The following is a 115,343-nucleotide window of genomic DNA, read 5'->3' as shown; positions in this document are numbered from 1 at the left end:
TGTGAGAATGCAAAGTGAAGCAGCGGTGCGACATTTGGCGGTAAGCTTTCCTTATGATAATCTGGAAGATGAACATGCAGATATTACTTTGAGAGACGGTGGTGATCAGGTAAATAAAATTTTAGAAGGTGAATTGCTCGAAAGATTAGCTCCTGCAGGAATTGTGATTCAGGAAGCCCGAATTACACATTTGGCGTATGCTTCCGAAATTGCCGGAGCGATGCTTCAAAGACAGCAGGCAACAGCGATTGTGGCAGCAAGAACTAAAATTGTGGAAGGCGCAGTTGGCATGGTAGATTTAGCCTTGAAAAAACTTTCAGAAGATAATATCGTTGAGTTGGATGATGAAAGAAAAGCAGCAATGGTAAGCAATTTAATGGTCGTTCTTTGTGGCGAAAAAGCCGCAACTCCAATTTTGAATGCGGGAACGCTTTATAATTAATAATGAAGAATTAATAATTAAATTTTGCTTTATAAAGTTTAAAGCAAAGAGTTTCAATTAGGATTAGATTTGTCAGGCTGAGGCTCTCGAAGGCCTCATAATTATCATTTGCTGAGTGAAACGCCTTTGCGAACAAAAATATTCACAGCAAATTAAAAAAAATATTTGCGCCCTTTGGGTTAAAAAACAAAAGACATAAAGCAAGAAATCAGAAAAGTAAAAAAAATGAAATCAGAAAAAGCTCAGAATCCATCAGAAAACAAAGGCAAAAAATCTTTCGTCTTAAGGATCGATGAGTCCACATACAAGCTTTTGGAGAAATGGGCTAATGATGAATTCCGAAGTGTAAACGGGCAGATTGAGTATTTGCTGCATCAAAGTTTAACGAATTCGGGAAGGAAAAAGAAAGAGTAATCTTTTATATCTATTGTTGAAAATTTCGACAATTTAGATATTTACAGATAAAATTAGCATTATCAGTCTGAATGAAGTGGAAGAGAAGACCTTCAAAATAAAAAAGCAGAGAAAAAATCTCTGCTTTCTGTGTTTTTTTATCTCAATTAAATTAATCAAATATTCCTGTAAAATAGCCTGCAATCACGCTCCACGCATTTTTTCCAAGAAAATAAATAAGAGTAGAAGAAATAATTCCTTTTACGGTAAAAAATATAATTCCACCGATTCCAAATTTCTTCACCAAGCTTTTCCATTTCGATGGTTTCTTTTCCTCTGTAGCCGGCTCGTTGATCGTCTTATTATTTTCCATTTCTGAAATTCAAATGATTACCCTACAAAGATAAGCATGTTTATAATTAGTCCAAATAAAAAACACGTTAAAAAAATTAAAATTTTGCGGTTCGCATAATATTTTTAACTTTAGGCGAAACGAAAAGTAATATTTATGTCTAAAAAAGTAAAGGATTTTGGAATCGAGAAAACACTCAAAAATCTAGGAATTAAAGATGAAAATAAAGGAACTTCAGTAGGCGGAAAATATTTTGCATCAGGAAAGACAATAGAAAGCTATTCTCCTGTAGATGGAAATTTAATTGCTAAAATAAAGACTTCCGGAGCATCAGATTATGATAAAGTGATCGAAACTGCTGAAAAGGCTTTTAAAGAGTTCAGACTCATTCCGGCTCCTAAAAGAGGGGAAATTGTAAGACAACTTGGTCAGAAATTAAGACAATATAAGGACGATTTAGGAAAACTTGTTTCTTATGAAATGGGTAAATCTTTGCAGGAAGGTTTAGGTGAAGTTCAGGAAATGATCGATATCTGCGACTTTGCGGTGGGAGTTTCAAGACAGCTTCACGGCTACACGATGCACTCCGAAAGACCTGGACACAGAATGTACGAGCAGTATCATCCACTGGGAATTGTAGGAATCATTACGGCATTCAACTTTCCGGTAGCAGTTTGGGCTTGGAATACAGCATTAGCTTGGATCTGTGGTAACGTAACGATCTGGAAACCGTCTGAAAAAACTCCGTTCTGTGCGATTGCTTGTCAAAATATTATGAATGAAGTTTTAAAGGAAAATAATCTTTCAGACGGAATTTCAAGTGTGTTGGTGGCAGATCACGAGATCGGACAAAAATTAGTTGACGATAAGAGAGTGGCTTTGGTTTCTTTCACAGGTTCTACAAGAGTGGGAAGAATGGTTTCTACCAATGTGGCTCAGAGATTTGGGAAATCGATTCTTGAATTGGGAGGAAACAACGCTATTATTATTTCTAAAGATGCAGACATTAATATGTCGATCATCGGTGCCGTTTTCGGAGCTGTAGGAACAGCTGGACAAAGGTGTACATCTACAAGAAGGCTGATTATTCACGAAAGCGTTTACGATGAAGTAAAAAACAGATTGGTAAAAGCTTACGGACAATTAAAGATCGGAAATCCTTTGGATGAAACCAATCACGTAGGTCCCCTTATCGATACCGATGCGGTAAATATGTATCAGGAAGCGATTAAAAAAGGTAAAAAAGAAGGCGCTAAATTCATTGTTGAAGGTGAAGTGTTGAAAGGAAAAGGCTACGAATCCGGTTGCTATGTAAAACCGTGTATTGCTGAGGTGAAGAATACTTATGAGATCGTTCAACACGAGACTTTTGCCCCGATCTTATATTTAATTAAATACAAAACTTTAGACGAAGCCATCGCGATTCAGAACGATGTGCCACAAGGTTTATCGTCTGCAATCATGACGCAAAATTTGAGAGAAGCAGAATTATTCCTTTCTCACGCAGGTTCAGACTGCGGAATTGCCAACGTAAATATCGGAACTTCCGGTGCAGAAATCGGCGGTGCTTTCGGTGGAGAAAAAGAAACCGGAGGCGGAAGAGAATCTGGATCAGACGTTTGGAAATACTATATGAGACGTCAAACCAATACTATAAATTACACGACTAATCTTCCTTTAGCACAAGGGATTAAATTTGATTTGTAAGAATTTACTTTAAGTTTAAACAATTCAAAAATTCAGAGATTTAGATATTCAGAAATTACCAATCACTAATTTCTAAATCTCTGAATTCTTTCATCACTAAATTTTAAAACAATATGGAACAAACAATAATTGATATACAGGCAAATAAAGTGAAAGAAACAATTGGCAAGCACGTGTTGGCAGATGGTTTTGATTTTGTAATGGATATTGAAAAATCTCACGGATCATGGCTTTATGACAAACTGACCAACAGAGAATACCTAGATATGTTTTCGATGTTCGCATCGGCATCTGTAGGGTATAACCATCCTTATTTGGTCGAAAAATCGGCTTGGTTGGGAAAAATGGCGGTAAATAAACCGACGTTGGCAGATGTTTATTCTGAGGAATATGCACACTTTTTAGAAGTTTTCGAAAGGGTGGTAATTCCTGAAGAACTGCAGTATGCTTTTTTCATTGAAGGTGGAACATTGGGCGTTGAAAACGCGATGAAAGCTTGTTTCGACTGGAAAACACGCAAGAATTTTGCGAAAGGTCTTGATACAGAAGCTGGAATTTGCATCCATTTCAGACAGGCATTTCACGGAAGAAGTGGTTATACTTTAAGCTTAACAAATACTTCAGATCCAAGAAAGTATCAGTATTTCCCGATGTTTGAATGGCCAAGAATTTTAAATCCTAAATTAACGTTCCCGATTACGGAGGAGAATTTAGAAGAAACTATTAAGAACGAAAGATTGGCTTTAATTCAGATTGAAGAAGCAATTTTGATGAATCCTGATAAAGTGGCGTGTATCATCATTGAGCCTATTCAGGCTGAAGGTGGCGACAACCATTTCAGAGATGAGTTTTTACTGGGCTTGAGAAGAATTTGTGATGATAATGATATTCTGTTGATTTTTGATGAAGTGCAAACAGGAATCGGAATCACAGGAAAAATGTGGGCTTTCCAGCATTTTACGGCAAAGCCGGATATTATTTCTTTTGGTAAAAAGGCGCAGGTTTGCGGTGTTTTGGCGAATAAAGAAAAGTTTGATGAAGTTTCGGACAATGTGTTCAGAGAAAGTTCTAGGATCAATTCTACGTTTGGAGGTAATTTTATTGATATGCTTCGTTTCCAATTGACGATGGAGGTTATTGAAAAAGAAAATTTGGTAGAAAATGCAAGAGTGGTTGGTGATTATCTGTTGGGAGAGCTTAAATTATTAGCAGAAAAATATCCTGAGAAAATTTCAAATGCAAGAGGAAGAGGGCTAATGTGTGCGATAGATTTGCCAACAGCAGAACAGAGAAATACTTTAAGAGAAGTACTTTGGAATGATGGTTTAATCATCTTACCATGTGGAGATCAGTCACTTCGTTTCCGTCCGCATCTGAATGTTACGAAGGAAGAAATCAAGTTGGCTTTAGATAAAATTGAAAATAATATTAATAAAATTTAAAACTGATAATTTGTAATTTTCAAAAAAACGTCATATATTTAGATACTCAAACGGAAAAGAATATGGAAAGAAGTACAAGAGTATCAGTTTTTGAAAGTGACAAACAAGCAGAAATACAGCTTATCAAATCCAAATTAGACGATGCGCAGATTAAAAATGCGATCGAGAACAGTTATCTTACTTTTACGACGACGCCCACAGCTACATCGTTGAAAGTAATGGTAAAATTGGAAGATGAGAAGAAGGCATTCGAGGTAATCGATGGCTATCTTCAACAAAGTGAAAATCAATAAAAAACAATTTCATAATTTTAAATTTTACTACTTCGAACCGAAAATTAATTTTAATTAGTTTTCGGTTTTTTTTGGTTTAATGAGTGTTCTTATTGATTAAACTCAGATTTCACTTAGTATTAGAGATGTCACATTGAGCGAAGTCGAAATGTTTTTCAGCCATAATTAAAAGGTAAAGGAATCATAATAAATAAACCTAACAGGTTTGAATAGTGCACATTTTAACTAAATAATATATTGAGAGAAATCGAAAAATATTTTAAACTTAGAATAAGCCTTTAAAATTATATTAAAACAAAAGGTTTAACGTTTAAGCTTTGTTTTATTTTTAATATCTTTAAAGTTAATTCTTAAAATATTAATTATGATAGAACAAATCATTGGATACTCAGGAGCGTTAATTTCATCAATATCATTTTTACCGCAGGTGATTAAATTGTGGAAGACCAAATCGGGACACGACCTTTCTATGGTGACCTTATTTTTTCTTACACTGAATGCCATACTTTGGGTAATTTACGGTTTGATGAAAGATGCAAAACCGCTTTGGGTTACCAATATTCTGATGCTTACGATGCTGATTGTGATGATTATTCTGAAGGTAATGTATAGAAATAATGCACCAATTTCTAAGGATTAAAGCTGAACGATCTTTGTATTGATCTTTATGTAAACAAAATTTAATGAATTTATTTTTAATTAAATGGCTAATATTCAGGGTTTAAATAATCATTATCTGATATGAACAGAGATTCTGTTTTAACTTATGCTCATAAAAACTATCAATGAATATAGTGTCCATGAGCTTTTTAACATAAAAAACTTTATAAACTACACTTTTAAATATTTCAATTTATTATAAACATGGAGCAAGAAATTAAACTAAGAAAGGCAGAAATTGAAGACAGAAACATTATTTGGGATATTCTGCAACAGGCCATCGAAAGAAGAAGATTAGACGGAAGTACGCAGTGGCAACAAGGTTATCCTAATCTTGGAACCGTGGAAAGCGACATCGAAAAAGGTTTCGGATATGTGATGACGGTGGATGGGGAAGTAGCGGTTTATGTTGCTTTAATTTTGAATGATGAACCTGCTTATAGCTCAATTGAAGGGGCTTGGCTGAGCGACGGAGAATTTGTCGTGGTACATCGTGTGGCGGTTGATGAAAAGTTCGCAGGGCAAGGATTAGTTAAAAAATTATTTGATCATATCGAAGATTTTACAAGATCACATGACATCCAAAGTGTAAAAGTAGATACCAATTTCGATAATGTAGCGATGCTTAAAATCCTTGAAAGTAAAGGATATTCTTATTGCGGAGAGGTTTTTCTCGCCGGTGGAATGAGAAAGGCATATGAGAAGATTATTATTGGATGAAAAAGTTAAATCTACTTTCATTGAATTTTTAAAAGATCCTATATTTATAAACTCTATTGAGTTTGTTCGTTTGGTTCAGAACTAATTTCTACATTTGTTCAAATTTTATATACAATGCATAATAGTATAGAGATTGATGAAAAAATTTTTCAGGATGCCGTAAGATTTTATGGCGCCATTTTCAACATTCCTCCTTTAGCATCAAAAATATATGCCTATTTGCTGTTCGATCACGAACGGGTTGGGATTACGTTTGATGAATTTGTAGAAGTACTTTCTGCGAGTAAAAGTTCTGTTTCTACAAGTATTTCACTGCTATTAAATGCAGAATTAATTGTAGATCACAACAAGATGGACGAACGGAAAAGGTATTTTTTCCTCAACGATGAATATAAGAAGATAAGATTTGAAAAAATAGTTCAAAAGATGCAAGACGAATTAAAACTACTGGATGACCTCAACAATTTTAAAAAAAATCAGGACGAAGAATACAATGAAAGAATTGAAGCTTATAAGGCACTTTTAAATAAAAACATAATAAATATTCAAGAATCTCTTAATAAACTATAAAATGAACAACAAGCTAGTTATACTTTCTATTGCAGCGCTTTCACTTACAGCCTGCAACAAAGAAGCTCCAAAACAGGATGGCGCAAAACCATATCCTGTTGTAAATGTGGAGGCAAAAAATATAGTGGGCTATCAGACGTTTCCGGCGACCATTCAAGGTAGGGTAAACAATGATGTTCGCGCGAAAATACAGGGATATATCACTCAGGTTTTAGTAGATGAAGGGCAGTACGTTACCAAAGGACAGCCGTTATTCCGTCTTGAAACAAATATTCTGAATGAGAGCGCAGCCGCTTCCAAAGCGGGAATCGGTGCAGCTGAATCTACCATTGCAGCAGCTCAGGCAGCTGTAAGTGCGGCGAATGTGGAAGTTAATAAACTGAAACCACTAGTTCAGAAAAATATCATTAGTAATGTTCAGTTGCAGACGGCTCAGGCAAATTTAGCTCAGGCTCAGGCTCAGTTAAAACAAGCTCAAGCTTCTAAAAGTCAGGCGGTTGCCAATTACAAAGGAGTAGAAGCAAACATCGAATATTCAATTATTCGCGCGCCTATTTCCGGAGTGGTGGGCAGACTTCCTTTAAAAGTGGGAAGTTTGGTTGGTCCAACAGATCAGACTGCTTTAACTACAGTTTCGGATACTTCTCAGATCTACGCGTATTTTGCAATGAATGAAAAAGAATATTTTGATTTCCTTGAAAAATCTCCGGGAGCATCAATGCCTGAAAAGATCAAAAACCTTCCGATGGTTGAGTTACAGTTGGCAAACGGAAGCCTTTATCCTGAAAAAGGTAGAATTGAAGCAATTACAGGGCAAATTGACCCTACAACAGGTACCATTCAGTTCAGAGTTGGATTTACCAATGCACAAAAATTATTAAGTAACGGTAATAGCGGAACGATCAGATTCCCTCAAACGTACGACAATGTTTTGGTGGTTCCTGAAAGTGCTACTTACGAGCAACAAGGGATCGTTTACGTTTATAAAGTGGAAAAAGATACTGCTAAAAATGTTGTGGTGAATGTAATCGACAGAATCGACAATATGGCTTTAATTAAAACAGGGGTAAACAAAGGCGAAATGATTGTGGCTGCAGGAATCGGAGGATTAAAATCCGGAACTGCCGTGAAGCCGAAGCCTGTGAAAATGGATAGCCTTGTTCAATCTATAAAACCGAAATTCTAAGATGATTAAAAATTTTATAAACAGACCGGTCTTATCCACCGTAATCTCAATCTTGATTGTGATTCTCGGGGTGCTAGGACTGATCTCGCTGCCGGTTACCCAGTATCCGGACATTGCGCCGCCTACGGTAAGTGTAAGTACAACCTACACCGGAGCCAATGCCGAGACTGTAATGAAAAGTGTGGTAGTACCTTTGGAAGAGCAGATCAACGGGGTGGAAGGTATGGATTATATTACTTCTACGGCGGGAAATGATGGTTCTGCACAGATTCAGGTATTCTTTAAACAAGGTATAGACCCGGATATTGCTGCGGTAAACGTACAAAACCGTGTATCGAGAGCAACTCCGCTTCTTCCAAGTGAGGTTACGCGTTCGGGGGTTGTTACTCAGAAACAGCAGACGAGTGCCTTGATGTATATGTCTTTCTATTCTGAAAATAAAGATCTTGATGATGTGTATCTTCAGAACTTTTTGAATATCAATGTTATTCCAAATCTTAAAAGAATTAATGGGGTAGGTGATGCCAACGTTTTCGGAGGTAAAAACTACTCAATGAGAATTTGGCTAGATCCTGCTAAAATGGCGGCTTACAGTGTAACTCCTACCGATGTTACTAATGCCATCAACGAGCAGAGTAGAGAAGCTGCAGCTGGTTCTATCGGACAAAACAGTGGTAGCTCTTTCGAATATATCATTAAATATGTTGGTAAATTCAACGATAAAGAGCAATACGATAATATCATCATTAAATCTCTTGCAGACGGACAAAACCTGATGTTGAAAGACGTTGCCAAAGTAGAATTGGCAGGTCAGTCTTATACAGGAATCGGGGAAAACGGAAACTATCCATCGATCAGTATGGGGATCTTCCAGACACCGGGATCTAATGCTCAGGAAATTATTGCTAATATTAAAACGTATCTGAAATCAGCGGAAGGAAGCTTCCCTCAGGGAATTAAATATACATACAACTTCGATACTAACGAGTTCTTGGATGCATCTATTGAAAAGGTAATCCATACCTTGATTGAAGCATTTATTTTGGTATTCATCGTGGTGTATATCTTCCTTCAGGACTTTAGATCTACATTAATTCCGGCTATTGCGGTTCCGGTTTCTATTGTAGGAGCGTTCTTCTTCCTGAATTTATTTGGATACTCATTAAACTTATTAACGTTATTTGCGTTAGTACTCGCAATTGGTATTGTGGTGGATGATGCGATTGTCGTCGTGGAAGCCGTTCACGCCAAGATGGAGCACGGTATTCCGGATGCTAAAAAGGCTACGGTAGCAGCGATGGACGAGATCACAGGAGCGATTATTTCAATCACCTTGGTAATGGCATCGGTATTCGTTCCGGTAACGTTTATCACTGGGCCAACAGGGGTTTTCTATCAGCAGTTCGGTATTACACTAATTGTAGCAATCGTAATTTCTGCGATAAACGCCTTGACCTTGAGTCCGGTTTTATGTTCATTATTCTTAAAGCCACACGATGCTCATCATGCAGAATATAAAAATTTAAATTTCCTTCAGAAGTTTTTCTATAAGTTCAATATTGCTTTTAAAACAACAACAGATCGTTACGGAAGAGGATTTGTATTCTTGTTGAGACATAAATGGGTAACGTTACTTATCTTCGCTGTTACAGGTGGAATTTTATATTGGGCGAGTACAACCATGAAGAAAGGTTTCGTACCAACGGAAGATAGAGGGATCATCTTTACCGATGTTCAGTTGCCTCCGGGAGCTTCTATGGAAAGAACATACAACGCTTTGAAAACACTTCAGGCGAATGCTATGAAAGTACCGGGTGTTCAGAACGTAACGATTTCTACAGGTAGAGGTTTCTTATCCGGAAATGGTAGTAATAATGGTTTAGCTTTCATTAAATTAGCACCATTTGAAGACCGTAAAAAAGACGGACAGACTTCTGAAGATATCACGAAAAAATTATTTGGTATTTCGGGTAAAGTTCCTGATGCTAAAATTGTATTCTTCCAGCCGCCGAGTGTACCAGGGTTTGGTAACAGTGCCGGTTTTGAGATGGTATTATTGGATAAAGCAGGTGGTGAATATGCAGATTTAGATAATACGACCAACGAATTCATCGGAAAGCTAATGCAGAGACCGGAGATTGAATTCGCGCAGACTTCATTCAACACAAAATATCCTCAGTATGAAATGCAGGTAAACGTTCCTCTTGCGAAAAAAGTAGGAGTTTCGGTAAGTGATATCTTATCAACCATGCAGGGATATATTGGAGGTATTTATACCGCTGACTTTACCAAGTATGGTAAGCAGTTTAGAGTAATGGTTCAGGCACTTCCTGAAAACAGACAGAACATTGAAAATCTTAATGAATTGTATGTGAAAACAGGTTCAGGCGTGATGTCTCCGATTTCACAGTTCGTGACGATGAAAAAAGCATACGGACCACAGTCCGTAAGCCGTTACAACTTGTTTACTTCTGTGAAGATTACAGGTTCAAACTCTGGAGGATATAGTTCCGGAGATGCAATTGCTGCAGTACAGCAAGTGGCTAAGGAAAGCTTGAATCAGAATTATGATGTAGAGTTTACAGGATTAACGAGAGAGGAATTAAACTCAGGTTCTCAAACCGTTTTGATCTTCGGATTAAGTTTAATTTTCGTGTATTTCATCCTTTCGGCTCAGTATGAAAGTTATATTCTTCCTTTGGTAGTGGTAATTTCTCTTCCTCTTGGGGTAATGGGAGCGTACTTTGGGCAAAAAGTGATGGGCTTGGAAAACAATATTTACTTCCAGATTGCATTGATCATGTTGGTCGGGTTGCTCGCGAAGAATGCGATTTTGATCATCGAATTTGCGGTTCAGAGAAGGAATCATGGCGAAACTATCGTTATGGCTGCCATTAATGCCGCAAAAGCGAGATTAAGACCGATCCTGATGACGTCATTTGCCTTCATCTTTGGTTTATTACCATTGGTTTTAGCAAGCGGAATTGGTGCGGTTGGTAACAGATCAATTGCAACGGGTGCGGCCATCGGGTTGTTGATAGGTACTATTTTAGGACTTTTCGTAATTCCGGTATTGTTCGTTATTTTCCAGACCTTGCAGGAGAAAGTGAAACCTATCAAGCACGAAGAAATCAATTTAGCAGAATAAAATTAAGTTCGTTTAAGGTTTTTAGTTTAAAGTTACATGACTCGAAACTAAAAACCTTAAACAATAAACTTTAAACCTTACATAATGAAGAGTTTATTAAACATCATAAAAGGAATAACTTTTTCAGTCGCTATTCTTGCTGCCGTATCATCTTGTATGGCAAGAAAAGAATATGAAAGGCCGAAAAATGTGGTAGACGAAAAGCTTTTTCGTACAGATATGCTTCCTTCCGACAGCACAAACGTCGCGAATGTTTCCTGGAAAGAAATTTTCACAGATCCTATACTTCAGGGGCACATCAGCAAAGCTTTAGATAATAATTTAGATATAAGAATTGCGTTACAAAGCATTAATTCGGCGGAAGCTTATTTAAAGCAAAGTAAAGCAGCCTATCAGCCGACATTGTCAGTTGGTCCGAACTATACTTTCCAAACGCAGTCAATCAATACACAGTTTGGTCAGATCATCGGGTCGAGAAGATATGTAAACCAATTTGATATTACAGCCAGTCTTGCTTGGGAAGCAGATGTTTGGGGTAAATTGAAAGCTCAGCAAAAAGCTCAGTTGGCAACTTACCTGGGAACTGTTGCAGCGCATAAAGCGGTAAAAAGTGATTTGGTGGCATCTATTGCTTCTGCATACTATCAATTGTTGACGTATGACGAGCAGAAAAAGATCATCACAGAAACTATTAAAGTTCGTGAGCAGAATTTAGAAACAACAAAAGCTTTAAAAGAAGCCGGAACATTAACGGAGGTTGCTGTTCAGCAAAGTGAAGCGCTTGTTTTTAATGCTAAATCTTTATTAATTGATATTGATACACAGATTCAGTTATTGGAAAATACGATGAGCCTTTTAATGGGAGAGCCTTCTCACGCGATTGAAAGATCTACATTAACGAGCCAAAAAGTTCCGATTGATCTTAAATTAGGATATCCGGCTCAATTATTGGCTAACAGACCAGACGTAATGCAGGCTGAATTTAGTCTGATGAATGCTTTTGAATTAACAAATTCAGCAAAAGCTCAGTTTTATCCAACGTTAAAGCTTACCGGAAGCGGTGGTTTCCAATCGGTAGATATTGATCATTTGTTCAGTGTAAACTCTTTATTTGCAACGGTAGTCGCTGGTTTGGCACAACCGATTTTGAATAAAAGAGCAATTCAGACCAATTACGATGTAAGTTTGGCGAACAAAGAAACGGCTTATCTGAATTTCAGAAAAACAGTGCTTACCGCTGGAAAAGAAGTGTCGGATGCGATCAGAGTTTTTTCGGTGCAGGATCAGTATATCGATTTAAAGCAAAAAGAACTGGATGCTTACAAAAAATCAGTTGACTTTTCTCAGGAATTGGTTAACTACGGTATGGCAAACTATCTTGAAGTATTGAATGCAAGTGTAAATTCATTAAACGCAGAATTGAATATTTCAAATGCAGAATATAGTAAAATGAAGGCTGCTGTTGAGCTTTATCAGGCTCTTGGAGGTGGCTGGAAATAATCATTACTAGATATTTTTCTTGGAAACGTATGTTATTTATTAGCATACGTTTTTTTATTTGTCTTAAAAACATCACAAAAACTGATTATTATATAGCAAATTACATATCTTATTAAATAAAATTTAATAAACTATTTGTATATGTGGTTTAAATACTTACTTTTGTACGGCTTTTGAATGAGAAGAGCAAGACGGGGGATTGGCGCAGTTGGCTAGCGCGTTTGACTGGCAGTCAAAAGGTCACGGGTTCGAATCCCGTATTCTCCACGAGATTGAATAGATTTCATAAAACTATTATTAAAAGACTATGAAGAAACTTTTTTTACTTTTATTTACAACACTTTTGTTTGTGGGATGTAGTACGGATGATGATACGATTTATGATTACATTGGAACTTGGTCCGGAACATACGAAGGAGCAGATAAAGGAACTTGGAATATAGTTGTTGCCAGCGACGGAAAAGTAACGGGAACAATGCATTCTGAAGACAATCAGGAAAATTATTACATCTCTGGTCGTCTTTCTGATTCTGGTGATTTGAATGCTGTTGTAGGAACTCCTGAAGATGGCGAATTTAAAGGAACTCTGAACAGAAAAGATAAAAACGGAAACGGAAACTGGAGAAATTCAATTCCTACTCCGATCAGAACCGGAACTTGGAAAGGAGAAAAAAGTAAAAAGAAATAAGATAAATTTCAAAAAATATAATGAAAGCCTGTAAATTTTACAGGCTTTTTTGTTGTCTGAAAGTTCGTTTTTAACATTTCTTTAAGTATCAACAATGCCCTTTCTATCGTTAATATTAATGTATATTTGTATATATTAAGTTACTTTTAGTAAAAATCAGATGCGTATGATGACGAGATTACTTTCAGAAAATAGTAAATGGAATAAAATTTTTGTTTTAATTATTGCCTCAATAATTGCCGTTTCTTGTGGAAGTTCAAAAAATGTTGCTTCTAAGAAATCAGGTTCTAAAACGGTAACTAAAACTGAAAATCTCAGAAATCTGTATTCAAAATTTGATGGAAAAGTTTCTAAATCAATCAGCAGTATTCTGAAAGATGCCGAAAAATATATCGGAACACCTTATAAATTTGGCGGAAATACCTCTTCCGGTTTCGACTGTTCAGGATTTACGGTGAAAGTTTTTGATGAAAATGATTTTAAATTGCCAAGAAGATCATCTGATCAGGCAGAAGCCGGTAATAAAATCGATATTAATGAAGTAAAACCGGGAGATCTTTTATTTTTCGCGACGGCTGGAGGAAGTAGGGTTTCTCATGTTGGGATTGTACATGATATCGGAAACGATGGCGAAGTGAAATTTATTCATGCCTCCACATCAAAAGGAGTTATTATTTCTTCATTAAACGAAAAATACTGGAATAAAGCTTACTTACACGCAAGAAGAGTTTTATAGTTTGCAATAGAATTGCACTCGTATAAATCGGAGATTTGTTGAAAATTATTAATTATGACCGATTTCCTGAGATTTTTTATCCCTTTATACTTTATTTTGTTTTTTACTATTGCTTTCTTTGGAGCAAGTTTTATTGTTGCTAAAAGAATTGGTAAAAATCCTAATGTACTTCCGAAAGGCGATTCCGCGTATGGGCTGATCGGCAAATATTTTAAGCTTTGTCTTCTCGGTCTTTTTCTTTATACAATTCTGTTATTTCTCTTTTCTGATGATCTTTTTCAGCTTTACTTAATTCATTTTTTAGATATTAAAATTTTAAAATATGTTGGAATTTTTCTGATGATTTTAAGTTTCATTTGGGTTGTTATTGCTCAGATTCACATGAAAAACTCATGGCGGATCGGCATTGATGAAGAATCTCGAACAGAACTTATCACTTCCGGACTTTTTAAATTTTCGCGAAATCCTATTTTCCTCGGAATGATTGTAAGCTTGATCGGTTTTTTTATGAGTCTTCCCACGATGATCTCTTTATTATTTCTGATTCTGGGAATTATTTTAATTCAAATACAAATCAGGCTGGAAGAAGTTTTTCTTTTAAAGCAACATGGTGAAAATTATGTAGATTATAAAAATCGTGTGAGACGTTTGTTGTAAGTTGACGGAAATCATTTCAGCATTATCAATTTTCAAAATTATTTGCTTGATCTTTTTTGTATCTTTGGCGACGTATAATTTTTTAATTTAAATTAAATAACAGAAATGTCGTTACAACAAACTATTGAAAATATCTGGGACAACAGAGATTTATTGCAGAATGAAGACAGCCAAAAGGCGATTAGAGAAGTTATTTCTTTGGTAGACAAAGGTGAACTTCGTACCGCTGAGCCTACAGAAAACGGTTGGCAGGTAAATGAATGGGTGAAGAAAGCAGTGGTTATGTATTTCCCGATCCAGAAAATGGAGACGATTGAAGTAGGTCCGTTTGAATTTCATGACAAAATGCCTTTGAAGAGAAATTATGCTGAAAAAGGAGTAAGAGTTGTACCGCATGCAGTGGCTAGAGAAGGCGCATATATTGCTCCGGGCGTGATCATGATGCCATCTTATGTAAATATTGGGGCTTATGTAGATTCGGGAACGATGGTAGATACTTGGGCTACGGTAGGAAGCTGTGCGCAAATCGGTAAAAACGTTCACTTGAGTGGTGGTGTTGGTATCGGTGGTGTTTTAGAACCGCTTCAGGCTGCTCCGGTAATTATTGAAGACGATTGTTTCATCGGATCAAGATGTATCGTAGTGGAAGGTGTTCACGTAGAAAAAGAGGCTGTTTTGGGAGCAAATGTTGTATTAACGGCATCTACAAAAATTATCGACGTAACAGGAGAAACTCCGATTGAAATTAAAGGAAGAGTTCCTGCTCGTTCAGTAGTAATTCCAGGAAGCTACACAAAGCAATACCCAGCTGGTGAATATCAGGTTCCATGTGCATTGATCATTGGTCAGAGAAAAGAATCTACCGATAAAAAGACTTCTCTTAATGACGCGTTGAGAGATAACAATGTGGCAGTATAAGCTTGTTTTAAAAACTAATACACACAATCTTGAAAGATAAATTTCTTAAAATACTGTTAAACCCTAAATATATATTTGGGGTTTATCTTATTATAGCGGTTGTAACTGCGATTTCTAAATTTTCCAGAGGATATCAGGCCATCAACAACTACATGATTTTTAAAAATGTATTTTTTAATACTATTGATGAAAAAAATCTGTATTTGCAATATCCTGAACGTTATTTTGATATGAATCATTATGGTGTATTTTTCAGCTTATTGATTGCTCCGTTTGCTTTAATGCCAGACTGGCTGGGGATTTCTCTTTGGAATATTGCCAATACAGTGGTTTTTCTCTATGCCATTCATAAGTTGCCATTTTCAGATTCAAAAAAAGCCCTTTTTGCTCTTCTTTGTTTACAGGAATATATTACTGCGGCTATCAGTTTACAATTTAATATAGCTTTGGTTGGGCTTTTAATGTTATCAGCAACGTATATTTATGAAAAAAAGGAAGTGAAATCCGTTACAGCAATAGTTATCGGAATTTTTGTGAAGCTTTATGGAATTGTAGGATTATCACAATTCTTTTTCATCAAAAATAAAGTGAAATTTATTCTTGCAGGTATTGTGGTTGCTGTTCTTTGCCTGGTCATTCCAATGGCTTATTCCAGTCCGCATTTCGTTATTCAAAGCTATTCAGACTGGTCGCATTCTCTTATTTCTAAAAATAATGATAATCAGGTTTTAGGAAATATGCAAGATATTTCTTTAATGGGATTTGTAAGAAGAATTTTAGGAGATGCTTCGATCTCAAATCTTACTTTTTTAGCTTTTGGAGTTCCCTTATTTGTGATACCTTATATTAGAGTAAAACAATATAAAAATTATGCGTTTCAACTCATGATTTTGGCTTCTACATTATTGTTTTTAGTGTTATTTAGCTCAGGATCAGAGTCTCCCACGTATATCATTGCAGTGGCTGGAGTAATGATTTGGTATACGCTTCAAAAAGAAAAGACGCCTTTAATTTTAGCATTATTAATTTTTGTAATTATTTTGACGTGCTTTTCGCCATCAGATTTGTTTCCAAAATTTATCAAGAAAAATTATATTATTAAATATTCTCTAAAAGCTGTACCTTGCATTATCGTTTGGTTCAGAGTTATTTATGAACTTTTAACAAAGGATTTCGAGAAAGATTATACTTTGAATTAATTTATGAAGAAAATTTCAATAGTCATTCCTGCCTACAACGAAGGGGGTAATGTTGCCTTAGTCCATGAAAAAATTAAAGAAGTTTTTTCGGGATTAAAAAATTATGATTTCGAAATAATCTTTGTAAACGACGGAAGCAGAGACGATACTCAGCAAAAATTGGAAGATCTTTCCAAACAGTTTGAAGAAGTAAAATTTATTGAATTTTCAAGAAATTTTGGGCATCAGCCTGCTGTAAAAGCCGGAATGGACAATGCTCACGGAAATGCTGTTATTTCTATGGATGGCGATCTTCAGCATCCCCCCGAATTGATTCCACAAATGATCAAAAAGTGGGAAGAAGGATATGATGTGGTTTTTACTATAAGAACCTATCCTAAACAGATTTCATGGTTCAAGAGAAAAACTTCAGATTTTTTCTATAAAATTTTATCAAGCCTTTCTGATGTCAATCTTACCAAAGGTGGCGGTTCAGATTTCAGATTAATGGATGCTAACGTAGTTCAGGTAATGAGAGATTTTAAGGAAGATGATCTTTTTTTACGTGGATTAACCAGTTGGATGGGTTTCAAACAAACAGGAATTGATTTTGTAGCCGCAGAAAGAATGGCAGGACAAAGCAGCTATAATATTAGAAAAATGCTAACTTTTGCTTTTACAGGAATTACGGCGTTTAGCGTAAAACCCCTTTATATTGCTGCCTACTTAGGCTTTTTATTTTCAGGGTTATCGGTTTTAGGGTATGTAGGTTATGTGATCTATGCTTTCGCAGTTCATACCGAAATTTCTGGTTGGGCATCCTTGATTATGACTATTGTATTTTTCGGAGGACTCCAACTCATTATTATGGGAATCATCGGAATTTATTTAGGTAAAATTTTTAAGCAGGTGAAAGAAAGACCCAACTATATTATAAAAAATAAAAATTTTTAAATGGTTCTACTAAGTTTTGATATCGAGGAATTTGATATGCCTTTGGAATATAAAGGCGAAATTTCTTTCGATAAACAAATCTCCATATCTCAGAACGGACTTGAAAATATTCTAAACGTTCTTAAAAAACATAAGGTAAAAGCTACTTTTTTCTCAACGGTAGTTTTTGCTGAAAATAGTAAAGATTTAATTAAAAGATTATTGAGCGAAGGTCATGAACTAGCTTCTCACACGTGGTTTCACTCAGAATTTGAGGAAAAGCATTTACAGGAATCGAGAGAGCGTTTAGAAGAATTATTTTCTGTAAAAGTTACGGGATTAAGAATGCCCAGAATGATGCCTGTAGATGAAAAAGCAGTGGAAAATGCTGGATATTCATATAATTCATCCATTAATCCAACCTTTTTACCGGGAAGATATAACAATTTAAAAGTTTCAAGAACATATTTTAAAGAAGGTAACGTAATGCAGGTTCCAGCTTCGGTGTCACCTAATTTCAGAATACCTCTATTTTGGCTGAGTTTCCATAATTTCCCTTTGTTTTTCTACAAAAAATTAGCCTCGGATACCTTAAAAAAAGATAATTATCTGAATGTTTATTTTCATCCATGGGAATTTTCAGCCATAAAGGATGAAGCATTTAAATTACCGGGTTTCACCGTAAAAAATTCTGGAAAAGACATGGTTGAAAGATTTGATGAATTTATAGGCTGGCTTAAAAGTAAAAACTATATCTTTAGAACCTTTCAGGAATTTCAAAAACAAATTACACTATGAAAATTGCATTTGATGCAAAGCGTTTTTTTCACAACACATCAGGTTTAGGCAACTATTCCAGAGATTTGGTAAGGATACTTTCTCAGTTTTATCCTGAAAATGATTACGTTTTACTCAATAAAAATAAATCCGAAAGAGGAAAAGATATTCTTGCTAAGCCAAATGTTCATTTTGTTGAAACTTCCAAAGGAAAGCTTTCCCGACAATTAAAAATGGGAAAAGATGCTCAAAAACAAAATGCTGATATTTTTCATGGATTATCCGGTGAATTACCTTTGAAATGGGACAAAACCCCTATTAAAAAAATTGTGACAATTCACGATTTGATTTTCGTGAGATATCCTCAGTATTATTCTTTTTTTGACCGAAAAATTCATCTTTGGAAATTTAAAAAAGCGGCGCAAATGGCAGACGAAATTATTGCCATTTCTGAGCAGACAAAACAGGATATCATTGAGTTTTTAAGAGTTCCTGAAAGTAAAATTACGGTTGTTTATCAGGGTTGTCATAGTGCTTTTAAAGAAGAACAGCCTGAAGAGATGATTCAGTCTGTAAAATCTAAATTTCAGCTTCCCAAAAGATTTATTTTAAATGTCGGAACCATTGAAGATAGAAAAAACCTTTTGGCTGTTGTTCAGGCGATAAAAGATACTGATATTCCGTTGGTTGTCGTTGGAAAAAAGGCCAAATATTTTAAGAAGATTGAAGATTTTATCAAGAAAAATAAAATGGAAAAGCAGGTTCATTTCCTTGAAGGCGTTTCAATGGATGAATTGGCTGTAATCTATAAACTGGCTGATATTTTCGTATATCCTAGTTTTTTCGAAGGCTTTGGAATTCCTGTGATAGAAGCTCTTTTCTCAAAAACAGTTACCATTACGAGCAATGCAAGTTGTCTTCCGGAAGCGGGCGGACCAGATTCTGTGTATATCGATCCAAAAAATTATTTAGATATTCAGTCTAAAATAAAATTTTTATGGGATAATGAATCTGAACGTAAACGCCGTGCTGATAAAGGTTTTGACTTTGTTCAGAAGTTTAATGACGAAGCCATTGCAAAAGAACTCATGAAGCTTTATAAAAAAAATAACTAGAAAAAATCTTGCAGGTTTAAAAATAAGTCCTACATTTGTAACACAAATTTCAACAATGAAACCGAATTTTTTAACAGTACATCATTATCATCATCATCTCTGCTAAGACGGAATTGATTGATATGTGACTATGTTAAAAATCAAAATAATTAAAAACCGTCTGAGTAAATTAGGCGGTTTTTTTGTTTTCTGATATTTCACGAAAATACTTAAAGTATCACTTTATTTACTCAGATTCAACGATTACGAAATGAGTAAATTAAAAATTGCAATTCAAAAAAGCGGCCGGTTATACGAAGAGTCTTTACAGCTATTGAAAGACTGTGGGATATTCGTTAACAATGGGAAAGATCAGCTAAAAGTTTCTGTAGATAATTTTCCAATGGAGATCATGTATTTGCGCAATTCAGACATTCCTCAATACCTCGAAGATGGGGTTGTGGATATCGCCATTGTCGGGGAAAATCTATTGGTAGAGAAACAAAAAAATATTGAGGTTATCCAACAGCTTGGATTTTCTAAATGCAGAGTTTCTTTGGCTGTTCCTAAAGAAGTGGAAACAGATGATCTGAATTATTTTCAAGGGAAAAAAATTGCGACTTCTTACCCTAATACACTTAAAAATTTCTTAGAAACAAATAATATTTCGGCAGATATTCACATCATTTCAGGCTCCGTAGAAATAGCGCCTAATATTGGTCTGGCAGACGGAATTTGTGATATTGTAAGTTCGGGAAGTACATTGTTTAAAAACGGATTGAGAGAAACGGTAGCCTTATTAAAGTCTGAAGCCGTTCTTGCCCAAACCTCACGTTTAGATGCTGAAAAAACAAAGATTCTTAACAAATTTCTGTTTAGAATAAAATCGGTTTTGAAAGCAAAAAATTCAAAATATATTCTGATGAATGTTCCGAATGATAAGATTCAGGATATTTCAAATGTTCTTCCCGTATTGAAAAGTCCGACGGTAATTCCCTTGGCGGAAGAAGGCTGGAGCAGTATTCATTCAGTGATTGATGAACTTAGATTCTGGGATGTTATCGATGAGCTGAAAGAAAACGGAGCACAGGATATTTTAATAATTCCAATTGATAAAATGGTGATTTGATATGAATATAAATAAATACCCTAAGAAAGAAAGCTGGCAGGAACTGGTAAAACGACCAACCTTTGAAAGAAATGAAATCTCGGAAGTTATAGAAAATATTTTCACGAAAGTAGAAAAAGAGGGAAATAAGGCACTGTTTAACTTTAACAAACAATTTGATAAAGTTGAAATTCATAACCTTAAAGTTTCTGAAAATGAATTAAATGAAGCCGAAAATCTGATCAGCGAAGATTTGAAAATCGCCATTCAACAGGCAAAGGATAATATTACAGAATTTCACGCTTCTCAAATGGTTGACATTGAAAAGATTGAAACTACAAAAGGCGTTGTTTGCTGGCGAGAAAACCGCGCGATTGAAAAGGTCGGAATTTATATCCCCGGAGGGACAGCACCGCTTTTTTCAACGGTTTTAATGCTTGCGATTCCTGCACAGCTGGCAGGTTGTAAAGAGATTATTCTTTGTTCGCCTCCCAATCAGAACGGAAATATCAATCCTGCGATTTTGTATACCGCTCAGTTGTGTGGCGTTAGTCAGATTTTTAAAACAGGCGGCGCTCAGGCGATTGCAGCGTTAACTTTCGGAACGGAATCTATTCCGCAAGTGTATAAAATTTTTGGACCCGGAAATCAGTTTGTGGTTGCGGCTAAAGAATACGCTCAGAAATTTGGTGTGGCGATCGATATGCCTGCAGGCCCCAGTGAGGTTTTGGTCATTGCCGATCAACAGGCGGAATCCGCTTTTTGTGCGGCAGATTTACTTTCTCAGGCAGAGCACGGAAGCGACAGTCAGGTCATTTTTATCGCTGACAATGTTGAAATTTTTAACCAAACCATCCAAGAAATAGAAAAACAGATTAAAGAACTTCCAAGAAATGAATTGGCTCAGAACGCTCTGGAAAAAAGTCATTTTATTTTATTGAATAATATAGAAGAAGCGCTTGATTTCAGTAATTTATATGCTCCAGAACACCTTATTTTAGCCATTGGCGATTATGAAAAGTATATTCCGAAAATTCAGAATGCAGGTTCTGTTTTTCTTGGGAATTATTCATGTGAAAGTGCAGGAGATTATGCAAGCGGAACCAATCACACATTGCCGACAAACAGTTTTGCAAAAAACTACAGCGGCGTTTCGCTGGACAGTTTTGTAAAGAAAATCACCTTTCAGAATTTATCAAAAGAAGGAATACAGAATTTAGGAAAAACTATCGAACTCATGGCAGAGGCAGAAGGTCTGTTCGCTCATAAAAACGCAGTTTCCATCCGATTAAAACAATTAGAAAATGACAACAATTAATATCACTCAACTCGTTCGGAAGAACATTCTCAACTTACAACCTTATATTAGCTTCAGAGATCATAACGAATTTAATTCACCTGTTTTATTGGACGCTAATGAAAATCCTTTTGGTGAATGGAACCGTTATCCGGATTCTACACAGAAAAAATTAAAAGAAAAACTAGCTCAGGTTAAAAATATTCCGACAAATCAAATAGCAGTTGGAAACGGAAGTGACGAGTTAATTGATTTAATTATTAAAGTGTTTTGCGAACCAAAAGCAGATTCGATTTTAATGATGGATCCTTCTTTTGCGATGTATGGTTTTTATGCAGCGATTAATGAAAACAAAGTTGTAAAGCTTCGTTTAAATAAAGATTTTGATATTGATAAAAAGGTTTTTTTAAATGTTATTAACGAAAATAAGTTGAAAATATTCTTTTTATGCTCACCCAATAATCCAACAGGAAACAGCATTGAGGATATTGAATTTTACATTGAAAATTTTAATGGAATTGTAGTTATCGATGAAGCTTATATTGAATTTTCTCAACAGAGGTCTGTATTAGAATTACTTGAAAAATATGCTAATCTTATTGTATTACAGACCTTTTCAAAGGCTTGGGGAAAAGCCGGTGCGAGGGTTGGGGTTGCGTATGCTTCAGAAGAAATTATCAATTTTATCAATTTGGTAAAGGCACCATACAATGTCAATTCTTTAAGTCAGGAACTCATTATTAATGCTCTTGAAAATATAGATGAATTTAATCAAAATTTAGAAAATATTGTCATTGAAAGAGAATGGCTTCGTTCTGAATTCAGCAATTTAAATTGTATAAACAAAATATATCCCACTGATGCTAATTTCTTTTTAATTGATTTTAAAGACATTGAGCAGATTTATGAAAATCTTACTTCAAGTGAAATTCTGACAAGTAAAAGAGCACCTGCCATCCCCAACTGCATCCGAATTAATATCGGGACGAGAGCTGAGAATGAAAAGTTGATTAATATTCTAAAAAACTGTTGATTTTATGAAAAAAGTATTGTTTATAGATCGTGATGGGACACTGATTTTAGAACCGCCTGTTGATTTTCAGGTTGATTCTTTGGAAAAGCTGGAATTTTATCCGGGAATATTTCAAAATCTGTCTAAAATTGTAAAAGAACTGGATTTTGAGCTGGTAATGATCACCAATCAGGACGGTTTGGGAACAGAGAGTTTTCCGTATGATGATTTTATAAAACCTCAGGAAAAAATGCTTCAGGCATTTAAAAATGAAGGAATTGTTTTTAATGATATCCTTATCGATAAAAGTTTTGAGCATGAAAATTTGCCCACTAGAAAGCCGGGAACAGGAATGTTGGGTAAGTATATTTACGGAAATTATGATTTGGAAAATTCATTGGTGATTGGCGACCGGATCACAGATATTCAGCTGGCAAAAAATTTAGGAATAAAAGCTATTTTCATTAATAAAATTCAGAATGACGAGGCGGATCTCACGACGGAAAACTGGAGTGAAATTTATTCTTACTTAAAACAAATTCCGAGAAAGGCAAAAGTTTCCAGAAAGACCAATGAAACGGATATTGAAATTGAAATAAATCTTGATGGAAAAGGCGATTCAGAAATATCCACAGGCTTACATTTTTTTGATCATATGCTGGAACAGATTTCAAAACACGGGAATTTAGATTTAAAAATTAAAGTAAATGGCGATTTAAAGGTTGATGAGCATCACACGATAGAAGATACAGGAATTGTTTTGGGTGAAGCGGTTTTAAAAGCATTGGGCAATAAAAAAGGAATTGAAAGATATGGTTTCCTGCTGCCGATGGATGACTGCCTGTCGCAGATAGCGCTGGATTTTGGAGGAAGACCGTGGCTGGTTTGGGATGCCGATTTTAAAAGAGAAAAAATTGGTGATGTACCGACGGAAATGTTTTTTCACTTCTTTAAATCTTTCACCGATTCTGCAAAATGTAATGTAAATATTAAATCTGAAGGCGAAAATGAACACCACAAAATAGAATCCATTTTTAAAGCCTTTGCCAAAGCGATAAAAATGGCAGTAAAGCAGACAGATATTAATTTTAATTTACCTTCTACAAAAGGAAGTTTATAAGATGATTGCGATTATAAAATATAACGGAGGAAACGTAAATTCTGTACAGAATGCTTTGGACAGACTGAATGTAGAATCGATGGTTACAGATGATTTTGATTTGATTCAAAAGGCAGATAAAGTTATTTTTCCTGGGGTGGGTGAAGCTTCATCAACAATGAAAATTTTAAAGCAAAAAGGCTTAGATCAGTTAATTCCAACATTAAAACAGCCTGTCTTGGGCATTTGTTTGGGAATGCAGCTGATGTGTGGAAATAACGAGGAGGGAAATACAATGGGAATGGGGATTTTTGATATTGAAGTTAAGAAATTTCCTCCTCAGGATTTGGTTCCGCACATGGGTTGGAATACGATTTCGGATTTTAAGTCACCGCTTTTTTCGGGAATTTCAGAAGAAAATGATTTGTATTTTGTACATAGTTTTTATTGTGAACTGTCTGAAAATACGACATCTGTCTGTGATTATATCTTGCCTTTCAGTGCTTCTCTGCAAAAGAATAATTTTTATGCGATGCAGTTTCACCCGGAAAAATCGGGAGTTATTGGAAGTACATTACTTAATAATTTTTTAAAACTATAAAAATGAAAATTATTCCTGCAATTGACATTATTGACGGAAAATGTGTACGTCTCTCGAAAGGTGATTATCTTACGAAGAAAATTTACAATGAAAATCCTGTAGAAGTTGCCAAAGAATTTGAAAGCTTCGGAATACAGTATCTTCATTTGGTGGATTTGGACGGTGCAAAGTCAAAGCATATTGTGAATCAAAAAATATTAGAAAATATTGCTAAGGAAACTTCTCTACAAATTGATTTTGGAGGCGGATTAAAAACTGAAAAAGATATTGAAATTGCTTTTAATTCCGGAGCTAGACAAATTACCATTGGAAGTATTGCGGTTCAGAATCCTGAATTCTGTTTTAGTTTAATTCAGAAATATGGTTTTGAGAAAATTATTCTGGGAGCTGACTGTGATGATAGAAAAATAAAAACTTCAGGTTGGATAGAGGAAAGTGACCTGGATTTCATTGATTTTATTCTTCAATATCAGAAAAAAGGGGTAAAAAATGTGATTTGTACAGATATTTCGAAAGATGGCATGCTTGAAGGCCCTTCCACGGAGCTTTATAAAGAGATTTTAAATAAAACCGATGTGAAATTGGTAGCCAGCGGAGGGATTTCTGGAATGGGAGATGTTTTTCAAATGAAAGAAATGGGTTGCGACGGAACAATTATCGGAAAAGCCATTTATGAAGGAAAAATCAGTCTGAAAGAAATTCAAAAATTTATTGAAAATGCTTAAAAAAAGAATTATTCCCTGTTTGGATATCAAAGACGGAACGACAGTAAAAGGAATCAACTTTGAAGGGCTGAGAAATGCCGGAGATCCTATAGAATTGGCTAAAAGATATGAAACTGATGGTGCAGATGAACTGATCTTTCTCGACATTACAGCGACGATTGAAGAGCGAAAAACTTTCGTCGAATTGGTGAGAAATATAGGAAAAGAATTAAGTATTCCTTTCACTGTGGGGGGCGGAATTTCAACTGGTGAAGATGTTCGTAAATTATTGGATGCCGGAGCTGATAAGATAAGTATTAATTCTTCTGCCGTAAAAAATCCGATACTTATTTCGGATCTTGCGAAAGAATTTGGGAGTCAGTGCATCGTTGTGGCTATTGATACAAAGTTTGTTAACGATGATGATTTGGTTCACGTGAAAGGAGGAAGAGAAATAACTGGATTAAAAACATTGGAATGGGCTCAGAAAGCAGAAGAATTAGGTGCTGGTGAAATTCTTTTAACCTCAATGGATGGTGACGGCACAAAAAGCGGATTTGATTTAAGGATTACTAAATTAATTTCAGAGAATATAAATATTCCGGTTATAGCGTCGGGGGGTGCAGGTACAATTAAAGACTTTGAAGATGTTTTTACGCTAACTTCAGCAACAGGAGGTTTGGCGGCGAGTATTTTTCACTTTGGAGAAATTAATATATCAGATTTAAAAAAAGAATTAAAAACTAAAAAAATTGCTATACGATGAAAATAAATTTTGATAAAAATAACGGATTGGTTCCTGTTGTTATTCAGGATGACAGAACGTTACAGGTTTTGATGTTAGGTTATATGAATGAAGAGGCTTTTGAGAAAACTCAGAATGAAAAAATAGTCACTTTTTTTAGTCGTTCAAAGAATAGACTTTGGACAAAAGGCGAGGAATCAGGAAATTTTTTAACAGTTAAAGGCATTGTTGTTGATTGTGATAATGATACGATATTAATTAAAGCAAAGCCTAAGAATATTGTCTGCCATACCGGAAGTTTCAGTTGTTTTGGTGAAAAGAATTCTAAAGGTTTTGTTTATGAGCTGGAAGAAAAAATTTCACAAAGAATTAATGATCGGGTAAAAGATTCCTATACTTATTCTTTATTTCAAAAAGGAATTAATAAAGTGGCTCAAAAAGTAGGCGAGGAAGCCGTAGAAGTAGTCATTGAAGCAAAAGATAATAATGATGATCTGTTTAAAAATGAAGCCGCAGATCTGTTGTATCACTATTTGATTTTGTTGAAGGCTAAGAATTTTACTTTGCAGGATATTGAAAAGGTTTTGATGGTGCGAGATAAATAAATTGTAATTTTATTCCAATTAAAAACAAATCACCATGCTAGAAAAAGAAGAACCAAAAAAGGACGAAGAATCACAATTGCCTAAAAAAGAGGTTGAAAAACCAAAAAATCCTTTAGCAACTGAAAAAAGTGGAACTAGAGGAAGATAAAATAAAAGCCAATTGATAGTCAATTGGCTTTGTATATATTAGGATTATTCAATCAAAACTTTTCTCACAACTCTTTCATCATTTGCTTTCAAAATACCTAAATAAGCACCTTTCTGCAAACCAGAAACATTAATTGTTGTTTCGTTATTTTTTTGAAGAATTACGCGTCCGGAAAGATCTGTAATTTCAAATTGAAAATTTTTAACTGTAGAATCCGGAATTTCTATATTGATAACATCTTTTGCAGGATTCGGGTAAATTTTTAATGCTTCCAATTTGTGCAGTGAATTTTCTTTAGTTCCTAAAAATGTTGAAGAAGCCACTGCAAAATGTTGCAAAGCGCCCAAAGAGCCCTTTCCAACATTAAAAATATATGTAGGGTCTGTGTTGGCAAAAGTATCATTGGCAGTATGAGGATAGTTGCTTCGAATTTTTTCAAAATAGCCTGTAATCACCTCACCTTTTGCCTCAAAAGGCATATAATCGGTATCTTCAGCTTCGTCAATATCCGTTAAAAGAGTTGAATATAGATGCGTACAATTGATCAATTCCTGATTAGCAGCGGCAGAAGCTATATCGTTACTGGAATTTCCGCCCATATCTTTATCGCAATAAATTGTATTGTTATTATTGCCCATTTTTCCGCCCACCTGATCGAGATTGAAAACCAACTTAATATCTAAAACACGATTATTTCCATTATAAGCAACCGTATTCGCATAATGTGTACTTCCTCTCAATCCTTGCTCTTCACCGGAAAAGTGAATAAATTTAATCGAATATTCGGTAGGTACATCTTTCATAATTCGTGCTGCTTCAAGAATAATAGATGTTCCGCTTCCGTTATCGTTCACTCCGGGGCCGTTAATGCTGTCGAAATGTCCGCAAATAATCACATATTTATTAGGATAAACCGTTCCTGTTTTGGTAATAACTAAATTTTTAGAACTCGTATTTCCGTAAGTAAAAGGATCTTCAACAATTTGGCTAACATTATATCCGTAAGAAATATATTTGTCTTTAAGCCAATTCAGCGCATTTGTATTGGCTTGTGAGCCTGTTGTCTTTATGCCTAAGTTGCTGAATTCCTGTAAATTTGTTGTGATATTTGTTTGTGAAACCAAATTTGCTCTGTCTTTATAGGCTTGTATTAAGTTTTGACCTTTTAAACCCAATATCGACAAAGAAACAAATAATGAAGTAATGATCTTTTTCACGTTATATTTTTATTAAATTTTCAATAATTCCGCAAATGTAGTGATAAAAAAATCCTAAGCAAACACTTAGGATTTTAATTCATTATATTATTTAATTAATAGTAATTTATTTTTCAATAATCAATTTTTTAGTTACACTTGAGTCTTTTGTTTTAATAGTCGCTAGATAAGTTCCCGTGGATAAACCTGAAAGACTTACTTTGGTTTGGTTTTCAGATTGTAAAATAGAACGTCCGGACATATCGGTTAATTCAAAACTAAATGTATTTACATGATTAGGTAAATCAATATTAATCATATCTTTAGCTGGGTTAGGATAAATTTTTACAGTTTCTAATGATTTTGTAGCAGTTTCATTCACTCCTAAAAGACTTGTGGTTGCCACTGCAAAATGCTGTAATGCCCCGACAGCCGCTTTTCCTACATTGTAAACATACGTAGGATCTACATTTGCAAAAGTATCATTTACTGTATGCTCTGTATTACTTTCAGTATTTTCGTAAAATCCTGTAATAATATCACCATTTTCTTCAAAAGGCATATAATCTGATGAATAAGCATGCGACATTACCGCTTGAAGCGGAGAATATAAAGTTGTATAAGTTGCTAATTGCTGTGTAAAAGAAAGTGAAGCCGCATTGTTTGATGATTGACCGCCTTGATCACTTTCACACTTTATTTTATCATTAAGATTGCCTATTTTCCCGCCAACTTGATCAATATTAAACACTAATCGGATATTCATTACACGGTTTCCGTTTTGGAAAGCCACATTATCAGCATAGTGATAACTTCCGTACAATCCCTGTTCTTCACCTGAAAAATGAATGAATTTAACAGAATACTCGGTTGGAATATCTTTTAAAATTCTGGCAGCTTCTAAAAGGATCGAAGTTCCGCTTCCATTATCATTTACACCGCGTCCTGTAATGGTGTCGTAGTGTGCACAAATAATAACATACGTATTTGGATAAACAGTTCCTTGCTTAGTAATGACTAAATTCTTTGAACTTAGAGTTTGATTCCCATAATTAAAGCTGAAAGGATCTTCCTGCATTTGATTGACAGAATATCCCATCGCTGTATATTTTTCTTTTAACCAGTTTAGAGCATTGGTATTGGCTGTAGAACCTGTGGTTTTTACTCCAAAATCTCCAAAAGTCTGAAGGTTATTGGTAATGTTTGCTTGTGAAACCTGATTGGCTCTGTTTTGATAAGCAGGAACAAGAGTTTGCGCCTCTAAGCCATAATTTATTAATGAAAAGAGTAGAAGAGTAGTTAATTTTTTCACTTTTAAAGAAAGTTTTATGTATCCTATAATTCCAACAAATGTAGATAATAAAAAAATCCCGAGCAAAAAACTCGGGACTATATTGATAACAAAAATTCTACATTATTTTACTTGATCTACAACAGCTTTGAAAGCTTCAGGGTGATTCATTGCTAAATCTGCTAAAACTTTTCTGTTAAGTTCGATGTTGTTCTTTTTAAGAGCTCCCATAAATTGAGAGTAAGACATTCCGTGTACTCTAGCTCCCGCGTTGATACGAGTGATCCAAAGTGATCTGAAGTTTCTTTTCTTCTCTTTTCTACCACGGTAAGCATATTGCATTGCTTTTTCTACCGCGTTTTTAGCTACAGTCCAAACGTTCTTTCTTCTACCGAAAAAACCTTTAGCTTGCTTTAAAACTTTTTTTCTGCGAGCTCTTGAAGCTACGGCATTTACTGATCTTGGCATAATTTAAATTGTTTTTTTGAAATGTGCGGTAATTGTTTCATTACTCTTAGAGGCTCCATTTCAGGGTTAAATTGTTGAATTTGTTTGAATTCTTATAAACCGAATATAGATTTATAAAAACTACTTAATTGCTAATTGACGTTGAACGCTTTTCTCATCCACTTTAGCTACATAAGAAGTGCTAGTAAGATTTCTCTTCTGCTTAGTTTCTTTTTTAGTTAAGATGTGGCTTTTGTAAGCATTTTTTCTTTTGATCTTACCTGTTCCAGTAAGAGCAAAACGCTTTTTAGCACCTGATTTCGTTTTTAATTTTGGCATTGTTTTGCTTTTTATGTTTTGTTATCAATATCTGTATTGGCTTCCCAAATATACTTAGGGAATAATAGTTTGCAAAATTACGAAAAAAATCTCAATCTTTTCTTTCTAATTCAAGAGTTTCTAAAAACATTTTATTTTTAGGAGTAATTAAAAGATAAAGCTGATTGTTTTTCTGTGAAACTTTACTTTGAAAATTAATATTCTCTCCTGCTGACTCTTTAATTTTCCAATTTCCAGTGGGAATATTATCAATTGTAATATGATACGTTTTACCAGCTTCCATCTTTTTTAATAATTTATTATTTAAGAAAAGGCTGATATTATCAGAAGAATTTTTAAAAAAATATCCCGGAATTTTTAATGAATTGTTACCTTTTTTTATTCCAACACTTTTACCATTTTTATTGAAGTACAAGACGTACTTTTCATTTTTTGATTCAGCAATAATAGGATGATAATTTTTAATAAAGATTTTATTTGCTTTTAATTGATCTCCCACATTTAAATCAATTTTAAAGTCAAATCCTGTATGAAAAACAATAATATCAGGATTTCTTCGCATAATATAATCTGCGTCGCCTAATTCGTGAGCTAAAGTTCCTGTTCCGAAATTTTTTGGTGGATGCCGTGGGATGTAGTAATCATTTAAGCCAAGCATATCAATTGTCGGTAATTCAGAAGAATAAGGAATGCATCCTGCAACTGTAACTGCTAATAAAGTTTGGTCAGAAAAAGTGTTTTTTAATGTTTTTCCCAATCGCATTCCTCTGAATTCCCATCGCTCAATCATGGTATTTTCATTGTCTGTAAAAAACGTTTGAGAATAGGCATTTACAGCTAATAAAATAATGATGATGATTTTTTTATTATTGTTAAATTGAATTTCTTTTACACTGTTTAATCCGAAAATAATCGCAAAAGTAAACAATACCAATACAATATAATAATGTCTAAAAGCAGGGAAAATATCTCCACCAACAAGCGTTGTATATGACAGCCATGCGGCTAGGTTTAACAATAAATAAACCCCAAACAGATTTCTTTTTTTTATGACCAAAATATAAAGAAAATAGAATCCGGATCCTGAAAGCAGTAATGTTCCTAAAAAGGCTCTCAGATTATAAAATCCGCCTCTAAGAATATAATGTATTGTTATTTTCGCCTTTACCAGTGCGGTATTGGGAACTAATTCTCCGTAATAACTATATCTGAAAGCAATTTGTGACAAAAGAAATAGAGTAGGAATAAGTAATACAGTGAAGCCTATTTTAATAAGATCTCCTCTTTTTCTACGATGAATGAACAATAGAAATATTGAAGCCAAAATAGTAAATAAAAACCCATCTGGTCTTGTAATGGCTAATAATCCTAACCAAATCGAGAGCCAGCCAATTCTTTTTAAGTTATTATTCTTTAGAATAGATGAAACTTCTGCTAAAACAAGGGTAAAAAGAAAGGCATACAATGGTTGTTCGAGTCCGCCAATTCCCCATACAGCAAAACATGGTGTTGTAATGAGCAGAATAATGGCTATAAAAACGTATTCTCTCTTTATATTTTGAGTTCTAAAATGATTTAAAATTACTCCGATAGTACCTAAAGAGTAAAGTATTCCCAATAGTCTTACTGAAAAAATAAGATCTAAACCGAGTTTTCCCAAAGCAGAAGTTGCTAAAACCCAAAGCAAATTAGAGTAACCTTCCACTGGATGTCCATCATTCCAGCTTAAGCCTTTTCCTTCTAAAAAGCGTTGAACATATCTTAATGAAATAAGACTATCATCTGATAGGAAAGGATAATAATAGTAACAACAAATAAAAAATATGATGGATGCGAGAACAAAAAAGGATCGATATCCTATCTTCATGATGTAGTTTTTTACTTTTGGATTTTCCTGTGCATTGGAATTTCATGCAAAATAACAAAAAAAGTGGAAGCTAAAGTGAATTTACAAACAAAATCCTAGCCCAGATAGAAACGGATACCCCGCAGCAGGCAATGGCAAAAGCATTGAGCGAGGAGTATGAGTGGATAGCTGGAAATAGCTTCTAAAATTTTATGATAATCTTAAAAACAAAAAACCTCAAAGTAATTTGAGGTTTAATATTGTAAAGTTGACGGGAAGACCGCCATTATGCTTATTTAGCTGGTTTTTTAGGACTCATCATCATAATCATTCTTTTTCCTTCAAGCTTAGGAAGCTGATCTACTTTTCCAACGTGCTCTAGTTCCTGAGCCAGTTTTAGAAGTAAGATTTCTCCTTGGTCTTTAAAGATAATCGAACGCCCTTTAAAAAATACGTAGGTCTTTAATTTTGAACCTTCTTCAAGGAATTTTTCAGCATGCTTCTTCTTGAATTCATAATCGTGATCATCTGTCTGAGGACCAAAACGAATTTCTTTTACGACTACTTTTACCTGCTTAGCTTTTAGTTCCTTCTGCTTTTTCTTTTGCTCATACAAGAATTTTTTGTATTCCAATACTCTTGCAATAAAAGGTTCAGCCTTATCAGAAATTACTACCAAATCAAGTTCTTGTTCCGCAGCAATTTGTCTTGCTTTGTCGATTGGGTAAATTCCCGGCTCTACGTTATCGCCCACCAAACGAAGCTCTCTCACACGAATTTTATCGTTGATCAAGTGTAAGTCCTCCTGTACAGGACGTCTTTGTGGGCCCCTGTTGTTAAATCTTTGTGCTATTGTATTATAATTTTATTGGTTAACTTTCTATTTTTTATCAATCATTCTGAATAAAAATTAATTTTTAAAATGTATTCAGAATGATATTTTTTTCAGATTTAAGCATTAAACTCAAATCCTGTTTTTGACTGTTCTTTAAAATAAGTAACGAAATCTTCAATTTTCATTACTCCTAAATCACCTTCCCCACGTCTTCTTACAGAAATTGTACCATCGTTTTCTTCATTTTCTCCCACTACAATCATAAATGGAATTTTCTTCAATTCTGCATCACGGATCTTTTTACCCGTCTTTTCGTTTCTGTCGTCAATTAATCCGCTAATATCGTGATTTTCCAATAATTGAGAAACTTTTTTAGCATAATCTACATATTTCTCACTGATTGGCAAGATGATAAACTGATCCGGAGCCAGCCACAATGGGAAATCTCCCGCTGTATTCTCGATAAGAATCGCAATGAATCTTTCCATAGAACCAAACGGCGCTCTGTGAATCATTACCGGTCTGTGCTTTTCACCATCGCTTCCTGTGTACCAAAGATCGAATCTTTCAGGTAAGTTATAATCAACCTGAATTGTTCCAAGTTGCCATTTTCTACCCAAGGCATCTTTCACCATGAAATCCAGCTTAGGACCGTAGAATGCAGCTTCGCCATATTCCGTAACTGTATTTAAACCTTTTTCAGTTGCTGCAGTTACGATTGCATTTTCTGCTTTCTCCCAGTTTTCCTCAGTTCCGATGTATTTTTCTTTATTTTCAGGATCTCTTAGTGAAATCTGAGCTGTAAAATCCGCAAAACCTAATGAACCGAAAACATAAAGAACCAAATCGATCGTTTTCTTAAATTCATCCATCAACTGATCCGGAGTACAGAACAAATGCGCATCATCCTGAGTAAATCCACGAACTCTCGTTAAACCGTGAAGCTCACCACTTTGCTCATATCTGTAAACTGTACCAAATTCCGCATATCTTTTAGGCAAATCTCTGTAGCTCCATTGTGAAGTTTTGTAAATTTCACAGTGATGCGGACAGTTCATTGGCTTCAGCATAAATTCTTCTCCTTCATTTGGAGTTTTAATAGGCTGGAAGCTGTCTGCTCCATATTTATCCCAGTGGCCAGAAGTTACATATAATTCTTTTGCTCCGATGTGCGGAGAAATTACAAACTCGTAACCTGCTTTTTTCTGAGCTTCAGAAAGGAAATTCTCTAATTTTTTTCTTAAAGCAGCTCCCTTTGGTAACCATAAAGGTAAACCCTGACCTACTTTTTCAGAGAAAGCGAAAATTCCTAATTCTTTACCTAATTTTCTGTGGTCTCTCTTTTTAGCTTCTTCTAAAAGTTCAAGATATTCTGTTAAATCTTTCTGTTTTGGGAAAGAAATACCATAAACTCTAGTTAACTGAGGATTTTTTTCGTTTCCTCTCCAGTATGCTCCGGCTGCATTCAAAATCTTCATAGCCTTTACAATACTCGTATTCGGAATGTGCCCTCCACGACAAAGATCTGTGAAATCATCGTGTGTAACGAAAGTGATTTCTCCATCATTAAGATTAGAAATCAATTCCACTTTATAAGGATTGTCTGCATACACTTTTAGAGCTTCTTCTTTAGAAACCGGATATAAAGAGAATGTAGATCCTTTTTTAGCATTTTCTAAAACCTTTTTTTCAATCTTTTCGAAATCTTTATCAGATAAGCTTTCGTCACCGAAATCTACGTCATAATAGAATCCTTTTTCGATGGCAGGACCGATTGTCAACTTAGCATTAGGATAAAACTCAAGGATCGCCTGCGCCAAAAGGTGGGCTGAAGAATGCCAAAAAGCTTTCTTTCCAAGATCATCATTCCATGTTAACAATTGTACCGTAGAATCCGTGGTTATAGGCGTGGTCGTCTCTACTTGTTTGTCATTAACAACTGCGGAAATGGTGTTTCTAGCCAATCCCTCGCTTATAGATTTTGCCACATCTAGCGGAGTAACTCCCGCCTCGAATTCTTTGACACTACTGTCTGGAAGTGTAATTTTTATCATTGTTTACTAAGAAATTTTAAGATGCAAAAATACGGAATTTTTATTTAAAATACTACATTCATGTCTATTTGAAGCGATATTTAATACTAAAAATTGAATTAAAACGTTTTTAAAAATTGGAAAACAATCAACGGTCTAATTATGAATAAGTTAAATTAGGTTAATGCTTTCTTTTATACCTTACTTTTTCCTTAATAATTTCAATTACATCCACATTTCTCACTTTAGATTTTACCCAACCGTGGATATCAATATAAAATAATGATCTTCTGTAGTATTCGTTTTCAGAGAAAATCTCAAGCTTTTTATCAAATTCCTTAAAGGCTTCCAGCTGCTTATTGGGAAGTAAATTGTTTAAATTTTTAAAGAATTGAATGCTTTCAAAGTGAAAATCATCAGGCTTTTTCATTTTTTTAGCAAACTTTAAAGTAGCTTTAATAAATTCATCATAATCTTCATCATTTCCGGACTCATGTTTTGCCATTAAAATCAAAATCCTTGTGTGGAATAATAGATCTTCCTGCACATTTCCTTTGGATTCAATTACTTTTAACGAATACTTTATCGACTCTTTAAACTTCTTACTTCCAAAAAACATCGCTGCCATTTTTAAGTACAAAATCATAAAATGATGCTCATCGATTTTATCGCGAAGTCTTTCCATTTTTAGCTCTATTTCGGGAATCAGTTTTGAGCCGGAAAAGAATTCACCCTTCACAAAGTGAATATTCATTAAAGTATTGTAATGTGTCAGAAAAACAAGCGATTGTAAATTTTCATTTTGAGCAAAGCTTGAAGAGTAAACAACTTCATTGAAATCCTTAAAACTATTTTCTAAAATGTCGATATTTCCATATAAAAAAAGAATTTTTAAAAGATAAGTATTGCCTTTAATGTACCAAACGGGATGACTTACGATCATTTCCGGATTTTTGTGAAATAAATCAACCCATTGAAAAGCGTACTTCAGCGTATATTTATATTCTTGAAGCAACTGGTTTTTCCAAACATGAGCTTTAAAATACCATAATTTCTCCGTAAAATTCAGTTTTTCAAAATTAATTTTTTGAATCTGAGCATTAAAAATTTCCATGATTTCGGCTCGATCTTCATCATTTTTTACATAACCATGCGTCAGCATTTCGCTGTACAATTTCAATGAAAGATTGGATAATTCTGTTGCGTAATGATTTTGCTTGCTGATTTCTGTTGATTGCTTTATCAATTCATCGGCGCGACCTTCAACACTTCGCGTAATGAATTGGGATTCAATCACTTTTTCTAAATCAATAATTTCTAAAGCAATACTTTTTTCGTCTAATTCTAAAGCAGTCTGTTTGGTTTTGTCTAAAATTTTTAAAGCCTGTTTGTAAAGTCCTTTTTGATATAAAATATTCGCAAAATCAAGCTGTTCGCGCAATTGTATTCTATAATTCTGATGGCTCGGGTTCATTCTTAAACTCACCAAAATTTGTTTGTAAAGATGAGCTTTCAGGTTTGATAATTGTTGTTTGGTAGAAATCTTCTTGTCGATGATGATGTTTTCATCATATTCCTTCATTTTATCAAGCTCGGAAAATAAGAGCAGAAATTTGGCATCTACATTTATTCCAAGACGGTTTACATACAGCTTGAATTGTCTTTTTTCGGAGGTCGTTAACGACTTAATTAATACAAATAAAAAATCTTTATGCAATTCTGCCATTGTAAATTTATGTAATTTAAAATACTGTTAATCAGTTTTTTGTAGTGAATTTTCAATATTTTGAGTATTGTAATTTTTATAAAAGTGAAAAATGAAAAAACATTTCATCTTTCTAGTTTTGAATCAAAATTAAGTAAAAAACTTCATTATGAATTCCGAAAAAGTCGAAATTTTTGATACCACGTTACGTGATGGAGAGCAAGTTCCAGGTTGTAAATTAAATACAGAACAAAAATTAATTATTGCCGAAAAACTTGATGAGCTGGGGGTAGATGTAATCGAAGCAGGTTTCCCGATTTCGAGTCCCGGAGATTTTCATTCCGTTTCGGAAATTTCAAAATTAGTAAAAAATGCAAAGGTTTGCGGTTTAACGAGAGCCAATCAAAAAGATATTGATACCGCGGCAGAAGCTCTAAGATTTGCCAAAAGACCTAGAATTCATACAGGAATCGGAACTTCAGATTCTCATATTAAATTTAAATTCAATTCGAATAGAGAAGATATTATCGAAAGGGCGGTTCAGACTGTAAAATATGCTAAAACTTTTGTTGAAGATGTAGAATTTTACGCTGAAGATGCCGGAAGAACCGATAATGATTATTTAGCAAAAGTTTGTGAAGCTGTTATTAAGGCAGGGGCTACTGTTTTGAATATTCCCGATACTACGGGATATTGCCTGCCTGAAGAATACGGAGCAAAAATTAAATATTTGAGAGAAAATGTAACTGGCATTGACAAGGTAATCTTGTCTTGTCACTGTCATAACGATTTGGGAATGGCAACCGCAAATTCTATTGCCGGCGTGATCAACGGGGCAAGACAAATCGAATGTACAATCAACGGCCTCGGCGAAAGAGCTGGAAATACAGCTTTGGAAGAGGTTGTGATGATTTTAAAACAGCATCCGCATTTAAAATTACATACTGATGTGCAATCCAAAATGCTCAACCCCATGAGTATTTTGGTTTCTGATCTGATGGGAATGGCTGTTCAGCCTAATAAGGCAATTGTGGGAGCAAATGCTTTTGCGCACAGTTCTGGAATTCATCAGGATGGAGTTATCAAAAACAGAGAAACATACGAAATTATTGATCCGGCAGAAGTGGGCGTAAATGCTTCAACAATTGTTTTGACGGCAAGAAGCGGACGTTCCGCATTGGCTTACAGATTCAAACATATTGGTTTTGAGGTGACTAAAAACGAATTGGACTTCTTATATCAGGAGTTTTTGAAAATCGCCGACAGTAAAAAAGAAGTAAACAATGATGATTTAAGTATAATCATTGATAAAGTGACGAGAAAAATAGGATAGAAGGATTGATTTTCAATTAAAATTAAAATGGGAAGTACTAAAAAAACACTTTTTGATAAAGTTTGGGACGCACACGTTGTGGAAACGATTCCAGACGGGCCTCAAATTATATACATTGACAAACATCTGATTCACGAAGTGACAAGCCCACAGGCTTTTGCAGAATTAGAATCCAGAAATCTTGAAATTTTCAGACCGAAACAAATTGTTGCGACAGCCGATCACAATGTCCCGACGTTGGATCAGGATAAGCCTATTCGCGATGATTCTTCAAGAAACCAAGTTGAGCAGCTAACAGAGAATTGTAAGAAAAATAATATTGAACTGTACGGTTTAGGACATCAATATCAAGGTATTGTTCATATCATTGCTCCGGAATTAGGCGTTACACAACCCGGAATGAGTATTGTTTGTGGCGACAGTCACACTTCTACGCACGGCGCTTTTGGTTCTATTGCTTTTGGAATTGGAACAAGTCAGGTGGCGCAGGTTTTTGCAAGTCAGTGCTTGTTGCTGAACAAGCCAAAGTCGATGAGAATTACCGTAAATGGTCAATTAAATAAAAATGTTCAGCCAAAAGATGTGATTTTATACATCATTTCAAAAGTCGGGACCGATGGCGGAACAGGTTATTTCTGCGAATATGCCGGAAATGTTTTCGAAGAAATGTCGATGGAAGGTCGAATGACGGTTTGCAATATGAGCATCGAAATGGGCGCTCGTGGCGGAATGATTGCTCCCGATGAAACGACTTTCAATTATGTTAAAGGCAGAACTTTTGCGCCAAAAGATGAAGAATGGGAAGAAAAAGTAGGGTATTGGAAAACCTTGAAAACAGACTATGAAGCTATTTTTGATGCAGAATTTACTTTTGATGCTTCCGATATTTATCCGATGGTTACGTACGGAACAAACCCAGGAATGGGAATTTCAATTCATCAAAATATTCCGAGTCCGCAGAATGAATCTGAAGAAAAGGCTTTGAAATACATGGGTTTACAAGCCGGACAGGCGCTTTCTGATATCAAAGTTAATTATGTTTTCATTGGAAGTTGTACGAATGCAAGAATCGAAGATTTCCGTTCTGCGGCGAATTATATTAAAGGTAAAACAAAATCGCAACATGTTCAGGCTTTAATTGTTCCGGGTTCTCAGCAGGTCGTAAAGCAGATTTTAGAGGAAGGTTTAGATAAAATTTTCAAAGAAGCTGGTTTTCAGATCAGACAACCGGGGTGTTCGGCGTGTCTGGCGATGAATGATGATAAAATTCCAGAAGGTGAATATTGTGTTTCGACTTCGAATAGGAATTTTGAAGGAAGGCAAGGGCAAGGTGCAAGAACAATTTTGGCAAGTCCGTTAACGGCTGCGAAAGTAGCGATTGAAGGGAAGATTTCGGTTTTGGAAAATTAAATTTAAAAGTGAATTTTATTTCATAAGTGAAAAGTCAATTGTCAATTTAAAATTGTTAAAAAAATTCACCATTGACTTGCAAAGCAAAATTCACCATCACATCTTAATAGATATAAAAAAATGCAAAAATTAGTCATTATAAAATCCCGAGCAATTCCTTTGCCGGTAGAAAATATAGATACAGACCAGATTATCCCGGCTAGATTTTTAAAAAGTATTGATAAAAACGGCTTTGGAGATAATCTTTTCAGAGATTGGAGATACAATGTTCATACAAATGAGCCGAACTCTGATTTTGTTTTAAATAATCCAAAATACAGCGGTGAAATTTTAGTTGCCGGAAATAATTTCGGTTGCGGAAGTAGTCGTGAACATGCGGCTTGGTCGTTGACGGATTATGGTTTCAGAGTGGTTGTTTCCAGTTTCTTTGCAGATATTTTTAAAGGGAATGCTTTGAATAACGGTTTGTTGCCCGTAAAAGTTTCTGAAGAATTTTTGAAAGAAATTTTAAATGACATCACCGAAAATCCTGAAAAAGAAATTTTAGTAGATGTTGAAAAACAGGTAATTACCTTCAATGATAAAGCGGAGAGTTTTGAAATTGATTCTTATAAAAAAATATGTCTGATGAATGGTTACGATGATATCGACTTTTTAATTAGCAGAAAACAGGCGATCCAAGAATTTGAACTAAAAACACATAAAGTATATGAAAACTGATTTTAAAATTGCCGTTCTTCCGGGAGACGGAATCGGGCCAGAGGTTGTAAATGAAAGCATTAAAATTTTAGATGCAATTGCAGAAGCATTTCATTATAAATTTGAATTTAAATATGGTTTGGCTGGTGCAGAAGCGATTTTTAAGACAGGAAATCCTTTGCCGGATGAAACCTTAGCGATCTGTAAAGAATCTGATGCGGTGCTTTTTGGTGCAATTGGTGATCCGTCTTTTGATAATAATCCGGATGCAAAAGTGCGTCCTGAACAAGGTTTGTTGAAACTTCGTAAAGAGTTAGGGCTTTTTGCTAATATCAGACCTTTGAAAACTTTTAATTCTTTGATTGAAAAAAGTCCTTTAAAAAGAGAAATTATTGAAGGAACAGATATTCAGATTTTCAGGGAATTGGTAAGCGGAATTTATTTTGGTGAAAAATTTACAGACGAAGAGGCAGGTTATGCTTATGATATTTGTAAATACAACCGTGATGAAATTGCGCCTATCGTTCACATGGCTTTTCAGGAAGCGCAAAAAAGAAGAAAAAAATTAACATTAATCGACAAGGCCAACGTTTTGGATACTTCAAGATTATGGAGAAAAGTGTGTAAAGAGATTGCCACAGAATATCCTGATGTTGAGCTGGATTTTATGTTTGTAGATAATGCAGCGATGCAGTTGATCTTAAATCCTAAACAGTTTGATGTCATTGTTACAGAAAATATGTTTGGAGATATTATTTCCGACGAAGCGAGTGTAATTGGAGGTTCGATTGGGTTGCTCCCTTCCGCTTCGATTGGAAATGAAAATGCGATGTTTGAGCCTATTCATGGTTCTTATCCGCAGGCAAAAGGAAAGGGAATTGCCAATCCTATTGCTTCTATTTTGAGCACCGCAATGATGCTTGATTATTTAAAACTAGATCATGCTGCAGAAAAATTAAGAGCGTCTGTAGAGCATGCAATCGAAAATAAATATGTTACCATGGATCTGAATTCCCAGCAACCTTATTCTACGAGTGAGGTGGGAAGTTTTATCGCAGATTATATTAAATATTCCGAAAAATCATATTACAATTTTGAAAATGTAAAGCTCGGAAAATCCACGATCGTTTAATAAAAAGTGAATTGTCAATTTTGCTTCGTGAGTAAGTTAGTTAATTAGATAGTCCATAGATAGATCACGAGCGAAGCGAATTGATGATCATTCACTTTTCCCAATTTTGGTTGACTTTTATTTGTATATTTTTCTAATAAAAAGGTTCAGCTTCAACGAAACCGAACCTTTTTATTTTGGTATTTATTCTTCTGTATTGTCGGTTTTTCCCGACTTGTTTTTCGAAGATTTCTGAACGTCCTTCTTTTCTACATCCGGCGGATTTGTTTTTTCTGATGATGAAGGAATATTCTGAAAATCCTGATTCTGCTTTTTTGTTTCTGCGCTGTTTGCAGATTCTTTCTTTTTGTCATTTCCTTTGATGTTCATAACTTACATTTTATGCTTTAAGTTATTCAAAGTGTTTGCCAAAAAGAAAATTTTTAAAGCCCTAAGATTCCGATTTTTCCTGTCTGATCTTCAATCTTATAATCTAAAGCCTTTGCCAAAACGAAAATATTATTAAGATTTTCCAGTAATTGTTTATGGCCTTCGTCTCTTAATTTATTTTGATTGATAGAGTTAATGGCAGCTGTTTTGGCTTTTTGCGTTACATTTTTAATGTCTTTCTCAGAAATTCTGTTGATAAAAGAATCGTCCATAGATTGAATTTCGACACTCGGCGTGATTCTGATATCGGCATTGGGTAATTCTGTGATAATCAATTTTTTATTGATAGAATCAACCTCAATTTTCATTTTATTTAAATCATAAGAAACCTGAGCGTTCGTTTTTGTGTACGTGATAATGCTGTTGCTTGTCACTTCTTTTCCGAAAAACTCCAGTCCCATTTTGGTTTTTTGCATAGAAGAGGTATTCTGCTCAATAACTACCAGCTTATTCATTTTGGAAATCTGGTTTGTCAAAATATAATAATCCGACTTTTCGCTTTTCCCGCCAAGATTAAAGCATGATTTCACTCCAAAAAATAAAAGCAGAACAATACCTGCGCCTGCAAAAAATGATGCTATGATTTTATAATTTCTCAATATTTACAGTTTAAATATTTCTTTAATTACCGATGAATCGTCCTTTTTCATAATCTCAACCAAATCTCTTTCGATGTATCCGGTTGTGGGCATTTCTATAATTCTTCCGATCTCTTTATTGTATTTTTTTACAATAATTGTCGGTACTTTCTGAATATTATAAAGACCTTCTTCGCCCGATGGAGATTCTTTTTTGCGATTTACAGCAATGATGGTTAATTTATTTTCAGGATATCTTAATTCATCCAGAATTCTCATTAGCCTAGGGAAATCTCTGTGGCTGTCTTCACACCACGTTCCCATGAAAACCACAACATCGTAAGAATTGAATTTTGCCTTTTTTAATTCAGCAATTGCTTTTTGGTCTAAAGCATATTCATCGTGCTCTTTTGTGTACCATTCAGAATAAGGTTCTTTAGAAAATTGAGACTTAAGCTGATTCCCTAAAAGCATTTTACCATCGTTGGTAGTTTCCACTTCGCGGTTTACCACTACTTTTTGAGCGCTTACCTGTTGTGTTGCCAGAAATAACGCGGAAAAAGTAACAATATTTGTAATAAATTTTTTCATACTATTTTTCGATAATCGTTTTCAGATCGGCAGGAGAGTAATATTTATTTTTTAATACTTTATGGTCTGCTGTTCTGTAAACATTAAATTTTTCACCAGATTTTTCATAAAAAGATTCTACATCTTTCGCTTTATAAAATTCAACCGTTTCTTCTGCCTGTTCTTCATTGTCGCAGGCTTTAGACATATTCGAACGCTGAACTTCGTTGAACAACTCTACAAATTTGTTGCCAAGTCCGAATTCTAGCACAGCGCCACTCAAAACATATTGTAAATCGCACAAAGCATCAGCAATTTCTACGATATTATTATCTGCAATGGCTTGTTTCAATTCGTTTAATTCTTCCTGTAAAAGTTCAACTCTAAGATTGCATCTTTCCGCAGAAGGAATTTGGGGAGTATCTAAAATAGGGGCTTTAAAGGTTGTGTGGAATTCTGCTACCTGGTTCAGACTATCAATTTTATCCATGAATATTTTTTATTTGAAGCAAAGATAAAAATTAGGTTTTAGATATTAAGAATTAGGGCTTAGGTTTTTATTGTTTTGTTTTTTATAAAGATTGATAAATATTGCTCATTGCCTTTTACTTATTTCTCATGAAAAAAGACTGCCCGTTTCCGAACAGCCTTTCGCTTAGTGTTTAATTTAAAGTTTTAGTTTTTAATGAATCTCTTAGAGACTTCTCCGATTTGAATCATGTAAGCACCTTTTGGAAGGTTGGCTACATTTACGGAACCTCTGTCGAGCTTTCCTGAGTTAATTAGTTTTCCACCCATATCGAAGATGTTGTAATCTTCATTCGTCGTATTTGAAATGTTTAAAATATCTCTTACCGGATTTGGATATAATTTAATTTCAGTCAATAAATCTTTTGTACTTGGTAAATCGCCTCTTCCTGAAGAAACAATATTTAAGGTATAATCTTCAACTTGTCCGTACGTATAAGATCCGCAAGAAGATGATGGAACAGAGCTGTACTGCATCATCACTCTCATTCTTGTGTTTCCAAGCGTTGCAGTTGAAGGAATTGCGATTGTTCCCGTAACCGGACTTACTGTTGATCCTGTTCTTGTCCAGGCTAATTCTCCACTATCTGTAAAGTCGCCGTCGCCATTATAATCAATGTAAACTGCGTAAGCTTCATTATATTTAGTAGAAGTCCAAACAGGAGTTACAGAAATCGTGTAAGAATTTCCTCTCGTAACGTTTGTTGAAAGAGAAGTGAAGTTTTCGTATCCTGCTGTTCCTGTCGAAGTATTGTTAATCGATCCGAAAGTCACGTTTCCGATTCTTTCATCAGCTGTATTGGTAGAAGTCGCAGAACAGTAAGAAACGGTGCTTCCTGCAAGGGTTGTAACGCTTACTGAATTGCTGGAAACAGAAGTATTTCCTGCTGCATCTTTTGCTCTTACTGTGAAATTATAAGTGGTTGAAGGGCTTAAGCTGGTTAGAGTGTAAGATGTTGATGCTGTTGATCCAATCAATGATGAACCTTGGTATACGTCATAACCTGTAACGCCAACGTTATCTGTTGCGCCAGACCATGAAAGATTGGTGCTTGTGGAAGTTGTTCCTGAAGCAACAAGGGTAGGAGCTGTAGGAGCAGTCGTGTCTGATGTTCCTGATCCTGCATTTACGGTGATATTGGCATTATTTACATCAAAAAAGATATGATTCGAACCTTTTACCATAATTCTTCCCGTTGTTGTAGAAACATTCGGAATGGTTACGGTTTGAGATCCGTCATTTGGAGTTCCTGCCAATAAAGTAGTCCATGTTGTACCGGAATTGGTAGACCAAAGAATATCTACATTCGCTGCATTTACACCGTTTGCAGTAGTGCCTGCCACGTTCCATGTTACGGTTTGAGAGCTTCCTCCTGCATATGTTGTTGCTGAATTTTGGGAACTTACAGAGAACGGGCCAGCAGTTCCGTTTACTGTAATAACTGCATCATCTGAATTGTTTCCAGAACCGCCAGCTCGGTTATCGCGAACTGTAAATCTAAAGTTATATGATCTTGCTACGTTTGATAACGCTTCAACCGTAATTTCTGAACCTGCCGTTGTGGTTGCACCTGTTAAAATAGAAGCCATTCTTGGGAAATATCTCACAGGTGTTGTTTGTGGAGTCCATGATCTGAAAGTTGGTCCGGATGCTTTTGTAGCACTTGCCGCAGAGCTTGCTCCCGTTTGAGAGGAAGACGCATTGTCCATTTGCTCCCAGATGTATGTTAATGAGTCTCCGTTGGCATCTGTTCCGGTTCCTGTTAACATGAATGGAGTTCCTTTCGGAATGGTATAATCTAAACCTGCGTTTGCTGTCGGAATAGAATTTCCTGTATTGGTACTTACCGGGCAAGTTTTAGCTTTAATATTATTGGTGATTTGCTGAATGCTGATCGCATGGAAGAATGAGTCTGAATGCGCCTGAATATCCTGACTCGTGATTCCTGCATAGCCCATGATCGTAGATCCGGAGCCTGGTTCCATATTTACACCTGTTCCTTCGTTTCCATGAGAAAAAGTGTGATTTCCTCCGAATTGATGTCCCATTTCGTGAGCAACATAATCGATATCGAAATTATCACCAGATGGAATCGCATCCGCCGGAGAAGTGTAACCGCTTCCTTTCGATCCGTTTGTACAAACACAACCAATGCAGCCTGCGTTTCCACCGCCGCCTGAAGCCCCGAATAAGTGACCGATATCGTAATTTGCTTCACCAATCACAGAGGTTAAAGTTGATTGTAACTGAGAATTCCAACTACTCATTCCTGAAGCAGAAGAATAAGGGTCTGTTGAAGCATTGGTATAAATTACCGCGTCGTTATTGGCAATTAAAACCATTCTTGCCGAAAAATCTTTTTCGAAAACTCCGTTTACGCGGGTCATGGTGTTGTTCATTGCGGCTAAAGCGTTGGCTTTTGTTCCTCCGAAATAGGCTGTGTATTCTCCAGTGCTGGAAAGCGCTAGTCTGAATGTTCTCAGTTTTGCATCATCAGCATTGGGTCTTGCAGCAATATTACTTGCATTCGCCACGCCTTTTTGTGCGACATCAATTACGGTACATTCAAATTTATTTAGATCATCTTTTTTGTCAGATTTTTTATAAACTACATAGCTCGAAAGATCTTTTGTATAAGGTTCAATAAAAACCGCAGATTTGTCTCCGTAAATTTCCATTGATGATAAACCTAATGGCGAAACGCTGAAATAAACCGTAGAATTTGGATCATCTAAACCTTCGCCAACATACGATTTGATATCTGGAAATTTAGCCGCCAGTTGAGGATCAAAATTAGAATTCTCTCTTACTTTAAAGTTTTCCATTTTTCCTTCAGAATTAGGGAAAGAAATGATGATTTCAGATTTTTCACCTGCTGCCAATCTTTTAGGGGCTCTTGATAAAACACTTTTTAAACCATTGATATCAAGGTTGTAAACTTTAGGATTATTGATGCTCGTCTTGTTTTCAAAGATTTCTGAAGAGGTTTTTCTGTTACCTTCAGTCCAAAGACGGTCTGTCTGCGCGAAAGAAATGCCCGTGATCAAGAGCATTCCAATCATCAATAATTGTTTTTTCATATAAAAATATTATTTGATTATGGTGTATCAAAGCTAATAAATTTTAATTACGAAAAACTAAATTTTTTAAGAAAATTTTAGACAATCAATCTAAATAATTATGCAATACATTGAATTAATTTCATATGTAAATATTTTATGTAAAAAAAATAACACCCGCAAAATACGAGTGTTATTCAGTTTTAATAATATAATTCTAAATTTTTCTTACGATAAATTATTGAGTGATATCTCTTCCAATTACCAGCCTTTGGATCTCAGAAGTACCTTCACCAATGGTGCAAAGTTTTGAATCTCTGTAGAATTTTTCAGCAGGAAAGTCTTTTGTATATCCGTACCCTCCGAAGATTTGAACGGCGTTATTTGAAATTCTTACACAAGCCTCCGAAGCATATAATTTTGCCATAGCACCTTCTTTAGTCATTTTTTGCTTAGCATTTTTCAATGTTGCAGCTCTTTGGATCAATAATTCAGAAGCATCAATTTCTGTTGCCATATCTGCTAACATAAAGTTGATAGCCTGGAATTCTGAAATAGATTTTCCGAACTGGTGTCTTTCTTTAGCATATTTCAAAGCTGCTTTGTAAGCACCTCTTGCTGTTCCTAAACTTAAAGCCGCGATAGAAATTCTACCGCCATCCAAAATTTTCATGGCTTGTTTGAAACCTTCTCCAACTTCACCTAATCTGTTGGCATCAGAAACACGAACGTTGTCAAAAATTAATTCTGCCGTTTCAGAAGCTCTCATTCCAAGCTTGTTTTCTTTTTTACCAGAAGTGAAACCAGCCATTCCTTTTTCCAACACAAAAGCGGTTGAATTATTTTTAGCACCAATTTCTCCCGTTCTTGTCATTACAACAGCAATATCTCCAGAAATTGCGTGAGTGATGAAGTTTTTAGCTCCGTTGATGATCCATTCGTCACCGTCTTTTACCGCAGTAGTAGACATTCCTCCTGAATCCGAGCCTGTATTGTGCTCTGTTAATCCCCAAGCTCCGATTACTTTTCCGGAAGCTAGCTGAGGAAGCCATCTGTGTCTTTGTTCTTCATTTCCAAACTCATAAATATGGTTGGTACAAAGTGAATTGTGTGCAGCTACTGAAAGGCCGATTGAAGGATCAACTTGTGAAATTTCATCTAAAATTGTAACATACTCATGATAACCAAGACCAGAACCACCATATTGCTCAGGAATTACGATTCCCATGAAGCCCATTTCTCCTAATTGATGAAAAAGATCTTTTGGAAACGTTTGACTTTCGTCCCACTCCATAATATTAGGTCTAATATTTTTCTCAGCAAATTCTTTTGCTGTTTCCGCAATCATTTTGATGTTGTCAATTGTCTCTGTATTCATATAGATAATAGTTAGTTCCCAAAGATAACCAAATTGCCGAAACGTCCAAAAAAATTATTGACGCCATAATATTTTATTCGCAAAACTTTAATTTTCAATTTTTTATATTTTAAAAATTAATGATTTTTTAATAAAAATTACTGAACTTTAAGTAGATTAATTTACTATTTTAGCCTCCCAATTTTTAAAGCATGAAAAAACTTCTACTTCCAATAATCCTTATTTCATCGTATTTTACGGCTCAGGCACCTGCAGGATACTATGATGGAACAACAGGATTGTCTGGGTACGCCTTAAAATCGAAACTTCACGATATTATTTCTACAAAAAATATCAACTGGAATTATGGTGATCTTCCGAATCTTTATAACCAAACAGATTTAGATATTTATTATGACCATGATGCGACCAATACCGTTTGGTTATTGGATATGTATTCTGAAATCCCGACAGGACCTGATGCTTACGAGTATCAATCGACGGATATTCCCACCAGTGCATCTGCGGAAGGAGCGGGGTATAACAGAGAGCATATGATGCCTCAAAGTACATTCTATAGCAATTATCCTATGTATTCAGATTTGTATTATATTGTTCCGACGGATGCTTTTATTAATCAAAGAAGAAGCAATTATCCTTACGGAATAGTAGGTTCTACAATATATCATACATTTACTAATTCTTCGAGAATAGGAAACAGTGCAATTCCAGGATTTCCATATACGGGACGTGTTTACGAGCCTATTAACGAATTTAAAGGTGATGTAGCGAGGAGTTTATTGTATTTTGCGGTAAGATTTGAGGGTAAATTAGGAACATTTAATTATGATAATAGTGCAAATCCTGCTTCTGATACCAATCCGTTAGACGGAACGGAAGAAAGAGCATTCGATCCCGCATATATCGCTATGTTGCTTCAATGGCATCAGCAAGATCCTGTTTCTCAAAGGGAAATAGACAGAAACAATACAGTTTACAATTTACAGAAAAACAGAAATCCGTTTGTAGACAATCCGGCTTGGGTAAATGCGATCTGGGGACAAACTCCTGATACAGTTGCTCCGCAAGTTCCGACAAATGTAACGGTGACTCAAAACAGTGCCTATTTTACAACATTAAGCTGGACGCCTAGTGCAAGTACGGATGTGATTGGCTATAAAGTGTATCAAAACGGAACATTGGTAGGTTCAACAAAAGGAAATTCAATAAGCATCGATCATCTTACGCCTTCTACAACGTATAATTTTACGGTGAAGGCTTATGATAATGGTTATTTGTATTCTCCGGAGAGCAATACAGTTTCTGCAACTACTTTAGCTTCTGATGTGTATGCTAAAGATTTGATGATTACAAAATATTTAAAAGGTTCTTCCAATAATAAAGGATTAGAAATTACAAATAAAACAGGGCACCCTGTGAATTTGAATGATTACAGGATATCAATTCAGTTTCCAAGCGGAAGCAATTATTATTTTCCTGCACCTTTTGAATTAGAAGGAACTATCCAGAATAATGAAACAATTGTGGTTTTAAACCGTCAGGCTAATTTCTCTTGTTACACAGTAAACCAAGCTCAATTTGTAACAGCTGCACCGCAATTAACTTTTACAGGAAGCCAATATTTGGAGTTGAGATACAAAAGTACAACGATAGATGCAATCGGAACTAAGGGACAGTCTAACTCTTCTACATTATCTGATGTCTCTTTATATAGAAAAGAAAATATTAGCGATCCTACGGCTACGTTTTCTTTGAATGAATGGGATTCTTACGGAATTAATTACTGCCAGAATCTAGGAGTCCTTTCCACATCAGATGTTGTTTTAGCTAAAAATGATGAGGTTAAAATTTATCCAAATCCAGTTAATGAAAACATTTTTGTAAGCGGAAAAGTAGAAAATATAGAGAATGCTCAAGTACTTGATTTCTCCGGAAAAGTTATTTATTCTGAAAATTTACCATTCAAAAACAAAAAAAATATTTCGGTTCAAAGTCTGTCAACAGGTTCTTATTTGTTGAAACTTGATGACAAGACGTATCAATTTATTAAAAAATAGTTCATATAAAAGCCTAAAATAGGCTCTTTATTATAAAATCGATATAAGCAGATTCACTAATAATTAATATCTATAAGTGTTTCTGCTTATATTTTTTATTTATAAGTAATTATGCTTATATTTGCAAAATGATAGCGGTCATTACCGGAGATATTATAAATTCACAGCACGCCGACACTGAAGTTTGGATTACCAAGCTTAAAAATCTTCTCGACAATTGGGGAAGCGCTCCTAGCACATGGGAAATCTACAGAGGAGACGAATTTCAGTTCAAATGCAATATAGACGACGTTTTTTGGCGTTTCTTAGCCATAAAATCACTTATAAAAAGTCAGGAAAATTTAGATGTAAGAATTGCCATAGGGATCGGTGAAGAGAATTTTTCGTCTGAAAAAATTACAGAATCCAACGGAACGGCATACGTGCATTCCGGAAGGTTACTGAACGACCTGAAAAGCGACGGACACACCGTTTCCATCAAAACTTCCAGCACTTCTGTGGATAGAGACCTTAATATTTTACTAAAATGGTCTTCCAAAGATTTTGATAACTGGACGATGGCAACCGCGGAAATTATTCATGAAATGATCATGAATAAAGATATTACTCAGGAAGATTTGGCAAAGAGATTCAATATTTCTCAATCCTCCATCAGCCAGAGACTGAAGCGCGCAAATTACGAGCTTATCGTAGAAACTAATCAGTATTTTAGAAAGAAAATTTCAGAATTGTAGGCATGGTTTTCACTCAACTCATATTGGCACATCTACTCGGAGACTTTATTCTTCAGCCAAATTCATGGGTTGCAGACAAGGAAAATCGCAAACTGAAAAGCAAATTTTTATACATCCATGTGTTGATTCACAACATTTTAAGTTTTATTTTTCTTTGGAATATACAACTTTGGTGGGTCGCTATTTTGGTAGGAATTTCGCATTTTATTATTGATGCTGCAAAACTGACTTTTCAAACAATTCATAATAAAAAGATCTGGTTTTTTATCGATCAGGCTTTACATATTGCCGTAATCGGAAGTGTCTCTTTCTTTTTTAATGAATTCAATATTGAATTTTTTAAAGATCAGAACTTTCTGAAAATTTTGATGGCAGCTTTGTTTTTAACAACACCTGCTTCTATTTTTATTAAAATATTATTGTCTTCATGGACGCCCGCTCCGGAGACTGAAAATAATGTAGAAACCGAATCTTTATCGAGTGCCGGTAAATATATAGGGATTTTAGAACGCTTGCTTGTTTTCACTTTTATCATGGTGAATCACTGGGAGGGCGTAGGTTTTATGATCGCAGCGAAATCTGTTTTCAGGTTTAGCGATCTGGCACAGGCCAAGCAAAGAAAGTTGACTGAATATGTTTTAATCGGGACACTTTTGAGTTTTGGAATGGCTGTTTTAACAGGAATTTTAATTAAATAAATATAAATCTAATAAAAAGTAATTTTTGAAAATGGAAAAGTTAGAAATGTTGTACGAAGGTAAGGCAAAACAAGTATTTGCTACCGATAATCCTAATGAAGTAGTTGTACGTTTCAAAGACGATGCTACTGCATTTAATGCTCAGAAAAGAGGTTCTGTTGATTTGAAAGGCGAAATGAACAACGCCATCACGACTCTTATTTTTGAATATTTAAATGAAAAAGGGATTAAGACTCATTTCATTAAACAATTGGACGAAAGAGAGCAATTGGTAAAGAAAGTATCTATCATTCCTTTGGAAATGGTGGTTAGAAACTATTCTGCAGGAAGCATGGCTCAAAGATTAGGAGTTGAAGAAGGAATTAAATCTCCGGTAACGATCTTCGATATCTGCTACAAAAAAGACGAGTTGGGAGATCCGCTTATCAACGATCATCATGCTGTTTTTTTAGGAGCTGCAACGTATGAAGAGCTTGACGAAATGTATGAATTAACTTCAGACATCAACGAAATCTTAATCGATCTTTTCGACAAAATGAATATCATCCTTGTAGACTTCAAAATCGAATTAGGAAAAACTGCTGATGGTGAAATCATCCTTGCAGACGAAATTTCTCCTGATACTTGCAGACTTTGGGATAAAGATACCATGAAGAAGTTGGATAAAGACAGATTCAGAAGAGATCTTGGTGAAGTTACTGAAGCTTACGTTGAGATCTATAACAGATTGAAAACTGTACTTGCTAAATAATTATTAGGCCAGAAGCCAGAAGTTGGAGGCTGGAAGTTTATCGGTAAAATAGAAAGTTTAGTTGTAAACTTCAGACTTCAGGCTCCCAGCTTCCATCATCAAAATTTAGAAAAAATAGAAATGAAAAGTTTAGACATTCATAAAAGTGAATATTTAAAACAGTTTGAAACCCAAACCTACGGAAGAAATCTTTTCAGAACGCAGGAAGAAGAGAGATTAGACGCTCCCAACGAGGAGTGCGGAATCTTCGGAATGTATTCTGATAACGATTTGGATACGTTTTCTCTTTCGCAATTCGGGCTTTTTGCGTTACAGCACAGAGGTCAGGAAGCGTGTGGTATTTCTGTTCTTAAAGACGGAAAAATCACCAACATGAAAGATGAAGGTTTGGTTTTAGACGTTTATAAAGAGATCGCTGATCCTGAAACTTTTATGGGAAATTCTGCAATCGGACACACTCGTTATACGACTGCGGGAGATAAAAAGAAATATAATTTCCAGCCATTTTTCGCAAAAAACGAATATGACCAAATTATACTTTCTATCGCGCACAATGGTAATTTAACCAATGCGAAAGAATTGAAAGCTCAGTTGGAAGCTGAAGGTGTTGTGTTCAGAGCAACTTCCGATTCTGAGGTTATTTTAAGATTAATTCAAAAAAATCTTGATCTTGGACTTCGTGGAGCGATCAAAGCGACGATGGAGAAAATTGAAGGTGCCTATTCAGTTGTGGGAATGACGAGAAATAAATTCTTCGCATTTAGAGATTTCAACGGAATCAGACCTTTGGTTTTAGGAGCAATCAACGAAAATTCTTACGTTGTAGCTTCAGAATCTGTGGCTTTAGATGCTGTTGGAGCGCAGTATGTTCGTGATATTTTACCGGGAGAGATCATTTATACCAATGAAAACGAGCCTGGAAAACTTCACTCGATCATGGTGGATGAAGCAAAGGCAAAGCAAAGAATCTGTTCTTTCGAGTACATTTATTTTGCAAGACCTGACTCATCTTTAGAAAATATCAACGTTTACGAAATCAGAGAAAAATCGGGAGAAAAAATCTGGGAACAGGCTCCTGTAGATGCTGACCTTGTAATTGGAGTTCCCGATTCGGGAGTTCCTGCCGCAATTGGGTTTTCTAAGGCTTCTGGAATTCCTTTCCGTCCGGTTCTGATTAAAAACAGATACATCGGAAGAAGTTTTATCGTGCCGACTCAGGAAATGAGAGAGAGAATTGTTAATTTGAAGCTGAACCCGATTATTTCTGAGATCAAAGACAAAAGGGTGGTGATTATTGACGACTCTATCGTTCGTGGAACAACGTCTAAGAGATTAGTAAAGATCCTTAAAGAAGCTGGTGTAAAGGAAATTCACTTTAGAAGTGTTTCTCCGCCAATTATTGCACCTTGTTATTTAGGAATCGATACACCTTCGAAAGATGATTTGATCTCTGCAAATATGACAACAGAAGAGCTTAGAGATTACTTGGGAGTTGACTCTTTAGAATTTTTAAGCACAGAGAACTTAAAAGTAATTTTAGGGTCATCCAACCACTGCTTTGGATGTTTTACAGAAGAATATCCTGTAGGAAAAGGAGAAGAAGTGGAATTATTTAATTAAAAATTTTAGTTTAAATAAAAAAACGAAAGGTCAGACAATTAAGTCTGACCTTTTCATTTGAAATTAAAATTGGTTATATATGTATGTTAAAACGTACTAGAATTTATAGTTTAATCCTAATTGGAAAACTTGGTTGGTGTTGATATTTTTATTAGCCTCAGCAACCCCTGAATTATTAGCAAGGTGAGTAAAACTAGTTACATATCTCGCATTAACACCCAAATTCTTTGTGAAGTAGTATCCTAAACCAAGACCCATTCCTACATTGAATTTTCTGATATCATCTTTATCAATGCTTTCAGAGTTCGACTGAGTTTGCGTTGTTGTGCTGCTTCCTGTAGTTGTTGTAACTTTTGTATCCCCTTTATTTTTCCCGTCTAAGAAATAGCTGAATTCAGGTCCGGCTTCAACATAAAAATTATCAGCAGGCTTCATTTGTAACATTAATGGAACGGAAATATAGTTTAAAGAGGTTGTGAAGTCTTTTTCAGTTTTTACGGTTGTACTCCCGGTTGTTACTTCAGAAGAAGCTACTACGCTCTTTGCTCCCATTTGGTTGTATAAAACCTCTGGCTGGATGGCAAATTTCTGAGATAAAGGAATATTAACAAAAACCCCGGCATTAAATCCTATTTTCTGGTTTTTAGCACTCAATTTCTGTTCGCTGAACTGTGTTGCGTTAGCCCCACCTTTAATACCGAATCTTACCGGCTCTTTTTCTTTGTTGATTGGAGTTACTGGTTTTGCTTCTGTAGTTTCTTGAGCGAAAGATAAAGTACCAGCGACTAATGCTAGTCCTAGAAATAACTTATTCATAATTTTGTTTTTTAATTTTACTATTTAAATTTTCGCCTAATCGTTTAATCAGACATTGTTTTACTTTGCAAATAGCTTGCCAAACTCTTATGTTGTTAATTTACAGTGTTGTATGTGCTGTATTTAACAGTTTAAAATAGTCTATTTTTTCTCATTTTATGTTAAAATTTATCAACTTGCAGAGAGTTTTTGTAATTTATTTTTAATCAAATTATCTAAAATTTGTAGTTAGAAATAATTTTGAAATAAAAAAATCAAGGCTAATTATAAACTTAGTTTTAGGAAAAATGAAGTGTGTTTTGTAAGATTACAACTAAAAATATCAGAAAAATAAAATTGAAATGAATTTAATTGTAGGTTGTATTAAATTTCAAATAATTGATTTAAATAAATAGAAAAAACATGAAAAGGCCAGGCTTAAATAAATAAACCTGGCCTTTTCTATTGAAATCAAAAATTTGTTATTTAAACTTATAAGCTAAACCAATTTGGAATACATTGTTTTTACCTTCAAGTTGATAGTTTCCAACTTTCTTTGCAACATCTGTTAATCCTGCTACGAATCTTGCTGTTATACCAATATTTTTAGTAACATAATATCCTGCTCCAAGACCGATCCCGAAATCAAAACCTTTAAAATCATCAGAATCTACAGAAACACTGTTTCCTTTATATTTAGAATCGATTAAGAAACTAAATTGAGGACCTGCTTCTAAATAAAGATTCGGAAGAGCGTTATATTGGAACATTACCGGAACTGAGATATAACTTAAGTTAATTTTATCGTCACTTGAATCATCAAATTTTGCTCCTGCACCGTTATATAAAACTTCCGGCTGTACACTGAAATCTTTAGCAACAGGAATATTTACGAAAGCTCCTCCATAAAATCCTGCTTTAGCTTTCATTTCGTCATGCGAAATAGAAGAAACATTCAAACCTGCTTTCAAACCAAATGTTTGTGCAAAAGTAAATGAACCTGCAACTACTGCTAAACCTAATAATAATTTTTTCATAATTATTTACTATTTCTTTATTATATTAATTACTTCCTGAGGGGTATTTATCAAATAACTTGCCAAAAGTTAAATAAAACCAAATTTTAGCTTAATGAAATCTTAAAGTGTTGGTTATTAAAAAGAAAAAAGTCAGACCTAAGCCTGACTTTCTATTGAATATATTAAATTTGTTATATGAAGAAACTTTCGATTATTTAAATTTGAAAGCTAAACCAACTTGGAAAACGTTGTTTCTCACAGCATCACCAGAGTTGTTTTTAAAGATATCTGTTACCCCAGCGGTATATCTTGCTGTAAGCCCCAAATTATCTGTGAAATAATATCCTGCACCAATACCGATACCGAAGTTAAAGGTTTGGAAATCATCTTTATTCAAAGTAGATGTTGAGGTAGCATCTGTATTTCCGTTAGTAGAAGTTTTTAATTTATCTTTAGCACTTACCAAGAAACCAAATTCCGGACCTGCTTCTAAATAAAGGTTTGGAATAACATTATACTGGAACATTACCGGTACAGCTACATATCCTAAGTTAGTAGAATAATCTGATCTGTATTCATTTCCTAAGAAATTAGTTTTTCTAGTAGATTTTGAACCTAGATCGTTATAAATAACCTCTGGCTGAATGCTGAAATTAGTTGCTACCGGAATGTTTGCAAAAACACCTGCGTTGAAACCGATTTTAGATTTTGAATCATCAAGATCTGCACCTTTACTTAGTGAAGAAACGTTCATCCCACCTTTAATACCGAATGTTACCGGGTTAGTAGATGTTGTTGGAGTCTGCTGAGCGAATGCCAATGAACTTGCAGTTACTGCTAATCCTAAAATTAACTTTTTCATAACTTTAATTTTTTAATATTTTACTATTTCTAATTTTAAATTTTACTACTGTCTCCGTTTTACCGTGAGACGCAGAGTATCTTTCAAATTGCTTGCCAAAAAATATTTTTATGATTAAAATCAATGAAAAAACCGCTCGATGAAGAACGGTTTTTGATTTTATTTAATTGAAATTCAAATAATTAAACTTAATTAAATGTTTGTTTAAATATTTTTTGAAGAATTATTTATTATCTGAATCTCAAATTTAATTTCAACAAAAAAGTAAAAAATTACAATTCAGGCTGAATTAATTTTCTATAAAAGTCTAAAGATTGATGAATATTTTTCTGACTACATTGATGATCGAAGTTGCAAGAACCAATTCCTGTAAGCAAAGAGAAATTAATTTTACTGTCTGCATTCTTTTTATCATTCAATAATAAGCTAAAAATATCTTCATCTTTAAAATCGCTGATATCTAAATAAGGATAGTATCTCTGAATGTTTTCAATAATCGCTGTTGAATCTTCTTCAGAAATTAAACCTTCCAAATAAGACAAATGCGCTTCAGAAATCATTCCCATTGCCACAGCTTCTCCGTGAAGAATAGGATTTCCCTGGCTTAAACATAAACTTTCGATCGCATGACCAATCGTATGACCGAAATTTAATGTCTTTCTGATGTTTTTTTCGTGAAAGTCTGCTTCCACAACATTTTGTTTAATATCCATCGACGTTTGAATGTGAGGAATGATACCTTCAATGTCTAATTTATGAATTTGAGTTAAACTTTCCCAATGTGCTTTATCAGCAATTAATCCGTGTTTCAGCATTTCTGCAAATCCGCTTCTTAATTCTTTAAAAGGAAGAGTTTCTAAAAATTTAGGATAAACAAAGATTTTTTCCGGAAAAGTGAAAGTTCCGACCATGTTTTTATAATGCATCAGATCGATCCCCGTTTTCCCGCCAATAGAAGCATCACACATCGATAAAAGGGTAGTGGGGATATTAATGAACTGAATTCCTCTTTTATAAGTAGAAGCCACAAAACCGCCCATATCCGTAATCACGCCGCCACCAAGATTGATAATCAGTGCTTTTCTATCCGCCTGCATTTCTGTCAAAATTTCCCAAAGCTGGTTCGCTGTCTGAATATTTTTCATTTCTTCACCTGCTTCAATCTCCAGAATTTCAAATCCCAAATCAGTCTCCATATTTCCCAAAAGAGTAGGAAGACAATATTCATGTGTATTTTCATCAACTAAAATAAAGATTTTGCTGAAAGATTTTTCGTGAAGAAAGTCGTTTAATTGAGAAAAATTATCATCTACTATTGTTATCATTTTTGAATTTTATATCAAGTTAAAAATAAACTATTATGCAAAGTTATGATTCTTAATTTTTAACTCGTAACTAAATTACTATCTTTGCAAAAATATTTTAGCATGAGCAGAGACAATAATTCAGGAAGACCAAAGAAACCAAGAAGTTCAACAAGAAATAATTCTGATGACTCTCGTGCTTCAAGATCTGGAAATTCTTCTGGATCAAAACCTTTCAAAAAATCATTTCCAAAGGCTGGAGAGAGAAATTCTGATTCAAGAAAGACGGGTGGCACAAGTTACCAAGATAGAATGGATAGGAAATTTGGAAAAACTGAACAAACAGACTTTATTACCAATTCGAGTGAAGAGAGAAAAACTTTTGGAAAATCTGCACCGAAAAGAGGAGGAAGCAGACCTGCAAATACTTTCGACACCAGAGATAAGTATGAAAGAGGTAGCTTAAAATACGGAAGAAGACCGGGAAATGGTGATGATAGAAATAAAGACGGCGCAAAATCTTTCGTACAAAAAAGAAGACTGAATAAAATAGAAAAGGATGTTCATAAAGATACTATCCGTCTTAATAAATTTATTGCCAACTCAGGAATTTGTAGCAGAAGAGAGGCCGATGAGCTGATTACTCAAGGTTTGGTAGAAGTAAACGGAAAAGTAGTAACTGAAATGGGCTATCAGGTTCAGAAAACGGATAAAGTGGTATTCGACGGACAAAGCATTACGCCGGAAAAGCCAGTTTATGTACTATTAAATAAGCCAAAAGGTTATATTTCTACTACAAAAGACGACAAAGCAAGAAAAACAGTAATGGATTTGGTAGCAAATGCTTCTCCTTACCGTGTTTTCCCTGTCGGAAGATTGGATCGTTCTACAACCGGTGTTATTTTGTTAACGAATGATGGTCACATGACGAAAAAATTAACGCACCCTTCTTTCGATGCGAAGAAAATTTATCATGTAACATTGGATAAGAAATTAACCCATGAAGATATGAAATTGATCGCTGAAGGAATTCGTTTGGATGAAGGTGTTGCAGAAGTAGATCAAATTTCTTTCATTGAAGGTAAGCCTAAAAATGAAGTTGGGATCGAGATCCACATCGGATGGAACCGTGTCATCAGAAGAATTTTCCAAAGATTAGGATACGAGGTAGAAGCGCTAGACAGAGTAATGTTCGCAGGATTAACAAAGAAAAACATCAAACGCGGACACTGGAGAATTCTTTCAGAACAGGAAGTAAATAATCTTAAAATGCTTTAATCAAGTTAATTTTAAGTTTAAAAAATAGAAAGACGTTGAATATTTTTCAACGTCTTTTTTGTTATTTTTGAGCATTACCCTAAAACAGTCACGCCCTTTTGGATCATTTCATAAATCGCATCTCTGCCATTATCCGGTTTTACATTTACAGCACGCGTTCCGTTGAAGTGTAGACAAGTTACATATCCGTTAGCAACCGCATCTGTACAGGTGAATTTCACACAATAATCCATCGCTAAACCTACGATTTCTACCAATTGAATTTCGTGATATTTTAAGAAATCATCCAGTCCTGTTTTCATAAAATGGTTGTTATCCTGAAAACCGCTGTACGCATCAATTTCAGTATTTTTTCCCTTTTGAACAATATGCGTTACTTTATCTTTATTTAAATCTTTATGGAAATCTGCTCCAAAAGTATCCTGAATACAGTGATCTGGCCACATAAATTGCGGAACACCGTTTAAGATAATACTTTCACCAACCTTTCTGCCATTATTGCTTGCAAAACTTTTGTGATTTGCCGGATGCCAGTCTTGTGTAAGGATAATTTGATCATATTCATTTTCCTCCATCAGAAGGTTGATATAAGGAATCACTTCATTTGCTCCCGGAACGGCTAATGCGCCACCTTCACAAAAATCATTCTGTACATCTACTATTATTAATGCTTTTTTCATATTTAAAATCCTTGAATTTTTTTGATAAATTTACAAAAATCTACTGCTCAAAAAACTTTCCAATTTTTATTTATCGGACAAATCGGCATTTTATTAATAAAAATTAAAATAAAAAGTAAAAATAATTGCAACAGAAGTCGGTTTCAATCGGTAAAGAGCTGCCAATAGCTTACCTTTGCAGGAAATAAGTTTTTTTATGTCATTTGAATCTTTAGGATTATCACACAATATCATTCGATCGGTCAATAAATTAGGTTATCTGAAGCCATTTCCTATTCAGGAGCAGGCTGTTCCTGTTATTTTGCAGGGCAAAGACCTGATGGGAATTGCACAGACAGGTTCCGGAAAAACGGCTTGTTTCGTCATGCCTATTTTAGAGAAATTGCAAAATGCGGAGGTTAAAAAAGATCGTAATGTAGAAGTTTTGATATTGGTTCCTACAAGAGAATTGGCGATTCAGATCGATGAGGTTTTCAGAGCTTTTACCGATAATTTAAAGCGTGAAATCCGTACGATGGCTGTCTATGGCGGAGTTTCCATCAATCCGCAGATGAAGGGAATGTTTGGAGTAGAAGTTATTATCGCAACGCCCGGCCGTTTGTTGGATTTGATAGAACATAAAGCGGTAAGTATCTCCAGGATTAAACATTTGGTGATTGATGAAGCAGATAAAATGTTTCAGCTAGGTTTTGGTGAGGAAATGAATAAACTTTTTGCCATGATGCCTGTTGCTAAACAAACGACTTTATTTTCAGCGACTTTAAATGATAAAGTTGCAGAAATGAAAGAGCGTTTATCAATCAATCCTGTGATGATCGAGATTAAAAAAGAGGAAGTGGAAATTGATAATATTGAACAACTGGCTTACCACGTTTCTCCGGAAAACAAAGGTCCATTTTTGAGATATTTAATTAAAGAAAAAAATATTGAAAAAGCTTTGATATTTGTCTCTTCTACAAGATCTGCCGATAATTTGGTTGAAAAATTAAAGAAAAATAAAATTAAAGCGGTTGCGATTCACAGTCAGAAATCACAGGGTGCAAGAAGAAATAATCTTGAAGAATTTAAATCGAGTGGAGCACAGATTTTGGTAGCGACAGACTTGATTGGTCGGGGAATTCATATCGAATCTTTGCCTTATGTCATCAATTACGAATTGCCGCGATCTCCGTTAGATTATATTCACAGAATCGGTAGAACGGGGCGTGCGAATGAAAAAGGAACCGCAATAAACATTCTGACAGACGATGAATTACAACATTTCAGAGTGATTCAAAAGAAAATGGGAAAAAAGGTGACTTTGCAGAGAACCGAGGATGTTAATCTACACGGTTATTAATTAAAATATAGAGCTTCAATTTTAGAATTGAGGCTTTTTTTATATTTGATTTTACTAAAATCATTCATCTTTAATCATTCATTTTTTTTCATCAATAATATTCTTGAAATTTTGATACATTTACAAAAACTAATACTCAGAAACCGTCTGTAATATATAGCAGACACATTGATATTTTATGAAGGAATTTACAATCGTCCGCGGATTATTTGATACTAGAAAACGATCATTAATCATTGACGAAAATTTTATAAAATTTGAAAACAAAGATCATAACAACGATCTTTTTACCATTCTCAATAAAGAAGATATTGCCGGAATTCGCTACGGAATTCATTTTATCGATGGATACAAATTTACCATTGGAAGAGAATATCAATTTTTCATCCGAGATAAATCAAACAAAGAACTTAAAATATTCTTTAAACTTTTCTACAGAAGAAAATTAGACGAAAAACATCAATTGTATTGTGATATTATTGATGAATTGTGGGATAAAATCATTGGTAATATTTGTTATGATTATTATTTAAAGTTCAAAAACAACGAAAAATTCAACGTTTCTGGAATTGAAATTGTAGAAGATAGAATTAGATTTGATAAAAAAGAAATTCTTTTTAACGATCTAGAATTGAAACAATATCACCATCATTTTATGATTTTCTCTCGAAATGATAATTATAAAAATAAGATGTTGTATTATTTAAAAGATAAAGACGCTGTTATTCTGTTTAGCGTATTAAAAACTATAATTAAAGATGAGCAACTTAGAACAAAAGAAATTTCCGATCGGTCAGTTTCAGCAACCTGAATATATTAGCGATGCAGATATATCAGATTATATTAATGTGATCGAAGATTTTCCAAAGAGAATAAAAAAAGTTGTTGAAGGTTGGTCAGATGAGCAGCTGGATACTCCTTATCGAGAAGGCGGCTGGACGGTGAGACAGCTTGTAAATCACTTGGCAGACAGCCATATCAATAGTTTTACCCGTTTTAAATTGGCTTTAACAGAGGATAATCCAACGATTAAACCTTATGATGAGGCAAAATGGGCAGAACTTCCAGACAGCCTTTCAATGCCTATAAAACCTGCTTTAAGAATGCTAAAAGGAACTCACCAAAGATGGGCTGCTTTACTGAAACAGATTTTTCATGAGCAGTTTTCGAGAACTTTTCATCATCCGGAGCAAAACGCAGATTATGATCTAAGAAACTGCCTGGCGATGTATGTTTGGCACTGTAATCATCATTTTGCGCATATCGACAATCTTAAGACAGAAAAAGGTTGGTAAAGAAAAGTATTCACAATCGAATTTATTTTAACGAAATTATAGAGAGAATTTCAAATCTCAGCGAAAATTCTCAACGTAGATGGGGAACTATGGATGTTTCTCAAATGCTTTGTCATTGCCATTTGGTGCTGCAAATTCCGATTCGGAAAATTGAAATTCCGGAGATTAATCCTTTTTTTAAAGCCATCGGAATTTTAACTAAAAAAGAAATGCAGATTTTCAATAACGGAATTCCTCGAAATATGCCAACTTTTCAAAAACTAATCGTTAATTTTGAATGTAATTTCGATGAAGGCAGGAAAAACCTGCTAAAGACGCTGGATGAATATTGGGAAGTATATCAAAAACATAATTTACCAAGTAGTCATCGGCTTTTCGGAGAAATGAAAGAGAAAGATTGGGGATTTTTGGAATATAAACACCTCGATCATCATTTAAAACAGTTTAACGTATGAGTTTTTTTGATAAAATATTTGGCGGCAAAAGTGAGGCTTCGGAACAGAAATCTTTCTGGAAAAAGATAGAAGATGAAGCAGATTTAAAAGTAGCGATTGAAAATTCTTATGCCTATAAAATTGGAATTTTCAAACATTCTACTAGTTGTTTTATCAGCAAAACAGTCTTGAGAAATTTTGAAAAAGAAGTCGAAAATCAAAATGAGTTTGGTCAAGAACTCTATTATCTCGATTTATTGGCTCATAGAGCTTTGTCTAATAAAATTGCTGAAGATCTGGGAATTCGCCATGAAAGCCCTCAATTTATCGTTATAGAAAACGGAGTAGCAGTTAACAATGCTTCTCATCAGGATATATCTCTAAGTCAGCTTCTGTAAACACATGAAAAATATTAATAATTATCTGGCAAAAGTATTAAATGTTCCCTTAGAAAAAGTGAATATGTGCAGTCTGCACTACGAAGTAAAAAAAGTCTCTAAAAACCAGTTTCTCCTGCAATATGGCGAGGTTTGTAGACATATTTATTTCGTGGAAAAAGGATTGCTGAAAATGTATTCTATCGATAAAAACGGGAAAGAACATATTATTCAGTTTGCCCCTGAAAGCTGGCTGACTTCCGACCGAAGCAGCTTATATTTCAATGAAAAATCAATATATTATATAGAAGCGGTTGAAGATTCTGAGGTGCTTTTACTGCATCCCGATTTCATCAGTAAATTGGTCGGAGAATTCCCTAACAGTCTGGAAAAGAGTGATATTTTGGTTCAGAAACATATCAAAAGTCTTCAGGACAGAATCAACTCTTTATTGGGTGAAACCGCTGAAGAACGATACATGAAATTCATCAAAATGTATCCGGATTTATTGTTGAGAGTTCCTCAATGGATGATTGCTTCCTATTTAGGAATCACGCCTGAAAGTCTGAGTCGTGTAAGAAAAGAACTAGCACGAAAAAATTTCGTTCCGGATAATAAATAGCTTAAAATATTCAAGGCTAATGAGCAATCCGCTGATTAGCGTTTTATTGAATCAATTTAGCGAGTTTTCCGACTTTTATTAAACTGGATTCTGTATTTTCATTCCACGGAAGCCCGATGCAAAGGCGCATACAATTGTCGAATTGCTCCTGAAGCGTAAACATTCTTCCAGGCGCAATGCTGATATTTTGCTTGATGGCTAAATCGTACAATTCATTGGTTTTAATATTCTGGTCAAACTCTACCCAAAGTGAAAGTCCGCCTTGTGGACGGCTCGTTTTTGTACCTTCCGGAAAATGTTCTGCGATGGTTTGAACGTAGTTTTGATAATTATTCTGTAACGTTTTGCGAAGTTGGTGCAAATGTTTTTCATATTTTCCGGATTTTAAAAAATTGGCAACCGCTTCATTCACAATGGTGATGGATGAGGTGGCATGAAGCAACTTCATTTTCAGTATTTTATCTTTGTATTTTCCGGGAGCAATCCATCCAACCCGATAGCCCGGAGCAAGTGTTTTGGAAATCGAACTGCAATACAAAACATTTCCTTCCTTATCAAAAGACTTGCAGCATTTAGGACGATTCGAACCAAAATAAAGGTCTCCGTAAACATCATCTTCAATCAGCGGAATATTATTTTCCGACAACAGTTTTACTACTTCTTTTTTATTTTCGTCCGACATTAAACTTCCCAACGGCGCATTATAATTCGGAATTAAAAGACACAGATCGATCTTCGGAATTGCTTTTTTCAACGCCTCAATTTCAATTCCAGTAATGGGATGAGTAGGTAATTCTAAAACTTGTAAGCCCAAACCGTTTGCCAGCTGTAAAATTCCCGGATAACAAGGGCTTTCGATGGCAATTGTGTCGCCGGGTTTTCCTAAGGCCATAAGACAAAAAGATAGGGCATTCATTCCACCGTTGGTGGTTACCAGATCATTTTCGCTGAGGTTTCCGCCCCATGCTAGAGAGCGAACCGCAATCATTCTTCTCAATTTTAAATTTCCCTGAAGTTCTTCAAATTCAGTTCCGCCTTCTTTAAGCTCTCTTGTGGCATTGATGATCTCTTTTTTAAGCTTAGCCTGAGGAAGCAAATCTCCTGAGGGAATTCCGATGGAAAATATGGTCATGTCTTTTTTACCGATATTTTCATATACCTTACTGATGAGTTCGTCGGGTTCTACATTATTGGCAATTAAAGACGGGCGGCTGATTTCCGGAAGCGGAAGTTTTACCGATAATAATTTGCTGACAAAATATCCCGATTGCGGTTTAGATTCAATCAAAGATTGCGATTCCAGTTCCAGGAAAACACGTTTTGCCGTGTTCATGCTGATTTGATGTTCGTGGCAAAGCCTTCGTACAGAAGGTAATTTATCTCCTGATTTTAAAACTCCGTTTCTGATTTGTGAAGCAATACCTCCGGCAATTTCTGTATATAAAAATTCTTTGTTCATATTAAACTGTGCTCATGCAAATATACAAAACTGGGGCTGTGTTTATTTATTTTTCCTTTTTAATTTTGAACCGACCAATAAATTAGATTTCAATGGTAACAAATACAATATCAAAAGACCAAAGCATCAACGGATGGATCAACGGTTTTATCGGAGTGGTGATCTTCAGTGGCGGAATGCCGGCAACCAAATTGGCTGTCATGGAGATGAGTCCGCTTTTTGTAACGATTGCAAGAGCCGGAATTGCGGGCATTTTAGCATTATCTGTTATTTTAATCAATAAAGAAAAGCGTCCCGCAAAAGATCAGATTTTTTCATTACTGCTTGTCTCAATAGGTTGTGTGATTGGTTTTCCTTTACTTTCAGCTTTGGCTGTACAATATATTACTTCTGCGCATTCGATTGTATTTTTAGGAATGTTACCGATGATGACGGCTATTTTCGGAGTGATGCGCGGCGGAGAAAGACCTCATCCTGTATTCTGGCTTTTCTCGATTATAGGAAGTGCTTTGGTTGTTGGTTTTGCGGTGTTTCAGGGGATTTCAGCAAACCCGATGGGAGATATTTTAATGTTTGCAGCGGTTGTTTTGTGTGGCTTAGGCTATGCGGAAGGGGCTAAATTATCAAAAACCTTAGGCGGATGGCAGGTAATTTCCTGGGCGTTGATCTTAGCTTTACCCATTATGATTCCGTTATTTTTTATTTATTTTCCTGCAAATGTGAGAGAAGTAAGCTTTAACGGATGGTTTGGTTTAGGATATATTTCAATTTTCAGTATGTTCATTGGTTTTATCTTTTGGTATAAAGGTTTGGCGCAAGGTGGGATTGCAACAGTAGGGCAGTTGCAGCTTTTACAGCCTTTTTTCGGATTAGGATTGGCTGCCTATTTTCTTCACGAACAGGTAAGCGCGGGAATGCTAGGGATTACCGTTGGAGTGATTCTTTGTGTAGCAGGAACCAAAAAATTCGCTAAATAATTCACTCCTATGATTGAAATCATATAGTTTTAGGGTATTCTTTGTCTACATTTGGACTACACCAAAATAAAATAATATGAAATCAATCGTAGCATTAGCGTTTGTCGCAGGATTTTTAGTGATTAGCTGTAAAAAAGAAACAACTACCACAACTACTAATACAGATACTGTAATGTCGGATACCGTTGTAGATGCCATGCCTACAGATACTGTTACTGTTATACCTCCTGTAGACAGTACTTCTACCACTACTGGAACCACTGGATCTATGGATACGGTAAAGACTAGAAAATAATTCTTTTTGAGGCGAATACAGTCAGCTTTAAATCATCACTAAGATTTTTAACGAATTACCCACCTTGGAAATGGATAGTTTTTTATTCATTTTACGAGGAGGGTAATTTTTGCTATATGTTATTGTGAATTTTAAAACAATAAATGTTTTGTTGAATAAATAATTTACAAAAAATTAATTTTTAATTTAAATAATTTAATTTTTAACATTATTTAACGAAATATTATTTCATATCGGCTTAAGAATTGATATTCTTAAAATGCCAATTGAATTTTTACTACATCTGATGATTTTATAGAAACATTAAAAATAAAAAATTATGGTTATTGATGAAGATATATTGTACTCTATGGGTGCCGTTATCAAATCCTACAGACCTTCAGAAAATATTTTCACAGAAGGAGATTTGCCAAATTATTATTATCAGATTGTAAAAGGAGAGGTAAAGCTTAATAATTACAATGAAGAAGGAAAAGAGATTATCCAGGGGCTTATGAGGAAAGGGCAAAGCATTGAAGAGTCACTCCTTTTTATCAATAAAGTTTATCCCGTAAATGCTATTGCGATAACTTCCTGTGAAATTCTCAAGCTTCCGAAGTTTACTTTTCTGGAAATCTTAAAGTTGTATCCTGAAATTTGTTTCGATTTATTCGAATCTATTTCTCAGCGGCTTTATTTTAAACTCATTATGGCACAAAATCTGTGTACACAAAATCCGGCACACAAACTTATTTCATTAATGGATTATCTGAAGAGCTCCGAAGAAGAACAGAGCCCGTATTCATTTCAGGTTCCGCTCACGAGACAGCAGATGGCAAGCATCACAGGGCTTTGTGTTGAAACCGTGATACGATCGCTTAAAAAAATGGAAAAAGATAACAGAGTGCAGATTGAAAATAGAAAAATTTTATATTAAACAAATTTATCAAACCTTAAATACCTATTAAATAGTATGAAAACCGTAAGCTGTATGAAGATCGATGAAGAAATGTTACACTCTTTTGATGCTGAAATTATAGATTATCGGGCTAAACAATTTATTTTCCAGGACGGAGATGCTCCCCTGTATTATTTTCAGATTAAAAAAGGAACAGTGAAGTTGAATCATTATGATGAAAACGGAAAAGAATTCATTCATAATATTCTGAGTGATGAGCAGAGTTTCGGAGATTCTATGTTGTTTCTGAAAAAAAATTATCCCATGAATGCCATCACGCTTACACCGTGTACTATTATTAAATTACCCAGAAAAAATTTCTTTCGACTGTTGAAAGAAAATCCCGAATTAAACTGTGAATTAAACTCTTGTTTTTCGCAACAATTATACTTTAATCTCCTGATGATGCAGAGTTTGTCATCTGCCAATCCTACAGCGAGAATTTTAGGCTTGATGGATTATCTTAAAAGTTTCCATCATGAAGAAGATCTTTATTCTTTCCATGTTCAGTTAACAAGACAACAAATAGCAGATCTTACAGGTCTTCGAGTGGAGACCGTTATTCGGACATTGAAGAAAATGTCTGAAAGTAAGACCATTAAAATAGATAATAAGCGAATTTTATACTAAAGTGTGATTCAAATCATAAAGAAGATAATATATTTCATTTATATTTGATATATATTTAATTCATTATTTCAAAGACTTTTATATAAGTCAATTTAAGAAAAGATTTAAGCAATAGTTTTTAGATTTAAATTTACAAGCAAAACCAAAAAAGTTATTGCCCTATACTAGTCATGGGCAATGGCAACATCACTAAAATATTAATTACACAAAACAAAACAGTTATGAACACTAGAAAATCAAACAACCGTAGTTCGAGAGGAAACTCGAATTCATCAAGTAACCTTGAAGAGATTTATCAATTAGGTTATGACCATGGTTATAACGATGCTCAAAATGAGGAAGATTATGATGATGACTTCTCAGAATATGAAGATTATTTTGAAGAAGATTACGATGACGACGATGACTATGAAAATAGTTATGATGACGACGACTACGATGATGATGACTATGACAGCGATTACGATGATGAAGATGATGACGACGATGATGATAACAGCGGTAGAGGAAGGGGACGAAGTCGTGGAAATAGCGGAAACGGAAATCAGCAAAGAGATAACCAGGGCAGATTTACTTCAGGAAGTGGCGGAAACAGAGGTGGATCGAGAGGGCGATCAAATTCAAGCTCGTCTGGTAGATCCAATTCTAATTCGGGTTCCAGATCTTCAAGAAATTCATCCGACAACGATAATTATGATCACAGACATGATAATCCGGGAAGACCAAAAGGCAGCAGAAACAGCGGCGGAAGGTCTGGATCTAATTCTGGATCAAGCTCAAGATCTTCAAACTCAAACTCAGGAAGGTCAAGTTCTAATAACAGCGGAAATTCAAGAAGCACGAATTCCGGTAACAGATCAAACAGTAACAGCAGTTCAGGTCGTGGTTCCAATTCAGGATCAGGATCATCACGAAGAGGTTTTGCATCTATGAGCAAAGAAGAACGTACAAGAATCGCACGTATGGGCGGGCAGGCATCTCATGGAGGCGGAAGATCTTCCGGAAGATCCGGCTTTGGAGGCAGACGTAATAATTCATAATTCTTTTTCCATTGATTGCCTCTTTATCTATTTAAAGGGGTAATCTTTTAAAATTTTCACTAAACACCAAATCAATCATGGCAACAAAAACAGCACAAACAACTACAGATACCAATTCAAAAACAGAAACATCTACTGAAGAAAAAATGAAAGTAGATAATGCTACTGTGAAGAAAGACGAAATGAAAAATGCGCCTTTGCATAAATTCTTTGTGGATGCTCTTAAAGACATTTATTTCGCTGAAAATGCAATTATAGACGCTTTAGACAAAATGCAGGAAGCAGCAACCACAGAAGAGTTGAAAGAAGCTTTTGAAGATCACCAGCTTCAAACCAAAAAGCATGTAAGCCGTCTTGAAAAAGTTTTCAAATTATTGGATGAGGAGCCTCAGAAAAAAGAGTGTGAAGCCATTAAAGGAATCATAAAAGAAGGCGAAGAAATCATTAAAACAACAAAAGAAGGTTCTATGACACGTGATGCAGCGTTGATTATTGCAGCACAAAAAGTAGAACATTACGAAATTGCAACATACGGCGGTCTTGCTCAGTTGGCCATTACCATGGGGCACGATAAAGTTGCCGACTTGCTGGAAAAAACACTTCAGGAAGAAGAAGATACAGATTACGACCTTACTGAAATTGCAGAAACTTACATCAATTTTGATGCAGAGCAGGAAGGGTAATTCATTTTTGCTAATAAGCCATATGGTGTATCTGTATGGCTTTTTCAACCCAAGATATTCAAATATATGATGAATCATCAAACGGTAATACGATCGCTAAAATCTAAAAGCTTTACGAAGATTATCAACAAAGGAGAATGGTTTGAAAGCGGTGCTACGATCTACGCTAAAGAAATAAAAGATAACATCTACCTAATTTTTGTAATGCTAAAAGATGTTGAAGTTGAACATATTAAAGCGTTGATTGCTCATTTTGAATGTTTCAGTAACATAGGAATAAAAGAGCCCACCCAAATCATGTTTTATCTTTCTATTCAAGAAAAAGAGGATTTACATTATTTCAAAAAATATTTGAGACAACAGATTAAAGTTTAAATATTTTAAGAAATAAAACAAAAAAACACATTTTGAGAAGAATTATTTCATACACTCAGTTAATCACCAATTACCCAATTTTATTATGGAAAAGAATGAACTAAACAACCAAAAATTAGAACAGCTGGAACTGCACAGTACTTCAAATGAAGAGCAAAAACTTACCACTAATCAAGGCTTAAAAATCAATAATAATCAGGATTCTTTGAAAGCCGGAGACCGCGGACCAACTTTATTGGAAGATTTTATTTTAAGAGAAAAAATAACGCATTTCGATCATGAAAGAATTCCGGAGAGAATTGTTCATGCACGAGGGTCAGGAGCTCACGGCGTTTTTACCTTAAATAAAAGTCTTTCAAAATATACCAAAGCTAAATTTTTAACCGAAAAAGGGAAAGAAACTCCCATTTTTGTTCGTTTTTCAACGGTTGCGGGAAGCAAAGGAAGTACAGATCTGGCGAGAGACGTAAGAGGTTTCGCGATTAAATTTTATACCGAAGAAGGAAATTATGATTTGGTAGGAAACAATATGCCTGTATTTTTTATTCAGGATGCGATGAAGTTTCCGGATTTGGTACATGCCGTAAAACCTGAACCTGACAATGAAATTCCGCAGGCGGCTTCTGCTCACGATACTTTTTGGGATTTTATTTCATTAATGCCGGAAAGTATGCACATGATCATGTGGTTGATGAGCGACAGAGCAATTCCGAGAAGTTTAAGAATGATGGAAGGTTTCGGAGTTCATTCGTTTAAACTAATTAATGAAGAAGGGAAAAGTCACTTTGTGAAGTTTCATTTTAAACCTAAATTGGGCGTTCATTCTGTTGCTTGGGACGAAGCGCAGAGAATTTCCGGAGTAGATCCTGATTTTCATAAAAGAGATCTTTGGGAATCTATTGAAAGCGGAGCATTTCCGGAATGGGACTTCGGAGTGCAGCTAATTCCTGAAGAAGACGAACATAAGTTTGATTTTGATCTTTTAGATCCTACAAAGTTGATTCCTGAAGAATTGGTTCCCGTGGAAATTATCGGAAGTTTTACATTAAACAAAAATCCGGATAACTTTTTTGCTGAAACCGAGCAAGTTGCGTTTCATCCCGGACATTTGGTTCCAGGTATCGATTTCAGCAACGATCCGCTGTTGCAAGGAAGATTGTTTTCTTATACAGATACTCAGCTGTCAAGATTGGGTTCTCCGAATTTCCATGAAATCCCGATTAACAGATCCGTCAATGAAGTTCATAACAACCAACGCGATGGTCACATGAGACAGCAGATTGTGAAAGGAAAAGTAAGTTATGAGCCTAATTCTATCGGCGGCGGCTGTCCGTTTCAGGCGATGATGAAAGATGGCGGCTTTACGTCTCATCAGGAGAGAGTTTCGGGAACAAAAATCAGAGAGCGAAGCAAAAGTTTCGTCGACCATTATTCTCAGGCAAAAATGTTTTATAACAGCCAGTCGAATCCTGAAAAAACACATCTTCAAAAAGCTTTGGTTTTCGAATTATCAAAAGTGACGATTCCTGAAATCAGAGAAAGAGTGGTGGGACAGTTGAATTTCATCAATAAAGATTTGGCTCAAAAAGTAGCTTCCAAAATTGGCGTTGAGGTAAAACCTGTAGATGTTCCGAATCAAAGTTTACCTGCCGATAGCAATCCGGATGATCTTCAAAGTGAAGAAAGAGAACCAAAAACAAAAAGTTCAGATGCTCTAAGCATGGCTGATACAGTTAAAAATACAATTAAAAGCAGAAAAATTGGGTTCATTATCGGAAATGGATTTGATGCAAAAGCAATTAATTCCTTAAAAACAAAACTGGAAAGTGAAGAGGCGGTTGTAGAGATTATTGCACCAACGCTAGCTCCTGTAAAAGGCGATGATGATTCTGTTATTATACCTAAACATTCTTTAACAAGTATCGCCAGCGTTTGTTTTGATGCTTTGTTTATAGGTGACGGAAAAGCATCCGAAAAAGAACTGTTGGCTCCGGAAAATAAACATTTGACTTTGCATTTCGTAAATGAAGCGTACAAACACTGTAAAGCTATTTATTTCGGTTCCGAAACAGAAAATATATATAATAAAAGCAATGTGGCAGATAAGACACATGACGATCCAGCTATCGTTACTGCAGAAGATGCACATCAAGACAAAAAATTTATTGATGCCATTGCAAAACACAGAGTCTGGGATCTGGAAGCTGAAAGAAATGCTTAACAGATAATATACCCTTTACACCACATACACATTAAAATATAAAATTATGAAAGCAGCAGTATTTCACGCTCCAGGCAAAATATCTTGCGATACAGTACCCGATCCTGTTATTAAGGACGAAAATGATATTATTTTAAGAGTAACTTCCACAGCGATCTGTGGAAGTGATCTTCATATGTATTCCGGAGGAATCCCTCAGGCAAGACCCATGGTAATGGGACACGAGTTCATGGGAATTGTAGAAGAGAAAGGAAAGAATATTACCAATCTGAAAATAGGCGACCGGGTAGTAGTTCCATTTCCCGTAGCATGTGGTTCCTGTTTTTTCTGTCAGCATGAGCTTCCTACGGCATGTGAACACAGCAACCCCGATCATTATGGCCCGGAAGGCGGTATTTTAACAGAAAAAGGAGGAGCTTTATTTGGATATTCCGATTTGTACGGAGGCTATGATGGGGGTCAGGCACAATACGTTCGTGTTCCCTATGCTCATTTTGGTCCTAGAAAAGTTCCTGACAATCTTACGGATGAGCAGGTTCTTTTCCTTACAGATATCTTTCCGACAGGCTATACTGGCGTGATGTGGGGAGACCTGAAGGGCGGAGAGACAGTAGCTGTTTTTGGAGCGGGGCCGGTAGGCTCAATGTCTGTGAAAAGCGCCATTCTTCATAATGCTAAAAAAGTAATAGTGGTTGATACACTTCGGTACAGATTAGATCAGATTAAAATGCTCACGGGCTGCGAAACCATTCTCTGGGAAGATGCTGACAGCACAGTTGCTAAAATTCGTGATATGACCTCTGGCAGAGGTGCAGACCTTTGTATTGATGCAGTGGGCTTTGAACCTGAACGAAATTTATTGGATAAGGCGAAAGCTGTTCTTAATTTTGAAAAGGGTTCCATAAAAGTTTTGGAAGCATGCATGAGCGCGGCAAGACGTGGAGGAATTGTATCCATTCTGGGAGTTTATCCTGTGAATTATGATAATTTTAAGCTTGGGCAGATTTTTGATAAAGGTATTACGATAAAGGCCGGACAATGTAACGTTCATCCTATTATTGATACACTGATGGATCATGTTCAGAGTGGAAGAGTACAGCTCGATGATATTATCACCCACAGGCTGTCTCTTGATGAGGTTTCCAAGGGATATGAAATTTTCGACAAAAAGCAAGACGGCTGCGTAAAAGTTGTTCTTGATCCTTGGAAAAGTATAGATTTTTAATTTTTATCAAATCACTTTAAATATACAATGTTATGGAATTTCAAAGAAATCTTTTAGAATATATTAGTCAAACGTTAATAACTACAGGAGAAACAATTTCTGTTGTAGAAAGCGTAACTTCAGGATGTTTACAATTGGCCTTCTCACAAATGCCTAATGCTTCATTTTTTTATAAAGGTGGGATGACAGCTTATACGCTTCCTGAAAAAGTACGATTGCTGAACGTAGATCGGGCAGAAGCAGAAAACTGTGACTGTGTTTCAGAGAATATCGCTGAAACCATGGCATTGAATGTTGCTAAATTATACGAATCAGACTGGTCGATTTCTACAACCGGATATTGTACACCGATCAGAAATTCGGCTTACAAAATATTTGCTTATTTTTCTTTTTCATATAAAGGAGAAATCGTTCTCACCAAAATGCTTGAGCTTCATCCGAAAACGCAGTCTTTAAATGCTCAGCTTTATTATACAGAGTTTATTCTTGGATGTTTCAAGAGTGAGTTGAATAAAGTCGTAATGGTAAAATAGAAACAAAATATGATGAATTTAAAATTAAATAATAAATCAGTTCTTATCACAGGCGCAGACAGCGGAATAGGAAAGGCAACGGCTTTACTTTTTGCCAGGGAAGGAGCCAATATTGCCATTTTATATCATGAAGATCATGAAAGTGCCGAAAAAACAAAAAATGAAATTATAGCTTTAGGGCGAAAATGTATTACTTTTTCAGGAGACATTAATGATGCTGAATTCTGTAAGCAAACTGCTAAAAATGTAGTTGAAGAATTTGGCGGTATTGATATTCTGATCAACAATGCAGGAACGCAGTTTCCTTGTGAGAATATTGAAGATCTGGAAGAAGAAAATATCCGCAAAACATTTGATTCTAATATCATCGGAATGATTCTTTTAACGAAAGTAGTTTTTCCATATCTGAAACAAGGAGCAAACATCATCAACACAACATCTGCGGCAGCTTATCAGGGGCATCCGGAATTGCTTGATTATTCTGCAACAAAAGGAGCTATTGTTTCTTTTACGCGTTCTTTGGCTCTTCAGGCAAAACCCAAAGGAATTCGTGTAAATGCCGTCGCTCCGGGACCAGTTGCGACTCCTTTAACCAAGGAAACATTTGATGAAGAGGAAGAAGATCCGAACAAACCACCATTTGAAAGAAATGCCAGCCCCGAAGAAATAGCCACCAGCTTTTTATTTCTCGCAAGTGAAGATGCCGCACAGATTACTGGGCAGGTAATTCATCCCAACGGCGGATTAATTATTAACGGTTAAACATATAATGAGGCATAGCAATATGCCTTATTTTTTTGAGCCTTTTAATTATAGAAATTTGATTGTTTTTTGACGCAAAGATTTTTATTTCTTTCCGCTAATATTTAGAAGTAAAGGCAAATAAATTTGCTTCTCGAAGTTTGAAAACAGGCTTCATAAAATCAACTTGTTGATTCTTCTTTGCTCACTTGAATATTTGGGTATTTAAATTAAAACTTTGCGTTAAAAAAAAGCAAACTTTGGTAATATTCTGTAATTTTAATTCAAAATTTCTTCAAAATTGAAGGATAGATTTACAGAATGAAAATCTTAATTGTAGAAGACGAACCCGAACTGGCAAAAAGCATCGCAGAATATCTTTCCGGTGAAAATTACCTGTGCGAATTTGCCACCACTTTTCATCAGGCTTTTGAAAAAACCAAAAGCTTTATATACGACTGTATTTTGCTTGATATTTCTTTGCCCGACGGAAACGGAATGAAAATTCTTGAAGAGCTTAAAAAAGAAAACAAACAGGATGGCATCATTATTATTTCTGCTAAAAATGCCTTGGATGATAAAATTAAAGGGCTTCAGATTGGCGCAGATGATTATTTAACCAAACCTTTCCATTTATCGGAACTTTCGGCAAGAATTTATTCGGTAATTCGTAGAAAACAATTTAACAGCACTAATATTATCTTTCAGAATGAATTAAAGGTTGATCTGCTTTCTAAAACCGTTTTGGTGAATAATATTCTGGTTATTCTCACAAAAAAAGAATTTGATCTGCTTTTGTATTTTCTTGGAAATAAAAATAAAGTCATATCAAAAAGTGCTTTAGCTGAACATCTTTCAGGAGATTTTGCAGATATGCTCGATAATCATGATTTTGTATATGCTCATATTAAAAATTTAAAGAAAAAACTGAGCGATGCAGGATATGATAATTATCTGAAAACGGTATATGGAACAGGCTATAAATGGATTGCTAATTAATACCATGAAGAATCTTTTAACCAAAACTACCACACCGTTTCTTATTTACGTACTTATCGTTTTTGTGATAAGCATTCCCGTGTATTATGTAGTTGTGGATACCATTTGGCTAGATGAACTGGATGAGCATAATGAATTAATTGCTGAAAAATCTGCTTCTGAGTTAAATAAATTAAATGTTTCTGAAGCTGAGCTTGAAAACAGCATTGCTCTTTGGAATAAAATTCAGCCGGGAACAGATATTAAAAAAATTCCTTTTAACAATTTAAAAGTCGATAAAAGATATACTGTTGAAAGAAAACTGAATAATCAGGATAAAGAAGCGGAACGTTTCCGTTGTCTGCAGACGGTGGTTTACATTAAAAACAAACCTTATCTTTTTACCGTAGAAACCAATGTTGAGGAGACTAAGGAGACTGTAATTATGTTGGCAGTAACTACCATTTCTTTCTTTTTAATCATTGTCATCGGGTTATTAATTTTAAACCGAAGACTTTCCAACACGGTTTGGAAACCTTTTAACGACACCTTGAATAAACTGAAATCCTTTAATCTGAACGATCAGACAAATATTTCTTTCGAAAGAACCGATATCAAAGAATTTGAAGAATTAAACACTGCTTTGTCTAAATTGATCGATCATAATATTTCTGTATACAAAACCCAGAAAGAGTTTACAGAAAATGCCTCTCATGAATTACAGACTCCTCTGGCTATTCTGCAAAACAAGCTGGATATTCTTCTTCAGGATGAGAATATTACCGAAAAACAATATGTCATTATCGAAGAATTGCATTCTACTTTAGCCAGAAGTTCCAGAATTAATAAAAATCTTCTGTTACTGGCTAAAATTGAAAATCAACAGTTTGCACAGAATGAAATGTTTTTTTTGAATGAAATGCTTGAGCAAAGTCTTGATATTTTTAGTGAACATTTTGAGCAGAAAAGTATCAGCATTCAACAAAATATTAATGATGAGGTTAAAGTTTTTGCTAATAAAAATTTAACGGAAACACTTCTCAATAATTTGTTTGTAAATGCAATCCGTCATACGCCGACAGATGGTAGAGTATCTGTTAATCTTACCAAAAATAGCTTAGAAATTTCCAATTCGGGAAAAATTTCTTTATCTCCTGCTCAACTTTTTAAACGATTTTCAAAATCTTCACCAGACAGTAACGGAAGTGGTTTGGGATTGGCTATTATTAAAGAAATCTGCAACCGTCAGAACTGGAAAATCAGTTATCATTTTGAAAATAACTTTCACTTTTTTACCATCACCTTCTAAAATTCAAAATTTCTTCAAAATTGAGTCTGAACTTTGTGTCAATAATTAATATAAAAGACACAGAATTCACTTATGAGAAGTCTATTTCTAAGTCTGACAATGATGATTGTCGGTCCCGTTATTTATGCTCAGGACAGCCTTGCTGTTGACAGTATTCATCAAAGCCAATCTATTCCGGCTTTGCATTCTGAAGATAAAACTCATCAGTTTACCTATAAAAAGCTGATTGTTCCCGCTACTTTCATTACTTATGGAGTTGCAAGTTTGGGAATAAACAGCCTTAAAGAACTCAATTTTTCCACCAGAACGGAAATCAACGAACATCAGCCGGATCATATTAAGCTTGATAATTACTCACAGTTTGCGCCTGCCGCTTTGGTCTACGGATTAAATGCGCTGGGTGTAAAAGGAAAACATAATTTCAAGCAACGAACGATCATTTATGGTACTTCAATGTTGATTACTTCTGCCATTGTGGTTCCTTTGAAGCATATTGCCAAAGAAGAAAGGCCGGATCAATCGAATAATTTATCTTTTCCTTCAGGACATACGGCGATTGCGTTTGCATCTGCCCAATTTATGTTTAGGGAATACAAAGACACGAATTTTTTACTAGGAATTTCAGGTTATTCATTCGCTGTTTTCACAGGCATTTACAGAATGTTGAATGATAAGCATTGGTTTGGCGATGTGGTAGGCGGTGCAGGATTCGGGATTTTATCAACCGAACTGGCATATTGGCTTTATCCGAAAATTAATAATCTATTAGGCGGTAAAAAAGAAAAATCTCAAACGATGCTGATGCCTTATTATCAAAAAGGAAATGCAGGAATAGGATTTGTGAAAAATTTTTAAACAAAAACATTATGACATTTAATATCATCATACTATTTCTCGGAACTATTTTTGCCTTTTGGATCAGCGCAATTTGTGGTGGCGGGGCGAGTCTTATTTTAATTCCTATTTTAAATTTGCTGCTTCCGGGTTCTGTAGTTCCTTTTTCTTTAACGATCGGTACTTTTACGAGCTCGGTATCAAGAATTGCAGTGTTTAAGAAACACATCAAATGGCAAATTTTCTTTTGGTTTGTCCCGTTTTCTATTCCGGCTGTTTTGCTGGGCGCATGGCTGATTAAATTTGTAAACCCCAATTATCTTCAGCTTATTGTAGGTTTTTTCCTTATTGCCAATGTTCCTGAATTATTTAAATCGAAAAAGAAAGAACCGGAAAACCCAAAGCCTTACCCCAAATTTCTATTGATTATTATTGGATTTTGCGCAGGTTTTATTTCAGGAATTACTGGTGCAATCGGACTTCTTTTTAACCGTTTTTATTTAAGATTTGGCTTGAAAAAAGAAGAAATTGTTGCTACAAGAGCGATTAATGAAGTGTTTTTACATTTAATTAAACTGATTATTTACATATCGCTTGGGCTTTATTCAAAACCAGCGCTTTGGTTGGGATTAGCGATTGCTGTAGCAACAATTATTTCATCATATACCGTAAAATATATCCTTCCGTATTTAAGCGAATTTTTGTTTAAAAAAATAGGGTATGGGGCGATGGTAATTTCCGGAATCATGCTTTTGGCAGGAACTTCAGAGAAAATTATTCAGCAGGATAAAATTTCATTTTCAACAACCCATCAAAGTAAGGAATCTGAATCTGTTATTTCCCGGAGAAACACAGATTTTGTGATAGAATTTGCCTTTGACGATGGTTTTGAAGTTGAAAGACCTATAAAACCAGATGAATTACCTTCTCATCTTAAACATAAATATGATTCTTTACGACCGCATTACGACAATATTCATCTCGAAAAAGTATTTACCATTCAAAATGAACCTGCCTACGAATTTTATTGCTATAAAAACGGGGCGCTTACAAAGTTTGAAATCTAAATTATAATTTTTAAAGATGAGGTTAAATGATTTCTAGGGTGAAATTTTTTCATCTTCAAATCAATTAACCTTATTTTTCTTTTTAAACTCCGTTGGGGTTTCTCCCACAAGATTTTTAAATAATTTATTAAAATAAGAAATACTTTCAAACCCAACATTGTAAGCTATTTCAGCAACGCTTACATCACATAGCAATAATGTTTTTGCCTGATTGATTCTGTATTGATTTACAAAATCTGTAAACGTCATATTGGTCTGTTTTTTAAAGTAACGGCAAAATGCAGAAGTGCTGAGGTGAACCATTTCTGCAACCGCGTTTACATCTGGATTTTTATCATAATTTTCATGAATATAATTGTAAACAGTTCCCATTCTTACTTTATCATTCAGGAAAAATTTTACTCTTGTATCTTCGTTATTTAATTGCTCAAATTCATCCGAATTGGCGAGAATATTTAAAATATCAATCAATCCTAATAATCGGTCGAAAGATTTTAAATTTTGTATCGTTTTCAGCTTTTCAACGGCTTTCTCTTTTGTTTTTCCGTGAAATGAAAATCCGAGATGAGAACGTTCGAGCAGATTTTTAATATTTTCAAATTCAGGTGTGGAAATAATTGTGTTTTCAGGAAAATTTTCGTGAAGCTGAACGACAATTTGTTTGTATTCCGTTTCAATTCCATAATCAAAATTAAGATGGGGAATATTTGGTCCAATTAATACCAAATAACTTCCTACAAAGCCAGAAATATGTTTCCCGACATGACTGATTCCGTTGATGGCTTCTACATAAACCAACTCAATTTCAGGGTGATAATGCCAGAAAAAATAATTTCTGAAACTTGGCGTATGTATTTTAAATGATTGTTCTTTTTCAAATAAAATTAATTCTTTTTCAATTTTCATCTTGTTGTGTGTTTTTCATTTTAAGAACAAATTAACTAAAAAAAAGTCAATGGAGAGCAAGAATTTAGCATTTACGATTAATTCACTCAAAATTTTATTGCACAACTTTGCTTCATTAACAAATTAAAAATATAGAAATCATGGAAAAATTAGCAGAAACAGCACCAATGATGAATATGATGGGTGGAAAACAAGCAGATCCGGGAAATCCATCAACTTTAACGAAAAATAATCCTCAGCTTTTTAAACGAAAAAATAACGAACCGTTAAGAGTTTTATCTGAAGAAGATTGGAAATTCTGGATTGAAAACGGATATATCGTTATTAAGAATGCAATTTCGAAAGAGCAAGCGGCAAAAAGTGCAGCATTTCTTTGGGAATATGAAGGAAAAAAGGCAGATGATAAAGAGACATGGTACACCACGCCACAAACGGCGCATAAAATGAAAGAATTGAATAATGCCGGAATGGTGGAAGTTTATAATACTCCGATTTTATGGGAAAACCGTCAGGCACCGAGAGTTCATCAGGCGTTTGCAGATATTTGGGGAACTGAAAATCTTTGGGTAAGCATCGACAGAGCCAATTTGAACTTCCCAATTCGTCCGGGGTTTGAGTATAAAGGATTCATCCATTGGGATTACGATCCGGAGACGAAACCTCAGTACGTGCAAGGTGTTTTGGCATTGGCAGATCAGACTGATGAAAATATGGGAGGTTTCCAATGTATTCCAGAACTTTTCAGGGAATATGATACTTGGAAATTAACACAGCCTGAAGATAGAAACAGGTTCATTCCTGATACAACAGGATTTACACCCACAAAAGTAAAAATGGAAGCTGGAGATTTGTTGATTTTCAACAGTTCAGAACCTCATGGTATCCGAGCGAATAACAGTGATAAAGTAAGAGTGGCACAGTATATTTCAATGGTTCCGGCGGATGAAGAGAACGAAGAACTTCGTCAATGGAGATTAAATTCGTGGCATGACAGAATTTGTCCGGATGGTGACGGGTTCCCAGGAGATCCTTTGCAACGTGAAAAAAATTATCCGATTGCTGAACTTTCGGAATTGGGAAAAAAATTACTTGGACTTAACAAATGGTAATTTGACGAGGGCAGTGAAAGTTTTTCACTGCTTTTTTTGATATCAATAAAAAAACCGAAACAAATCTGCTTCGGTTTCATTTTATTTAAATAATTCTAGAATTATTCAGTATCATATTTACTGATTACTTTCTGAGTAACACCAGAGCTGCTGAATCCACCATCATGGAAAAGATTCTGCATCGTTACTTTTTTCGTAAGATCAGAGAATAAAGTTACACAGTAATCTGCACATTCTAGGGCAGTTGCGTTTCCAAGAGGAGACATATCTTCAGCATAGCCCAAGAAACCTCCGAAACCTTTCACGCCGCTACCTGCAGTAGTTGGAGTTGGAGACTGAGAAACTGTATTTACACGTACTTTTCTTTCGCCCCAATAGTTTCCGAAAGTTCTAGCGATACTTTCTAGATAAGCTTTGTTATCAGACATATCATTATAATCAGGGAACGTTCTTTGTGCAGCAATGTAAGTAAGCGCCAAGATGCTTCCCCATTCATTCATACAGTCTTTTTCATAAGCCACTCGCATTACTTTGTGGAAAGAAACTGCTGAGATATCCCAACCTTTTTCCAACCAATCGTAATTCATTTCTGTATAATGTTTTCCTTTTCTTACGTTGATAGACATCCCGATAGAGTGAAGGATGAAGTCGATTTTTCCAAATTTTGCAACAGCTGCATCAAAAAGCTTTTCAAGATCTTCAATAGAAGTAGCATCTGCACCAATAACTTCTGAACCAGTTTTTTCGGCTAAACCATTAAGTTCTCCCATTCTCAAAGCGATAGGAGCATTAGACAAAATAAATTCAGCACCTTCTTCATGACATCTTTCTGCAACTTTCCATGCGATTGATTGTTCATTAAGGGCTCCAAAAATAATTCCCTTTTTGCCTTTAAGTAAACCGTATGACATAATTTTTTAATGTTTATTAATATTACAAATGTAGCAATAATTTGTGTTTAGAGCATAATAAAAAACGGAGCCTTCTGTAAAAAGACTCCGTTTTTCTTGAAAATATTTATATGACTGAAATTTTAATTCGTTTTTTTGTTCCATTCAGCCTTCACATCCTCTGCTGCATCTTTGGTTTTTTCCCAAGCATCATTAGCTTTATCCTTGATGTCATCCCAGGCATCTGAAGCGTTATTCTTTACTCTGTCGAACCAATCTTCTTGTTGTGCTTCTTCATCATTTATTCTTTTTTCATTAATATAGTCTTTAGCTCTGTCAGCAAGTTCTTCAATTTTCCATTTTGCATTGTTTGCTGCGTCTTCTAAAGTGTTTTTCGTGTTATCAACTGCATTTTCTGCTTTGTTGTATTCAGAATTGTTCATAATAGTAAATATTTTATTGTGTGTTCTGATAAAATAAACAAGAACCATTCCTAAAATTTTCATTAGTTGTTAAAATTTTCCTAAAGTTTTTTATTCACTTATTATATAATATAGAATAACTGGAAAATTCACCATATTAATAATATGCTTTGAATAGTATTCTTATTGCCTATAATTCAGACATATTTAGTTTATGATTTTTAAATAACTCAACATTTTTGAAAATTTTTTACGTTTGCTCGACATTTTGTTGGCGTAAATGATAAAGTTTTTTGGCTGATTTGCTTTCAATAAATAGTGATAAATTTAATTTTAATCATTTTTATGTGATATTTTTTATTAAAAATGTAATTTTAATACACTTTAAAAAGAATTAAAACCTGCGTTTTAAGTAGATTTAATGCAGGTTTAACATATAATTAATATAACAATTTCATTCATTAAACAGTGATTAAATAACCGTTTACTCACTTAAAAGTGTTTTTATTGAAAAATATGTAAAAAATTAGCCTTTTTATTGAAAATTCTTATATTTGCAGTGTCAAGTAATAAATAATTAGGAATTCAGCAATGGAAAAAAAATCAATCCTTCAATCCGCTCTTATACTTTTTTTATGTAATACTTTTGCTTTTGCTCAAATAGGGATAGGTACGCCTAATCCGGATGCTTCAGCAATGTTACAAATCAGTTCAAAAAATAAAGGAGTTCTTTTACCAAGTATATCATTAACTTCATTAACAGATAATGCTACAATTCCTTCACCTACAGAAGGTCTTATGGTTTGGAATAACGGAACGGGAGGATTAACGCAAACAGGTTTCTATTACTGGAGTCAGGCTAAATGGAATATGCTTTCTGTAAATACGGGAGGAAGCGGAAACGGAATAAATGGAGGAGGATCTGGTAGTTCTACAGGTTGGAATACGACAGGAACAAACAGCGGAAATTATGCTGCTGAAAATACCGCATTGTCTTTAGGAACAAATACGTTGGATGATTTGGTTTTCAAAGTGAATTCTACGGTAATGGGAAGATTGGGAGTTTATAATTCTGTAAGTTTTGGAAATGGCGCGAATGCTTCACAAAACGGAATTGCTTTAGGGAATTCTAGCAGTGCCTATCAAGGGATTGCGATTGGTGTTAATGCGAAAGTAACTCAAAACCAATCGGTTGCAGTGGGAGAAAATACTAATGTTTCTGGTTTCAAGGCAACGGCAGTTGGTTATAATGCTAATGTAACAGTAAATGAAGCAACAGCAGTAGGGAATAATTCTACAGCTTCAGGTTTCCAGTCTACAGCAATTGGTTTCAACTCTAAAACAACAAAGAATGAATCAACAGCTATTGGGAATAACTCTCAGGCAGGGGGATTTCAATCAATTGCATTAGGTTTTAATGCTAAGACAAATAACAACAGCGAAACCGCTTTAGGATTTAATACCGTAACAAATAACGAAAATTCTACGGCGTTGGGTTCGGGAGCTTCGGCAACAGGACATTTTTCAACAGCAGTAGGATATAATGCCTCAACAACCCAGGCAAACGCCATCGTAATTGGTGATAATAATGCGAATGTGGGTATCGGAACTTCTACACCGAATACCTCTGCAAAATTAGATGTAAACGGACAGTATAAATTGGGAGACAAGGGAACAATTCAGAAAAACCAGGTAAGTTTTGAAGTTTGGCCAAGTGTTTCTATTAACAATTTGGCAGCAGGAAAATCTACAACATTGAATATTGCCATTCCTCAGGCATTACAATTGGCTTCTACAAGGGCTACCATCACGGTTACTCCGGCGGGTGATTTTGCAGGAAATTCAACTTTTGCAATCTCAAACCCGAGAATGACTTCAAGCTCAAATATTACAATCAATTTAAATAATATTTCTGGGAATGCAGAAAGCTTGTATTCAAGTCATTTTTATGTGACGGTGAATGAATTTTAAGATATAGAATTTATATATATTGATTTAATTTGGTTAGGAGGATTTCAGAATTCCTGAGATCCTTTTTTTTAATTTGTGTTAATAATCTTCAAAAAGCCCCGGACTTCAATGGAAATCCGGGGCTTTTATTATAGGTAAATATATCTTTAAAAAAGACTATTTAATAATTCTATCCAATACCCAAGTAATGAGGTTTTTCTCAGAAGCATGGTGATCTGCAGAGAATTCTCCACGTCTTCTGTTTGCGATTACGTTGTTTACAGTAATAGCTTTATGGCCTAATAATTTTGAAAGCGCATAAATAGCAGATGTTTCCATTTCGAAATTGGTTACTCCAAGTTCGTTCAATGTTTCAAGGAATTTATCATCCAAAGCCTTCAAACGAAGCTGTCTTCCCTGTGGTGCATAGAATCCCGGGAAAGTTGCTGTGTTTCCGTGGTATTTTGCATCTTTATAATAATCAGCGATATCTTCAGCCCAATCTGCAAAATAAAGCATCGGCTTGATTTTTTCGTAAGGAAATTTATCTAAAAAATTCTTTGAAAATTCGTTCTCAAAGCTGTAATCCTGATAGAAATGCATCAATCCGTCAAGACCCACCACATTTTGAGTTACCAGCATATTATCAACCTGAATATCCGGATTCACACTTCCGCAAGTTCCCATTCTGAAAAGCTCCAGCGACTTGTGTTCCGTTTTAAATTCTTTATTTTTAAGATCGATATTTACCAAAGCATCAAGCTCGTTCATCACGATATCAATGTTTTCTGTACCAATTCCGGTAGACATTACGGTAATTCTTTCGCCACGAAGCGTTCCTGTATGCGTATAAAATTCTCTTTTATTCTTTTTAATCTCCACTTTATCAAAAAAAGCAGAAACTTTTGCCACACGGTCAGGATCTCCTACAAGTACAATCTTATCGGCAATATCTTCCGGCAAAAGGTTTAAGTGATATACACTTCCGTCATCGTTCAGTACCAGCTCTGAAGCTGCAAGTTTGTTTAGCATAAAATATGTTTTTTTAGTTTAGTTTATAAAAATCGCCTCTTTGTAAGGGGTCGGTAGAAACTCCATGATAGAACCATATTCTTCTACAATTCTTTTTTGTCCATTAAAGACTTCATAAACCGTAAAGGTTGTTTTCTCAAAGTTTTTAGGGTCTTTTCGCTGTTGCGTTATCTCATAAAAATGATCGTCTTTTTTCAGTATCGAAACCAGTTCTTCTTTGGTAGAAGTGGTGTTGGCTTCCATCATTTTAGGGAAATCTCTGGCCACTTCAAGAATGGAAGTATAGTTTTTGTAAGGTTTTGTTATTCCTTTTGAATAAACATACACATTAGGAACATCTTTACCTTTCGGAAGTCGAAGCAAATAATAATCTTCGCCACGTTTTTCTGCGTAAACTGCCATTTCTTTTTTGCCTTGAGCGAATGAAAAAATGGAAAAAAGACTTCCTACAAAAGCCAATAATAGTTTTGTTTTCATAACAATATTTTAGTTTGATTAGTTCAATTTTAAAATCCTCCCCAATATTCCTTCCTCATTATTTTAAAACAGGCTTTGCTAGAATTCTTTGCCTTTTTAATGAATTAGTTTCGGGGTTTAAAATTAATAAAAATTCCTTTACCTCAGTTGTAAAGATGATTAATATGCTATATTCATTAAATTCTTTCATTAATTAATATAAAATTTAAGCTGATTTGCATCTATTTTATATTTAAGCATAATGGTTTTAATGTAAAATGAAATACGTTTGAGTGAATTACGGGCATCCTTCCATAAAATGTAAACATTATTTAATATAAAGTTAAAACACTCGTAAATGGCAAATGATAGTTTTGCGCAAAAAAATTAATGAGATCCTATCCTTTAGCTATTATTGTCCTTTTGATCGGCTTTGCCGTGATGTCTTTTAACCCGACTTACAAGGGAGTCGAAAGTGAAAATACCGTAGTAAATAAGGGATTAAGTGATTTTAAAACGAAATTAAATCAATTAAAATCAGATGTTTATGATTTTTCTGAAGATAGGATTTCATTAGAGAAACTTCGGGAATCATTGAGAAATACGAGAAATTCTTTCAAAGAAATAGAATTTTACATCGCTTATCATTATCCTGAATTTACAAAAACACATTTGAACGCCGCACCGTTATTTCATATTGAAGCAGCCGGAACTTCAGCTTATACTTTGCCTCCGGAAGGTTTGCAGGTTTTAGATGAATTGATTTTTTCGGATGAAGCAAGCGAAAACAAAGAAGAAATTAAAACGATCAGCGATTTTTTGTATAACAGCTATGCTAGTTTTTATTTAAGTTCGGTGAAAAACGGTCTAAGCAAAGGAAATAATAAAATGCTTCCGCTTAGAATCGAGCTGATCAGAATTTATACATTGGGTGTAACAGGTTTTGATACTCCGGGATCTTTAAATATTTCTGAAGAAGCCTCTCACGCGATGTTGGGAATCAAAAAATACATTAATGACGATCCTTATTTTAAAAATTACAATGTTCAGCAAGCCAATACCATTTTAACCGGCGCTCTTGATTATCTTTCAAAAAATACAGATTTTGAAAAGTTTGATAGAATTGAATTTTACAAAAAATATATTCAGCCTTTATACGAAGAATTTGGAAAATGGGATGGGAGAGCAGATGATCTGAAAGAATTTTCAGGTTGGAATGTCAACAGCAAAAACTTTTTCGGCAGTGATTTTCTGGATCCTTATTTTTATACTTTACTAAAATCTTCTGAAGATAATGTTGATTTGAAAAATTTAGGAAAAGAAATTTTTTACGATCAAAAGTTAAGCGACAACGGAAAAATGAGCTGTGCAACCTGCCATTTGCCTGAAAATGCTTTTACAGATTTGAAAACAAAATCTCAAAGCAATGTGGAAGGAAAAACAGTTCTTAGAAATTCACCATCGTTGTATAATGCAGTTTTTGCCAAGCGATTTTTCTATGATTTGAGAGCTTTTTATCTCGAACAACAGGCAGAGCACGTAATTTATAACGAAGATGAGTTTAATACAAGCTATGAAAGTATCATCAAAAAGTTAAAAACAAAACCTGAGTATAAAAAAGCATTTGCCAAAGCCTTCAAAGACGGAAAAGTTAGTAAAGAGAACTTTTCAAAGGCGTTGAGCTCTTATGTTGCGTCATTGTATTCTTTTGAAAGTGATTTTGATAAATTCATGAGAAATGAAAAGGAGGTTCCTGAGGACGTGAAAAAAGGATATAATTTATTTATGGGAAAAGCGAATTGTGCGACTTGCCATTTTGCACCACATTTTTCAGGATTGGTTCCGCCGTTTTTTAATGAAAATGAATCTGAAGTATTGGGCGTGACGAAAAAACCGATCAAACAAATGCCGATTGAATTGGATGATGATAAAGGAAGATTTAAAAGTCCGGTGAAAAAAGAGAATTCATGGATTTATGAAAATTCTTTTAAAACAGTAACGGTGAGAAATATTGCTTTAACGAAACCTTATTTTCATAACGGAGCGTTCAACACGCTGGAAGAAGTGCTGGATTTCTATAATGAAGGTGGAGGAGAAGGTTTAGGCTTAAAAATGAAAAATCAAACGTTGCCGCCGGATAAATTAGATTTAAGTGAAACAGAAATGAAACAGATTATCGCTTTCCTGAATTCTTTGACGGATGTGAGCAGAAAGTAATCAACAATCATTGAACTCGAAACAATCGAAGGATTTTTCTGAGATAAAAATATAGTTTTAGTTATTTAAATAAAAGTCGAGACGACTTTGCTGTAAAGAATGATCAATTCAATTTGGTCATTCTTTTTTTATTTAAAATGAATTTTGCACACCAAAAAGTGTCTTAATTTTTCAAAAGTTGCATTCTTAACAATTATTTAACTCCCTTAACATTGGCTTATTGATTAATTAATATTCTCCATATTTTATTTAAAATCCTATTAATAGAGGGTTCGGACTAATAAAATAGTTTTGCATAGTCTAATAAAATTAAGTAAAAAATGAACAGAAAACTATTCACGATTGCAGCTCTGGCTGTGATGACGAGTTCTGCGTTTCAGGCTCAGACTTTCATCTTCAACAAAAATTCTTCTTGGAGCTACAAAGACAACAATCAGGCACAGCCTTCTCAGTGGAAAGACAAAACGTATGATATTTCTACTTGGTCTTCAGGAAACGGACCATTAGGATACGGCGATCCTGTAACTACACAAACTGCAACGGGACTTATCACGGCTTATTTTGCAAAAGATATTACGGTAAATCTTGCCGATCTTACCGATAATATGGAAATGGGAATCATGAGAGATGATGGTATCGTGGTTTATCTTAACGGGGAAGAAATCATCAGAGATAATATGCCGACGGGAGTTATTGATTTCAATACCTGGTCTAGCACAACAATCGATGGTGCTGCAGAAAATACATACAATCTTTTTACCATTCCAAAGGCTAAATTCGTAAACGGAACCAACAGAATTTCTATCGAATTGCACAACAGAGGCGCTACGAGTTCAGATTTAAGAATCGATGCTTATCTTAAAACAACGGGACCTGTTGTGGTGAACCCTTCAACGTGTAATGCGGCTCACATCAGCTGTTTTACTTCTATTGTTCCTACAGCTCAGACGGGGAAATTAATTATTCCTGCTGAACACAAGTATCAAATGATCCTGAAAGAAGGTGATAATTATACAGAAGGCGGAGGTCTAGTAGGTGGACAAAACGACTTTACAGCGTATGTTGCTAAAAACGGAAGCAGTACTAACGGCTATCTTTCTGTAAACCATGAAACGAATCCGGGTGGCGTAACAATGGCTGAAATCAACTATAATCCTACTTCAAAACTTTGGCAATTGTCGAGATCGAGAGCCGTAAGTTTCTCAGATCCTAGTTTGGTTCAAACCATCAGAAACTGTTCGGGAGGTATTACACCTTGGGGAACCATCATTACAGCTGAAGAGCAAACTACTTCAGCCGATGTAAACGGAGATGGAATGAAAGATTACGGATGGTTGGTAGAGATAGATCCTGCGACAGCTCAGGTTATTTCTAAAAATGCAGACGGAACTAAAGGTAAACTTTGGCAAATGGGAATAATGAACCATGAAAATGTGGTTATCAACAATGCCGGAACTATCGCTTATTACGGTGAAGACGGCGGAACTCACATGGTTTATAAATTTGTTGCAGATACGCCAAATGACCTTTCTTCAGGAGATCTGTATGTATTAAAATTAGATCAGGGATTAACAACAGCGGGCGATCCTGTGGGAACAACAGCAACCTGGCTTCAGGTTCCTAATAAACTGAAAGCCGATCAAAATAATACAGCTTCAGCAGCTCAAACGGTAGGTGGAACAAGATTTAACGGAGTAGAAGATGTGGATATCAGCCCGATCGACGGGAAGATTTATTTCACGGCAAAAGGTTTAGACAGAGTGTATCGTCTACAAGACAACGGAGCTACCGCTTCTCAGGTTGAAACTTTCGTAGGTGGAGCTTCTACAACATATTCTTTCGACACTGCTCAGGGAGTGAAAACGGAAGCTTGGGGCGACGGAAACGATAATCTTACATTTGATGAGCTTGGAAACCTTTGGGTATTGCAGGATGGTGGTAAAAACTACATCTGGGTCATTGCTCCGGATCATACTGCGGCAAATCCTAAAGTGAAATTATTCGCTTCTATGCCGGCAGGTTCTGAACCAACAGGTTTAACGTTCACGCCAGATCATAAATTTGGATTCTTCTCAGTTCAGCACCCGAACTCGACGATCTCTACAGATATTGACGCTACGGGAAACACTATTGATTACAAAGGAAAATCTGCAACAATGGTAATTGCTCTGAAAAATAATTTAGGAACAGAAAGCGTATTAGGAACAATTGATAATCAAGCAACGGAAAATACAATAACAGTTGCTCCGAATCCAACTTCTGGATTGGTGAAAATCAATTCTGCAAAAGGATTGAAAGACATTTCGGTAACTGCTTACAGCATGGACGGTAAAATTGTTTTCACGAAAAAATTCTCAGGAACTAATAAAGTTTTAGATCTGGATTTCACATCTCAGCTTGAAGCTTCTCGTATTTTAGTTTTAAATATCGAAGCAGAAGGAGGTTTCCAGAAAACCGTAAAACTTGTAAAGAAATAGTTATTAATAATTTTTTGGCTGCCGGTAATTGTTATCGGCGGCCAATTTTTCTTTTTTATGAAAAAATTTTTAGTATTCGCAGCCGTTTTATCACTTTTCTCAGCAAAAGCACAGATTGATCCTGTAAAATATCCAACCTACACCAATATCGATGATGCTTTAAAAAGTAATCAAACTATTTACAGCATGAGTTTCAGAGGGAAAACAATGTTTAATCTTCCGACTGAAATTCAAAAATTGAGTTCCATTTTTTTTCTGAATCTGATGGAAAATAAGTTTGAAAAAATGGATGAATATATTTTTAAACTAAAAGAACTGACGATTTTAAATGTAAGTGAAAACAACATCAAATTTATTCCCGATGAAATTGGCGAACTTCAAAAACTGGAAAGTTTTTCGATGAGTTTGAATAGTTTGACAAGCATTAACCCGAATCTTGCTAAACTTCAAAAATTAAAATTCATTCATCTGGATGCCAATAATTTGAATGTTTTTCCGGAAGCGCTGATGAAAATTCCGTCTTTAGAAGAAATTAACCTGCAGGGAAACCAGATCAGTTTTATTTCGAATCATTTAGATGATATTTCAAATCTGAAATCACTAAATCTTTCAGCTAATCAAATCAATGATTTAGGCGATTTATCGTTTCCAAAACAACTAAAATATCTGGAATTACAACAAAATTCAATTGCTAAACTTCCCGACGGTGTTTTCGATGTTAAAAATCTTGAATATTTAAATGTAAGCAATAACAATATCAAACAGATCTCAACAAAAATAAAAGGGTTGAAAGGTGTTGTAAGTATGAATTTGGCAAATAATGATTTAAAAGATCTTCCAGCCGAATTTTCACAATTGAAAAATCTTAAAACATTAATATTAACGGGAAATCCAATGGCAAAAACAACCATTGAAAAATTAAAAGCAATGATGCCGGAAACAAAAATTTATTTCTAAATCAACATATATTTAACAATATTTAATTGATCTAAATTCAATCTAACTTTCACGCACTTGACTCTTCTTACCTTTGCCTTTTTACTTCTAAAAATAAAATAATTAGGATTGAGCTGACATTAATTTATCCGCCAACTCTTTTGGTTTTATACCCCATTTCTTTAAGGATATTCATTATTTTATCACGATTATCGCCTTGAATAATAATCGTTCCATCCTTTTCAGAACCGCCGATTCCTAAGGTGGTTTTTATTTTTTTTGAGATATTTTTCAGCTCTTCCTCACTTCCTTCCCAACCTTCAACAATCGTTACAGGTTTTCCGTTTCTTCCTTTTTTCTCAAACTTGCATACCAAAGGCTCTTTCTGCTTGAATTGCTCTTCAGGCATCTCAAAATCCTGCTCTTCATGCTCAGGAAAAAGGTTTTTTAGTTGATCTCTTAAATCCATAAAGCAAAAATAATAATTATTTAGCTGGTAAAAAAGCAAAAAAATATTGAATTTTTGAAGTCAGCCTTCTTGAAATACTTGATAAAACTCTAACACTCAAAACACACTAGCGCTCTCAAACTTTTCAGGAGCTATTTCCCGCTTTCGCTACTCGCTTTTTCTAGATTTGGCTCGGCGGCGAAGCCGCCGAGCCAAATCTAGAAAAGAGCTCAAACATGCCGCTCAATCGCGACTAGGAATGCAGTTTGTAATTCAAATATTTGTAAATATTCAAAAGTTATCTTCCTTTCAAAATACAAACTATGAACCTCATAGGTTTCAAAAAACTATGAGGTTTGAATCGATAATAGATCTTAATATTTAAAGAAGAAATAAACACAAAATTTGTCATCCTGTAAGGATCTAAGCAATAATTTCTTCATATGATTTTCGGATACTACACATAGATTCCTTCGAGGATGACAAACCGTATAAACTATTAAATCAAAAATGTAAAATCACTGCAATATCCGCTGTTAATAAAAATTAAAACGTTTCAAATTATTAATTTCATTATAAATTAAATAAATTTGTATTACAAAAGTTTACATAATGTCGAAAAAAGCAATATTAGCGATCCTTGACGGATGGGGATTGGGTATGAATCCGGACGTTTCTGCACTAGATAAAGCAAACACACCTTTTATAGATAGCTGTCTTAAAAATTTTCCGCACACAACGCTTGAAGCAAGTGGTTTGGCGGTAGGTCTTCCTGCCGGACAAATGGGAAATTCTGAAGTAGGACACATGAATCTTGGCGCTGGAAGAGTAGTTTACCAAAACTTGGTAAAACTGAATATGGCCGTAGAAAGCGGTACTCTTGGGCAGGAAAAAGTAATTCAGGATGCCTTTGAATATGCTAAAAGAGAAAATAAAAAAGTACACTTTATCGGTTTAGTTTCAAACGGAGGAGTGCATTCACATATCAACCATTTAAAAGGTCTTTTAACGGCTGCTCACGAATCTGGCTTGGATGAAAATGTTTTCGTTCACGCTTTTACAGACGGTCGCGACTGTGATCCGCACTCAGGATTAGGTTTCATTGAAGACCTTCAAAATCACATGGGAAAATCTGTCGGAAAGCTGGCTACGGTTATCGGTCGTTACTACGCGATGGACAGAGATAAAAGATGGGAGCGTGTAAAGTTGGCGTATGATGCCATGGTAGAAGGTGTTGGGTTGGAAACAACGGATGAATTAGGTGCTATTAAAGCGTCTTATGATAACAGCGTTACCGATGAATTCTTAAAACCAATTATTTTAGTGAACACAACAGAAACCGGAAACGTTGTTCCTGTGGCTAAAATTGTTGATAATGACGTGGTAATAAGCTTCAATTTCCGTACAGACAGAGGTCGTGAAATTACAGAAGTACTTTCTCAGCAGGATTTTCCTGATTATTTCATGAGAAAACTCAACCTTTATTATATTACATTAACGAATTACGATAAAACATTCCAGAATGTACACGTTGTTTTTGACGAAAATGTATTGGAGGAAACCATGGGAGAGGTGTTGGAAAGACACAACAAAACCCAAATCAGAATCGCTGAAACAGAAAAATATCCTCACGTAACGTTTTTCTTTTCCGGAGGTAGAGAAGAAGAATTTAATGGAGAGAAAAGATTGCTTTGTCCGAGCCCGAAAGACGTTCCGACTTACGATCTGAAGCCTGAAATGTCAGCTTACGATATCACCAACGCTATCGTTCCTGAATTAGAAAATGGAACTGCAGATTTTGTTTGTTTAAATTTCGCCAATACCGATATGGTTGGTCACACAGGCGTTTTTTCAGCGGCAGTAAAAGCGGCAGAGGTTGTTGACAGCTGTATCGAAAAAGTAGCAACAGCAGCTTATGAAAACGGGTATGCGGTTTTCATCTTGGCAGACCACGGAAACTCAGACGTAATGATTAATCCTGACGGAACACCAAACACTCAGCATTCAACCAATTTGGTTCCTTTTATCGTGATGGATAAAGAGCACACTTGGAATCTGAAACCTGGAAAATTAGGAGACGTTGCTCCAACCATTCTAAAAGTAATGGGCGTAGAAATTCCGGAAATTATGACTGGAGATATTTTAGTGAGCTAACCGAATTTATTTTTTTTTAAAGCTATTTGATTACATCGAAAAGCTGCTTTTAATTTTTTATTTGAAGCTTTTTCCCGCTTGAAATTTATGCTGAGCGAAGTCGAAGCACTATATCTTTTTCGCCAGCGCTTTTTTCAAGCATTTCAGAAAAAGGATGCCGTTGCAATCGGGGCTAGGTTTTCAGCCGTTCATTAAAATATTCGAAAATATCCATAAAGTTTGTTATCCTGAAAGCATCGAGGCATAGTATTAGAAAACAAACTGGAAATATTCGAGCTTAGATCCTTCTAGGATGACAACTTTGAAAAATAAAAGTTTAAAGAATGAAACCTTTGAGATCTTAGTTAAATGAAAACGCCTTTGTGAACTTAAAAAAGTATAGTAGTTTTAAAAAAAACTTTGCGAGCTTTGCGTTCAAATTCAATTTAAAATTAAAAATCATTTTAGTTAGCTAAAATTGAATAATATTAAAGAAAAAATGCCGTTATAATTTGTATAACGGCATTTTTTTATGATTAATATCAGACAGAATTAACATAATATTATGGCATAAATAATAAATAAATTTTTAACTTTGTAAATTGAAATCAAAATTGTACGATGTATCAGAACCTAGTAAGGAAAGAAGTAATGGGTATTTTAGGGAAAGAAGTTGGTTCTTTTCTAGATAAGTTTTTAACACCAATTGAAAAAATATGGCAGCCATCCGATTATCTTCCAGATCCATCAAGTGATGATTTTAAATATGATTTAGAAGAAATTCAGACTTTTGCACGTGAAATGCCTTATGATCTTTTCGTAACACTTATTGGTGACTGTATTACAGAAGAAGCTTTGCCTTCTTATGAATCTTGGTTAATGGGTGTAGAAGGTATTGATCAGGAAGAAAATGCTGTAGGATGGGCAAGCTGGATAAGATCTTGGACGGCTGAAGAAAACAGACACGGAGATCTTCTAGGTAAGTATCTTTATTTATGTGGAAGGGTAAATATGAGACAGATGGAAATCACGACTCAATACCTTATTAGTGATGGTTTTGATATCGGTACCAGTATGGATCCTTACCGAAATTTTGTGTATACAAGTTTTCAGGAAACAGCAACTAATATTTCTCACAGAAGAGTAGGAACATTAGCTAAACAAACAGGAAATGGAAAATTGGCTAAAATGTGTGGCGTAATTGCTGCAGACGAGGCCAGACATGCTAAAGCATATAAATATTTCGTATCTAGAATTCTTGAAATTGATCCTTCAGAAATGATTATCGCTTTTGAAGACATGATGCGAAAGAAAATCGTAATGCCGGCGCATATGATGAGACAATCGGGGCAGAAAGCTGGTGAACTTTGGGAGCATTTCTCAGATGCTGCACAAAGATGTATGGTATACACAGGTCAGGATTACATTAATATTATGAAAGATCTATTGGATGAATGGAAAATTGAGCACATAAAAGGGCTTAATGAAAAGGCAGAAAAAGCTCAGGAATATCTAATGAAACTACCGGGAAGATTACAGAAAATCACAGATAGAATTTCTACTCCGGATCTTCAGTTTCAGTTCAATTGGGTGAAAGATTAGTTCCATATTATCATTAAATTATAAAAGAGGAGTGCTAGAGTTTTTTGGCACTCTTTTTATTTCTTATCTTTGCAAAGCTAAAAAAAGACAAAATGTTAAATAATAAAAAAATTGCGGTGGATTTTGACGGAACTATTGTTGATGATGCATATCCGGCAATTGGGAAAGCTAAAATATTCGCGTTCGAAACATTAAAAAGACTTCAGGCAGAAGGGTTTCGATTAATTCTTTGGACTTACAGACACGGGAAAACGCTAGACGAAGCAGTAGAATTCTGCAAACAAAACGGAATTGAGTTCTATGCTGTAAATTCAAGTTTTGAAGGAGAAGTTTTTGACTCGGCTAATCAATCAAGAAAATTAGATGCAGATTGGTTTATTGATGATAGAAATTTAGGAGGATTCCCAGGTTGGGGTGAGATCTACAATATCATTCAGGAGAGAATAGAATTCCGTGTAGAAGGCAAAGAAGTTTTAGCCTATTCAAAGCTTAAAAAAGAAAAGAAAAAAGGGTTATTCTGGTAGAATATCCGATGTAGCAATTTAGCAATATAACAATCTACCAATCAGCATAGGCACATCATTGTTACACTGATACACTGTTATATTGTTACATTTATAAATTAGAACATGATTCAATTAAAAACAATAGACGAGTTACGTCTTATGAAGGAAAGTGCTCGTTTGGTTTCAAAAACATTAGGAATGTTGGCGAAAGAGATCAAACCGGGTATCAATACTTTGCATTTAGATAAATTAGCACACGATTTTATTAAAGATCACGGTGCTGAACCTGCATTTTTAGGATACGGTGGTTTCCCGAATTCTTTATGTATTTCTCCAAACGATCAGGTGGTTCACGGTTTTCCGAATAAAGATATCGTGAAAGAAGGTGATGTACTTTCTGTTGATTGTGGAGTTATTTTGAATGGTTTTGTAGGAGATCACGCTTACACTTTTGAAATCGGTGAAGTGGCTCCTGAAACTAAAAAGCTTTTAAAAGTTGCGAAAGAATCTCTTTATAAAGGGATCGAACAATGTGTAAGAGGAAAGAGAATCGGAGATATTTCTCACGCGATCCAGGCTCACTGTGAAAAAGAAGGATATGGAGTGGTTAGAGAGCTTGTAGGTCATGGTGTTGGTAGAAAAATGCACGAAGATCCTCAGGTTCCGAACTATGGAAGACAGGGAAGTGGTAAAGTGATCAAAGATGGTTTGGCAATTGCGATCGAACCGATGATTAACCTTGGAACTGAAAAAGTGAAATTCCATGATGATGGTTGGACGGTGACTACTTTAGATAACAAACCTTCTGCGCATTTCGAGCACGATGTAGCGGTAATCAACGGTAAGCCGGTATTGCTTTCTACATTCCAATATGTTTACGAAGCATTGGGAATTGTAAGTGATGAAGAAAAAGCTTTCCAATTGGATTTTTAATGAAAAAAGTCACTAAACTTTTATTAAATAAAATTCCACGTCCGATGCTGATTAAAATGAGCATTTGGGCGCGACCTCTTATTTATCAGTTTTTTAAAGGTGATAAATTTCAGGATCCTATTGATGGTAGATATTATCGCAAGTTTCTTCCTTACGGATACGGAAATCAGCGTGAAAATGCACTTTCTCCCGGAACGTTAAGCTTGGAAAGACATCGCCAAATGTGGCTGTATCTTCAAAACGAAACAGACTTTTTCATTAAAAACTATAAAGTTCTTCATATTGCTCCAGAACAGGAATTTTTGAGGAAGTTTAAAAGAATGAAAAATCTGGATTATATTTCTGCCGATTTATTTTCTCCGATTGTTGACATAAAAGCAGACATTCTGGATCTTCCGTTTGAAGATGAAAGTTTTGATATTGTTTTTTGTAATCACGTTTTAGAGCACATTGAAGACGATGCAAAAGCGATGAGCGAATTGTATAGAGTGATGCGAAAAGGAGGCTGGGGAATTCTTCAGGTTCCAATGAAAAACTCATTGGAAAAAACCTATGAAGATTTTAGCATAAAAGATCCGAAGGAAAGACAGAAACATTTTGGACAGTACGATCACGTCCGCTGGTACGGAATGGATTATTTCGATCGTTTAAGAAAAGCAGGCTTTGAAACAGAACCTAACTTTTATTCACAAAAATTCTCCACAGAGGAAATCAAAAAATACGGACTAAGAACGAATGAAATTCTTCCCGTTGTTTTTAAGAAATAAAACAAAAACACGTCTCCAATTCGGAAGACGTGTTTTTTATTAATTTGATAGAAGTTTTAATTTTTAATAAAAGTTTGCCCTTTATGATTTTCTACAGACAAAATATATTGCCCTTTTGGTAAATCATTGGTGTTAATTTTAGTTTTACCATCAGTCGTTTTACCTTCTTGAACTAATTTCCCTGAGAAATCATAGATTTTTATAGATAAGTTTTTAGAAACATTATCAATGGTTAATTCCTCTTTTACAGGATTAGGATAAGCTGAGAAAGTTTTGTTTTTAGAAGCCGTTTCGCTTGTTCCCAATACACCAATCGCAACGCCATCATAATAAAACTTATCACCTAAAGGAGCTGTCATAATCAATGTCTTTGTATTTCCATTCGTTTGAATTTCATAATGGTAAAATGCTCCATTGGTTCCATCATTGTAAAGATTACAGTTTTTTTGATCATAATCAATTACCGCAGTTGCATTTGTACCGTTATAAACTGTTGAAGTACAGCCTCCCGAAGATTTGGTGATGTAAGTACTTCCAGACATGGTATTGAAACCCAAGGTAGAAGTATTCACATAATTTGAACTAAAAGTAAAACTTGTACCTCCGTTTGCCACAAAAGTTGAGGCTGGAATCGGGCCATCTTTAGCAGGTGCATTCGTTGTCTGTCCGCTGTTAGTTACCATTTTGGTCATGTACCAATTGTAAGAGAGCAAATCTGAGGTTTGTGCAGATAATAAACCTCCCGTTAGTAGTAATAATAAAGCTTTTTTCATAACTTAAAAATTTTCACTAAGATATGAAAAATTAATAATTCTTTACTTAGTGAGAAACAAATTTTAATCCAATTACAGATCCTACTAATGTTATGATGAAAAATATTCTCCAGAAGCTTACCGGGTCTTTAAAGAAAAAAATGCCCATTAAAACGGTTCCGACGGCGCCAATCCCGGTCCAGACTGCATAAGCGGTTCCGATAGGTAAAGTTTGTGTCGCTTTGATTAACAATAACATACTTACCGTTAAAGAAATAAGAAACCCCGCAAACCATAAATACATAATGTTTCCAGAAGTTTCCTTTACTTTTCCTAAACATGAGGCAAATGCTACTTCAAATAATCCCGCGATAATTAAGATAATCCAATTCATTTTTTATAAATTTCTCGCGCAAAGTTCCGACTTTAGGAGCGTAGAAAATTTTACAATTGTTAAAAAATGAATTATTTTTTTGCAGAAAAACACACTCCAACTCTAAAACTCTCATACTCTCAAACACACAAAACTCACTTAATCTCCGCCCGAATTCTGCTCAAGCTCACCTGCGTTATTCCCAAATAAGAAGCAATATGACCTAACTGAACTCTTCTCAAAAGGCTTGGCTTATCACGCATTAAATCTTTATATCGCTCTAAAGAGGTTTTGAACTGTCTTGAAATAATCAATTCTTCCGTTTTTACCAGTTCTCTTTCAGCAAATTTTCTTCCCCAATTGGCAATATGGATATCTTCGTTGAATAATCTTCTTAAATTTTCAGTTTCAAGTTTATAAAGTTCACAATCTTCCAAAAGTTCAATATTTTCATATCCCGGCTTATTTTCCACATAACTTTTCATCGAAACCACAGTTTCACCTTCATTGCCAAACCAAAACGTGATATCGTTTTCTTCTCGCGACGCATACGCCCGCACAATTCCTTTTTTAATAAAGTAAACATAAGGAACTACCTTTTCAGCTTCCATCAGACAAAATGATTTGGGATGAGAAACTTCAGTAATGTATTGCTGCAGATTTTCTTTTGACGAAGCAGGTAGTTTATAAATAGAATCAAGAATTTCGTTTATCTCCATTAAATTAATTATAATTGAATCAAAATTATCAGTTTTTTGATACTTTAAAACATAGAATAAGGATAAGTTTGAATTTTTTTTACATTTTATTTGAATAAACGTTTAACCAGATTTAGCTTAAATACAATCTGACAGTTTATATTTGCTTAACATTAAATTAATAGTAAGCAAATTACATATATTTAAAATGTTGATTGATAGTGTTTTAAATTTAATTCTTGCTGTTTTTCAAAAAGTCGCGAAAATACAATAATTTTTTAACTGACCAAAAAAAAGAGGGTATTGTATTGTAATTGTTTTATAGAATACTTTTGTATCGTAAAATAGTTTCTATGAAAAGAGCTTCCATTAAAGACATTGCGAAAATTGCCGGAGTATCTGTGGCAACTGTTTCCTATGTTTTAAACCGAAAAGAAGGAAGCAGAATCAGCGAAGCAACAAAGAAAAAAATCCTTGATGTAGCTGAAACGATTAACTATACGCCTAATAAAATTGCCAAAAGTTTAAAGACCAATAAGAGTAAATTAATTGGACTTATCGTTGCCGATATTTCTAATGATTTTTATTCAAATATCGCCAGAAATATTGAAGATGAAGCAATGAAAATGGGCTATACGCTTCTTATCGGAAGTTCTGATGAAAATCCTGAAAAGTTTAAAAAACTGACAGAACTTTTTTCCGAACAACAGGTTGATGGGATGATTGTAGCGCCTGTTGTAGATTCGGATGATGCGATTAAAAAGTTGATTAAAGAAGAATATCCGGTGGTAACCATCGACCGATACTTAAAAAATGTGGCGATTCCCGGAGTAATGATTAATAATTCCGAGATTTCAGAATACATCTGTGAATATCTGATTGAGAAAAGCTTTGAAGAGATTATTTATGTGGGTTATGATACCAAACTCCCACATCTACTTGACAGACAGGAAGGATTTGATAAGCAAATTTCATCATCTTTGGTTAAATATAAAAAAGTTTTAATCGGAATTCATAATATCACAGAAGATATTCATCATGAACTTTCTGAAAATTTAAAAGATATTCAGAAGAAAACGGCTATTTATTTTTCAAGTAACAAACTTGCGGTTGCAGGTTTAAGCTATTTAAACAAAAATAATATAAAAGTACCTCAGGATGTTTCCGTGATTGCTTTTGATGAAACGGAAGCTTACAAGCTTTTCCCAACAGAAATAGATTATGTACAGCAGCCTTTGGTAGAAATGGCACAGGAATCTGTGAAACTTCTTGATGCACAGATCGGTAAATATATTCCGGATGGAAAAAAAGTTTCCTTTTCGGCAAAATTAGTCAATAAAAATTCAGTAAAATAAAAAATTTAGTTAATTAATTAAACGTTTAACCTATGATAAATGAAAATCCTTATGTAGTAAGTTTTGGTGAAGTTCTTTGGGATATTTTTCCACAGGGTTCAAAAGCGGGAGGTGCGCCTTTCAATGCTGCATATAATATTTACAAGTCCGGAACCGATGTTAAAATGCTCAGCAGAATCGGGAATGATGAATTAGGTGAAAAATTGTTGGAACAGATAAAAGGATGGGGCATTACTACAGATTATATCCAGATTGATGATAAGCATCCTACAAGCACCGTTATTGCGAAAATTGATGAGCATAATGAAGCAACTTATGATATTATCAATCATGTAGCTTGGGATTATATCGAATTTTTGCCTGAGCATGAAGAACTTATTTCCAACGCGGAGGCTTTTGTTTTCGGTAGTTTATCGGCAAGAAATGAAAAGACGAAGCAAACTCTTTTCAAATTATTAGAATTCGCCAAACTGAAAATATTTGATGTGAATTTCCGTCCGCCATTCATCGATATCGATTTGATTAAAGAGCTTCTTCATAAAGCGGATATCGTGAAAATGAATAAGGCTGAAATGAAGCAGATTATGCAGTTTTTGAGCGAAGAGTATAAAAGCGAAGACGAAAGTGCTGCATATATTCAAAATCATTTCGGAATCAGAGAAATCGTATTGACCAAAGGAAGTAAGGGAGCAAGATATTTTGTGGAAAATCATAACTACGGATTCACTGCAGTTCCTATCACGGTTGTAGATACAGTGGGTAGTGGCGATGCTTTTCTTTCAGGTTTTATCTCTAAAAGAATTCAGAATAAAAATGCTGAAGAAATCATGACAGAAGCTATTTCTTTGGGAGCTTTTATAACTTCAAAAGCAGGTGCGTGTCCGGATTATGACCGAAAAGAATTTGAAGTTTTCAAATCGAAAAATTTTATTTAAACTTAAAATAACTTAGAAAAATATAATGAATTCAGCGAAGTTTACAGAAAAGAAGTATATCATTGTTTTATCTTTCGTTACTTCATTGTTCTTTTTTTGGGCAATTGCTTTAACGATGGGCGATGTTTTGAACAAGCATTTTCAAAATGTTTTACATATTTCTAAAGCAAAATCGGGGCTCGTGCAGCTTTCTATTTTTGGAGCATATGCCCTGATGGGAATCCCTGCCGGACTTTTTATGAAAAAATTCGGGTACAAAAAAGGAGTTATTTTAGGGCTGGTTCTATTTGCCAGCGGAGCATTTTTATTTGTTCCTGCGGCTGACAATTCGTCTTTTACATTTTTTAGAGTTGCTTTATTCATCCTAGCTTTAGGAATGGCAACTTTGGAAACGGTAGCGCATCCTTTTGTTGCGGCGTTGGGAGATGAGAGAACAAGTGATCAAAGGGTAAATTTTGCTCAATCTTTCAATGGTTTAGGTGCTATTATGGGGCCTTTGTTGGGCGGAATCTTCATTTTTGGAGGTTCTGGCGAAGACAGTTCTTTAGATTCTGTTAAAAGTTTGTATACTTGGATTGGGGTGATTGTCTTGGTTTTAGCCATCATTTTTTTCTTTATCAAAGTTCCTGAATTAAAAGATCCCCATGCCGAAGAAATTGAATTGGCTGAACACGCCGCTGGTGAAAATCATGAAACAGCAGTTGATTCTAGCGCGCCACTTTGGAAACAGAAACATTTTGTATGGGCTGTGGTTGCACAGTTTTTCAATGTAGCAGCGCAAGGAGGAACGTGGGCATTTTTCATTAATTACGGAGTTGAAAAGATGCATTTCCAGGAAACAGAGGCTTCATATTATTTCTCGTTGAGTATGGCGATGATGATGATCGGAAGATTTATCGGAACGTTTTTAATGAAATATATTGCTCCTAATAAAGTACTGGCGATTTTTACGGCATGTAATATTGTTCTTTGTTTAATTATTTCACAAAGTTTCGGTTGGGTTTCATTCATCAGTTTGATTTTGCTAAACCTTTTCTTAAGTGTAATGTATCCTACAATTTTCAGTTTAGGATTGAAAAAATTGGGCGGAAAAGTAGCGCAGGCTTCTTCATTCTTGGTAATGGCGATGTTTGGTGGGGCATTTTTCACACCGATCATGGGAGTAATTGCTGAAAAAGATGTGGCTCATTCTTATCTGTTGCCAATTATCTGTTATGTAATTATCGTTTTATTTGCCTTAAAGTTCTATAAACCTAAAACTTCCAAATAAGCAATGAAAAATAAAGTTCTGAAAGGCTGTTTTTGGATATTTATTCTAATCAGCCAGGTGAGCTATGCCCAAATCCAGATTACGAATAAGAAATTTTCATTCGGAACAACAGGCAGAATTGGTGTTGGGTATTCTCCCAACGCAGACGGGCGTACAGGTAGGCAATTGAATCTCGATAATCAGGGATCTTTGGGAGGAAGGATGGATCAGGGGGATTATGTAGATTTTTTACCCGCTTTTCATTTTACGCCCGTGGTGGGTGGTGACAGTACGAAAGGAACAAAAATCGATATGCAGGCTAGATTGAGCTTTTATTCGGGAGGTACTTTTCTAGGAAATGTAGATACAAAATCTAACCGAGGGATGATTATCGCTTTGCCGGAAGCCTTTGTGGAAGCAAGAAATATTATGGGAAGCGATTGGGATGTTTGGGCAGGATCTCGATGGTTGAGATATGATGATGTGCATATTGCAGATTATTTTTATTTTGATGATCACTCGGCGACAGGTTGGGGAGTTAGGCATAAAAATACAAGATTTTCCATGTTTTTTCCTGCTGTTATAGATACTGCTGCAAGCAATTCTACGCCTTATTCTTATACAAATATCATCAGTGGGGCAAAGAATTTAATTTACAGACAACGGGAAGTTTTTGTATTAGAACATACGATTCCTTTTAAAAATAATGCTTTGAAATTTTTAGCAGAATTTCATACCGTTGATAAATCCGGCAAAAATTCTGTAGAGCAATATCCTGCTGATCGTGGTTGGGTATTGGGTGCCAAATTGAATACAGGTTTGAAAACGAAACTTCCAGGATCTTTCAATCAGATTTCATTACGTTATGGAAGCGGGATTGCCAATGGTGGAGATGCCGGAAATACCCAAACTTGGAGAACTTATGGAGCGCCAGATGAACAAACAGGAAAATACAACGGTGCATATTCCTTAACAGCGGTTGAACATATTTTGTTAAATCTTTCAAACAGATGGTCATTAAATGCGTATGCCGTTTATACACAAAGTAAAGGAGGTTCCGACAGTAATAATAAAGCCGTTGATTATTATAAAAGAGATATTTTCAATAAAAAATCTGAGTTTAATACCGGTGTAAGGGCAACGTATTATTTCAATAATTGGTTTCATATTTTATCAGAATTACACTATGCAATTCGAAAAGACGGAACACAAGATCCTGCATCGATGATGAAACTGGTGTTGGCACCCACAATTGTTCCTACAGCAGAAAGAAGCGTTTGGGCAAGGCCACACATCAGGTTTATTGCCGAAGTATCAAGATATAATGATCAGGCAATGAATTCACTTTATTCTCCATTTCTACAGCAATCTGGCGCTAAAAGATTCGGAACGTATTTAGGCGTGAGAACGGAATGGTGGATATTTTAATTAAATACAACTAAAATTTACAATGAATATAAAATTTGGGACATCACTTCTTTCGTGGATTACGCCTGTCTGGACACCTGAAGCGGGAAAATATGCCATTGAGAAAACAGCACAATCAGGATTTGATCTTATTGAAATTCTTCTCCCATCATCAATGGATTTTGATTCAGTAGAAGTTAAAAAGCAATTGAAAACTCATAATTTAGAGGTCGTTTGTTCTTTAAACTTACCAAAAGAAGCGCATATTGCCTTTTATCCAAAGGTTGCTGAAGAATTGATTAAAAAAGCGATTGATAAAACGTCTCAGCTTGAAACAAATTTGCTTGGTGGCGTTCTGCATGGCGGAATCGGTACTTTTTCAGGAAATCCTTTAACGGAAAATGAAGCGGAAGTTATTGTTGAAGTCTGGAGCAATGTCGCAGATTATGCGAAAGAAAAAGGAGTAAATATAGCGATTGAACCCATCAACAGATATGAAAGTTATGTCTGTAATACGGCTCAAAATGTTTTAGATTTAATTTCAAAAACAGGAAGAGATAATTTGTTTGTTCATTTGGATACTTTCCACATGAATATTGAGGAGAATAATTTTTATGATCCAATTATTGCTGCAGGAAAAAAATTAAAACATATTCACATCACAGAATCGCACCGTGGAATGCTGGGCGAAGGAACCGTAAATTGGAATGAATCGTTTAAAGCTTTAAAAGAAATCGATTTTGAAGGAAACTTAGTTTTGGAAAACTTCTCATCATCAATTCCCGGAATGCAGCAGATGGTTTCACTTTGGCAGAAATCTCCATACGAAGCCGAAGAACTGGCCATAAAAAGTTTACAATTTATGAAGAATTATTTCTAACTTTATTATATTCTGAAGCCTTTCGAATCTTTTCGGGAGGCTTTTCTTTTAAAATAACTTCACTTTTTGAGGTTAAAAATAAATGTTTCTTGATAAGTTTTCGGTTTAAGCAGGAAAGACCGATTTTGTTTTAGTAACTTTGCATTTCGTAAAATAGTTTTTATGCATAAAGCAGGATTTGTAAATATAGTTGGAAAGCCGAATGCGGGAAAATCTACACTTCTGAACCAGTTGATGGGGGAGAAGCTGGCGATTGTTACCCAAAAGGCACAAACAACAAGACACAGAATTTTTGGAATTTATAATGAAGAAGACCTTCAGATCGTATTTTCGGATACTCCGGGAGTATTGGATCCGAAGTACGGCTTGCAGGAAAAAATGATGGATTTTGTGAAGGATTCTTTGCAGGATGCAGACGTTTTTCTTTTCATTGTAGATGTTACCGATAAAGCGGAACCTTCAGAATTTTTAATTGATAAGCTGAATAAAATTCCGGTACCGGTTTTATTATTATTGAATAAAGTAGATCAAACGAATCAGGAAGGGCTGGAAAAACTGGTCAACGATTGGCACGAGAGAATTCCAAAGGCGGAAATACTTCCTATTTCTGCGTTAAATGCTTTCAATACAGAGATCATTTTACCAAAACTGAAATCTTTATTGCCGGAAAGTCCGGCATATTACGATAAAGATATGTATACAGATAAGCCTGAAAGATTTTTCGTAAATGAAGCGATTCGCGAAAAAATCCTTTTAAACTATGATAAAGAAATCCCTTATTCAGTAGAGGTTGTCACAGAACAGTTCAAAGAAAAGGAAGGAATTATTTTCATCGATTCTATTATTTATGTAGAAAGAGATACGCAAAAAGGTATTTTAATCGGTCATAAAGGAGAAGCTATCAAGAAAGTAGGAACAGAATCAAGAATTGATCTTGAAAAGTTTTTTGCCAAAAAAATCCACTTAAACTTATTTGTAAAAGTGAAAAAAGACTGGCGAAAAAATGATAGAGATTTGAAGAATTTCGGATACAGATAGACTAAAAAGTCAATATTCATCGTTGTATTAAAAGATTTTTATTATCTTTAAATTTAAATTATACACGAAATGAACTATTCAAATTCAAAATCCAACCCGATTTATATAGATATCATTTTATTTATTGTAAGATTATTTATTGGGTTTGCGATGATTTCACACGGGTTTTCTAAACTGCAGATGTTGTTTAATGACGGACAAATTCAGTTTTTCGACTTCTTGGGTTTAGGTCCGAAAATCACGTTGATTTTAACGATTTTTGGTGAATTTGTTTGTTCGATATTCCTTATTTTAGGATTATTTTCAAGAGTTGCTTTAGGTTTTCTAATCTTTACAATGTTGATTGCAGGATTTGTAGTTCATGGCGCAGATCTTTTTGAAAAAAGAGAATTAAGTTTAATTTATTTATCGGTTTATTTATTGCTAATGACCTTCGGAGCAGGGAAAATCTCCGTAGATTATATGATCGAGAAGCGTAAAAGAGCAAACGACTGGTAAGAAATTAAAATTTAACCATACAAAAGAGGCTGTTACAAACAGTCTCTTTTTTTATGCACAGAAAATGCTTATTTTCGTAAAAAATGAAATATTATGAAGATAAAGCTGACTATCTGCCTTCTTGCGTTTCTTAATTTTTATGACGCACAAGAAAATATTGCTTATCAAAAGCCATCTGCCGAGATTTTAAAATTAGCAGATTATGAAAGACCACCAAGCGTTCTGATGAACAGTAAAAAAGACTGGATCGTGTTTACCTACCGTCCGACTTACAAAACCTTGGAAGATCTTAGCCAGCAGGAAATGAAGTTGGGAGGTTTGAGGATAAACCCTGTAACCAATATTTCAAGCACGGTTACTTATTTGAATAATCTGAAGATTAGAAAAATGAGTGATAAAAATGAAGTTCAGGTGAAAAATTTACCTGCAAACCCTAAAATTACATATACTTCATTCTCTCCGGATGAGAAAAAATTGGCCTTTACCAATACTACAAGCAAAGGAGTAGAACTTTGGATCGTAGATCTGGAGACTGCAACTGCTAAAAAAGTGACCGCCGATAATCTGAATGCCAATTTAGGAGTTCCTTATGTTTGGTATAAAGATTCTCAAAGCTTTTTAATTAAAACACTTCCGCAAAACAGAGAAGCATTGATCGATGCAAGTAAAGATTTGCCAACGGGGCCAATTGTTTCAACGGCTGACGGAAAAGTTTCTCAAAACAGAACCTATCAGGATTTGCTGAAGAATCCTCAGGATGAAAAGAATTTTGAAATTCTTACGTCTTCTGATATTTATAAAGTTGATTTTAACGGAGGTTTAACGAAAGTAAAAGATAAGGACTTGTATTCAAGTGTAAGCTTTTCTCCAGACGGAAATTATCTGATGGCGACAACGATTAAGAAACCGTTTTCATACATCGTTCCTTTGTACAGGTTCCCGATGACAACTACCGTTTACGATGCTAATGGAAGCGTGGTAAAAGTGGTAAATGAAGTTCCGCTGAACGAAATTATGCCTAAAGGGTTCTCTTCTGTAAGACAAGGAAAAAGAGATATGGGATGGAGAAGCGATGCACCTTCAACATTGGTGTATGCTGAAGCATTGGATGGTGGGGATCAGTCTAAAACGGCGGATTTCAGGGATGAGGTTTTCACTTGGGAAGCGCCTTTCAACAATGCGCCAAAATCGTTCTTTAAAACAAAACAAAGATATGGCGATGTAAGCTGGACGAACGATCATTATGCAATTGTTTCAGAAAGTTGGTACGATACAAGAAATATAAAATCTTTCCTGATTGATCTGAATAATAATGAATCTAAAGTAATTGATGACAGAAATTATCAGGATGTTTACAGCGATCCGGGAAATTTTAATACCACTAAAAACCAATACGGAAGATATGTGGTAGATATCAAAGGCGGAAAATCTTATCTTATCGGTGATGGTTTTACAAAAGACGGTCAGCATCCTTTCATCGATGAAATGGATATGAAAACGTTGAAGAAAAAAAGACTATATACTTCAAATGTAAAAAACACCAAAGAGGAGATTATTGATATTTTAAACCCATCAAAAGGGGAGATCTTAACGACACAACAATCGGCAAGTCAGTATCCAAACTATTTCAAGAAAAGTATTAAATCTAATAAAGCCGAAGCCGTTACCAATTTTGCCAACCCTTTTGAAAGCATCAAAGATGTATACAAAGAAGTAATCACGTATAAAAGAAATGACGGAGTTACCTTAACGGGAACCCTTTATCTTCCGGCAAACTACGACAGAAAAGCGAAGAAGGAAAAACTTCCTTTGCTAATTTGGGCGTATCCTACAGAATATAAAGATAAAAATACCGCAGGACAGAACACCCAAAATCCGAATGACTTCACATTCCCGTATTACGGATCATTTGTGTACTGGACGACGAAAGGTTATGCAGTGCTTGATGATGCTTCTTTCCCAATCATCGGGGAAGGAAAAACAGAGCCGAATGATACTTTCATTACGCAGCTGGTGGCCAACGGAAGAGCGGCTATTGATGCTGTAGATCAATTAGGATATATAGATAGAACCAAAGTTGCGGTGGGAGGTCACTCGTATGGTGCATTCATGACAGCTAACCTTTTAACACATTCTAAAGATTATGCTTGCGGAATTGCAAGAAGTGGTGCTTATAACAGAACATTGACACCATTCGGATTCCAGAGCGAGCAAAGAAATTATTGGGATGTTCCGGAAATCTATAACACAATGTCTCCGTTTATGAACGCCGATAAAATGAAAACTCCGATGTTATTGGTGCACGGTGATGCAGACAATAATCCGGGAACATTTACATTGCAGACGGAAAGATATTTCCAGGCATTGAAAAACCTTGGAGCTCCTGTTAAAATGGTACTTTTACCAAAAGAAGCTCACGGATATGCAGCAAAAGAAAATATCCTGCATTTGCTTTGGGAACAGGATCAGTTCTTGGAAAAATGTTTAAAGAAATAAATAGTAAAACTCGTTCCATAAGAACGAGTTTTTTTATGAAGATATTTTATTTGCAATTAGAACTAATCACCAAAAGTTTGTCATTCTGAAAGAATCTCTACATGAATTATGATGCTTAGATTCCTGCGGAATGACAAACTTTATCTATTTATTAATAAGAACTTAAAATTTAAACTACACATACTCCAAAACATCCTTAATACTTTTAAACTCCATAAAACGTTTATGCTCCAGATTCTTTTCATATTGCTCGTGGCTCCAAGTGACATGGTAAGGAATATGCGCGGCAAATCCGCCAATTTCTAAGACGGGTAAAACATCAGATTTAATAGAATTTCCCAACATCAAAAAATTCTCAGGTTGGCAATCCAGATGTTTCAACAGTTTTTGATAATCACTTTCTTTTTTATCACTCATGATCTCGATATGATGAAAATAATCCTGCAATCCGGAATTTTTTAATTTACGTTCCTGATCCAGTAAGTCGCCTTTTGTCGCAACAATTAATCTGTATTTTCCCTTTAAATTTTCCAGTGTTTCATGGACGCCGTCTAACAATTCGATTGGTTTTTGAAGCAACTCATGACCGATTTCAATAGTTTTATTGATGAGGTTCAGCGATGCCATATTGTTAGAAACGCGACAAACCGTTTCTACCATGCACAACATAAATCCTTTTACGCCATAACCATACAATTCAAGATTTTGCATTTCAGTTTTAAATAATTCCTGAGAAACAGAATGTTGCGGTAAATAATCTTCCAGCAAATTACAAAACTGTTGTTCCGCTTCCTGAAAATAAGGCTCATTGATCCAAAGTGTATCATCCGCATCAAAAGCAATCGTAGTAATTGAATTATTCATATTATATTCACTTTAGTTTTTGTATTTTTCTGCCGACAAAATTCAGAATAAATAATAAATCGCGAAAGGACATTTGTCCCGGATAAAATTATGTTAAGAACCAATCAGCCATTTTTAGATTATTTAGATTCACTTTTTACGAATCAGGAGCATAAAGACAATATCGTTTTAAAGTCTTATGAGAAAGGAGAGAAACTGCTCACACAGAATGAAATTTCAACAAAAATAATGCTCGTAAAGAGCGGAATTACCAAATGCTTTTTCGTTGAAGAAAATGATAAAGAATATATCGTAGAATTCTTGGGAAAAGGAGAGATCATTGGGGAAATTGAGATGTTGAAGAATGTTTCGTGTCTTTGCAGCATTGAGGCGATTACTGAGGTCACGGTATATTCTATGACGATTCCTTATTTCAGATCTTTGATTAAAAGTGATCTCACTCTCAATAATTTATTGCTTGATGTTTTTGCTGAACGTATCGTTAATACTTCAAGCAGAGCATCTTATCAGCAATTGCATACCACAGAGCATACTTTGTCTCAACTTTTGGAAGTGAAATCCAAAGAAATGGAAATTTCAAAAGAAGATATGGCGGCTTATCTGGGAATCACAGTAAGAAGTCTGAACCGTGCATTGAAGGAACTAAAAGAGAACGAGGAGGAAGAATAATTCATTTATAATAAAATAAAATCTTCCTGTATCTTTGCAGAAATATGCTGTCATAAAAAATGGAAGAACTTACATTCAGGAATGCAAAATCAGAAGATCTGAGAAGAATCGTTAAAATCTACAATTCTACCATAGAATCTAGAATGGTAACGGCAGATACCGAAGAGGTTTCTGTGGAAAGCAGACAACAATGGTTTAGTGAGCATAATCCTGAAAAAAGACCACTTTGGGTAATCGAAGATCCTGAAAAAAATATGGTGGGATGGGTGAGCTTTTCGTCTTTTTATGGAAGACCAGCTTATGATGGAACGGTGGAAATTAGCATTTATATGGATGAAAATTTCAGAGGAAAAGGCTACGGTAAAAAGACCTTGCAATATTGTATAGATCATGCCGGAAAATTCGGGGTAAAAACTTTATTAGGTTTTATATTTCTTCATAACGAACCAAGTATAAAACTTTTCCAGTATTTTGGATTCGAAGATTGGGGAATACTTCCAAATGTGGCCGTTCTTGATGGAGTAGAACGAACATTGAAAATTTTAGGAAAAAGAATTGATTAATTAAAAAGAATCATTCAACAAAATGATTTTTAAATACACTCACTCTCCCTTAAAGTAAGTAACTCAAAAAGATCCGTCTGAAAGTATATTTTCAAACGGATCTTTTTATTGTAGATCTTTATAAGCCTTTATCTGTTATTTATCCTTAAATATTGGAGCTTTGTCCTTTTCTATATAGATATATCTATTTTTAATTCCTTTCTGAAGCATTCCTTTTTTGCGATTAAGCTCCGCAATACTTTCTATGGTTTCATTTTTAAAAGATGGTTTATCTCCTTTTTTTATCCCTTCAGCCAAATCTTTGGTGGGATTGGCATAAAAATCTTCTATAAAAGTATTGAATTTAGCATGAGTAGTCGCTAAAGCGGGTTTCCCATAATGAGTTTCAACAAAATTAGAAGTGTCGTAAGTCTGAGGAAGTTTTGTGTTGTTGATGAGTTTGTAAATGAAGTTTTTGTCGGTATCTTCTACAATAAAGATCAATCCTGGAAGTCCACGGAATTTGTAAGGACCTTCTTTGATGTTAATGTCGTTCGAGAACCAGGCAATCCAGCTTCTGTCGCCAAAATCAGCAGTCGCTTTTTGTAGTTTGTAACCATTGTATTCCTGAGTTTCAGAAGATAAATTCCATTTAATATCATCATCGGATTTTATAACAAAATATTCAAAGAAATCACGATACTGATTGTTTTTTGAAGAATTTAGTTTGCGGCTAAGCACCTGATCGGTCTTTGTACTGTATCTGGAAACTGCTTCTTGACGACTTTTGTTGACAGAATCGTACTCCGCGAATTTTTTATCATAAAATTTTACAGATTCTGGATTGATATCGAGATTCATTAAATCTTTTCGATATTCTTCAGAAGCATCTCTTCTGTATTGTAACTCATATGTGAATCTGTTGGTTTGTGATTGGTAAAAAGAGGCAATACATAAACCCAGCAGAAGCATTGTTTTTCTCATTCTTTAATTTCTGATTTTATAGTTTTTAAGGAAAGCAAAGATAGAAAATATTCTTATTTGATGGGCGCTTTGAAAGAATTGATAAATAAAGAAGCGATCTATAATATAAAAATAGACCGCCTCCGATAAAATAATAAATAAACTTTTTAAACATTGGCGTTTCCTTCCACACCATCAGAATTATCCGTTTCTTTTCCGGTAATCGCTGCAGCAACAAAAGTAAATAGACTTACCAATTTTCCTGCTTTGGTATCCCAGTAATACGTGTCTTTAGGTTGTACACGGATTATTGAAACATTGGGATCATCTTTTCCGTCGAACCACGCATTCGCCATGGGCGACCATTTGTCTTCGATGGTAGATTTATCTTTGTAAATCGAAGCTTCACCATATATAGAAAGATATTGAGAATTGCTGTTGTTCATAAAGAATAACTGAACTCTTTTGTCTTCTTTTATTTCAAAATTTTTGTTGCTGGCTTCGCTGCTGATAAACCAAAGATTTCCTTCATCATCGGTTTCCTGTAAACCCATCGGACGAGAATTGATAGGAAGTGTATCTAATTCTGTACAAAACATACAGATTTTGGCTTTTTCTGAAAGTTCTTTGATTTTTTGAATCGCTTCAATGTGATTAAGGTTTTCTGTTGACATAATATTGTATTTTAAGTGATTTGATGTAAAAATTTATTTAAAATCAATTTTGATTTCTAGTTATTATTCAAATATGTTACCAAATGAAAATTTTAAAGTGTTAAAAAATATTTACTATTGATAAAGAGAGCGAACGTGATTTGAATTTTGCAAATAATGATTTAGAATTTACAACACTTAAAATTGAAAGTTATTCTACCTTTGCTATGTAACTTAAAATACACAATTTATGAACAATTTATCAAACAAAGTAATTCTTGTAACAGGCGCTTCTAAAGGTATCGGTGCTGAAGTAGCAAAAAAATTGGCGGAAGCAGGCGCTAAATTAATTGTAAATTATTCGGGAAGTAAAGCAGATGCCGATAATGTGGTTGAAGAAATAAAAAATAAAGGCAGCGAAGCCATTGCAGTTCAGGCAGATGTAAGTAAGGCTGAAGATGTGAAAAACCTTTTTGATCAATCTATTCAGCATTTTGGAAGGATAGATGTTCTGGTAAATAATGCTGGAATTATGATTACTAAAACTATTCAGGAAACTACGGATGAGGAATTTGATCGTCATTTTAATATCAATGTAAAAGGTGTTTTCAATACCCTTCGTGAGGCTTCTACAAAATTAGCAGATAATGGAAGTATCATTAATTTTTCGACTTCGGTGAATAGATTAATGCTTCCGGGCTATGCAACATACGTTGCCACAAAATCTGCTGTTGAGCAACTAACTAGAGTTTTTTCAAAAGAAATCGGTCATAGAGGAATTAATGTAAATTCTGTTTCTCCTGGTCCTACGGCAACAGCATTGTTTTTAAACGGAAAATCGCAGGAAACAATTGACAGATTAGCTTCGCTAAACCCTTTCGGAAGAATTGCAGAAACGGATGATATTGCAAATGTAGTAGTCTTTCTGGCAAGTGATGAAGCCAAATGGATCAATGCTCAAAACATCGGTGTAAACGGCGGAATGGCATAACGAAATAATTTGTTTCATTTTATATTAACTATAAGCCCCGTCAGTTTTGCTTTTTTCGTAAAACTGTCGGGGTTTACTGATAGATTGTTTGAATGTCAAATAAAAGAGATTTAAATAAACTTAATCTGAAAATCCTAATATTTTGCAGTAATTTCGTGGATCAAATAAATTTTCAGGTACATGCAGATTGATTCTACTTCCCGTATTTCGCGTACGGTTATTTGGCTAATGTCAATTATTTCCGGACTCGTAGTGGCTAATAATTACTACAATCAGCCTTTATTAGGACTTATTTCAAAAGATTTAAATGTCACTGAAAGTGCAGCAGGTAAAATTTCTGTTTTAACTCAGTTGGGATATGCTGCCGGATTATTGTTAATCGTTCCTTTAGGTGATAAGTTTTTACGTAAAAAATTAATCTTAATCGATTTATTATTGGTTTTTGGATCTTTATTATGGATGACTTTTGCTACAGAATTATGGATGCTGTATGTTGCCAGTTTATTGATCGGAACCACTTCTGTGATTCCTCAATTATTTGTACCAATTGCCGCTGAACTTTCATCGGATGAAGAAAGATCCGGAAATATAGGCTTGGTGATGTCCGGATTATTATTGGGAATTCTATTATCACGTTTCGTCGGAGGAATTGTCGGAGAACTTTGGGGATGGAGAGCCATGTTCGGAATTGCTGCCGGACTCATGATTTTAGTCTGGTTTGCGGTATATAAGATGTTGCCTGAAATTCAGCCTAATTTCAAAGGAACTTATAAAGAATTAATGCAATCTGTAGCTAACCTAGCAAGAACACAGCCTGTTTTACAATTGGCTTCATTCCGTGGGGCGATGGCTTTTGGATCGATGTGTGCCTTGTTCACAACTTTGGTTTTTCATATGGAAAAGCCGCCTTTTAATGCAGGAGCCTCTGTGGTAGGGAGTTTCGGATTGGCTGGAGCAGTAGGTGCTTTGGCTGCAGCGAAAGTCGGAAAGCTTCAAAAATATCTAGATATTAATCGCATTATTTTTTATTCTTTGCTGATTGTTTTGGGAAGCTGGGCATTCACTTATTTTGCCGGAGAAACGTATTGGGGACTTATTGTTGGTGTTATTCTGGTGGATCTTGGCGTTCAATCCAGCCATATTATGAACCAAACCAATTATTTTATGATTAAATCGAACGCAGTAAACCGATTGAATACAGTTTATATGGTTTCTTACTTCATTGGCGGTTCATTAGGAACATGGACGGCTTCTTTGGCGTGGCAACAAGCACAATGGGCTGGTGTTTGTACTGTAGGTGCAACGATGGGTGTTCTGGCATTAATTGCTCATTTGCTGTTTAATAAAAAGGTAAACGCGGCTAAATAATATTTTTTTGTGGAAATCTGGATGACAAATGTTGTAGAAATTTCACAAATATTTATATAAATGACTGTCCCTAGCCCAGATCGAAGCATTTGTTTGAGCTCATTTTTATAGTTTCGGCGCGATGGCAAAGCCATCGC

Annotated in this window: 113 protein-coding genes and 1 tRNA gene (1 of these 114 only partly in view); 81 read left to right on the top strand and 33 right to left on the bottom strand. The window is 35.0% G+C overall.

The genetic code is table 11. From position 1 onward, the window contains the following. Together ABEG63_RS09715 and ABEG63_RS09710 are read left to right on the top strand one after the other, a co-directional pair. Positions 1-442, top strand: partial view of an SPFH domain-containing protein gene (locus ABEG63_RS09715; RefSeq protein WP_346584353.1) — the 3' portion only. 425 nt of this gene lie to the left of the window's left edge; the window shows 442 of its 867 coding nt (coding positions 426-867); its start codon lies beyond the left edge, outside the window; its stop codon occupies positions 440-442. Between the two features lie 225 nt (positions 443-667). Next, positions 668-856, top strand: coding sequence for a hypothetical protein (locus tag ABEG63_RS09710; protein WP_055986973.1), 189 nt, complete (start codon positions 668-670; stop codon positions 854-856). 151 nt (positions 857-1,007) lie between these two features. Here ABEG63_RS09710 and ABEG63_RS09705 read toward each other — a convergent pair whose 3' ends face one another. Then, on the bottom strand, positions 1,008-1,208 hold the full coding sequence (locus ABEG63_RS09705) for a hypothetical protein (protein WP_267406294.1): 201 nt from the start codon (positions 1,206-1,208) through the stop codon (positions 1,008-1,010). Between the two features lie 135 nt (positions 1,209-1,343). Here ABEG63_RS09705 and ABEG63_RS09700 point away from each other — a divergent pair, with 135 nt between their 5' ends. The 26 genes from ABEG63_RS09700 (at position 1,344) to hisIE (ending at position 26,565) form a co-directional block, all read left to right on the top strand. After that, positions 1,344-2,894 carry an aldehyde dehydrogenase family protein gene (locus ABEG63_RS09700; RefSeq protein WP_346584350.1) on the top strand — a complete coding sequence of 517 codons (1,551 nt, stop codon included), beginning with the start codon at positions 1,344-1,346 and terminating at the stop codon, positions 2,892-2,894. 113 nt (positions 2,895-3,007) lie between these two features. After that, complete coding sequence (gene lat, locus ABEG63_RS09695) at positions 3,008-4,336, top strand: L-lysine 6-transaminase (RefSeq protein ID WP_346584348.1); 1,329 nt, start codon at positions 3,008-3,010, stop codon at positions 4,334-4,336. Positions 4,337-4,398: 62 nt separating this feature from the next. After that, positions 4,399-4,629, top strand: a complete 231-nt coding sequence (locus ABEG63_RS09690) for a DUF2007 domain-containing protein (protein ID WP_267406297.1) — start codon at positions 4,399-4,401, stop codon at positions 4,627-4,629. A gap of 364 nt (positions 4,630-4,993) precedes the next feature. Further along, positions 4,994-5,269 (top strand): SemiSWEET family transporter, encoded by a 276-nt coding sequence (locus tag ABEG63_RS09685; RefSeq protein WP_346584346.1) that lies wholly within the window; start codon positions 4,994-4,996, stop codon positions 5,267-5,269. A 224-nt stretch (positions 5,270-5,493) separates the two neighbouring features. Continuing rightward, a complete protein-coding gene (locus ABEG63_RS09680; protein WP_346584344.1) occupies positions 5,494-6,009 on the top strand; it encodes a GNAT family N-acetyltransferase in 516 nt (171 codons plus the stop codon). A 114-nt stretch (positions 6,010-6,123) separates the two neighbouring features. Continuing rightward, the gene (locus ABEG63_RS09675) at positions 6,124-6,579 is read left to right on the top strand and encodes a transcriptional regulator (RefSeq protein ID WP_267406300.1); all 456 of its coding nucleotides are present in this window, start codon (positions 6,124-6,126) and stop codon (positions 6,577-6,579) included. Position 6,580: 1 nt separating this feature from the next. Continuing rightward, positions 6,581-7,765 carry an efflux RND transporter periplasmic adaptor subunit gene (locus tag ABEG63_RS09670; RefSeq protein ID WP_267406302.1) on the top strand — a complete coding sequence of 395 codons (1,185 nt, stop codon included), beginning with the start codon at positions 6,581-6,583 and terminating at the stop codon, positions 7,763-7,765. A 1-nt stretch (position 7,766) separates the two neighbouring features. Continuing rightward, complete coding sequence (locus ABEG63_RS09665; protein ID WP_346584341.1) at positions 7,767-10,913, top strand: efflux RND transporter permease subunit; 3,147 nt, start codon at positions 7,767-7,769, stop codon at positions 10,911-10,913. Between the two features lie 84 nt (positions 10,914-10,997). Further along, positions 10,998-12,413, top strand: a complete 1,416-nt coding sequence (locus tag ABEG63_RS09660) for an efflux transporter outer membrane subunit (RefSeq protein WP_346584339.1) — start codon at positions 10,998-11,000, stop codon at positions 12,411-12,413. A gap of 193 nt (positions 12,414-12,606) precedes the next feature. Continuing rightward, positions 12,607-12,680: transfer RNA gene (locus tag ABEG63_RS09655), tRNA-Ala, on the top strand. A 40-nt stretch (positions 12,681-12,720) separates the two neighbouring features. Further along, the gene (locus ABEG63_RS09650) at positions 12,721-13,101 is read left to right on the top strand and encodes a hypothetical protein (protein ID WP_267406306.1); all 381 of its coding nucleotides are present in this window, start codon (positions 12,721-12,723) and stop codon (positions 13,099-13,101) included. A 166-nt stretch (positions 13,102-13,267) separates the two neighbouring features. Beyond that, complete coding sequence (locus tag ABEG63_RS09645; protein ID WP_346584336.1) at positions 13,268-13,837, top strand: C40 family peptidase; 570 nt, start codon at positions 13,268-13,270, stop codon at positions 13,835-13,837. Positions 13,838-13,891: 54 nt separating this feature from the next. Beyond that, entirely contained in the window at positions 13,892-14,494 is a 603-nt protein-coding gene (locus ABEG63_RS09640) for a methyltransferase (RefSeq protein WP_346584334.1), read from the top strand. 105 nt (positions 14,495-14,599) lie between these two features. Beyond that, positions 14,600-15,412: a 2,3,4,5-tetrahydropyridine-2,6-dicarboxylate N-succinyltransferase gene (locus ABEG63_RS09635; protein WP_312393434.1), complete on the top strand. Its 813-nt coding sequence runs from the start codon at positions 14,600-14,602 to the stop codon at positions 15,410-15,412. 29 nt (positions 15,413-15,441) lie between these two features. Beyond that, complete coding sequence (locus ABEG63_RS09630) at positions 15,442-16,611, top strand: glycosyltransferase family 87 protein (protein WP_346584331.1); 1,170 nt, start codon at positions 15,442-15,444, stop codon at positions 16,609-16,611. A gap of 3 nt (positions 16,612-16,614) precedes the next feature. Continuing rightward, positions 16,615-17,544 (top strand): glycosyltransferase family 2 protein, encoded by a 930-nt coding sequence (locus ABEG63_RS09625; RefSeq protein WP_346584330.1) that lies wholly within the window; start codon positions 16,615-16,617, stop codon positions 17,542-17,544. After that, the gene (locus tag ABEG63_RS09620) at positions 17,545-18,321 is read left to right on the top strand and encodes a polysaccharide deacetylase family protein (RefSeq protein ID WP_346584329.1); all 777 of its coding nucleotides are present in this window, start codon (positions 17,545-17,547) and stop codon (positions 18,319-18,321) included. It abuts the gene before it with no gap. Beyond that, on the top strand, positions 18,318-19,415 hold the full coding sequence (locus ABEG63_RS09615) for a glycosyltransferase family 1 protein (protein ID WP_346584328.1): 1,098 nt from the start codon (positions 18,318-18,320) through the stop codon (positions 19,413-19,415). The genes ABEG63_RS09620 and ABEG63_RS09615 overlap by 4 nt, the downstream gene beginning before the upstream one ends. A gap of 250 nt (positions 19,416-19,665) precedes the next feature. Continuing rightward, positions 19,666-20,523 carry an ATP phosphoribosyltransferase gene (gene hisG, locus ABEG63_RS09610; protein WP_346584327.1) on the top strand — a complete coding sequence of 286 codons (858 nt, stop codon included), beginning with the start codon at positions 19,666-19,668 and terminating at the stop codon, positions 20,521-20,523. 1 nt (position 20,524) lies between these two features. Further along, positions 20,525-21,820 (top strand): histidinol dehydrogenase, encoded by a 1,296-nt coding sequence (gene hisD / locus ABEG63_RS09605; protein ID WP_346584326.1) that lies wholly within the window; start codon positions 20,525-20,527, stop codon positions 21,818-21,820. Next, a complete protein-coding gene (gene hisC / locus ABEG63_RS09600) occupies positions 21,807-22,832 on the top strand; it encodes a histidinol-phosphate transaminase (protein WP_346584325.1) in 1,026 nt (341 codons plus the stop codon). Before hisD ends, hisC begins: the two co-directional genes overlap by 14 nt. A gap of 4 nt (positions 22,833-22,836) precedes the next feature. Further along, on the top strand, positions 22,837-23,931 hold the full coding sequence (gene hisB, locus ABEG63_RS09595) for a bifunctional histidinol-phosphatase/imidazoleglycerol-phosphate dehydratase HisB (RefSeq protein WP_346584324.1): 1,095 nt from the start codon (positions 22,837-22,839) through the stop codon (positions 23,929-23,931). Between the two features lies 1 nt (position 23,932). Then, positions 23,933-24,511, top strand: a complete 579-nt coding sequence (gene hisH / locus ABEG63_RS09590) for an imidazole glycerol phosphate synthase subunit HisH (RefSeq protein WP_346584323.1) — start codon at positions 23,933-23,935, stop codon at positions 24,509-24,511. 2 nt (positions 24,512-24,513) lie between these two features. After that, the gene (hisA, locus tag ABEG63_RS09585) at positions 24,514-25,236 is read left to right on the top strand and encodes a 1-(5-phosphoribosyl)-5-[(5-phosphoribosylamino)methylideneamino]imidazole-4-carboxamide isomerase (RefSeq protein WP_346584322.1); all 723 of its coding nucleotides are present in this window, start codon (positions 24,514-24,516) and stop codon (positions 25,234-25,236) included. Continuing rightward, entirely contained in the window at positions 25,229-25,981 is a 753-nt protein-coding gene (gene hisF / locus ABEG63_RS09580; protein WP_346584321.1) for an imidazole glycerol phosphate synthase subunit HisF, read from the top strand. The genes hisA and hisF overlap by 8 nt, the downstream gene beginning before the upstream one ends. Beyond that, positions 25,978-26,565 (top strand): bifunctional phosphoribosyl-AMP cyclohydrolase/phosphoribosyl-ATP diphosphatase HisIE, encoded by a 588-nt coding sequence (gene hisIE, locus ABEG63_RS09575; RefSeq protein WP_346584320.1) that lies wholly within the window; start codon positions 25,978-25,980, stop codon positions 26,563-26,565. The genes hisF and hisIE overlap by 4 nt, the downstream gene beginning before the upstream one ends. Positions 26,566-26,757: 192 nt before the next feature. Here hisIE and ABEG63_RS09570 read toward each other — a convergent pair whose 3' ends face one another. The 8 genes from ABEG63_RS09570 to ABEG63_RS09535 form a co-directional block, all read right to left on the bottom strand. Beyond that, complete coding sequence (locus tag ABEG63_RS09570) at positions 26,758-27,930, bottom strand: M28 family peptidase (RefSeq protein WP_346584319.1); 1,173 nt, start codon at positions 27,928-27,930, stop codon at positions 26,758-26,760. A gap of 106 nt (positions 27,931-28,036) precedes the next feature. After that, positions 28,037-29,221, bottom strand: a complete 1,185-nt coding sequence (locus ABEG63_RS09565; RefSeq protein ID WP_346584318.1) for a M28 family peptidase — start codon at positions 29,219-29,221, stop codon at positions 28,037-28,039. 102 nt (positions 29,222-29,323) lie between these two features. Further along, positions 29,324-29,668, bottom strand: a complete 345-nt coding sequence (gene rplT, locus ABEG63_RS09560) for a 50S ribosomal protein L20 (protein ID WP_267403238.1) — start codon at positions 29,666-29,668, stop codon at positions 29,324-29,326. A 120-nt stretch (positions 29,669-29,788) separates the two neighbouring features. Next, complete coding sequence (rpmI, locus tag ABEG63_RS09555) at positions 29,789-29,986, bottom strand: 50S ribosomal protein L35 (protein WP_034694453.1); 198 nt, start codon at positions 29,984-29,986, stop codon at positions 29,789-29,791. A gap of 91 nt (positions 29,987-30,077) precedes the next feature. Beyond that, complete coding sequence (locus tag ABEG63_RS09550) at positions 30,078-31,853, bottom strand: hypothetical protein (RefSeq protein ID WP_346584317.1); 1,776 nt, start codon at positions 31,851-31,853, stop codon at positions 30,078-30,080. Between the two features lie 271 nt (positions 31,854-32,124). Next, the gene (gene infC, locus ABEG63_RS09545) at positions 32,125-32,625 is read right to left on the bottom strand and encodes a translation initiation factor IF-3 (protein WP_027372223.1); all 501 of its coding nucleotides are present in this window, start codon (positions 32,623-32,625) and stop codon (positions 32,125-32,127) included. A 158-nt stretch (positions 32,626-32,783) separates the two neighbouring features. Further along, entirely contained in the window at positions 32,784-34,721 is a 1,938-nt protein-coding gene (gene thrS, locus ABEG63_RS09540) for a threonine--tRNA ligase (protein WP_346584316.1), read from the bottom strand. A gap of 160 nt (positions 34,722-34,881) precedes the next feature. Further along, positions 34,882-36,426, bottom strand: a complete 1,545-nt coding sequence (locus ABEG63_RS09535) for a hypothetical protein (protein ID WP_346584315.1) — start codon at positions 36,424-36,426, stop codon at positions 34,882-34,884. 148 nt (positions 36,427-36,574) lie between these two features. On the opposite strand from ABEG63_RS09535, the gene ABEG63_RS09530 reads away from it, so the two are divergent. From ABEG63_RS09530 to leuB, 4 genes are all read left to right on the top strand, one after another. Continuing rightward, entirely contained in the window at positions 36,575-37,738 is a 1,164-nt protein-coding gene (locus ABEG63_RS09530; protein ID WP_346584314.1) for a 2-isopropylmalate synthase, read from the top strand. A 27-nt stretch (positions 37,739-37,765) separates the two neighbouring features. Continuing rightward, positions 37,766-39,148 carry a 3-isopropylmalate dehydratase large subunit gene (gene leuC / locus ABEG63_RS09525; RefSeq protein WP_346584313.1) on the top strand — a complete coding sequence of 461 codons (1,383 nt, stop codon included), beginning with the start codon at positions 37,766-37,768 and terminating at the stop codon, positions 39,146-39,148. Between the two features lie 120 nt (positions 39,149-39,268). Further along, positions 39,269-39,868 carry a 3-isopropylmalate dehydratase small subunit gene (gene leuD, locus ABEG63_RS09520; protein WP_346584312.1) on the top strand — a complete coding sequence of 200 codons (600 nt, stop codon included), beginning with the start codon at positions 39,269-39,271 and terminating at the stop codon, positions 39,866-39,868. Beyond that, positions 39,858-40,979: a 3-isopropylmalate dehydrogenase gene (gene leuB / locus ABEG63_RS09515; protein ID WP_346584311.1), complete on the top strand. Its 1,122-nt coding sequence runs from the start codon at positions 39,858-39,860 to the stop codon at positions 40,977-40,979. The genes leuD and leuB overlap by 11 nt, the downstream gene beginning before the upstream one ends. A 183-nt stretch (positions 40,980-41,162) precedes the next feature. On the opposite strand, the gene ABEG63_RS09510 is transcribed toward leuB, so the two are convergent. The 6 genes from ABEG63_RS09510 to ABEG63_RS09485 all read right to left on the bottom strand — a co-directional run bounded on the left by ABEG63_RS09510 (position 41,163) and on the right by ABEG63_RS09485 (position 47,522). Continuing rightward, positions 41,163-41,348 (bottom strand): hypothetical protein, encoded by a 186-nt coding sequence (locus ABEG63_RS09510; RefSeq protein ID WP_267403229.1) that lies wholly within the window; start codon positions 41,346-41,348, stop codon positions 41,163-41,165. Positions 41,349-41,401: 53 nt separating this feature from the next. Continuing rightward, entirely contained in the window at positions 41,402-42,007 is a 606-nt protein-coding gene (locus tag ABEG63_RS09505) for a DUF4230 domain-containing protein (RefSeq protein ID WP_346584310.1), read from the bottom strand. Positions 42,008-42,010: 3 nt separating this feature from the next. Next, positions 42,011-42,577, bottom strand: coding sequence for a thioredoxin family protein (locus ABEG63_RS09500; protein ID WP_346584309.1), 567 nt, complete (start codon positions 42,575-42,577; stop codon positions 42,011-42,013). 1 nt (position 42,578) lies between these two features. Next, positions 42,579-43,046, bottom strand: coding sequence for a nucleoside triphosphate pyrophosphohydrolase family protein (locus ABEG63_RS09495; protein WP_346584308.1), 468 nt, complete (start codon positions 43,044-43,046; stop codon positions 42,579-42,581). Positions 43,047-43,231: 185 nt separating this feature from the next. Then, complete coding sequence (locus ABEG63_RS09490; RefSeq protein WP_346584307.1) at positions 43,232-46,165, bottom strand: reprolysin-like metallopeptidase; 2,934 nt, start codon at positions 46,163-46,165, stop codon at positions 43,232-43,234. A 217-nt stretch (positions 46,166-46,382) separates the two neighbouring features. Continuing rightward, entirely contained in the window at positions 46,383-47,522 is a 1,140-nt protein-coding gene (locus tag ABEG63_RS09485; protein WP_346584306.1) for an acyl-CoA dehydrogenase family protein, read from the bottom strand. 191 nt (positions 47,523-47,713) lie between these two features. On the opposite strand from ABEG63_RS09485, the gene ABEG63_RS09480 reads away from it, so the two are divergent. From ABEG63_RS09480 to purF, 5 genes are all read left to right on the top strand, one after another. Then, a complete protein-coding gene (locus ABEG63_RS09480) occupies positions 47,714-49,579 on the top strand; it encodes an endonuclease (protein WP_346584305.1) in 1,866 nt (621 codons plus the stop codon). 128 nt (positions 49,580-49,707) lie between these two features. Then, entirely contained in the window at positions 49,708-50,313 is a 606-nt protein-coding gene (locus ABEG63_RS09475; RefSeq protein ID WP_267403222.1) for a SatD family protein, read from the top strand. A 2-nt stretch (positions 50,314-50,315) separates the two neighbouring features. Continuing rightward, positions 50,316-51,011, top strand: a complete 696-nt coding sequence (locus tag ABEG63_RS09470; RefSeq protein WP_346584304.1) for a DUF3307 domain-containing protein — start codon at positions 50,316-50,318, stop codon at positions 51,009-51,011. Between the two features lie 31 nt (positions 51,012-51,042). Then, positions 51,043-51,762: a phosphoribosylaminoimidazolesuccinocarboxamide synthase gene (purC, locus tag ABEG63_RS09465; protein WP_267403220.1), complete on the top strand. Its 720-nt coding sequence runs from the start codon at positions 51,043-51,045 to the stop codon at positions 51,760-51,762. A gap of 120 nt (positions 51,763-51,882) precedes the next feature. Next, positions 51,883-53,382, top strand: a complete 1,500-nt coding sequence (gene purF, locus ABEG63_RS09460) for an amidophosphoribosyltransferase (protein WP_346584303.1) — start codon at positions 51,883-51,885, stop codon at positions 53,380-53,382. Between the two features lie 96 nt (positions 53,383-53,478). Here purF and ABEG63_RS09455 read toward each other — a convergent pair whose 3' ends face one another. From ABEG63_RS09455 to aroB, 4 genes are all read right to left on the bottom strand, one after another. Beyond that, on the bottom strand, positions 53,479-54,198 hold the full coding sequence (locus tag ABEG63_RS09455; RefSeq protein WP_312393558.1) for a porin family protein: 720 nt from the start codon (positions 54,196-54,198) through the stop codon (positions 53,479-53,481). 461 nt (positions 54,199-54,659) lie between these two features. Further along, positions 54,660-55,214 (bottom strand): porin family protein, encoded by a 555-nt coding sequence (locus ABEG63_RS09450; RefSeq protein ID WP_346584302.1) that lies wholly within the window; start codon positions 55,212-55,214, stop codon positions 54,660-54,662. Between the two features lie 193 nt (positions 55,215-55,407). Continuing rightward, complete coding sequence (locus tag ABEG63_RS09445; RefSeq protein ID WP_267403216.1) at positions 55,408-56,058, bottom strand: porin family protein; 651 nt, start codon at positions 56,056-56,058, stop codon at positions 55,408-55,410. Between the two features lie 272 nt (positions 56,059-56,330). Next, entirely contained in the window at positions 56,331-57,383 is a 1,053-nt protein-coding gene (aroB, locus tag ABEG63_RS09440) for a 3-dehydroquinate synthase (protein WP_346584301.1), read from the bottom strand. Between the two features lie 102 nt (positions 57,384-57,485). Here aroB and ABEG63_RS09435 point away from each other — a divergent pair, with 102 nt between their 5' ends. After that, entirely contained in the window at positions 57,486-58,640 is a 1,155-nt protein-coding gene (locus ABEG63_RS09435; RefSeq protein WP_346584300.1) for a pseudouridine synthase, read from the top strand. 74 nt (positions 58,641-58,714) lie between these two features. On the opposite strand, the gene pncA is transcribed toward ABEG63_RS09435, so the two are convergent. Further along, positions 58,715-59,320, bottom strand: coding sequence for a bifunctional nicotinamidase/pyrazinamidase (pncA, locus tag ABEG63_RS09430; protein ID WP_267403213.1), 606 nt, complete (start codon positions 59,318-59,320; stop codon positions 58,715-58,717). A gap of 196 nt (positions 59,321-59,516) precedes the next feature. On the opposite strand from pncA, the gene ABEG63_RS09425 reads away from it, so the two are divergent. From ABEG63_RS09425 to ABEG63_RS09400, 6 genes are all read left to right on the top strand, one after another. Next, positions 59,517-60,659, top strand: coding sequence for a DEAD/DEAH box helicase (locus ABEG63_RS09425; protein WP_346584299.1), 1,143 nt, complete (start codon positions 59,517-59,519; stop codon positions 60,657-60,659). Positions 60,660-60,837: 178 nt separating this feature from the next. Next, the gene (locus ABEG63_RS09420) at positions 60,838-61,470 is read left to right on the top strand and encodes a hypothetical protein (protein WP_346584298.1); all 633 of its coding nucleotides are present in this window, start codon (positions 60,838-60,840) and stop codon (positions 61,468-61,470) included. Then, positions 61,418-61,954, top strand: coding sequence for a YfiT family bacillithiol transferase (locus ABEG63_RS09415; RefSeq protein ID WP_346584297.1), 537 nt, complete (start codon positions 61,418-61,420; stop codon positions 61,952-61,954). The genes ABEG63_RS09420 and ABEG63_RS09415 overlap by 53 nt, the downstream gene beginning before the upstream one ends. Further along, positions 61,948-62,409: a DUF1569 domain-containing protein gene (locus ABEG63_RS09410; protein WP_346584296.1), complete on the top strand. Its 462-nt coding sequence runs from the start codon at positions 61,948-61,950 to the stop codon at positions 62,407-62,409. The genes ABEG63_RS09415 and ABEG63_RS09410 overlap by 7 nt, the downstream gene beginning before the upstream one ends. Next, the gene (gene ytxJ, locus ABEG63_RS09405; protein ID WP_267403208.1) at positions 62,406-62,786 is read left to right on the top strand and encodes a bacillithiol system redox-active protein YtxJ; all 381 of its coding nucleotides are present in this window, start codon (positions 62,406-62,408) and stop codon (positions 62,784-62,786) included. The genes ABEG63_RS09410 and ytxJ overlap by 4 nt, the downstream gene beginning before the upstream one ends. Positions 62,787-62,790: 4 nt before the next feature. Beyond that, complete coding sequence (locus ABEG63_RS09400) at positions 62,791-63,387, top strand: Crp/Fnr family transcriptional regulator (protein WP_267403207.1); 597 nt, start codon at positions 62,791-62,793, stop codon at positions 63,385-63,387. 43 nt (positions 63,388-63,430) lie between these two features. Here ABEG63_RS09400 and ABEG63_RS09395 read toward each other — a convergent pair whose 3' ends face one another. Then, entirely contained in the window at positions 63,431-64,846 is a 1,416-nt protein-coding gene (locus ABEG63_RS09395) for a PLP-dependent aminotransferase family protein (RefSeq protein ID WP_346584295.1), read from the bottom strand. Positions 64,847-64,938: 92 nt separating this feature from the next. Between ABEG63_RS09395 and ABEG63_RS09390 the strand changes: the two genes are divergently transcribed. From ABEG63_RS09390 to ABEG63_RS09320, 15 genes are all read left to right on the top strand, one after another. After that, on the top strand, positions 64,939-65,823 hold the full coding sequence (locus tag ABEG63_RS09390; protein WP_312398280.1) for a DMT family transporter: 885 nt from the start codon (positions 64,939-64,941) through the stop codon (positions 65,821-65,823). Between the two features lie 76 nt (positions 65,824-65,899). Continuing rightward, the gene (locus ABEG63_RS09385) at positions 65,900-66,118 is read left to right on the top strand and encodes a hypothetical protein (protein WP_346584294.1); all 219 of its coding nucleotides are present in this window, start codon (positions 65,900-65,902) and stop codon (positions 66,116-66,118) included. 319 nt (positions 66,119-66,437) lie between these two features. Then, complete coding sequence (locus tag ABEG63_RS09380; RefSeq protein ID WP_346584293.1) at positions 66,438-67,034, top strand: Crp/Fnr family transcriptional regulator; 597 nt, start codon at positions 66,438-66,440, stop codon at positions 67,032-67,034. Positions 67,035-67,088: 54 nt separating this feature from the next. Next, positions 67,089-67,685, top strand: a complete 597-nt coding sequence (locus ABEG63_RS09375; RefSeq protein WP_346584292.1) for a Crp/Fnr family transcriptional regulator — start codon at positions 67,089-67,091, stop codon at positions 67,683-67,685. Positions 67,686-67,906: 221 nt separating this feature from the next. Beyond that, entirely contained in the window at positions 67,907-68,725 is an 819-nt protein-coding gene (locus tag ABEG63_RS09370; protein ID WP_346584291.1) for a KGG domain-containing protein, read from the top strand. Positions 68,726-68,802: 77 nt separating this feature from the next. Then, complete coding sequence (locus ABEG63_RS09365) at positions 68,803-69,408, top strand: ferritin-like domain-containing protein (protein ID WP_346584290.1); 606 nt, start codon at positions 68,803-68,805, stop codon at positions 69,406-69,408. 66 nt (positions 69,409-69,474) lie between these two features. Continuing rightward, entirely contained in the window at positions 69,475-69,783 is a 309-nt protein-coding gene (locus tag ABEG63_RS09360) for a hypothetical protein (RefSeq protein WP_267403199.1), read from the top strand. Between the two features lie 85 nt (positions 69,784-69,868). Then, positions 69,869-72,004: a catalase gene (locus ABEG63_RS09355; RefSeq protein WP_346584289.1), complete on the top strand. Its 2,136-nt coding sequence runs from the start codon at positions 69,869-69,871 to the stop codon at positions 72,002-72,004. 46 nt (positions 72,005-72,050) lie between these two features. Beyond that, a complete protein-coding gene (locus ABEG63_RS09350; RefSeq protein WP_346584288.1) occupies positions 72,051-73,229 on the top strand; it encodes a zinc-dependent alcohol dehydrogenase in 1,179 nt (392 codons plus the stop codon). Positions 73,230-73,261: 32 nt separating this feature from the next. Next, positions 73,262-73,762 carry a CinA family protein gene (locus ABEG63_RS09345; RefSeq protein ID WP_267403195.1) on the top strand — a complete coding sequence of 167 codons (501 nt, stop codon included), beginning with the start codon at positions 73,262-73,264 and terminating at the stop codon, positions 73,760-73,762. Positions 73,763-73,771: 9 nt separating this feature from the next. Continuing rightward, the gene (locus ABEG63_RS09340) at positions 73,772-74,524 is read left to right on the top strand and encodes an SDR family oxidoreductase (protein ID WP_346584287.1); all 753 of its coding nucleotides are present in this window, start codon (positions 73,772-73,774) and stop codon (positions 74,522-74,524) included. Positions 74,525-74,824: 300 nt separating this feature from the next. Continuing rightward, a complete protein-coding gene (locus tag ABEG63_RS09335) occupies positions 74,825-75,502 on the top strand; it encodes a response regulator transcription factor (protein ID WP_346584286.1) in 678 nt (225 codons plus the stop codon). After that, positions 75,471-76,790 (top strand): HAMP domain-containing sensor histidine kinase, encoded by a 1,320-nt coding sequence (locus ABEG63_RS09330; RefSeq protein WP_346584285.1) that lies wholly within the window; start codon positions 75,471-75,473, stop codon positions 76,788-76,790. The genes ABEG63_RS09335 and ABEG63_RS09330 overlap by 32 nt, the downstream gene beginning before the upstream one ends. Before the next feature lie 72 nt (positions 76,791-76,862). Then, entirely contained in the window at positions 76,863-77,645 is a 783-nt protein-coding gene (locus ABEG63_RS09325; RefSeq protein ID WP_346584284.1) for a phosphatase PAP2 family protein, read from the top strand. A gap of 11 nt (positions 77,646-77,656) precedes the next feature. Then, on the top strand, positions 77,657-78,691 hold the full coding sequence (locus tag ABEG63_RS09320) for a sulfite exporter TauE/SafE family protein (RefSeq protein ID WP_346584283.1): 1,035 nt from the start codon (positions 77,657-77,659) through the stop codon (positions 78,689-78,691). A 60-nt stretch (positions 78,692-78,751) separates the two neighbouring features. Here ABEG63_RS09320 and ABEG63_RS09315 read toward each other — a convergent pair whose 3' ends face one another. Further along, on the bottom strand, positions 78,752-79,597 hold the full coding sequence (locus ABEG63_RS09315; RefSeq protein WP_346584282.1) for an AraC family transcriptional regulator: 846 nt from the start codon (positions 79,595-79,597) through the stop codon (positions 78,752-78,754). A 140-nt stretch (positions 79,598-79,737) separates the two neighbouring features. Between ABEG63_RS09315 and ABEG63_RS09310 the strand changes: the two genes are divergently transcribed. Next, positions 79,738-80,706, top strand: coding sequence for a phytanoyl-CoA dioxygenase family protein (locus ABEG63_RS09310; RefSeq protein WP_346584281.1), 969 nt, complete (start codon positions 79,738-79,740; stop codon positions 80,704-80,706). Between the two features lie 101 nt (positions 80,707-80,807). Here ABEG63_RS09310 and ABEG63_RS09305 read toward each other — a convergent pair whose 3' ends face one another. Then, positions 80,808-81,617 (bottom strand): SDR family oxidoreductase, encoded by an 810-nt coding sequence (locus ABEG63_RS09305; protein WP_267403187.1) that lies wholly within the window; start codon positions 81,615-81,617, stop codon positions 80,808-80,810. 122 nt (positions 81,618-81,739) lie between these two features. After that, a complete protein-coding gene (locus tag ABEG63_RS09300) occupies positions 81,740-82,102 on the bottom strand; it encodes a hypothetical protein (protein ID WP_346584280.1) in 363 nt (120 codons plus the stop codon). Between the two features lie 507 nt (positions 82,103-82,609). Between ABEG63_RS09300 and ABEG63_RS09295 the strand changes: the two genes are divergently transcribed. Beyond that, entirely contained in the window at positions 82,610-83,989 is a 1,380-nt protein-coding gene (locus ABEG63_RS09295) for a hypothetical protein (protein WP_346584279.1), read from the top strand. Positions 83,990-84,145: 156 nt separating this feature from the next. On the opposite strand, the gene ABEG63_RS09290 is transcribed toward ABEG63_RS09295, so the two are convergent. Together ABEG63_RS09290 and ABEG63_RS09285 are read right to left on the bottom strand one after the other, a co-directional pair. Then, positions 84,146-85,000: a nucleoside phosphorylase gene (locus ABEG63_RS09290; RefSeq protein WP_312398298.1), complete on the bottom strand. Its 855-nt coding sequence runs from the start codon at positions 84,998-85,000 to the stop codon at positions 84,146-84,148. 18 nt (positions 85,001-85,018) lie between these two features. Then, positions 85,019-85,477: a hypothetical protein gene (locus tag ABEG63_RS09285; RefSeq protein ID WP_346584278.1), complete on the bottom strand. Its 459-nt coding sequence runs from the start codon at positions 85,475-85,477 to the stop codon at positions 85,019-85,021. A gap of 369 nt (positions 85,478-85,846) precedes the next feature. Here ABEG63_RS09285 and ABEG63_RS09280 point away from each other — a divergent pair, with 369 nt between their 5' ends. The 3 genes from ABEG63_RS09280 (at position 85,847) to ABEG63_RS09270 (ending at position 91,107) form a co-directional block, all read left to right on the top strand. After that, the gene (locus ABEG63_RS09280) at positions 85,847-87,673 is read left to right on the top strand and encodes a cytochrome c peroxidase (RefSeq protein ID WP_346584277.1); all 1,827 of its coding nucleotides are present in this window, start codon (positions 85,847-85,849) and stop codon (positions 87,671-87,673) included. Between the two features lie 320 nt (positions 87,674-87,993). After that, positions 87,994-90,150, top strand: coding sequence for an alkaline phosphatase PhoX (locus tag ABEG63_RS09275; RefSeq protein ID WP_346584276.1), 2,157 nt, complete (start codon positions 87,994-87,996; stop codon positions 90,148-90,150). 57 nt (positions 90,151-90,207) lie between these two features. Then, complete coding sequence (locus tag ABEG63_RS09270; protein ID WP_346584275.1) at positions 90,208-91,107, top strand: leucine-rich repeat domain-containing protein; 900 nt, start codon at positions 90,208-90,210, stop codon at positions 91,105-91,107. Between the two features lie 124 nt (positions 91,108-91,231). Here the strand turns inward: ABEG63_RS09270 and ABEG63_RS09265 are convergent, their stop codons facing one another. Then, complete coding sequence (locus ABEG63_RS09265; protein ID WP_267403179.1) at positions 91,232-91,555, bottom strand: translation initiation factor; 324 nt, start codon at positions 91,553-91,555, stop codon at positions 91,232-91,234. A gap of 591 nt (positions 91,556-92,146) precedes the next feature. On the opposite strand from ABEG63_RS09265, the gene gpmI reads away from it, so the two are divergent. The 5 genes from gpmI (at position 92,147) to ABEG63_RS09240 (ending at position 97,475) form a co-directional block, all read left to right on the top strand. Then, on the top strand, positions 92,147-93,688 hold the full coding sequence (gene gpmI / locus ABEG63_RS09260; protein WP_346584274.1) for a 2,3-bisphosphoglycerate-independent phosphoglycerate mutase: 1,542 nt from the start codon (positions 92,147-92,149) through the stop codon (positions 93,686-93,688). Between the two features lie 600 nt (positions 93,689-94,288). Continuing rightward, on the top strand, positions 94,289-95,269 hold the full coding sequence (locus tag ABEG63_RS09255; protein WP_267403177.1) for an acyl-ACP desaturase: 981 nt from the start codon (positions 94,289-94,291) through the stop codon (positions 95,267-95,269). Positions 95,270-95,361: 92 nt separating this feature from the next. Continuing rightward, on the top strand, positions 95,362-95,793 hold the full coding sequence (locus ABEG63_RS09250) for a hypothetical protein (RefSeq protein ID WP_267403176.1): 432 nt from the start codon (positions 95,362-95,364) through the stop codon (positions 95,791-95,793). A 105-nt stretch (positions 95,794-95,898) separates the two neighbouring features. Further along, entirely contained in the window at positions 95,899-96,708 is an 810-nt protein-coding gene (map, locus tag ABEG63_RS09245) for a type I methionyl aminopeptidase (protein ID WP_312399197.1), read from the top strand. Next, positions 96,708-97,475: a class I SAM-dependent methyltransferase gene (locus tag ABEG63_RS09240; protein ID WP_346584273.1), complete on the top strand. Its 768-nt coding sequence runs from the start codon at positions 96,708-96,710 to the stop codon at positions 97,473-97,475. Before map ends, ABEG63_RS09240 begins: the two co-directional genes overlap by 1 nt. 56 nt (positions 97,476-97,531) lie before the next feature. On the opposite strand, the gene ABEG63_RS09235 is transcribed toward ABEG63_RS09240, so the two are convergent. The 3 genes from ABEG63_RS09235 to ABEG63_RS09225 form a co-directional block, all read right to left on the bottom strand. Further along, on the bottom strand, positions 97,532-98,248 hold the full coding sequence (locus tag ABEG63_RS09235; protein WP_346584272.1) for a T9SS type A sorting domain-containing protein: 717 nt from the start codon (positions 98,246-98,248) through the stop codon (positions 97,532-97,534). 46 nt (positions 98,249-98,294) lie between these two features. Beyond that, complete coding sequence (locus ABEG63_RS09230; RefSeq protein WP_312399202.1) at positions 98,295-98,621, bottom strand: multidrug efflux SMR transporter; 327 nt, start codon at positions 98,619-98,621, stop codon at positions 98,295-98,297. 134 nt (positions 98,622-98,755) lie between these two features. After that, on the bottom strand, positions 98,756-99,319 hold the full coding sequence (locus ABEG63_RS09225; RefSeq protein ID WP_346584271.1) for a Crp/Fnr family transcriptional regulator: 564 nt from the start codon (positions 99,317-99,319) through the stop codon (positions 98,756-98,758). A gap of 332 nt (positions 99,320-99,651) precedes the next feature. Between ABEG63_RS09225 and ABEG63_RS09220 the strand changes: the two genes are divergently transcribed. The 8 genes from ABEG63_RS09220 to ABEG63_RS09185 all read left to right on the top strand — a co-directional run bounded on the left by ABEG63_RS09220 (position 99,652) and on the right by ABEG63_RS09185 (position 109,156). After that, a complete protein-coding gene (locus tag ABEG63_RS09220) occupies positions 99,652-100,653 on the top strand; it encodes a LacI family DNA-binding transcriptional regulator (protein WP_267403170.1) in 1,002 nt (333 codons plus the stop codon). Between the two features lie 32 nt (positions 100,654-100,685). Beyond that, positions 100,686-101,588 carry a carbohydrate kinase gene (locus tag ABEG63_RS09215; RefSeq protein ID WP_346584270.1) on the top strand — a complete coding sequence of 301 codons (903 nt, stop codon included), beginning with the start codon at positions 100,686-100,688 and terminating at the stop codon, positions 101,586-101,588. Positions 101,589-101,613: 25 nt separating this feature from the next. Next, on the top strand, positions 101,614-102,858 hold the full coding sequence (gene fucP, locus ABEG63_RS09210) for an L-fucose:H+ symporter permease (RefSeq protein ID WP_346584269.1): 1,245 nt from the start codon (positions 101,614-101,616) through the stop codon (positions 102,856-102,858). Between the two features lie 3 nt (positions 102,859-102,861). Next, the gene (locus tag ABEG63_RS09205) at positions 102,862-104,265 is read left to right on the top strand and encodes a carbohydrate porin (protein ID WP_346584268.1); all 1,404 of its coding nucleotides are present in this window, start codon (positions 102,862-102,864) and stop codon (positions 104,263-104,265) included. A gap of 22 nt (positions 104,266-104,287) precedes the next feature. Continuing rightward, on the top strand, positions 104,288-105,124 hold the full coding sequence (locus ABEG63_RS09200; RefSeq protein ID WP_346584267.1) for a sugar phosphate isomerase/epimerase family protein: 837 nt from the start codon (positions 104,288-104,290) through the stop codon (positions 105,122-105,124). A gap of 162 nt (positions 105,125-105,286) precedes the next feature. Continuing rightward, positions 105,287-106,162 (top strand): GTPase Era, encoded by an 876-nt coding sequence (gene era, locus ABEG63_RS09195; protein WP_346584266.1) that lies wholly within the window; start codon positions 105,287-105,289, stop codon positions 106,160-106,162. Positions 106,163-106,231: 69 nt separating this feature from the next. Continuing rightward, positions 106,232-106,660: a DoxX family protein gene (locus tag ABEG63_RS09190; RefSeq protein ID WP_346584265.1), complete on the top strand. Its 429-nt coding sequence runs from the start codon at positions 106,232-106,234 to the stop codon at positions 106,658-106,660. Positions 106,661-106,753: 93 nt separating this feature from the next. Next, complete coding sequence (locus tag ABEG63_RS09185; protein WP_346584264.1) at positions 106,754-109,156, top strand: prolyl oligopeptidase family serine peptidase; 2,403 nt, start codon at positions 106,754-106,756, stop codon at positions 109,154-109,156. A gap of 174 nt (positions 109,157-109,330) precedes the next feature. Here ABEG63_RS09185 and ABEG63_RS09180 read toward each other — a convergent pair whose 3' ends face one another. Then, positions 109,331-110,020, bottom strand: a complete 690-nt coding sequence (locus ABEG63_RS09180; RefSeq protein ID WP_346584263.1) for an HAD family hydrolase — start codon at positions 110,018-110,020, stop codon at positions 109,331-109,333. Between the two features lie 90 nt (positions 110,021-110,110). On the opposite strand from ABEG63_RS09180, the gene ABEG63_RS09175 reads away from it, so the two are divergent. After that, positions 110,111-110,689 (top strand): Crp/Fnr family transcriptional regulator, encoded by a 579-nt coding sequence (locus tag ABEG63_RS09175; protein ID WP_346584262.1) that lies wholly within the window; start codon positions 110,111-110,113, stop codon positions 110,687-110,689. 59 nt (positions 110,690-110,748) lie between these two features. Further along, the gene (locus tag ABEG63_RS09170; protein ID WP_346584261.1) at positions 110,749-111,252 is read left to right on the top strand and encodes an N-acetyltransferase family protein; all 504 of its coding nucleotides are present in this window, start codon (positions 110,749-110,751) and stop codon (positions 111,250-111,252) included. Between the two features lie 135 nt (positions 111,253-111,387). Here the strand turns inward: ABEG63_RS09170 and ABEG63_RS09165 are convergent, their stop codons facing one another. Continuing rightward, positions 111,388-112,215: a GLPGLI family protein gene (locus ABEG63_RS09165; RefSeq protein WP_346584260.1), complete on the bottom strand. Its 828-nt coding sequence runs from the start codon at positions 112,213-112,215 to the stop codon at positions 111,388-111,390. A 146-nt stretch (positions 112,216-112,361) separates the two neighbouring features. After that, the gene (locus ABEG63_RS09160; protein WP_267403158.1) at positions 112,362-112,868 is read right to left on the bottom strand and encodes a pyridoxamine 5'-phosphate oxidase family protein; all 507 of its coding nucleotides are present in this window, start codon (positions 112,866-112,868) and stop codon (positions 112,362-112,364) included. Between the two features lie 229 nt (positions 112,869-113,097). Between ABEG63_RS09160 and ABEG63_RS09155 the strand changes: the two genes are divergently transcribed. Further along, positions 113,098-113,838, top strand: a complete 741-nt coding sequence (locus ABEG63_RS09155; RefSeq protein ID WP_267403157.1) for an SDR family oxidoreductase — start codon at positions 113,098-113,100, stop codon at positions 113,836-113,838. Between the two features lie 180 nt (positions 113,839-114,018). Continuing rightward, entirely contained in the window at positions 114,019-115,206 is a 1,188-nt protein-coding gene (locus ABEG63_RS09150; RefSeq protein ID WP_346584259.1) for an MFS transporter, read from the top strand. Positions 115,207-115,343 lie beyond the last annotated feature (137 nt).

Origin of the sequence: Chryseobacterium sp. C39-AII1 (assembly GCF_039672645.1) — a bacterium.
In the GTDB taxonomy this organism is placed as follows: Bacteria; Bacteroidota; Bacteroidia; order Flavobacteriales; family Weeksellaceae; genus Chryseobacterium.
Note: the sequence above shows the minus strand (reverse complement) of the source record. Positions and strands in the feature narration are given on the sequence as shown.

What these genes read in the sequence shown, in the direction of transcription:
- hisG (WP_346584327.1), top strand. Translation starts at nt 19,666, where the DNA reads ATGAGTAAATTAAAAATTGCAATTCAAAAAAGCGGCCGGTTATACGAA.
- thrS (WP_346584316.1), bottom strand. Translation starts at nt 34,721, where the DNA reads ATGATAAAAATTACACTTCCAGACAGTAGTGTCAAAGAATTCGAGGCG.
- purC (WP_267403220.1), top strand. Translation starts at nt 51,043, where the DNA reads ATGGAAAAGTTAGAAATGTTGTACGAAGGTAAGGCAAAACAAGTATTT.
- ABEG63_RS09400 (WP_267403207.1), top strand. Translation starts at nt 62,791, where the DNA reads ATGAAAAATATTAATAATTATCTGGCAAAAGTATTAAATGTTCCCTTA.
- ABEG63_RS09620 (WP_346584329.1), top strand. Translation starts at nt 17,545, where the DNA reads ATGGTTCTACTAAGTTTTGATATCGAGGAATTTGATATGCCTTTGGAA.
- ABEG63_RS09175 (WP_346584262.1), top strand. Translation starts at nt 110,111, where the DNA reads ATGTTAAGAACCAATCAGCCATTTTTAGATTATTTAGATTCACTTTTT.
- hisD (WP_346584326.1), top strand. Translation starts at nt 20,525, where the DNA reads ATGAATATAAATAAATACCCTAAGAAAGAAAGCTGGCAGGAACTGGTA.
- ABEG63_RS09255 (WP_267403177.1), top strand. Translation starts at nt 94,289, where the DNA reads ATGTATCAGAACCTAGTAAGGAAAGAAGTAATGGGTATTTTAGGGAAA.
- ABEG63_RS09705 (WP_267406294.1), bottom strand. Translation starts at nt 1,208, where the DNA reads ATGGAAAATAATAAGACGATCAACGAGCCGGCTACAGAGGAAAAGAAA.
- hisB (WP_346584324.1), top strand. Translation starts at nt 22,837, where the DNA reads ATGAAAAAAGTATTGTTTATAGATCGTGATGGGACACTGATTTTAGAA.
- ABEG63_RS09280 (WP_346584277.1), top strand. Translation starts at nt 85,847, where the DNA reads ATGAGATCCTATCCTTTAGCTATTATTGTCCTTTTGATCGGCTTTGCC.
- leuD (WP_346584312.1), top strand. Translation starts at nt 39,269, where the DNA reads ATGCAAAAATTAGTCATTATAAAATCCCGAGCAATTCCTTTGCCGGTA.
- ABEG63_RS09510 (WP_267403229.1), bottom strand. Translation starts at nt 41,348, where the DNA reads ATGAACATCAAAGGAAATGACAAAAAGAAAGAATCTGCAAACAGCGCA.
- era (WP_346584266.1), top strand. Translation starts at nt 105,287, where the DNA reads ATGCATAAAGCAGGATTTGTAAATATAGTTGGAAAGCCGAATGCGGGA.
- ABEG63_RS09345 (WP_267403195.1), top strand. Translation starts at nt 73,262, where the DNA reads ATGGAATTTCAAAGAAATCTTTTAGAATATATTAGTCAAACGTTAATA.
- gpmI (WP_346584274.1), top strand. Translation starts at nt 92,147, where the DNA reads ATGTCGAAAAAAGCAATATTAGCGATCCTTGACGGATGGGGATTGGGT.
- rplT (WP_267403238.1), bottom strand. Translation starts at nt 29,668, where the DNA reads ATGCCAAGATCAGTAAATGCCGTAGCTTCAAGAGCTCGCAGAAAAAAA.
- ABEG63_RS09635 (WP_312393434.1), top strand. Translation starts at nt 14,600, where the DNA reads ATGTCGTTACAACAAACTATTGAAAATATCTGGGACAACAGAGATTTA.
- ABEG63_RS09450 (WP_346584302.1), bottom strand. Translation starts at nt 55,214, where the DNA reads ATGAAAAAATTATTATTAGGTTTAGCAGTAGTTGCAGGTTCATTTACT.
- ABEG63_RS09645 (WP_346584336.1), top strand. Translation starts at nt 13,268, where the DNA reads ATGATGACGAGATTACTTTCAGAAAATAGTAAATGGAATAAAATTTTT.
- fucP (WP_346584269.1), top strand. Translation starts at nt 101,614, where the DNA reads ATGAATTCAGCGAAGTTTACAGAAAAGAAGTATATCATTGTTTTATCT.
- ABEG63_RS09275 (WP_346584276.1), top strand. Translation starts at nt 87,994, where the DNA reads ATGAACAGAAAACTATTCACGATTGCAGCTCTGGCTGTGATGACGAGT.
- ABEG63_RS09240 (WP_346584273.1), top strand. Translation starts at nt 96,708, where the DNA reads ATGAAAAAAGTCACTAAACTTTTATTAAATAAAATTCCACGTCCGATG.
- ABEG63_RS09380 (WP_346584293.1), top strand. Translation starts at nt 66,438, where the DNA reads ATGGTTATTGATGAAGATATATTGTACTCTATGGGTGCCGTTATCAAA.
- ABEG63_RS09230 (WP_312399202.1), bottom strand. Translation starts at nt 98,621, where the DNA reads ATGAATTGGATTATCTTAATTATCGCGGGATTATTTGAAGTAGCATTT.
- ABEG63_RS09495 (WP_346584308.1), bottom strand. Translation starts at nt 43,046, where the DNA reads ATGGATAAAATTGATAGTCTGAACCAGGTAGCAGAATTCCACACAACC.
- ABEG63_RS09155 (WP_267403157.1), top strand. Translation starts at nt 113,098, where the DNA reads ATGAACAATTTATCAAACAAAGTAATTCTTGTAACAGGCGCTTCTAAA.
- leuB (WP_346584311.1), top strand. Translation starts at nt 39,858, where the DNA reads ATGAAAACTGATTTTAAAATTGCCGTTCTTCCGGGAGACGGAATCGGG.
- ABEG63_RS09425 (WP_346584299.1), top strand. Translation starts at nt 59,517, where the DNA reads ATGTCATTTGAATCTTTAGGATTATCACACAATATCATTCGATCGGTC.
- ABEG63_RS09350 (WP_346584288.1), top strand. Translation starts at nt 72,051, where the DNA reads ATGAAAGCAGCAGTATTTCACGCTCCAGGCAAAATATCTTGCGATACA.
- ABEG63_RS09185 (WP_346584264.1), top strand. Translation starts at nt 106,754, where the DNA reads ATGAAGATAAAGCTGACTATCTGCCTTCTTGCGTTTCTTAATTTTTAT.
- ABEG63_RS09330 (WP_346584285.1), top strand. Translation starts at nt 75,471, where the DNA reads ATGGAACAGGCTATAAATGGATTGCTAATTAATACCATGAAGAATCTT.
- ABEG63_RS09385 (WP_346584294.1), top strand. Translation starts at nt 65,900, where the DNA reads ATGAAATCAATCGTAGCATTAGCGTTTGTCGCAGGATTTTTAGTGATT.
- rpmI (WP_034694453.1), bottom strand. Translation starts at nt 29,986, where the DNA reads ATGCCAAAATTAAAAACGAAATCAGGTGCTAAAAAGCGTTTTGCTCTT.
- ABEG63_RS09455 (WP_312393558.1), bottom strand. Translation starts at nt 54,198, where the DNA reads ATGAATAAGTTATTTCTAGGACTAGCATTAGTCGCTGGTACTTTATCT.
- ABEG63_RS09660 (WP_346584339.1), top strand. Translation starts at nt 10,998, where the DNA reads ATGAAGAGTTTATTAAACATCATAAAAGGAATAACTTTTTCAGTCGCT.
- ABEG63_RS09290 (WP_312398298.1), bottom strand. Translation starts at nt 85,000, where the DNA reads ATGCTAAACAAACTTGCAGCTTCAGAGCTGGTACTGAACGATGACGGA.
- ABEG63_RS09650 (WP_267406306.1), top strand. Translation starts at nt 12,721, where the DNA reads ATGAAGAAACTTTTTTTACTTTTATTTACAACACTTTTGTTTGTGGGA.
- ABEG63_RS09710 (WP_055986973.1), top strand. Translation starts at nt 668, where the DNA reads ATGAAATCAGAAAAAGCTCAGAATCCATCAGAAAACAAAGGCAAAAAA.
- ABEG63_RS09470 (WP_346584304.1), top strand. Translation starts at nt 50,316, where the DNA reads ATGGTTTTCACTCAACTCATATTGGCACATCTACTCGGAGACTTTATT.
- hisA (WP_346584322.1), top strand. Translation starts at nt 24,514, where the DNA reads ATGAAAATTATTCCTGCAATTGACATTATTGACGGAAAATGTGTACGT.
- ABEG63_RS09615 (WP_346584328.1), top strand. Translation starts at nt 18,318, where the DNA reads ATGAAAATTGCATTTGATGCAAAGCGTTTTTTTCACAACACATCAGGT.
- ABEG63_RS09225 (WP_346584271.1), bottom strand. Translation starts at nt 99,319, where the DNA reads ATGGAGATAAACGAAATTCTTGATTCTATTTATAAACTACCTGCTTCG.
- ABEG63_RS09415 (WP_346584297.1), top strand. Translation starts at nt 61,418, where the DNA reads ATGAGCAACTTAGAACAAAAGAAATTTCCGATCGGTCAGTTTCAGCAA.
- ABEG63_RS09535 (WP_346584315.1), bottom strand. Translation starts at nt 36,426, where the DNA reads ATGGCAGAATTGCATAAAGATTTTTTATTTGTATTAATTAAGTCGTTA.
- ABEG63_RS09200 (WP_346584267.1), top strand. Translation starts at nt 104,288, where the DNA reads ATGAATATAAAATTTGGGACATCACTTCTTTCGTGGATTACGCCTGTC.
- ABEG63_RS09170 (WP_346584261.1), top strand. Translation starts at nt 110,749, where the DNA reads ATGGAAGAACTTACATTCAGGAATGCAAAATCAGAAGATCTGAGAAGA.
- ABEG63_RS09640 (WP_346584334.1), top strand. Translation starts at nt 13,892, where the DNA reads ATGACCGATTTCCTGAGATTTTTTATCCCTTTATACTTTATTTTGTTT.
- map (WP_312399197.1), top strand. Translation starts at nt 95,899, where the DNA reads ATGATTCAATTAAAAACAATAGACGAGTTACGTCTTATGAAGGAAAGT.
- purF (WP_346584303.1), top strand. Translation starts at nt 51,883, where the DNA reads ATGAAAAGTTTAGACATTCATAAAAGTGAATATTTAAAACAGTTTGAA.
- hisF (WP_346584321.1), top strand. Translation starts at nt 25,229, where the DNA reads ATGCTTAAAAAAAGAATTATTCCCTGTTTGGATATCAAAGACGGAACG.
- ABEG63_RS09670 (WP_267406302.1), top strand. Translation starts at nt 6,581, where the DNA reads ATGAACAACAAGCTAGTTATACTTTCTATTGCAGCGCTTTCACTTACA.
- ABEG63_RS09685 (WP_346584346.1), top strand. Translation starts at nt 4,994, where the DNA reads ATGATAGAACAAATCATTGGATACTCAGGAGCGTTAATTTCATCAATA.
- hisH (WP_346584323.1), top strand. Translation starts at nt 23,933, where the DNA reads ATGATTGCGATTATAAAATATAACGGAGGAAACGTAAATTCTGTACAG.
- ABEG63_RS09665 (WP_346584341.1), top strand. Translation starts at nt 7,767, where the DNA reads ATGATTAAAAATTTTATAAACAGACCGGTCTTATCCACCGTAATCTCA.
- ABEG63_RS09190 (WP_346584265.1), top strand. Translation starts at nt 106,232, where the DNA reads ATGAACTATTCAAATTCAAAATCCAACCCGATTTATATAGATATCATT.
- ABEG63_RS09360 (WP_267403199.1), top strand. Translation starts at nt 69,475, where the DNA reads ATGATGAATCATCAAACGGTAATACGATCGCTAAAATCTAAAAGCTTT.
- ABEG63_RS09475 (WP_267403222.1), top strand. Translation starts at nt 49,708, where the DNA reads ATGATAGCGGTCATTACCGGAGATATTATAAATTCACAGCACGCCGAC.
- ABEG63_RS09690 (WP_267406297.1), top strand. Translation starts at nt 4,399, where the DNA reads ATGGAAAGAAGTACAAGAGTATCAGTTTTTGAAAGTGACAAACAAGCA.
- ABEG63_RS09320 (WP_346584283.1), top strand. Translation starts at nt 77,657, where the DNA reads ATGACATTTAATATCATCATACTATTTCTCGGAACTATTTTTGCCTTT.
- ABEG63_RS09485 (WP_346584306.1), bottom strand. Translation starts at nt 47,522, where the DNA reads ATGAATACAGAGACAATTGACAACATCAAAATGATTGCGGAAACAGCA.
- leuC (WP_346584313.1), top strand. Translation starts at nt 37,766, where the DNA reads ATGGGAAGTACTAAAAAAACACTTTTTGATAAAGTTTGGGACGCACAC.
- ABEG63_RS09490 (WP_346584307.1), bottom strand. Translation starts at nt 46,165, where the DNA reads ATGAAAAAACAATTATTGATGATTGGAATGCTCTTGATCACGGGCATT.
- ABEG63_RS09395 (WP_346584295.1), bottom strand. Translation starts at nt 64,846, where the DNA reads ATGAACAAAGAATTTTTATATACAGAAATTGCCGGAGGTATTGCTTCA.
- ABEG63_RS09295 (WP_346584279.1), top strand. Translation starts at nt 82,610, where the DNA reads ATGGAAAAAAAATCAATCCTTCAATCCGCTCTTATACTTTTTTTATGT.
- ABEG63_RS09215 (WP_346584270.1), top strand. Translation starts at nt 100,686, where the DNA reads ATGATAAATGAAAATCCTTATGTAGTAAGTTTTGGTGAAGTTCTTTGG.
- ABEG63_RS09300 (WP_346584280.1), bottom strand. Translation starts at nt 82,102, where the DNA reads ATGAAAATTTTAGGAATGGTTCTTGTTTATTTTATCAGAACACACAAT.
- ABEG63_RS09235 (WP_346584272.1), bottom strand. Translation starts at nt 98,248, where the DNA reads ATGAAAAAAGCTTTATTATTACTACTAACGGGAGGTTTATTATCTGCA.
- ABEG63_RS09150 (WP_346584259.1), top strand. Translation starts at nt 114,019, where the DNA reads ATGCAGATTGATTCTACTTCCCGTATTTCGCGTACGGTTATTTGGCTA.
- ytxJ (WP_267403208.1), top strand. Translation starts at nt 62,406, where the DNA reads ATGAGTTTTTTTGATAAAATATTTGGCGGCAAAAGTGAGGCTTCGGAA.
- ABEG63_RS09375 (WP_346584292.1), top strand. Translation starts at nt 67,089, where the DNA reads ATGAAGATCGATGAAGAAATGTTACACTCTTTTGATGCTGAAATTATA.
- ABEG63_RS09180 (WP_346584263.1), bottom strand. Translation starts at nt 110,020, where the DNA reads ATGAATAATTCAATTACTACGATTGCTTTTGATGCGGATGATACACTT.
- ABEG63_RS09325 (WP_346584284.1), top strand. Translation starts at nt 76,863, where the DNA reads ATGAGAAGTCTATTTCTAAGTCTGACAATGATGATTGTCGGTCCCGTT.
- ABEG63_RS09445 (WP_267403216.1), bottom strand. Translation starts at nt 56,058, where the DNA reads ATGAAAAAGTTAATTTTAGGATTAGCAGTAACTGCAAGTTCATTGGCA.
- aroB (WP_346584301.1), bottom strand. Translation starts at nt 57,383, where the DNA reads ATGATAACAATAGTAGATGATAATTTTTCTCAATTAAACGACTTTCTT.
- ABEG63_RS09220 (WP_267403170.1), top strand. Translation starts at nt 99,652, where the DNA reads ATGAAAAGAGCTTCCATTAAAGACATTGCGAAAATTGCCGGAGTATCT.
- ABEG63_RS09625 (WP_346584330.1), top strand. Translation starts at nt 16,615, where the DNA reads ATGAAGAAAATTTCAATAGTCATTCCTGCCTACAACGAAGGGGGTAAT.
- ABEG63_RS09205 (WP_346584268.1), top strand. Translation starts at nt 102,862, where the DNA reads ATGAAAAATAAAGTTCTGAAAGGCTGTTTTTGGATATTTATTCTAATC.
- ABEG63_RS09530 (WP_346584314.1), top strand. Translation starts at nt 36,575, where the DNA reads ATGAATTCCGAAAAAGTCGAAATTTTTGATACCACGTTACGTGATGGA.
- ABEG63_RS09285 (WP_346584278.1), bottom strand. Translation starts at nt 85,477, where the DNA reads ATGAAAACAAAACTATTATTGGCTTTTGTAGGAAGTCTTTTTTCCATT.
- ABEG63_RS09480 (WP_346584305.1), top strand. Translation starts at nt 47,714, where the DNA reads ATGAAAAAACTTCTACTTCCAATAATCCTTATTTCATCGTATTTTACG.
- hisC (WP_346584325.1), top strand. Translation starts at nt 21,807, where the DNA reads ATGACAACAATTAATATCACTCAACTCGTTCGGAAGAACATTCTCAAC.
- ABEG63_RS09305 (WP_267403187.1), bottom strand. Translation starts at nt 81,617, where the DNA reads ATGTCATACGGTTTACTTAAAGGCAAAAAGGGAATTATTTTTGGAGCC.
- ABEG63_RS09435 (WP_346584300.1), top strand. Translation starts at nt 57,486, where the DNA reads ATGAGCAGAGACAATAATTCAGGAAGACCAAAGAAACCAAGAAGTTCA.
- ABEG63_RS09250 (WP_267403176.1), top strand. Translation starts at nt 95,362, where the DNA reads ATGTTAAATAATAAAAAAATTGCGGTGGATTTTGACGGAACTATTGTT.
- ABEG63_RS09680 (WP_346584344.1), top strand. Translation starts at nt 5,494, where the DNA reads ATGGAGCAAGAAATTAAACTAAGAAAGGCAGAAATTGAAGACAGAAAC.
- ABEG63_RS09420 (WP_346584298.1), top strand. Translation starts at nt 60,838, where the DNA reads ATGAAGGAATTTACAATCGTCCGCGGATTATTTGATACTAGAAAACGA.
- ABEG63_RS09355 (WP_346584289.1), top strand. Translation starts at nt 69,869, where the DNA reads ATGGAAAAGAATGAACTAAACAACCAAAAATTAGAACAGCTGGAACTG.
- ABEG63_RS09675 (WP_267406300.1), top strand. Translation starts at nt 6,124, where the DNA reads ATGCATAATAGTATAGAGATTGATGAAAAAATTTTTCAGGATGCCGTA.
- hisIE (WP_346584320.1), top strand. Translation starts at nt 25,978, where the DNA reads ATGAAAATAAATTTTGATAAAAATAACGGATTGGTTCCTGTTGTTATT.
- ABEG63_RS09160 (WP_267403158.1), bottom strand. Translation starts at nt 112,868, where the DNA reads ATGTCAACAGAAAACCTTAATCACATTGAAGCGATTCAAAAAATCAAA.
- ABEG63_RS09165 (WP_346584260.1), bottom strand. Translation starts at nt 112,215, where the DNA reads ATGAGAAAAACAATGCTTCTGCTGGGTTTATGTATTGCCTCTTTTTAC.
- ABEG63_RS09310 (WP_346584281.1), top strand. Translation starts at nt 79,738, where the DNA reads ATGGAAAAATTAGCAGAAACAGCACCAATGATGAATATGATGGGTGGA.
- pncA (WP_267403213.1), bottom strand. Translation starts at nt 59,320, where the DNA reads ATGAAAAAAGCATTAATAATAGTAGATGTACAGAATGATTTTTGTGAA.
- ABEG63_RS09390 (WP_312398280.1), top strand. Translation starts at nt 64,939, where the DNA reads ATGGTAACAAATACAATATCAAAAGACCAAAGCATCAACGGATGGATC.
- lat (WP_346584348.1), top strand. Translation starts at nt 3,008, where the DNA reads ATGGAACAAACAATAATTGATATACAGGCAAATAAAGTGAAAGAAACA.
- ABEG63_RS09340 (WP_346584287.1), top strand. Translation starts at nt 73,772, where the DNA reads ATGATGAATTTAAAATTAAATAATAAATCAGTTCTTATCACAGGCGCA.
- ABEG63_RS09335 (WP_346584286.1), top strand. Translation starts at nt 74,825, where the DNA reads ATGAAAATCTTAATTGTAGAAGACGAACCCGAACTGGCAAAAAGCATC.
- ABEG63_RS09365 (WP_346584290.1), top strand. Translation starts at nt 68,803, where the DNA reads ATGGCAACAAAAACAGCACAAACAACTACAGATACCAATTCAAAAACA.
- ABEG63_RS09370 (WP_346584291.1), top strand. Translation starts at nt 67,907, where the DNA reads ATGAACACTAGAAAATCAAACAACCGTAGTTCGAGAGGAAACTCGAAT.
- ABEG63_RS09700 (WP_346584350.1), top strand. Translation starts at nt 1,344, where the DNA reads ATGTCTAAAAAAGTAAAGGATTTTGGAATCGAGAAAACACTCAAAAAT.
- ABEG63_RS09315 (WP_346584282.1), bottom strand. Translation starts at nt 79,597, where the DNA reads ATGAAAATTGAAAAAGAATTAATTTTATTTGAAAAAGAACAATCATTT.
- ABEG63_RS09265 (WP_267403179.1), bottom strand. Translation starts at nt 91,555, where the DNA reads ATGGATTTAAGAGATCAACTAAAAAACCTTTTTCCTGAGCATGAAGAG.
- ABEG63_RS09270 (WP_346584275.1), top strand. Translation starts at nt 90,208, where the DNA reads ATGAAAAAATTTTTAGTATTCGCAGCCGTTTTATCACTTTTCTCAGCA.
- ABEG63_RS09500 (WP_346584309.1), bottom strand. Translation starts at nt 42,577, where the DNA reads ATGAAAAAATTTATTACAAATATTGTTACTTTTTCCGCGTTATTTCTG.
- ABEG63_RS09550 (WP_346584317.1), bottom strand. Translation starts at nt 31,853, where the DNA reads ATGAAGATAGGATATCGATCCTTTTTTGTTCTCGCATCCATCATATTT.